Source organism: Spongorhabdus nitratireducens, assembly GCA_947387575.1.
In the GTDB taxonomy this organism is placed as follows: Bacteria; Pseudomonadota; Gammaproteobacteria; order Pseudomonadales; family Endozoicomonadaceae; genus CANDOC01.
This window is the reverse complement of sequence record CANDOC010000003.1, coordinates 173,015-288,357: the sequence shown is the minus strand read 5'-3', so window position 1 is coordinate 288,357 and position 115,343 is coordinate 173,015. Positions and strand designations below refer to the sequence as shown.

General features: G+C 47.7%; 97 protein-coding genes. 52 read left to right on the top strand and 45 right to left on the bottom strand.

From position 1 onward, the window contains the following. Positions 1-195: 195 nt before the first annotated feature. The 4 genes from hemB to ACYZZ0_RS07800 all read left to right on the top strand — a co-directional run bounded on the left by hemB (position 196) and on the right by ACYZZ0_RS07800 (position 5,148). The gene (hemB, locus tag ACYZZ0_RS07815) at positions 196-1,203 is read left to right on the top strand and encodes a porphobilinogen synthase (protein WP_461536043.1); all 1,008 of its coding nucleotides are present in this window, start codon (positions 196-198) and stop codon (positions 1,201-1,203) included. A gap of 89 nt (positions 1,204-1,292) precedes the next feature. Further along, complete coding sequence (ppk1, locus tag ACYZZ0_RS07810; RefSeq protein WP_461536042.1) at positions 1,293-3,443, top strand: polyphosphate kinase 1; 2,151 nt, start codon at positions 1,293-1,295, stop codon at positions 3,441-3,443. Positions 3,444-3,582: 139 nt separating this feature from the next. Continuing rightward, entirely contained in the window at positions 3,583-4,353 is a 771-nt protein-coding gene (locus tag ACYZZ0_RS07805) for an NRDE family protein (RefSeq protein ID WP_461536041.1), read from the top strand. Positions 4,354-4,386: 33 nt separating this feature from the next. After that, complete coding sequence (locus tag ACYZZ0_RS07800; RefSeq protein WP_461536040.1) at positions 4,387-5,148, top strand: hypothetical protein; 762 nt, start codon at positions 4,387-4,389, stop codon at positions 5,146-5,148. 22 nt (positions 5,149-5,170) lie between these two features. On the opposite strand, the gene ptsP is transcribed toward ACYZZ0_RS07800, so the two are convergent. Further along, positions 5,171-7,450, bottom strand: a complete 2,280-nt coding sequence (ptsP, locus tag ACYZZ0_RS07795; RefSeq protein ID WP_461536039.1) for a phosphoenolpyruvate--protein phosphotransferase — start codon at positions 7,448-7,450, stop codon at positions 5,171-5,173. A 255-nt stretch (positions 7,451-7,705) separates the two neighbouring features. Continuing rightward, positions 7,706-8,218, bottom strand: coding sequence for an RNA pyrophosphohydrolase (locus ACYZZ0_RS07790; protein WP_461536180.1), 513 nt, complete (start codon positions 8,216-8,218; stop codon positions 7,706-7,708). Positions 8,219-8,337: 119 nt separating this feature from the next. On the opposite strand from ACYZZ0_RS07790, the gene ACYZZ0_RS07785 reads away from it, so the two are divergent. Further along, positions 8,338-8,994 carry a histidinol-phosphatase gene (locus tag ACYZZ0_RS07785; protein ID WP_461536038.1) on the top strand — a complete coding sequence of 219 codons (657 nt, stop codon included), beginning with the start codon at positions 8,338-8,340 and terminating at the stop codon, positions 8,992-8,994. 68 nt (positions 8,995-9,062) lie between these two features. Here ACYZZ0_RS07785 and ACYZZ0_RS07780 read toward each other — a convergent pair whose 3' ends face one another. Beyond that, positions 9,063-10,256: a class I SAM-dependent rRNA methyltransferase gene (locus ACYZZ0_RS07780; RefSeq protein WP_461536037.1), complete on the bottom strand. Its 1,194-nt coding sequence runs from the start codon at positions 10,254-10,256 to the stop codon at positions 9,063-9,065. A gap of 158 nt (positions 10,257-10,414) precedes the next feature. Further along, positions 10,415-12,421: a DNA helicase Rep gene (rep, locus tag ACYZZ0_RS07775; RefSeq protein ID WP_461536036.1), complete on the bottom strand. Its 2,007-nt coding sequence runs from the start codon at positions 12,419-12,421 to the stop codon at positions 10,415-10,417. A 218-nt stretch (positions 12,422-12,639) separates the two neighbouring features. Here rep and ACYZZ0_RS07770 point away from each other — a divergent pair, with 218 nt between their 5' ends. After that, positions 12,640-15,486: a hypothetical protein gene (locus tag ACYZZ0_RS07770; RefSeq protein WP_461536035.1), complete on the top strand. Its 2,847-nt coding sequence runs from the start codon at positions 12,640-12,642 to the stop codon at positions 15,484-15,486. 24 nt (positions 15,487-15,510) lie between these two features. Here the strand turns inward: ACYZZ0_RS07770 and ACYZZ0_RS07765 are convergent, their stop codons facing one another. Together ACYZZ0_RS07765 and ACYZZ0_RS07760 are read right to left on the bottom strand one after the other, a co-directional pair. Then, on the bottom strand, positions 15,511-17,013 hold the full coding sequence (locus ACYZZ0_RS07765) for a YifB family Mg chelatase-like AAA ATPase (protein WP_461536034.1): 1,503 nt from the start codon (positions 17,011-17,013) through the stop codon (positions 15,511-15,513). A 75-nt stretch (positions 17,014-17,088) separates the two neighbouring features. After that, a complete protein-coding gene (locus tag ACYZZ0_RS07760) occupies positions 17,089-17,790 on the bottom strand; it encodes a hypothetical protein (RefSeq protein ID WP_461536033.1) in 702 nt (233 codons plus the stop codon). Between the two features lie 285 nt (positions 17,791-18,075). Here ACYZZ0_RS07760 and ACYZZ0_RS07755 point away from each other — a divergent pair, with 285 nt between their 5' ends. Continuing rightward, positions 18,076-19,542, top strand: a complete 1,467-nt coding sequence (locus ACYZZ0_RS07755) for a sensor histidine kinase (RefSeq protein WP_461536032.1) — start codon at positions 18,076-18,078, stop codon at positions 19,540-19,542. Between the two features lie 32 nt (positions 19,543-19,574). Here the strand turns inward: ACYZZ0_RS07755 and ACYZZ0_RS07750 are convergent, their stop codons facing one another. After that, positions 19,575-20,639, bottom strand: a complete 1,065-nt coding sequence (locus ACYZZ0_RS07750) for a LysR family transcriptional regulator (RefSeq protein WP_461536031.1) — start codon at positions 20,637-20,639, stop codon at positions 19,575-19,577. A 268-nt stretch (positions 20,640-20,907) separates the two neighbouring features. On the opposite strand from ACYZZ0_RS07750, the gene ACYZZ0_RS07745 reads away from it, so the two are divergent. Beyond that, positions 20,908-22,170, top strand: a complete 1,263-nt coding sequence (locus tag ACYZZ0_RS07745; protein WP_461536030.1) for an OprD family outer membrane porin — start codon at positions 20,908-20,910, stop codon at positions 22,168-22,170. Between the two features lie 156 nt (positions 22,171-22,326). Here the strand turns inward: ACYZZ0_RS07745 and ACYZZ0_RS07740 are convergent, their stop codons facing one another. Together ACYZZ0_RS07740 and ACYZZ0_RS07735 are read right to left on the bottom strand one after the other, a co-directional pair. Continuing rightward, the gene (locus ACYZZ0_RS07740) at positions 22,327-23,811 is read right to left on the bottom strand and encodes an OprD family outer membrane porin (protein WP_461536029.1); all 1,485 of its coding nucleotides are present in this window, start codon (positions 23,809-23,811) and stop codon (positions 22,327-22,329) included. Between the two features lie 205 nt (positions 23,812-24,016). Further along, entirely contained in the window at positions 24,017-24,343 is a 327-nt protein-coding gene (locus ACYZZ0_RS07735) for a hypothetical protein (protein WP_461536028.1), read from the bottom strand. Between the two features lie 629 nt (positions 24,344-24,972). Here ACYZZ0_RS07735 and ACYZZ0_RS07730 point away from each other — a divergent pair. Beyond that, complete coding sequence (locus ACYZZ0_RS07730; RefSeq protein ID WP_461536027.1) at positions 24,973-26,361, top strand: aminopeptidase; 1,389 nt, start codon at positions 24,973-24,975, stop codon at positions 26,359-26,361. 69 nt (positions 26,362-26,430) lie between these two features. Here the strand turns inward: ACYZZ0_RS07730 and ACYZZ0_RS07725 are convergent, their stop codons facing one another. Next, positions 26,431-26,709: an accessory factor UbiK family protein gene (locus ACYZZ0_RS07725; RefSeq protein WP_461536026.1), complete on the bottom strand. Its 279-nt coding sequence runs from the start codon at positions 26,707-26,709 to the stop codon at positions 26,431-26,433. A gap of 338 nt (positions 26,710-27,047) precedes the next feature. On the opposite strand from ACYZZ0_RS07725, the gene glnK reads away from it, so the two are divergent. From glnK to ACYZZ0_RS07700, 5 genes are all read left to right on the top strand, one after another. Then, positions 27,048-27,386 carry a P-II family nitrogen regulator gene (glnK, locus tag ACYZZ0_RS07720; RefSeq protein ID WP_461536025.1) on the top strand — a complete coding sequence of 113 codons (339 nt, stop codon included), beginning with the start codon at positions 27,048-27,050 and terminating at the stop codon, positions 27,384-27,386. 69 nt (positions 27,387-27,455) lie between these two features. Then, positions 27,456-28,703, top strand: a complete 1,248-nt coding sequence (locus tag ACYZZ0_RS07715; RefSeq protein WP_461536024.1) for an ammonium transporter — start codon at positions 27,456-27,458, stop codon at positions 28,701-28,703. Between the two features lie 182 nt (positions 28,704-28,885). Beyond that, a complete protein-coding gene (locus tag ACYZZ0_RS07710) occupies positions 28,886-29,515 on the top strand; it encodes a TnsA endonuclease N-terminal domain-containing protein (protein WP_461536023.1) in 630 nt (209 codons plus the stop codon). Continuing rightward, the gene (locus ACYZZ0_RS07705) at positions 29,512-31,500 is read left to right on the top strand and encodes a Mu transposase C-terminal domain-containing protein (RefSeq protein WP_461536022.1); all 1,989 of its coding nucleotides are present in this window, start codon (positions 29,512-29,514) and stop codon (positions 31,498-31,500) included. Before ACYZZ0_RS07710 ends, ACYZZ0_RS07705 begins: the two co-directional genes overlap by 4 nt. After that, positions 31,497-32,573, top strand: a complete 1,077-nt coding sequence (locus ACYZZ0_RS07700) for a TniB family NTP-binding protein (protein WP_461536021.1) — start codon at positions 31,497-31,499, stop codon at positions 32,571-32,573. Before ACYZZ0_RS07705 ends, ACYZZ0_RS07700 begins: the two co-directional genes overlap by 4 nt. Before the next feature lie 356 nt (positions 32,574-32,929). Here the strand turns inward: ACYZZ0_RS07700 and ACYZZ0_RS07695 are convergent, their stop codons facing one another. Further along, positions 32,930-36,754 (bottom strand): SIR2 family protein, encoded by a 3,825-nt coding sequence (locus ACYZZ0_RS07695; RefSeq protein WP_461536020.1) that lies wholly within the window; start codon positions 36,752-36,754, stop codon positions 32,930-32,932. Positions 36,755-36,903: 149 nt separating this feature from the next. On the opposite strand from ACYZZ0_RS07695, the gene ACYZZ0_RS07690 reads away from it, so the two are divergent. The 4 genes from ACYZZ0_RS07690 (at position 36,904) to ACYZZ0_RS07675 (ending at position 40,860) form a co-directional block, all read left to right on the top strand. Beyond that, a complete protein-coding gene (locus ACYZZ0_RS07690; RefSeq protein ID WP_461536019.1) occupies positions 36,904-37,122 on the top strand; it encodes an IS1-like element transposase in 219 nt (72 codons plus the stop codon). Positions 37,123-37,349: 227 nt separating this feature from the next. Continuing rightward, a complete protein-coding gene (locus ACYZZ0_RS07685) occupies positions 37,350-37,499 on the top strand; it encodes an IS1 family transposase (RefSeq protein WP_461536179.1) in 150 nt (49 codons plus the stop codon). Between the two features lie 356 nt (positions 37,500-37,855). After that, positions 37,856-39,400 (top strand): AAA family ATPase, encoded by a 1,545-nt coding sequence (locus tag ACYZZ0_RS07680; RefSeq protein WP_461536018.1) that lies wholly within the window; start codon positions 37,856-37,858, stop codon positions 39,398-39,400. Positions 39,401-39,408: 8 nt separating this feature from the next. After that, on the top strand, positions 39,409-40,860 hold the full coding sequence (locus tag ACYZZ0_RS07675) for a VWA domain-containing protein (protein WP_461536017.1): 1,452 nt from the start codon (positions 39,409-39,411) through the stop codon (positions 40,858-40,860). A 248-nt stretch (positions 40,861-41,108) separates the two neighbouring features. On the opposite strand, the gene ACYZZ0_RS07670 is transcribed toward ACYZZ0_RS07675, so the two are convergent. Beyond that, positions 41,109-41,366: a helix-turn-helix domain-containing protein gene (locus tag ACYZZ0_RS07670; RefSeq protein ID WP_461536016.1), complete on the bottom strand. Its 258-nt coding sequence runs from the start codon at positions 41,364-41,366 to the stop codon at positions 41,109-41,111. Between the two features lie 87 nt (positions 41,367-41,453). Here ACYZZ0_RS07670 and ACYZZ0_RS07665 point away from each other — a divergent pair, with 87 nt between their 5' ends. Genes ACYZZ0_RS07665 through cas6f form a run of 5 tightly spaced genes read left to right on the top strand, consistent with a single transcriptional unit; the run spans position 41,454 to position 46,669 of the window. Next, complete coding sequence (locus ACYZZ0_RS07665; protein ID WP_461536015.1) at positions 41,454-41,807, top strand: hypothetical protein; 354 nt, start codon at positions 41,454-41,456, stop codon at positions 41,805-41,807. Between the two features lie 9 nt (positions 41,808-41,816). Continuing rightward, entirely contained in the window at positions 41,817-43,052 is a 1,236-nt protein-coding gene (locus tag ACYZZ0_RS07660) for a TniQ family protein (protein WP_461536014.1), read from the top strand. A 2-nt stretch (positions 43,053-43,054) separates the two neighbouring features. Then, entirely contained in the window at positions 43,055-45,088 is a 2,034-nt protein-coding gene (locus ACYZZ0_RS07655) for a hypothetical protein (protein WP_461536013.1), read from the top strand. Then, positions 45,081-46,118, top strand: coding sequence for a type I-F CRISPR-associated protein Csy3 (gene csy3, locus ACYZZ0_RS07650; protein WP_461536012.1), 1,038 nt, complete (start codon positions 45,081-45,083; stop codon positions 46,116-46,118). The genes ACYZZ0_RS07655 and csy3 overlap by 8 nt, the downstream gene beginning before the upstream one ends. 2 nt (positions 46,119-46,120) lie before the next feature. Further along, positions 46,121-46,669, top strand: coding sequence for a type I-F CRISPR-associated endoribonuclease Cas6/Csy4 (gene cas6f / locus ACYZZ0_RS07645; protein WP_461536011.1), 549 nt, complete (start codon positions 46,121-46,123; stop codon positions 46,667-46,669). Positions 46,670-47,169: 500 nt separating this feature from the next. Here the strand turns inward: cas6f and ACYZZ0_RS07640 are convergent, their stop codons facing one another. Then, positions 47,170-47,397: a LysR family transcriptional regulator gene (locus tag ACYZZ0_RS07640; RefSeq protein ID WP_461536010.1), complete on the bottom strand. Its 228-nt coding sequence runs from the start codon at positions 47,395-47,397 to the stop codon at positions 47,170-47,172. Between the two features lie 114 nt (positions 47,398-47,511). On the opposite strand from ACYZZ0_RS07640, the gene ACYZZ0_RS07635 reads away from it, so the two are divergent. The 4 genes from ACYZZ0_RS07635 to ACYZZ0_RS07620 all read left to right on the top strand — a co-directional run bounded on the left by ACYZZ0_RS07635 (position 47,512) and on the right by ACYZZ0_RS07620 (position 51,007). Continuing rightward, a complete protein-coding gene (locus tag ACYZZ0_RS07635) occupies positions 47,512-48,519 on the top strand; it encodes an NADP-dependent oxidoreductase (protein WP_461536009.1) in 1,008 nt (335 codons plus the stop codon). Positions 48,520-48,610: 91 nt separating this feature from the next. Further along, entirely contained in the window at positions 48,611-49,288 is a 678-nt protein-coding gene (locus ACYZZ0_RS07630; protein ID WP_461536008.1) for a type 1 glutamine amidotransferase domain-containing protein, read from the top strand. A 10-nt stretch (positions 49,289-49,298) separates the two neighbouring features. Then, positions 49,299-49,904, top strand: coding sequence for a glutathione S-transferase family protein (locus ACYZZ0_RS07625; RefSeq protein ID WP_461536007.1), 606 nt, complete (start codon positions 49,299-49,301; stop codon positions 49,902-49,904). Between the two features lie 131 nt (positions 49,905-50,035). Then, positions 50,036-51,007 carry an SdiA-regulated domain-containing protein gene (locus ACYZZ0_RS07620; protein ID WP_461536006.1) on the top strand — a complete coding sequence of 324 codons (972 nt, stop codon included), beginning with the start codon at positions 50,036-50,038 and terminating at the stop codon, positions 51,005-51,007. 93 nt (positions 51,008-51,100) lie between these two features. Here the strand turns inward: ACYZZ0_RS07620 and ACYZZ0_RS07615 are convergent, their stop codons facing one another. Then, positions 51,101-51,577, bottom strand: a complete 477-nt coding sequence (locus ACYZZ0_RS07615; protein ID WP_461536005.1) for a Dps family protein — start codon at positions 51,575-51,577, stop codon at positions 51,101-51,103. A 256-nt stretch (positions 51,578-51,833) separates the two neighbouring features. Between ACYZZ0_RS07615 and ACYZZ0_RS07610 the strand changes: the two genes are divergently transcribed. From ACYZZ0_RS07610 to ACYZZ0_RS07600, 3 genes are all read left to right on the top strand, one after another. Continuing rightward, on the top strand, positions 51,834-52,514 hold the full coding sequence (locus ACYZZ0_RS07610; protein WP_461536004.1) for a response regulator transcription factor: 681 nt from the start codon (positions 51,834-51,836) through the stop codon (positions 52,512-52,514). Then, positions 52,498-53,733, top strand: coding sequence for a sensor histidine kinase (locus ACYZZ0_RS07605; protein WP_461536003.1), 1,236 nt, complete (start codon positions 52,498-52,500; stop codon positions 53,731-53,733). Before ACYZZ0_RS07610 ends, ACYZZ0_RS07605 begins: the two co-directional genes overlap by 17 nt. 115 nt (positions 53,734-53,848) lie before the next feature. Further along, a complete protein-coding gene (locus tag ACYZZ0_RS07600; RefSeq protein WP_461536002.1) occupies positions 53,849-54,439 on the top strand; it encodes a cytochrome b in 591 nt (196 codons plus the stop codon). 25 nt (positions 54,440-54,464) lie between these two features. Here ACYZZ0_RS07600 and ACYZZ0_RS07595 read toward each other — a convergent pair whose 3' ends face one another. Beyond that, the gene (locus tag ACYZZ0_RS07595) at positions 54,465-54,848 is read right to left on the bottom strand and encodes a SirB2 family protein (protein WP_461536001.1); all 384 of its coding nucleotides are present in this window, start codon (positions 54,846-54,848) and stop codon (positions 54,465-54,467) included. A gap of 121 nt (positions 54,849-54,969) precedes the next feature. Here ACYZZ0_RS07595 and norR (ACYZZ0_RS07590) point away from each other — a divergent pair, with 121 nt between their 5' ends. Next, on the top strand, positions 54,970-56,523 hold the full coding sequence (norR, locus tag ACYZZ0_RS07590) for a nitric oxide reductase transcriptional regulator NorR (RefSeq protein ID WP_461536000.1): 1,554 nt from the start codon (positions 54,970-54,972) through the stop codon (positions 56,521-56,523). A gap of 64 nt (positions 56,524-56,587) precedes the next feature. Here the strand turns inward: norR (ACYZZ0_RS07590) and ACYZZ0_RS07585 are convergent, their stop codons facing one another. Further along, the gene (locus ACYZZ0_RS07585) at positions 56,588-58,879 is read right to left on the bottom strand and encodes a nitric-oxide reductase large subunit (protein ID WP_461535999.1); all 2,292 of its coding nucleotides are present in this window, start codon (positions 58,877-58,879) and stop codon (positions 56,588-56,590) included. A 186-nt stretch (positions 58,880-59,065) separates the two neighbouring features. Then, the gene (hemN, locus tag ACYZZ0_RS07580; RefSeq protein WP_461535998.1) at positions 59,066-60,451 is read right to left on the bottom strand and encodes an oxygen-independent coproporphyrinogen III oxidase; all 1,386 of its coding nucleotides are present in this window, start codon (positions 60,449-60,451) and stop codon (positions 59,066-59,068) included. A gap of 236 nt (positions 60,452-60,687) precedes the next feature. On the opposite strand from hemN, the gene ACYZZ0_RS07575 reads away from it, so the two are divergent. Further along, positions 60,688-61,476 carry a hypothetical protein gene (locus ACYZZ0_RS07575; protein WP_461535997.1) on the top strand — a complete coding sequence of 263 codons (789 nt, stop codon included), beginning with the start codon at positions 60,688-60,690 and terminating at the stop codon, positions 61,474-61,476. Positions 61,477-61,536: 60 nt separating this feature from the next. Here ACYZZ0_RS07575 and ACYZZ0_RS07570 read toward each other — a convergent pair whose 3' ends face one another. Genes ACYZZ0_RS07570 through norV form a run of 4 tightly spaced genes read right to left on the bottom strand, consistent with a single transcriptional unit; the run spans position 61,537 to position 65,149 of the window. Beyond that, a complete protein-coding gene (locus ACYZZ0_RS07570) occupies positions 61,537-61,875 on the bottom strand; it encodes a DUF1971 domain-containing protein (protein WP_461535996.1) in 339 nt (112 codons plus the stop codon). 21 nt (positions 61,876-61,896) lie between these two features. Continuing rightward, positions 61,897-62,466: a class I SAM-dependent methyltransferase gene (locus ACYZZ0_RS07565; RefSeq protein WP_461535995.1), complete on the bottom strand. Its 570-nt coding sequence runs from the start codon at positions 62,464-62,466 to the stop codon at positions 61,897-61,899. A 20-nt stretch (positions 62,467-62,486) separates the two neighbouring features. Then, on the bottom strand, positions 62,487-63,632 hold the full coding sequence (gene norW / locus ACYZZ0_RS07560; RefSeq protein WP_461535994.1) for an NADH:flavorubredoxin reductase NorW: 1,146 nt from the start codon (positions 63,630-63,632) through the stop codon (positions 62,487-62,489). Continuing rightward, a complete protein-coding gene (gene norV / locus ACYZZ0_RS07555) occupies positions 63,629-65,149 on the bottom strand; it encodes an anaerobic nitric oxide reductase flavorubredoxin (protein ID WP_461535993.1) in 1,521 nt (506 codons plus the stop codon). The genes norW and norV overlap by 4 nt, the downstream gene beginning before the upstream one ends. A gap of 180 nt (positions 65,150-65,329) precedes the next feature. On the opposite strand from norV, the gene norR (ACYZZ0_RS07550) reads away from it, so the two are divergent. After that, on the top strand, positions 65,330-66,880 hold the full coding sequence (gene norR, locus ACYZZ0_RS07550) for a nitric oxide reductase transcriptional regulator NorR (RefSeq protein ID WP_461535992.1): 1,551 nt from the start codon (positions 65,330-65,332) through the stop codon (positions 66,878-66,880). 7 nt (positions 66,881-66,887) lie between these two features. On the opposite strand, the gene ACYZZ0_RS07545 is transcribed toward norR (ACYZZ0_RS07550), so the two are convergent. Together ACYZZ0_RS07545 and ACYZZ0_RS07540 are read right to left on the bottom strand one after the other, a co-directional pair. Beyond that, the gene (locus ACYZZ0_RS07545; protein WP_461535991.1) at positions 66,888-67,745 is read right to left on the bottom strand and encodes a hypothetical protein; all 858 of its coding nucleotides are present in this window, start codon (positions 67,743-67,745) and stop codon (positions 66,888-66,890) included. A 126-nt stretch (positions 67,746-67,871) separates the two neighbouring features. Next, entirely contained in the window at positions 67,872-68,093 is a 222-nt protein-coding gene (locus ACYZZ0_RS07540) for a DUF2835 family protein (RefSeq protein ID WP_461535990.1), read from the bottom strand. Positions 68,094-68,208: 115 nt separating this feature from the next. On the opposite strand from ACYZZ0_RS07540, the gene ACYZZ0_RS07535 reads away from it, so the two are divergent. After that, positions 68,209-68,730, top strand: a complete 522-nt coding sequence (locus ACYZZ0_RS07535; RefSeq protein ID WP_461535989.1) for an HAD family hydrolase — start codon at positions 68,209-68,211, stop codon at positions 68,728-68,730. Here the strand turns inward: ACYZZ0_RS07535 and citS are convergent. The 4 genes from citS to mutM form a co-directional block, all read right to left on the bottom strand. Further along, entirely contained in the window at positions 68,727-70,112 is a 1,386-nt protein-coding gene (gene citS, locus ACYZZ0_RS07530) for a citrate/sodium symporter CitS (protein ID WP_461535988.1), read from the bottom strand. The genes ACYZZ0_RS07535 and citS overlap by 4 nt on opposite strands. Positions 70,113-70,549: 437 nt before the next feature. Beyond that, positions 70,550-71,353 carry a bifunctional hydroxymethylpyrimidine kinase/phosphomethylpyrimidine kinase gene (gene thiD / locus ACYZZ0_RS07525; protein ID WP_461535987.1) on the bottom strand — a complete coding sequence of 268 codons (804 nt, stop codon included), beginning with the start codon at positions 71,351-71,353 and terminating at the stop codon, positions 70,550-70,552. A 155-nt stretch (positions 71,354-71,508) separates the two neighbouring features. Next, a complete protein-coding gene (locus ACYZZ0_RS07520) occupies positions 71,509-71,838 on the bottom strand; it encodes a hypothetical protein (protein ID WP_461535986.1) in 330 nt (109 codons plus the stop codon). 86 nt (positions 71,839-71,924) lie between these two features. Continuing rightward, positions 71,925-72,740 carry a bifunctional DNA-formamidopyrimidine glycosylase/DNA-(apurinic or apyrimidinic site) lyase gene (mutM, locus tag ACYZZ0_RS07515; RefSeq protein WP_461535985.1) on the bottom strand — a complete coding sequence of 272 codons (816 nt, stop codon included), beginning with the start codon at positions 72,738-72,740 and terminating at the stop codon, positions 71,925-71,927. Between the two features lie 194 nt (positions 72,741-72,934). Here mutM and ACYZZ0_RS07510 point away from each other — a divergent pair, with 194 nt between their 5' ends. Both ACYZZ0_RS07510 and ACYZZ0_RS07505 read left to right on the top strand, forming a co-directional pair. Continuing rightward, the gene (locus tag ACYZZ0_RS07510; protein WP_461535984.1) at positions 72,935-73,948 is read left to right on the top strand and encodes a tryptophan--tRNA ligase; all 1,014 of its coding nucleotides are present in this window, start codon (positions 72,935-72,937) and stop codon (positions 73,946-73,948) included. Positions 73,949-74,106: 158 nt separating this feature from the next. After that, positions 74,107-75,480, top strand: a complete 1,374-nt coding sequence (locus tag ACYZZ0_RS07505) for a glutamine synthetase family protein (protein WP_461535983.1) — start codon at positions 74,107-74,109, stop codon at positions 75,478-75,480. Here ACYZZ0_RS07505 and ACYZZ0_RS07500 read toward each other — a convergent pair. Beyond that, positions 75,477-76,331 (bottom strand): 6-pyruvoyl trahydropterin synthase family protein, encoded by an 855-nt coding sequence (locus tag ACYZZ0_RS07500; protein WP_461535982.1) that lies wholly within the window; start codon positions 76,329-76,331, stop codon positions 75,477-75,479. The two genes, ACYZZ0_RS07505 and ACYZZ0_RS07500, sit on opposite strands and share 4 nt — an antisense overlap. A 68-nt stretch (positions 76,332-76,399) precedes the next feature. Further along, positions 76,400-77,212, bottom strand: a complete 813-nt coding sequence (locus ACYZZ0_RS07495) for a DUF547 domain-containing protein (protein ID WP_461535981.1) — start codon at positions 77,210-77,212, stop codon at positions 76,400-76,402. 179 nt (positions 77,213-77,391) lie between these two features. Here ACYZZ0_RS07495 and bioA point away from each other — a divergent pair, with 179 nt between their 5' ends. Continuing rightward, positions 77,392-78,675 carry an adenosylmethionine--8-amino-7-oxononanoate transaminase gene (bioA, locus tag ACYZZ0_RS07490; RefSeq protein ID WP_461535980.1) on the top strand — a complete coding sequence of 428 codons (1,284 nt, stop codon included), beginning with the start codon at positions 77,392-77,394 and terminating at the stop codon, positions 78,673-78,675. A 1-nt stretch (position 78,676) separates the two neighbouring features. Here bioA and ACYZZ0_RS07485 read toward each other — a convergent pair whose 3' ends face one another. Beyond that, on the bottom strand, positions 78,677-79,906 hold the full coding sequence (locus ACYZZ0_RS07485) for a dicarboxylate/amino acid:cation symporter (RefSeq protein ID WP_461535979.1): 1,230 nt from the start codon (positions 79,904-79,906) through the stop codon (positions 78,677-78,679). A gap of 229 nt (positions 79,907-80,135) precedes the next feature. Between ACYZZ0_RS07485 and ACYZZ0_RS07480 the strand changes: the two genes are divergently transcribed. From ACYZZ0_RS07480 to ACYZZ0_RS07460, 5 genes are all read left to right on the top strand, one after another. Beyond that, positions 80,136-80,780 carry an MBL fold metallo-hydrolase gene (locus ACYZZ0_RS07480; protein ID WP_461535978.1) on the top strand — a complete coding sequence of 215 codons (645 nt, stop codon included), beginning with the start codon at positions 80,136-80,138 and terminating at the stop codon, positions 80,778-80,780. Between the two features lie 324 nt (positions 80,781-81,104). Next, positions 81,105-81,761, top strand: coding sequence for an OmpA family protein (locus tag ACYZZ0_RS07475; protein WP_461535977.1), 657 nt, complete (start codon positions 81,105-81,107; stop codon positions 81,759-81,761). 117 nt (positions 81,762-81,878) lie between these two features. Further along, a complete protein-coding gene (locus tag ACYZZ0_RS07470) occupies positions 81,879-82,934 on the top strand; it encodes a DUF1631 family protein (RefSeq protein ID WP_461535976.1) in 1,056 nt (351 codons plus the stop codon). A gap of 56 nt (positions 82,935-82,990) precedes the next feature. After that, a complete protein-coding gene (gene ampD / locus ACYZZ0_RS07465) occupies positions 82,991-83,533 on the top strand; it encodes a 1,6-anhydro-N-acetylmuramyl-L-alanine amidase AmpD (protein WP_461535975.1) in 543 nt (180 codons plus the stop codon). A gap of 87 nt (positions 83,534-83,620) precedes the next feature. After that, positions 83,621-83,953: an Hpt domain-containing protein gene (locus ACYZZ0_RS07460; protein ID WP_461535974.1), complete on the top strand. Its 333-nt coding sequence runs from the start codon at positions 83,621-83,623 to the stop codon at positions 83,951-83,953. Here the strand turns inward: ACYZZ0_RS07460 and ACYZZ0_RS07455 are convergent. Then, on the bottom strand, positions 83,940-84,620 hold the full coding sequence (locus tag ACYZZ0_RS07455) for a YciC family protein (RefSeq protein ID WP_461535973.1): 681 nt from the start codon (positions 84,618-84,620) through the stop codon (positions 83,940-83,942). The genes ACYZZ0_RS07460 and ACYZZ0_RS07455 overlap by 14 nt on opposite strands. A 239-nt stretch (positions 84,621-84,859) precedes the next feature. On the opposite strand from ACYZZ0_RS07455, the gene ACYZZ0_RS07450 reads away from it, so the two are divergent. Together ACYZZ0_RS07450 and ACYZZ0_RS07445 are read left to right on the top strand one after the other, a co-directional pair. Beyond that, entirely contained in the window at positions 84,860-85,423 is a 564-nt protein-coding gene (locus tag ACYZZ0_RS07450) for an RNA polymerase sigma factor (RefSeq protein ID WP_461535972.1), read from the top strand. Continuing rightward, positions 85,402-86,106 carry an anti-sigma factor gene (locus tag ACYZZ0_RS07445; protein ID WP_461535971.1) on the top strand — a complete coding sequence of 235 codons (705 nt, stop codon included), beginning with the start codon at positions 85,402-85,404 and terminating at the stop codon, positions 86,104-86,106. Before ACYZZ0_RS07450 ends, ACYZZ0_RS07445 begins: the two co-directional genes overlap by 22 nt. Positions 86,107-86,201: 95 nt before the next feature. Here ACYZZ0_RS07445 and amrA read toward each other — a convergent pair whose 3' ends face one another. Together amrA and amrB are read right to left on the bottom strand one after the other, a co-directional pair. Beyond that, positions 86,202-86,768, bottom strand: coding sequence for an AmmeMemoRadiSam system protein A (amrA, locus tag ACYZZ0_RS07440; protein ID WP_461535970.1), 567 nt, complete (start codon positions 86,766-86,768; stop codon positions 86,202-86,204). A gap of 73 nt (positions 86,769-86,841) precedes the next feature. Next, positions 86,842-87,621: an AmmeMemoRadiSam system protein B gene (amrB, locus tag ACYZZ0_RS07435; protein ID WP_461535969.1), complete on the bottom strand. Its 780-nt coding sequence runs from the start codon at positions 87,619-87,621 to the stop codon at positions 86,842-86,844. A gap of 79 nt (positions 87,622-87,700) precedes the next feature. Here amrB and amrS point away from each other — a divergent pair, with 79 nt between their 5' ends. Together amrS and ACYZZ0_RS07425 are read left to right on the top strand one after the other, a co-directional pair. Further along, entirely contained in the window at positions 87,701-88,816 is a 1,116-nt protein-coding gene (gene amrS, locus ACYZZ0_RS07430; protein WP_461535968.1) for an AmmeMemoRadiSam system radical SAM enzyme, read from the top strand. A 138-nt stretch (positions 88,817-88,954) separates the two neighbouring features. After that, entirely contained in the window at positions 88,955-90,289 is a 1,335-nt protein-coding gene (locus ACYZZ0_RS07425) for an autotransporter outer membrane beta-barrel domain-containing protein (RefSeq protein ID WP_461535967.1), read from the top strand. A 67-nt stretch (positions 90,290-90,356) separates the two neighbouring features. On the opposite strand, the gene ACYZZ0_RS07420 is transcribed toward ACYZZ0_RS07425, so the two are convergent. Then, positions 90,357-92,816, bottom strand: a complete 2,460-nt coding sequence (locus ACYZZ0_RS07420; protein ID WP_461535966.1) for a Lon protease family protein — start codon at positions 92,814-92,816, stop codon at positions 90,357-90,359. Between the two features lie 207 nt (positions 92,817-93,023). On the opposite strand from ACYZZ0_RS07420, the gene ACYZZ0_RS07415 reads away from it, so the two are divergent. The 5 genes from ACYZZ0_RS07415 to ACYZZ0_RS07395 all read left to right on the top strand — a co-directional run bounded on the left by ACYZZ0_RS07415 (position 93,024) and on the right by ACYZZ0_RS07395 (position 101,537). Beyond that, positions 93,024-96,029: a hypothetical protein gene (locus ACYZZ0_RS07415; RefSeq protein WP_461535965.1), complete on the top strand. Its 3,006-nt coding sequence runs from the start codon at positions 93,024-93,026 to the stop codon at positions 96,027-96,029. Between the two features lie 78 nt (positions 96,030-96,107). Further along, on the top strand, positions 96,108-97,535 hold the full coding sequence (locus ACYZZ0_RS07410; RefSeq protein ID WP_461535964.1) for a WH2 domain-containing protein: 1,428 nt from the start codon (positions 96,108-96,110) through the stop codon (positions 97,533-97,535). A gap of 263 nt (positions 97,536-97,798) precedes the next feature. After that, positions 97,799-98,740 (top strand): ABC transporter ATP-binding protein, encoded by a 942-nt coding sequence (locus tag ACYZZ0_RS07405; protein ID WP_461535963.1) that lies wholly within the window; start codon positions 97,799-97,801, stop codon positions 98,738-98,740. Next, complete coding sequence (locus ACYZZ0_RS07400) at positions 98,740-99,474, top strand: ABC transporter permease subunit (RefSeq protein WP_461535962.1); 735 nt, start codon at positions 98,740-98,742, stop codon at positions 99,472-99,474. Before ACYZZ0_RS07405 ends, ACYZZ0_RS07400 begins: the two co-directional genes overlap by 1 nt. A gap of 14 nt (positions 99,475-99,488) precedes the next feature. Next, positions 99,489-101,537 (top strand): GldG family protein, encoded by a 2,049-nt coding sequence (locus ACYZZ0_RS07395; protein ID WP_461535961.1) that lies wholly within the window; start codon positions 99,489-99,491, stop codon positions 101,535-101,537. A 53-nt stretch (positions 101,538-101,590) separates the two neighbouring features. Here ACYZZ0_RS07395 and ACYZZ0_RS07390 read toward each other — a convergent pair whose 3' ends face one another. Together ACYZZ0_RS07390 and ACYZZ0_RS07385 are read right to left on the bottom strand one after the other, a co-directional pair. After that, positions 101,591-103,015 carry a hypothetical protein gene (locus ACYZZ0_RS07390; RefSeq protein ID WP_461535960.1) on the bottom strand — a complete coding sequence of 475 codons (1,425 nt, stop codon included), beginning with the start codon at positions 103,013-103,015 and terminating at the stop codon, positions 101,591-101,593. 128 nt (positions 103,016-103,143) lie between these two features. Further along, entirely contained in the window at positions 103,144-104,340 is a 1,197-nt protein-coding gene (locus tag ACYZZ0_RS07385; protein ID WP_461535959.1) for an amino acid permease, read from the bottom strand. Positions 104,341-104,479: 139 nt separating this feature from the next. Between ACYZZ0_RS07385 and yvcK the strand changes: the two genes are divergently transcribed. After that, complete coding sequence (gene yvcK, locus ACYZZ0_RS07380; protein ID WP_461535958.1) at positions 104,480-105,400, top strand: uridine diphosphate-N-acetylglucosamine-binding protein YvcK; 921 nt, start codon at positions 104,480-104,482, stop codon at positions 105,398-105,400. Between the two features lie 18 nt (positions 105,401-105,418). On the opposite strand, the gene ACYZZ0_RS07375 is transcribed toward yvcK, so the two are convergent. The 9 genes from ACYZZ0_RS07375 to ACYZZ0_RS07335 form a co-directional block, all read right to left on the bottom strand. Then, a complete protein-coding gene (locus tag ACYZZ0_RS07375; protein ID WP_461535957.1) occupies positions 105,419-106,060 on the bottom strand; it encodes a sugar transferase in 642 nt (213 codons plus the stop codon). Positions 106,061-106,114: 54 nt separating this feature from the next. Next, positions 106,115-107,311 (bottom strand): glycosyltransferase family 2 protein, encoded by a 1,197-nt coding sequence (locus ACYZZ0_RS07370; protein ID WP_461535956.1) that lies wholly within the window; start codon positions 107,309-107,311, stop codon positions 106,115-106,117. After that, positions 107,311-108,423 carry a glycosyltransferase gene (locus ACYZZ0_RS07365; protein ID WP_461535955.1) on the bottom strand — a complete coding sequence of 371 codons (1,113 nt, stop codon included), beginning with the start codon at positions 108,421-108,423 and terminating at the stop codon, positions 107,311-107,313. Before ACYZZ0_RS07365 ends, ACYZZ0_RS07370 begins: the two co-directional genes overlap by 1 nt. Further along, entirely contained in the window at positions 108,423-109,919 is a 1,497-nt protein-coding gene (locus tag ACYZZ0_RS07360; RefSeq protein WP_461535954.1) for a GumC family protein, read from the bottom strand. Before ACYZZ0_RS07360 ends, ACYZZ0_RS07365 begins: the two co-directional genes overlap by 1 nt. After that, the gene (locus ACYZZ0_RS07355) at positions 109,912-110,379 is read right to left on the bottom strand and encodes a hypothetical protein (RefSeq protein ID WP_461535953.1); all 468 of its coding nucleotides are present in this window, start codon (positions 110,377-110,379) and stop codon (positions 109,912-109,914) included. The genes ACYZZ0_RS07360 and ACYZZ0_RS07355 overlap by 8 nt, the downstream gene beginning before the upstream one ends. A 128-nt stretch (positions 110,380-110,507) precedes the next feature. Further along, positions 110,508-111,653 (bottom strand): glycosyltransferase, encoded by a 1,146-nt coding sequence (locus ACYZZ0_RS07350; protein ID WP_461535952.1) that lies wholly within the window; start codon positions 111,651-111,653, stop codon positions 110,508-110,510. Next, positions 111,650-112,390 (bottom strand): acyltransferase, encoded by a 741-nt coding sequence (locus ACYZZ0_RS07345; protein WP_461535951.1) that lies wholly within the window; start codon positions 112,388-112,390, stop codon positions 111,650-111,652. The genes ACYZZ0_RS07350 and ACYZZ0_RS07345 overlap by 4 nt, the downstream gene beginning before the upstream one ends. Further along, on the bottom strand, positions 112,353-113,855 hold the full coding sequence (locus tag ACYZZ0_RS07340; protein WP_461535950.1) for an O-antigen ligase family protein: 1,503 nt from the start codon (positions 113,853-113,855) through the stop codon (positions 112,353-112,355). The genes ACYZZ0_RS07345 and ACYZZ0_RS07340 overlap by 38 nt, the downstream gene beginning before the upstream one ends. A gap of 14 nt (positions 113,856-113,869) precedes the next feature. After that, a complete protein-coding gene (locus ACYZZ0_RS07335; RefSeq protein ID WP_461535949.1) occupies positions 113,870-115,306 on the bottom strand; it encodes a lipopolysaccharide biosynthesis protein in 1,437 nt (478 codons plus the stop codon). Positions 115,307-115,343: the final 37 nt, after the last annotated feature.

Below are 115,343 nucleotides of genomic sequence, written 5' to 3'. Positions count from 1 at the left end.
CGTCATGTCCGTATAATATCGGTGCCAGAGTGATGGATGCAGCAACATTTTACGGTCTTTTGTTCAGTGTTGGCTGTTATACGCTACAGCGGTGGAAAAAGATTCACTCATTTTTTAAGTACTTGATTCTGAACTGCGTGTTCTTGAAGTGCTTATTTCTGAAGTAACTGTTCCTGAAGTAAAACGGAGTTCCTCATGAGCCTGCCTATACGCCCGTATCCTTCTGCCCGTCCCCGTCGTATGCGGGCTGATGATTTTACCCGGCGGCTGATGCGGGAGAACCGTCTGTCTGCGGATAATCTGATTTATCCGGTGTTTGTGCTTGAAGGCGAAGGACAGCGCGATTCCATTGATTCCATGCCGGGTATCGAGCGGCTCAGTATTGATGAGCTGGTGAAGGATGCTGCCGGCTGGGTTGAGCTGGGTATTCCGGCGATTGCACTGTTTCCTGTGGTTGGTGCAGAGAAAAAATCACTGCAGGCAGAAGAAGCCTTCAATCCGGATGGACTGGTTCAGCGTGCGGTCAGAGCACTGAAAAAGGATGTTCCCCAGCTGGGCGTTATTACCGATGTGGCTCTGGATCCATTTACCTCTCACGGTCAGGACGGTCTGATTGATGAAGAAGGCTATGTACTCAATGATGAAACCATTGAGGTGCTGGTCAAGCAGGCGGTATCTCACGCCGAAGCCGGTGCGGATATCGTCGCACCTTCTGATATGATGGATGGCCGGGTCGGCGCAATCCGCGAAGCACTGGAAGCTGGCTGTCATAAAAATGTAAGAATACTGTCATACTCTGCCAAATATGCTTCCAGCTTCTATGGTCCGTTCCGCGATGCGGTAGGTTCTTCCGGCAACTTCGGCAAGAGCAACAAGTTCAGTTATCAGATGGATCCGGCCAATACCGACGAGGCACTGCACGAGGTTGCAATGGACCTTGAGGAAGGGGCGGATATGGTCATGGTTAAACCCGGTATGCCCTATCTCGATATTGTGCGACGCATCAAGGATACCTTCAAAGCACCTACTTTTGTTTACCAAGTCAGTGGTGAATATGCCATGCATATGGCTGCTGCTGAAAAAGGCTGGCTGAATGAAGAAGCGGTTATGATGGAATCATTGCTGGCTTTCCGTCGTGCCGGTGCCGATGCGATTCTGACCTATTATGCGCCTAAAGCGGCACAAATCTTGAAGCAGCAATAAACGACATTAATCGTCACAAAAGCAATGATCCTTGCCTGAATCGCCGGGATCATTGCCAAAATAAACATTTTGCTTTTGCAGGTTCTGGCATGGAGACACAAGCCGAAGTCACTGTCACTGACAGCGGACTCGAAGAAGCTCAACAGGTTATTAAACCGCTGACCGATCTGGGCAATCCGGATTACTACATTAACCGTGAGCTCAGTCACCTGCAGTTTAATATTCGGGTACTGGAGCAGGCGCTCAATGAAGAGTATCCACTGCTTGAACGACTGCGTTTTCTGCTGATTTTTTCCAGCAATATGGATGAATTCTTTGAAATTCGTGTGGCAGGGTTGATGGAGCAGATTGAGTTCGGTCGTGAATACATCGATCTCGGTGGAATGAAACCGACCGACGTATTGAACGAAATCAGTCGGCTTACCCACGAGCAGGTGGAAAAACAGTACCAGATCCTTAACGAGCAGCTGCTGCCTGCACTGGCAAAAGAAAATATTCGTTTCCTGCGTCGTTCCCAGCTGGATGAACAGCAAATTGCCTGGGTTCACCACTTCTTCTATCAGCAGATTATGCCGATTGTGAGCCCGATTGGTCTCGATCCGGCTCACCCGTTCCCTCGCCTGGCCAACAAGAGCCTGAACTTTATTGTAGAGCTGGATGGCCAGGATGCTTTCGGTCGTGAAACCGGTATGGCGGTTATTCCTGCGCCGCGCTCATTGCCTCGTGTCGTAAAACTGCCGGATGAAGTCTGCAAGGGTGGTGATAACTACGTATTCCTGTCGTCTATTATTCACCAGCATGCAGAAGATCTTTTCCCGGGTATGAAGGTCAAGGGCTGTTATCAGTTCCGTATTACCCGGAACAGTGATCTCAGTCTTGAAGAAGAAGTGGATGATCTTGCATTGGCATTGAAAGGCGAGTTGCAGTCTCGCCGTTACGGTGAGGAAGTCCGGCTGGAAATTGTGGATAATTGCCCGAAGCCTCTGACAGATTTTCTGCTGAAAAAATTCGGACTATCTGAAAACGAGCTGTATTCAGTTAATGGTCCGGTTAACCTGACCCGAATGATGGATGTCTGCAATATGCCGGATCGGTCAGACCTGCAGCATCGTGCCTTTACTCCTGGTTTCCCGAAAGAGCTACTGACCAAACGTGGCAAGCTCAGTGATCATGTGCTGGAAGCGGTAAAGAAAAACGATATTCTGTTGATGCACCCGTTCCAGTCATTTACCCCGGTTGTGGATATGTTGCGTCAGGCCGCGAAAGATCCTGATGTACTGGCAATCAAGCAGACCCTGTACCGTACTGGCGCCCGCTCTGAAATTGTAAATGCGCTGGTGGAAGCGGCACGAAACGGCAAGGAAGTTATTGTTGTCGTGGAGATCCGGGCCCGGTTTGATGAAGAAGAAAACCTGATTCTGGCTCAGCGCCTACAGGAAGCTGGTGCTATTGTCGTTTATGGTGTGGTCAGCTTTAAAACCCATTCCAAGATGATGCTTATTGTTCGCCGTGAAGGTCGTAAGATTCAGCGTTATGCCCATCTGGGTACCGGTAACTATCACGCCGGCAATGCGCGTTTGTATACCGACTATAGCCTGCTGAGCTGTGATCGTGACCTGACCAATGACGTTCATAAACTGTTCCAGCAGTTGACTGGAATGGGCAAGGCGTTGCGCGTCAAAAAACTGTTCCATGCGCCGTTTACCCTGAAGAAAAAGCTGGTTGACCTGATTAATCATGAAATTGCCATGGCCAAAGAAGGCAAGCCGGCAAAGATTATTATCAAGTGCAACTCCCTCACCGAGCCGGTTGTAATCCGGGCGTTGTACAAGGCCTCTCAGGCGGGTGTTGAAGTGGATATGGTAGTTCGTGGTATCTGCTGTCTGCGGCCGGGCATTCCGGGGTTGTCAGAAAATATTCGGGTTCGCTCGGTTGTTGGACGTCTGCTGGAACATACCCGCGTGTTCTATTTCGAAAATGGCGGTGATTTCCGGGTATTTGGCTCCAGTGCTGACTGGATGGTGCGCAATCTGGATATGCGGATTGAAACCTGCTTCCCGATTGAAGATCCAAAGCTGGCCTTGCGGGTCAAGAAAGAACTGGAAGGTTATCTGAGAGACAATTGTCGCAGCTGGGAGCTGCTGCCGGATGGTAGCTATGAACGAATCAAGCCGCGTCGTGGCCAACGCCGTCATAATGCTCAGGACAGACTGCTGGAACAACTGGCGGCAAACTATTGACGCCTGCATTTTCTGAGTAGTTCAGGGCCGGATCATAAGTGATCCGGCTTTTTTTTAGGTAAAAACCATTTTTCTGAATCCATTTGTTTCATGTACCGTATTCCTAATCAATAGAAAAGATATATAAGGGAAACGTTGAATGTGCCTTATAGGTATTCGCTGGGAGCCGGATTCAGAAACGCCTTTTCTGATGGTTGCCAACCGTGATGAGTTTTATGCCCGCCCTACAGAGAAAGGGCACTTTTGGGACGACAATCAGGATGTCTTCGGGGGCAAGGATCTGCTAGCCGGTGGCAGCTGGCTGGGTGTTTCCAGAAAAGGACGGTTTGCAGCTGTTACCAATTACCGGGAAGTGCCACTCATTGCAGGCAAGCGATCTCGAGGAGAATTGGTCAGTAACTTTTTATGCGGCGATAGCGATGCCCGGGAGTACCTTGAAGCAATCAACCGGCATGCCGATGACTTTTCCGGGTTTAACCTGCTGCTGGCAGATCATACAGGGCTTTATTACTACTCAAACAGAGGCAAGCAAGGCATAACCCGGCTTCAGCCTGGTATGTATGTGTTAACCAATCATTTATTGGATACTCCATGGCCCAAGGCAAAAAAATTGAGGAAGAGTCTTGAGGCTTCAATCTGTCAGCCATTATCAGTTGGTGAGTGGGTGAAGGTTATGAATGATCCCCGCCAGGCTGATGATCAGGAACTGCCGTCTACTGGTGTGGGAGTTGAGAGGGAAAGGCTGCTGAGCTCCATTTTTATTACTTCTGATGACTATGGAACAAGGACGACAACAGTTATTGAACTGGATAAAGAAAATGAACTCAGCTGGTACGAAAGGCACTATATTCAGAATGAAATAACAACTAATGTTGAGACCCAGATACGGTTAAGCAATAACATGCTGTGAACCTGTTTTTGCCTGGGATGGAGCGGTTGTATCATGAATATGGTGCTGATTTTCACTCTTAACTCAATGATACATCCGGCTGTAGCCGGTAACGCTCCATCAGGTGCTCCAAAAGCCAACTTGTATGTAAAGCAAATATCCGGCCGAAGGATGGGGGCTGCCGCTGCGTCGCGTAATGTAGCTCAGGAGGTATATCTCCTTCACTCTCCCGAAATGTCTAAATTGCTGCATATTCTTGCAGAGAAAAAGGTGCTGAGCTCGACACTCGGAACGGGAGTGAACCTTGTCATTATCACAGATAAGCCGACTGCGACGATTGAGGATACTATCCGGCCCTTTCTGAGTGGTTACTTTTTGCAGCTCGTTGATCCTGATCAGATGGGACGCGGAAGCTATATAGACGACCTCTCTTATATCAAACAGCGAACACACCTGTTTAATTATCACCAAGGATCAAAACTCAGCAATATTCCAAAAGCCTTCGCTCAGGACTATGAGTTTAATGAGCTCCCACAGTCTGTATATGTTTCCAGACCTTTTGGCATTGAAGGGGAGGATCGTTTTTTTGAAGATACTATAGAGCCATGGTCTGTGGTTGATGGTGGGCTGTTTTCAGCGAATCAGACCCGCGTTGTTCCAGGGCCTGGTCAGGTTTATTACTTTGATAAAAGTGCTGAACAGTGCGAGCTTGCAGATCTTCAGGGGTTCTGTGGTGTGTGTACAACTGATGGGGGAAAGCTGGAAGCAATGATGAAGCTGATTCGGTTCAAGTTGGAGCTGGATGACTTCTCCTGACTCTGGACGTCAGCAGAAATTTTTACTTCCCTTCCAGCTGTTTACTGCGACTGCTCATTATTTGACCCAGGCCCGCTTTCTTCAGGCCCAGCTCCACCGTACTGTGAATAACCCAAGCATTATCCATCTTCATTACATCTTCAAGAATTTCTTTGGCTCTATCCAGCGTAATGTTTCTGAGCGCCCACTTTACTCGCAGAAGGTTGGTGGCATTCATGGAGAGCACATCGAAGCCCATTGCCATTAACAGAATTGCGGCAGCCGGATCACCGGCCATTTCACCACAGATTCCAACCGGTTTGCCCTCGGCATGACCCGCTTGAACAACCTGTTGTAGTGCTGTTAATACTGCCGGGTGGAACTGATGGTAGAGATCAGCCACTCTGGGATTATTGCGGTCTACCGCCAGAAGATATTGGGTCAGGTCATTACTGCCAATGGATAGAAAATCAACCAACTTGGCCAGTTCACGTGCCTGATAAACCGCAGCCGGTACTTCGATCATTACTCCAACAGGTGGCAAGGTAACCTGAAGCCCTTCGGCCAGTACCTCATAGTGAGCCCGGTGTATCAGGTGCAGGGCATCTTCAACTTCAGATGGGCTGGTAATCAGTGGCAGCATGATACGCAGGTTATCGAGACCGGCACTGGCTTTCAGCATTGCTCGAACCTGTACCAAAAATATTTCCGGGTGATCCAGGGTTACCCGAATACCACGCCACCCCAGAAACGGATTCTCTTCCCGAATCGGGAAATACGACAATGATTTGTCGCCGCCGATATCCAGTGTTCGCATCGTGACCGGACGTGGTGCGAACGCTTCCAGCTGCTGGCGATAGATCTGTTGTTGCTCTGCTTCACTGGGAAAGCATTCGCGGATCATAAAGGGGACTTCTGTACGGTACAGGCCCACACCTTCAGCACCACGATCCAGTGAACGTACAGTATCGGTCATCAGCCCGGTATTAACCCAGAGCGGTAGACGATAGTTGTCCGGTGTAATGCAGGGTTCGTCACGAAGTGCTTCCAGTCCAACTTTGAACTGCTTCTCTTCCTCAACAACTTCCCGGTAATTGTTCAGAAGTTCGGGAGGAGCCGAGGTATAAACCAGTCCCAGGTTACCGTCGACAATCACTTCCCGTCCGCCAATATGGGTATAGGGAAGCTCCATCGCACCCATAACCGTTGGAATCCCCATAGCCCGGGCAAGAATGGCAACGTGAGAGTTACTGGAACCGTTGACGGAAACCAGGCCCGCCAGCTGTTCCTGTGGAACCTGCCCCAGCATGGTGGCACTCAGTTCCTCACTGACCAGAATGGTATTCGGTGGATACTCTATTTTGGGAGGATCTTTCTGTAGCAGGCTGGCGAGAATTCTCCGCCCGAGATCCTTGATATCCATGGCCCGTTCACGCAGATACGGGTCATCCATCATTTCAAACTGGGCCACATGCTCGGAGATAACTTGACGCAGTGCGCCCTGAACCCAATGCCCCTGTTTTATTCGGTCCCGAATTTCCTTACCCAGCGCGTCGTCATCCAGCATCCGCAGATAAGCATCAAACAGGGCTTTCTCTTCCGGCCGGATGCGGTCATCCAGTTTGGCTGCAGTTTCTTTCAGTTCGACCCGAACCGCATCCAGCGCCAGATCAAACAGCTCCAGTTCTACCTTGATATCCTGGGCCTGACGATCCTGAATCGCATCCAGTTCGGCACAGGGAATAAAGGGGACAGCTTGACCAATAGCCACACCGGGCGCACCGGCAACGCCATTGAATCGAGCAGCCTGTGGATGTTCGTCTGCAGATTTCTTTAATGCGCCTGTGGCTTCAGCATGAGCAATCAGACCTGCCAGTTGTGCCGTCAGGGTAACAAGGAACGCTTCTTCATGTTCATCAAAGCGGCGAATATCCTCGCCCTGAACAACCACAACACCGAGTAGTCGTCGGTGGTGAATGATGGGGACACCAAGGAAGGCGTGAAAGGACTCTTCACCGGTTTCCTTGATATAGCTGAACTTGGGATGGGTGGCAGCATCATGCAGGTTAATAGGCTCTTCCCGCAGACCGACCTGACCGATCAGGCCTTCCGAGCGGCCGAGCGTGACCTTACCTTCAGCCGCCTTGTTCAAACCCTCGGTTGCCATCAGGGTGTAGCGGCTGGTTTCCTTGTCGTAGAGGTAGACCGAGCAAACGGCTGTCTGCATCGCTTCTTTGACACGACGCACAATAATATCCAGAGCGACCGGTAAGTCCCGTGCCGCGCTCACTTCCTGGACGATTGCGCGCAGAATATTCAGCATAAACGTGTCAGTCTGACAAAATGGTTTACCTGGGGGCGGTTATGAAAGAGTAAACATCGACCCCGGCTAATTGTAGTTTCTTTGTTTATATCAGTTTCAGCAACATACAGCATTCACTACCTGCGGCAGGATGTAAAGGTATCACCGCAGATTTCATGCTGTTTTTCTTTGGTTACAGGCATCTTTTGAGAGTGTGGAGACCCGGTCAGTAAACCGGGTTTTGTCAGGGCAGAGTCAAAATGACAGGCTTTGAAGCTAACTGGCGTAGCTGGTATTTGAAGGGTTTAAAGCCGTTGCAGGGTTTAACCGTGGCGCCAGTTCTTTCAGTGCCCGGCGATAGACATCACGTTTGAAAGGAACAACCTGTCCCAGCGGAAACCAGTAACTGACCCAGCGCCAGCCATCAAATTCAGGGCTGGATGAATGGTCAACGCTGATGCGCTCGTCTTCACTAGTGAGTCGCAGCAGAAACCATTTCTGTTTCTGGCCGACGCAAACCGGTGACTGGTTACGCCTGATAAGCCGCCGGGGTAACCGGTAGCGAAGCCAGCCACGGGTACAGGAGAGGATCGTGACATCCTCCGGCTCAAGCCCTATCTCTTCATGGAGCTCACGGTACATTGCCTCTTCCGGTGTTTCTCCATCGTTGATGCCCCCCTGGGGAAACTGCCATGAGTCCTGTCCGATCCGGCGAGCCCATAACACCTGCCCCTGATCATTGGTCAAAATAATACCGACATTAGGTCTGAATCCATCTGCATCAATCACACGTGCAGCCACTCTAAAAATTTGTCATTAGAGGGGATTGTTCCATAAACGGAGGCATTCTCAAACATCCATCGTGTAGAATGGTTCTTAACGAATAACAACAGTGATCCGGAGAAGTCATGGCACTGGCAATCTTTGATCTGGACAATACCCTGATCGCGGGCGACAGCGATTACCTCTGGGGTAAATTTCTGACTGAACATGAACTGGTCGATGTGCAGGCCTATCGTGAAGGCAATGAAAAGTTCTATGGTCAGTATGAACGCGGAGCATTGGACATTGATGCATACCTGCAGTTTTGTCTGGCTCCGCTGGCGGCGAATGATATGGAGACTCTTGCCGGCTGGCACCAGTCATTTATGGCAGAAAAAATCCGCCCGATCATGCTGGAGAAAGCCAAAGCGTTGATAGCTCACCATCAACAAAAAGGTGATACCTTGCTGGTCATTACTGCTACCAATGGTTTTATCACCGGGCCGATTGTAGCTGAGTTTGGCATCGACCATATGCTGGCCATTGATGCGGAGATCAAAGACGGGCGTTATACCGGTCAATATGTTGGTGTTCCCACATATCAGCAAGGCAAAGTGACCCGGCTTGACCAGTGGTTGCAACAAAACCCTCAACATGACCTGACAGACAGCTACTTCTACAGTGACTCACACAATGATGTGCCGCTGCTCGAAAAGGTGACTTATCCGATTGTTGTAGATCCGGATCAGAAGCTTGAAGCGATTGCGCAGGATCGGGGCTGGGAAATTATCAGTCTGCGTTAATGGTGAATATACATACAAAAAGGCCGTGATATTTCACGGCCTTTTTTATGTGATTGTCAGGGTCGTTGTTACTGCATATAAACCCGGGCAAACAGCGATTTGATATATTCAGTTTCCGGAATAGCCGGATGGATCGGATGGTCAGCACCCTGATGAGTTTGTTCAAACACCTGCAGATTACGATCCAGGTGACGGCTGCCGGCACGCAGCAGGTCAACCAGTCGGTCACGCTGCAGATGCATAGAGCAGGAGGCTGATACCAGTAAGCCTTCACGACCCAGCAGGCGCATTGCCAGCTCATTAATCCGGCGATAAGCCTGTTCGCCCTTGGCGATATCCTTTTTACGTTTGATAAAAGCAGGCGGATCAACCACAACTACATCAAACTGTTCACCGGCATCACGCAGTTGGCGCAGACCTTCAAAGGCATCGCCTTCCATGGTCTGGAAGTTATCACGTACACCGTTCAGTTCAGCACTCTGTTCTGCCAGATCCAGCGCCTGACCGGAACTGTCGAGACAGATGACCTCACTGGCACCCGCGGCAGCAGCCTGAACACCCCAGCCACCGATATAGCTGAATACATCCAGTACACGCTTGTCTTTGGAGTAATGCTGCAGACGCTGGCGACCCGGGCGGTGATCATAGAACCAGCCGGTTTTCTGGCCAGTATGCAGCGGAGCCAGGAACTTGACGCCGTTCTCTTCCAGTTCAACAACTTCCGGTACATCGCCATAGGCAACTTCAACATACTCAGGCAGGCTTTCCAGCTGACGCATATTGCCATCGTTGCGCAGCAGCACACCGATAGGTTTCAGAACCTTGACCAGTGCTGCAACGATTTCATCTTTCAGTGCTTCCATACCGGCGGTTGCAATCTGCACCACCAGATAGTCACCAAAACGGTCAACTACCAGTCCTGGCAACAGGTCACTGTCACCAAATACCAGTCGGTAAAAAGGCTTGTCAAAGCACTGCTGGCGCAAGCCCAAAGCAATCTTGATGCGGTGAACCAGCAATGAAACATCCAGCGGTTTGCGGATATCACGGCTGATCAGGCGACCACAGATCAAGGTCTGTGGGTTGATGCTGGCAATACCCAGTGCCTTACCGGTGTTGTTTTCGATAACGGCCTGATCACCCGGCTGAAGTGCAGTCAGCGGAGTTACCTTGTTATCGATTTCGTTGCTGTAAATCCAGATATGGCCGGCCTTGAGGCGGCGGTCTGCATTTTTGTTCAGACGCAGTACAGGCAGTGACATGGGTAAAACCCTGTGTAAAAAATGAAAGGCGGGGGATTATAAGGAGTCCGGGTAAACAGGGCGACTTTTTCTTCAAGGCCTTCTTCAAAGCGTTCTTCAAAGCGGCCTTCTGCAAAGCCGCCCTGTGATATTTGCTATGGCACTCGATTAAAAAATAATCAATTCAACTGATTGCGCAACATAGCCAAAGCATCCCGTCCACGTGCAACCTGCTGTTCCCTGGATACGGGTTCGCCCATACCTTCAAGTACCAGGTCTTCCTGAGGCAGCTCATCAATAAACCGGCTGGGCTGAGTGTCCTGCATTTCACCATATTGTTTACGCTGACCTGCCAGGGTCATAACCAGAGATTTGCGAGCCCGGGTAATTCCCACATACGTCAGTCGACGCTCTTCTTCGATATTGTCTTCTTCAATGCTGGTGCGGTGAGGTAACAGTTCCTCTTCCATTCCCACCATAAAGACATGCGGATACTCCAGACCTTTCGATGCATGCAGTGTCAGCAACTGCACCCGGTCGGCATCATCTTCTTCGGCCTGACGATCCAGCATATCGCGCAGTACCAGACGACTGATGGCATCTTCAATCGTATCGTCTTCATCACCACGCTGCAGCGTCTGTTCCAGTGACTCAACCAGCAGCCAGATATTGGCCATGCGCTTCTCTGCTGCAGCGGCAGATGAAACGGTCTGATACAACCAGGCTTCATAACCGCTGTCGTCAATCATCTCTTTAACGGCAGCGATGGGATCTTCGGTCTGACAGAGGCGAGTGACATTTTCAATCCAGCTGGTGAAGCGACGCAGTTTTTCAATATGTCGTTCTCCCAACCATTGTTCCAGCCCCAACTCGCCACAAGCCTGAAACAGACTGATATGACGCTCGTTGGCATAACCACCCAGCTTCTCCAAAGTAGCAGGGCCGATTTCCCGCTTGGGAGTATTTACGATACGCAGGAACGCATTGTCATCATCAGGATTCACCAGCAGCTTCAGGTAAGCCATCATATCTTTCACTTCGGCGCGGGAGAAGAACGAGGTACCGCCAGTAATATGATAGGGAATCTGGAACTGTTGCAGCTTCACTTCCAGCAACCGTGACTGGTGGTTGCCGCGATAGAGAATGGCATAGTCCTTGTAGTGAGTATCGTGCTTCAAACGATGAGTCATGATTTCGGTTGCAACCCGGTCACACTCTGCATCTTCATTTCTGCAACGGATAACCCGGATCTCATCGCCCATGCCGAGCTCACTCCAGAGCTTTTTCTCAAACACGTGAGGGTTATTGGCAATCAGAGTATTGGCAGCTTTCAGAATCCGGCTGGTGGATCGGTAATTTTGCTCCAGCTTGATGACTCTCAGACCCGGGAAGTCTTCTTTCAACATGGCCAGGTTTTCCGGGCGGGCACCACGCCAGGCATAAATTGATTGGTCGTCGTCGCCTACAACAGTCAGCTTGCCGGAATCACCAACCAGCATTTTTACCAGCAGGTACTGACTGGCATTGGTGTCCTGATATTCGTCGACCAGCATATAACGAATCTTCTGGCGCCATTTTTTCAGCACTTCCGGGTACTGCTGGAATAGAAGTGCTGGTATCAGGATCAAATCATCAAAATCGACCGCGTTGTAAGCTTTCAGAATCCGGTTGTAATGAATATATACCCGGGCTGCCAGTACCTCGGTATCCTGTCTGGCTTGCTGCAGCGCCTGCTCCGGTGTAACCAGGTCGTTTTTCCAGTTGGAAATAATATGCTGGACGGTATCAACGGTATCGTCATCCTCTCCCAGCTCCTTGCTCATCAGTTCGCCAATCAGCGTGGCGGCATCCTGCTGATCAAAGATGGAAAAGCCCGGCTTGAAGCCCAGTATCTTGTGCTCCCTGCGGATAATGTTCAGCCCAAGGTTGTGAAAGGTAGAGACAGTCAGTCCGTGTGAAGCCTTGCCCTTTATCAGCTTGCCGACACGTTCCTTCATCTCCCGCGCGGCTTTGTTGGTAAAGGTCACAGCAACAATATTGCGGGCACTGATACCACAGGTCTCTACCAGATAAGCAATTTTCTGGGTGATTACACTGGTTTTACCACTGCCTGCACCGGCGAGAACCAGCAGAGGAGTATCAATATATTTTACGGCCTGAGCCTGACGGTCATTGAGTCGGGTCACTGTTTTGACAAATGCCTTGAGTGAAATGTCATGATTTTATCATGCTGCAAGGCAGTATGGTGTGCCGACCTTGAGTAAAAAAATAAACATAGTGTTCTTTTCTCATGATCAGGGATTTGAATATAAATTTATTTTACATGAATTATTTACAGTAATGACTAGACTGTGAATACTTAATAATTAATCAAAGATATTTATGCCAAAGCAAGAGGTACATTATGAATTCCTCGAGGTATAGGCTTAAAAATTCTCTGACTTTATTGTTTCTTATTTGTATTTTATGGTCTTTAGAAGTCAGTTCGAAATCAGGGTTCTCATTTTTATCTGAGTCATTAGATAAGCAGGAAAAGGTTTTGCTGTTATGCGGAGGGGTAACCTCAAAAGAGCCAAGACTGAAACAAGGCAAAAAGAAGAAAAAAACTGTAGATAATTTCACTGAGGAGCCGGTTTCTGTAGATCCGAGTCTTGGATATTCAGGTGAGGCTATCGCGTCCTGGTCTTTATCTCAAAAAGAATTGACGTATCTGGATCTGGTTTTGCTTTCAACACGGAGCCCGTCATTGAAGGCTCTTATACCGCGGTTATACAGCAGTTACAGCGCAGTACTTGGAGAATATATTTCCAGTGGAGCAGGCCAGTACTGGCGGAAATATAATTACCCCCAGCTTCTTGAAGAGCAAAGGTTACTTTTGTTGCTTGAACTCATGCGGCAAAAATATTTGGAGCAAAAATGCACCGACAAGATGACCTGGGGAGAAATGCTATCTTTTTTTGATAGTCTTGAAGAAGGTGGTTGTAAGTTGATAGCCAATATCTCCAGTTTAATGTCTGAACTGAGAGGTATTCATGACAACTGGCAGCAAATCGGATTACGCCTGTCTGGTAAAGATGACTTTCTTTTAAACGCTAGTGATCTGCAGTTATTGAAGGCAGAAAAAGAATTTCTTCCCTTTTGCCGACATATATCTTTGGTGGTTGGTGGTAATTATGGTGCATGCAATTATCTGCATCAGACTGGTCAGAATGAATGGGTTGAACTTCTCGATTGTTGGTCAGGCAGACAGTTTGGTAAAAAAGCAATTCCCTGTACCTATAATTATCTTCTCATGGCAGTTGAGTGTGTTGCTCCATCCAAAAAAACATACATTATTGAGCGGCTGAACAGTGTTCAAGAAGAACGTACTCTTTATTTTAATAAGAAAATATCATTGCAAGAGTTTAACGTACTTCGAGAAATAAACGATGGTTTAGGTCAGGATCGAAGTATATTAACGGATTATGAAATTGTAATAGTCGTTGTACACTGCCCTGATCTCCTGGATTGTACGGTTAATTTTGGCAGAGCCTTACTGGGTTCTTTAGACGCCGAAGCATCTTTCCAGGCAGTAGAAACAGATTCACACCCGTTTGATCATCTTCTTGTATTGCTTCAGGGAAGGCAGTGGAATGAAGTAGGTACTGCCTTTTTGCGTCTAAAAATGCCAATAGATGATTTTATTAGGGCATGGGTATTTAAAAATGAATGTGAAAATGTCCAGCATAGTTTGTACGAACGAATGTTACGTCCGAGTGACCCCATATCCCAAGTGCATATGGAGCGTTTAAGACAAACCATGTCAGGTGCCCATGCCAGACTGGAATACTTGTTTGCATACAAGTTACTGGGCTGTGAAGAAGCAAGATTGATGCACCGGATGAAAAACGGGTGCTCAATAGACAATGTGTTCAATACCTTGAGGGAAAAACATCATCCTACATGGGGAACAATGTTTTACTCTTGTCTTCAGTTTAGTGAAGATATAGCTGCACAGTTGGTTTATGTTGAAAATAGCTGTAATCAGAGTTTTGACCCTCAGAATAAATCACACTCTCAGTCTCACTCTTCATCTTCTCCTCATATGTCTGCAGATTCTCGACCTTTTATGCATACTGCCGGGCCTGACTATCCCCCACCGTATTCTGACGAAGACTCGAAGAGATCAGGGCAATTCACAGGTGGTACCAGAGCGGGAGAATTGGTGCATTATCCTGGCGGGACTCCCCAGAAACTTGAAACAGTTACAGGTGCATATCCAGGCCAGAACCAGCCCACGACAAGCCATTACGTAGTCGGCTATTCTGTTGACAATACTCCGGTACAGCGTTCTGTGACTACAAGTTGTTTACAATCTGTAGAGCCCGGCTCTTCTATTATGAAGGTGCCACCCGTTCTTCACCCTGTACCACCTCCGCCTGCTGTTATAACCGAGAGACTGCAGGTTAATGACCGTGTTCCTGGGATTATTCCTGAGCCTGCCGGGTCTGGTATTGCTCAAGCAAGTATTTCTAACCAGCCAACGGCTCCGGTGACAGAGGCTGAGCAGTTGCAGGTTGATAGCTATGTACCTCCTCAACCGGCGTACCATTCGATGTCAATGTCCTTAATGAGTGCAGCACTGCCACACGATGGTGCCAGGCCTTATGGATTACATCATCCAGAGCAACATCGTGTAAGGGAGGCTGGAAGGGTATTGAAACCGGTTCAGGTTCAAGAAGAAAGTTATCAATATGACTCTGTTCTTGCTGCACTTCAGGGAGGCCTTGATTTAATTAAAAGCAATGCAGTAATAACAGGTCAGGCATTTAAAAAATGGGGTGAATGTAACCCCGATGCAGCAGGCTGTTTGGCTGTGACACTCATTAGTCATATTCGACTAAATGCGGCAAAAGGTTATATTGTTTTTGAAGTTGGATCCGGAGCAGACGGAGTATCAGCGCTAATTTCTGTCAGGGCTTTAGGGCTGGCGTCAAAGGATGAAATAGATAAAGTTAAAGTCATTCCATCAGCTAAAGATCGTGTAGATGAAGTTTGCAATCTTATGGAAGCACGCACCAAGCTACAACAACTAGCGATGTTTGTCTCAATGCGGGGCAAAACACTTAATACTATGGTCTTTAATATAGAAGAGGCTAGCTCAGCAAATGAGGTGGCTGCTTTAGAATTAATTAAAGCGATAGATGGAACCTATGCTAAAAAGAGAAGTGACTCCTCGTCATTTGCCAGCGTATTCAAGGTTCTTCTTTAATTGAGAGACTCTCAAAGGAGGGCTTTAAGTAAGTCTGTATCCCAGAGCTTCTGCGAGATGTTGACGTTGTATTTTGTCAGTACCCTCCAGGTCAGCAATAGTGCGTGCTACTCTCAAGATTCGGTGACAGGCTCTGGCTGAAAGGCCAAGCCTGTCCATTGCCTGATTTAATAAGTCTCTTTCCGGTTTTTCAAGTAAGCAATGCTGTTCAAGCATTTTTCCTCTCAGCTGCTGATTACAGTAATTCTGACGTTTTAGTTGCCGGGATCGCGCTGTAATCACTCGCTGTCTGATTGTTTCAGAGTTTTCGGGCTGTTTGTCAGGAATATCGCCTGGTAACGGCAGTGACTCCGGGCGTGGGACATCAATTTGTAAATCAAATCGATCCAGTAAAGGACCGGACAGTTTGCGTTTATAGCGTGAAACCTGATCGGGAGAACACTGGCATGTACGCTGTTTATCACCCGCATAGCCACAGGGGCAGGGGTTCATCGCTGCAATCAATTGAAATCGTGCAGGATAAGTTATCTGTTGTCGGGCGCGAGAAATTGTAATGCGACCTGATTCAATGGGCTCCCGTAACACCTCTAAAACTTTACGGTCGTATTCCGGCAGCTCGTCCATGAACAGCACACCGTGATGGGCAAGTGAAATCTCACCGGGCAATGGATGACTGCCACCTCCAACCAGTGCTGGTGCCGATGCAGTATGGTGTGGAGCCCTGAAAGGGCGCTGCTTCCATTCGGGAGCTGCATTGTGAGTGCTGACAGAATAGATTGCAGTCACTTCAAGCGCTTCATTGCTTTCAAGTGCGGGCAAGATGCCGGGCAGGCGTGAAGCCAGCATGGTCTTGCCGGTTCCCGGCGGGCCACTTAACAGCAGGTTGTGACTGCCTGCGGCTGCTATTTCCAGAGCTCTTCGGGCTCGCTGTTGGCCATGAACATCCATCATGTCAGCAAAGCATGATGATGTTTGACGGGATGAAATCGAGTCAGAGCTGGCAGGGATTACGGGCTTCTCTCCGGACAGGTGTCCGCAAATGTTTAACAGGTGTTCAGCAGGTAGTACGGTACTTTGCTCTGCAACAGCAGCCTCAGCCTGATTGGTTTTCGGAAGTAGTAGCTGTCTTCCGGCTTTGCCACAACAGATTGCTGCAGGCAGTGCTCCTCGAACGGAGCGAAGCATGCCGGTCAGAGCAAGTTCTCCAATCAGTTCATATTGGGCAATCCCAGAGCATTCCAGCTGGCCACTGGCTAGCAACAGACTGATGGCAATAGGCAAATCAAACCGCCCGCCTTCCTTGGGTAGATCTGCCGGGGCCAGGTTTACGGTGATTCGACGAGCAGGAAACTCAAATCCGGCATTGAGCAGGGCGCTGCGAACTCTGTCCCGACTCTCTCGCACAGCGGTTTCAGCCAGTCCCACAATATTGAAAGCTGGCAAACCATTGGAAATATGAGTTTCGACCGTTACCAGAGGGGCTTCGATACCACATTGGGCCCGGCTGAAAACAGTGGCCAGCATCATGGGTTACATCCTGTCGGGGTGTTTTTATTTATAGAAACAATAAAAAGTAGCAGTAAATGACTGTAAAGAAGGGCGTCAGGCCTGTTGCTGTTGGGCGGTATCGTCAGCCCAGTCCCGAAGATGACGTGCAGCAGCCTGATAGCCGGCCTCACTGCTGGTCAGTGACATCATCAGATTGCTGTGATTGAAAGCAAAATCGAGGCAGATATTACGCCATGAAGTAGCGCCTGCGGATGTTGGCTGCAGCGTGGAAACGGCCGGATACATGGTAAAGCGCCCGAGGATAAAGTGCCGGCGTCTGAAATAGTCAGTTTCATTGGTCACTGAAAGAGCGGTGTACATGGCGCAGGGAATGGCTTCGTAGGGTGATTGATCCGGTGGTATCGAGGCTGTCAGAAGGGTAAATGCGATAATAAAGCAGGGTGGGGGGATTTCGAAATTGGAATAGCCTCCGATGGCGCGTTCTACATCACGAAGATAATCGCTGATAAGGAAGTCATGATCAGGATCCAGCCGGTAGTAATTTACTATCGCTTTGCCAAATCTCAGGCTGCGAATATTCTGGTGTGCCTGCGCGATCGCTGACTGGGGAAAGGCTGGCAAACCATTCGGGCCTGTCTGTGTTCGGGTTGCCTCAAAGGGACGGCTCAGGGGCGAGGGCAAGGGAGGAATTTCAGCAGCTGCTACTTCCTGTTCCAGATCTTCATAGTCCCTGCGCCGCCGCAGGCCGAAACAACAGCCACAGCATCGAATCAGACTGGCAAAGCTGAAAGGCATATCACACCTGCTATCAAGGGTACCGGCTTGACGTTGAAGCAGAACATGGCTGAAGGAGGTAAACCCGGCCAAGTCAGTATAGATTCACTTTCGGTAAATAATTGACACCTTGATGGTTTCAGACCGGCTGATGTCAATGCTGAAGGAAAGACGGCCGATAAGGACTCTGTAGTCTCATATTTTTTGGGCGGGCATCTTTCAGTGACAGTAAAGAAACAGGAAACAGCCGGATCATCTGCAACCAGGGCTCCTTTTATACGCTGCCGCCTTTGCTGGCTGGTAACAATGGCTGTGTTTGCCGGAATTATGGTGATTGAAGCCATAATTCTGGTGCCTTCCTATTACCGGTTCGAGACAACCTGGCTGCAAACGCTGGAGCAGAAAGCGCTGACGGGCTATCACAGCATGAAGCAGTCTGCGGAAGCTGGTGAGGTTTTGGGTCAGGAGCAACTACAGAATCTGATTGAGACTGATGCCGGAATCGTTGCCATCGCCCGCTATCGTTCAGGGAGTGCTGAGTTCACTCTGGGCGAATCAGAAGACTATTGGCCTGAACACTGGCCTACAAGAGCAGGATCCAAACTGTTAAGCCGGGAGCGCTACCAGACATTCTGGGAAGAAGAGGGCGACAAACTGGCCGTTGTGCTTGATAGCTCTGAGCTACAGCCGGAACTGAATGCCTACGTAATGCGTATTTTAGGACTGGTCATTATCATTGCCGGCTTCGTTACGCTGGTTACCAGTCTGTCGCTTCGCTATCTGGTTTTCGGCCCCATTCTGTTGCTTCGTTCAAAGCTGGAAGCTGAAAGCCAGGATCCGCTTAACCCCAGACGCTATATCATCGACAAGATACCGAACCATGAGCTGGGCGATATCATCACTCGTTTCAACCAACTGCAGGGCATACTGCACGACAATATTGTCAAAATAGAGCAACAGCGCGAAAGACTGGAGCAGGCCAACCGCCAGCTGCGAATAGAAAACTGCGAACGCACTGCGGCAATGTATGAAGCAGAGCGGGCTAACCGGCTTAAAAGTGAATTCCTCCATAATATGTCGCATGAACTGCGTACCCCCATGCACGCTATTCTCAGCTTCTCTGAACTGGGTGGTATGGAGACTGATGATGGTGAAAGGGAATCACTAAAAGAATATTTCACTCTGATTAATACCAGTGGGCAACAGCTGCTGGGGCTGCTGAATGACCTGCTTGACCTGTCAAAACTTGAGGCAGGAAAGGTGGATTATCAAATGGCAGAGGAAAACCCGGTGCAGCTGGTGAAAGATGTTATGCACCAGCTCAGTCCGCTACTCACTGAAAAACAACAGAAGCTGGATATTCTCAATGATCAGTCTGTGCCGATGATCAGCTGCGACAAAGTGAGAATACGTCAGGTGCTAACCAACCTGATGGGAAATGCGATTAAATTCTCTCCGGACGGATCAACGATTGCCGTCGAGCTGGAATGTGAAAAGCAGGGCTCAGAGGAGGGTATTACCCTGAAGCTTAAAGATCAGGGTGTTGGCATTCCCGAAGATGAGCTGGAAGCTATTTTCGACAAGTTTACCCAAAGCAGCAAGAATGCCAGCGGCAGTGGTGGTACCGGACTTGGATTAGCGATCAGTCGTGAAATCATCAATGATCATGGCGGATCTGTCCATGCAACCAACCGCCGCAGCGGTGGTGCCTGCTTCAGAATCTGGTTACCTCTGAAGCAAGACGAAAGCTACCGGAGTAAAGTACTCGACTGATAGATGTATGGAAACTGTCAGCTATCAGAGATTTAACCCGCCATTGAAGCACCAGTACAACCACCTTCCTGTTTGCTGTGAATGGGCTGCACTGTATTGCATTCGTTAGGTGTTATTGCGCCACCACTGTGTGCGAGTACATTGTAACGATCTTCCAGTATCTGGTTAGTGCACTGAAAAATCATATCCCGCAGCCAGCGATGAGCCCGATTCGCGTTCCAGTATTCCGGCCAGACGATACGATGTTCGACTTCCGGTGGATTGTCAGGAATTTGTCGCACAACCAAACGGTCATCCAGCATACTTTTCAAGGGAGTGCAGAAGGTCAGATAATCACTACCAGCAAGAATACTGCGTGTGGCACCAAAGCTTGGGCTTGAAAGTTTGGGTTCAATACTATGCCGGGCATAAAAGTCCTGAACCTGGGGGGCCATGGAACAACCGGATGTCTGCACCAGATGAGGATACTGGCGCAAGTCTTCCATAGTCAGCGCACGGTTTGCCAGAGGGTGATCGGCACTCATCAGACAGGCGAGACGGTAGCGTACAAATTCCTGACTGCGCAGCCCGGCTGGCGGCATGCCTGAATAACCAACAGCCAGATCAATCTCACCGTTATGCAGCTTTTCCAGCGTATGTTCGTCCAGTAGCTCAAGTTCGAAAGTGAAGTTGGGTGCCAGCGTCCTCAGCTCACATAATGCCTGCGGCAAAATTTCCTGTACCGTGACATACCCCCCGGCGATGCGGAAATGACGTGAAGTCGTTGAGGGATCAAAGGTGGAGTTTTCAAATATTGTTGCAGCTTCAACTACCAGACGGTTAATACTGGGATGAATAGCCTGTGCCAGCTCGGAGAGGGTGGTGGTGTTTCCTGCCCTGATCAGCAGTGGATCACACAGGTTCTCACGCAGGGAAGCAAGGTTGCGGCTCATGGTGGGCTGAGTCACACACAATTGCCGGGCAGCCTCAGTCACACTGCGAGTGTCCAGTAATGCCTTGAGACTGGGAAGCAGATTCAGGTTCAACCGGCTCAGGCTGATGTTTTCATCTATCGGTGAAACCTGTGCAGAGTAAGGGTTTCTGATGCCTGTTTTCATGAATAACTCGTATCTGGGGCCGCTTTTTTCGCTATAAAGGCAAAAGTTCCATCCGGCAGTATCAAAAAAATCTATGCGCACATTCTAATCTTCGATGCAAGGACGGCAGTATCCGTATTGATATCAGAATTTTGCATGTGGGTATGCTGGTATTCGATATGACCCAAGTGAAGGTAAATAGATAATCGGAAACAACGGTATGGCGGGTGCAAAGAAATTGTCATGCCGACTTTACAAATATGCACGCACACACACTTGGAGTCTTTCAATGAAAAAGCTGGTATTAGCTGCTGCTATCGCAGCTGCCGCAGCGACCTCTGCGCAGGCTAGTGAGCTCATTAATTTCGAGCCGTCCCTGGATCTGACCTACAGAAATTACTACTGGAAGCAGAAGGACAACGCAAGCAACCCTAAATACTATCGTGATGAATGGGTTCAGGCGCTGATCGCAGATTTTGATTCCGGCTATTTCCTGAATGACATGGTGGGTTTTGAACTGACTGCAGGTGCAACTCACACCTTTAATGCAGAAAAGAACTCTTCAATCTCCAACGTTGCCAAAGGTTCTGACGGCAAGGCCAACGATATTGCTGGTTTTCAGCAAGCATTCGTAAAAGCCAAGTACAACCTTGGCGAAGTAGCGCTGAAAGGTTCCTACGGTGTTAAAAAGCGTGGCTACGAGCTGTACGGTAACTCCGGCTCTCGTATCCTGGCTGGTAGCTCCAACGGTCTGGACCTGTCTGCTGAATGGCAGGATCTGAAGGTTTACGCTTCCCGCATCACTGGTGCCAGCGACCGTAACCAGTCCGCTCTGAGCCGTGACCTGTATGTCAACGACGGTAAAGACAAGCTGGACAACGTTACCCTGTACGGTGTGAACTACAGCATCGCCGGTATTGACCTGACTGCCGAGCGTCTGGTGTCCAAGGACTACCTGAAGAAGACCTTCCTGAAAGCAGCTCACAGCTTTGAGCTGGCTGAAGGCATGACTCTGGATACCGATATCCGTTACGGTCACGCTACTGACGATGGCAAGCTGTACAGCAACCAGGACTACAAGTCCAGCTACTTCAATGCCAACGCCAAGATCAACTACATGAATGCCTACCTGGGCTTCGGTTTCAACAAAGTTAAAGATGGCGACTGGGATGACAACGTAGGTGACAAGGGTAACGCTGGTTCCTACAACACTACCCTGTCTCAGTGGTACGACTACGACAAGGAAGGTGAAAAGGCCTGGATTGTTGAAGCCGGTTACAACTTTGCTGATCTGGGCATGCCGGGTCTGAGCTGGGACGTTTACTACGCTCAAGGTAAAGATGCCAAGAACTACAAGAGCGACTTCAAGCGTCAGGAAACCTTCAGTTTCGTTACCTACAAGTTTGACGGTAAGCTGAAAGGCCTGAAGGTTAAGTGGCTGCACGTTCAGGCGAATGCAAACGGTACCAAGATTGGTGAAACCAATAACAGCATGAAGAACCGTGACCGTTCTAACCGTTTCTACATCGAGTACACCAAGTCCATCTTCTAAGGATGGCATGACACTGGTAACGGTTGTTTAAGAGGGAGGTATTGAGCCACCTCCCGCTGCGGAGCAACCTTGCCAAATTGACATAAGTGTCAAAAAAAACCGGACAGGATTTTCTGTCCGGTTTTTTAATGCGTGGGTTAAACAGGAATTCCAGTATCAAAAAACTTTCAGCCGGTAGTCCAGATATATCCGGTGTTCATTTTTTCCGTTACTGAAGTCACCGCCGAGTCCGGTATTATCAGCGTTAGCCTGTCGTCCGCTGGGGCGGTACATGCCATACCGGAAGCGAAAGGAAAGTCCTGCCAGCATCTCACTCTGGAATTTATAAGTGAGATCCAGGTCGGTTTCGTTTTCTTTCAGCTTTTCGCTGTGTTTGCCATCTTTGAAATTATCACCGCGGGTATGGTAGAACTCGACAGATAGTCCGGGTATCAGCTTGTTAAAGTTGTATCCTGCACCCATGACCCAGGCTTTCTCATTATCGTAGAAGAAGTCGCCAATCAGCATGGATGTTGGTATATCAAAGCCGCCGTGGGTGTTCATACCAAAATCATAATAATACGTTCCCAGACGTTTATTGCCGGTGCTGTCTTTATAAGATGCTGTGGTTGTGGTGTAGCCAACCATCAACATCAAATCTCCGATGTCTGCGGCGATGTTGAAATGTTTGATATCTGCACTTTTGTTAAAGGCGGGGTCACCCCAGACGGAGCCAATCCAGAGTTTTCCGTTTTCTTTTTCCTTGTAATATTTGCCGTTGAGCGTCAGGTCAATTTCCGGAGTAACAGTAAACTTGTAACTGGCATCAAGGTTATAGGTGTCAAGAAAGTCCTTGGCATGGCTATCCCGGTATTTCAGGGAGAGCCCCATGATTTCATAGCCAAGTTCAGCACCCCAGACAGAATCAATGGTTTCAGCATCGTGCTTGTCGAATGTACCATTTTTACTGAAACCCAGATTGGTGCCCTCTTTGGACCCTTTTTTCTTGAATGATTTCAATTTTTCAAAATTGGACGAATTACGTAGCGAGATCTGATCAACCCAGGCCAGACCATAACTGAACCCCTCATAGCTACCCTTGATATCGACACCACGCCATGAGGAAGGGATAGCTCGAGAGCCTGAGCCTGCAATCAATCCGGTATAGATGCGTTCCCGGCCACCTTTAAACATCAGTAAAGGCTTGTTTTTATCCTCTGACGGAATCCTGGCTTTGACATAGGCCTGAGCCAGTTTGCTGAAACCTGTCCTGTGACCACTTTCTGTTTCAATCAGCAAGTCTCTGGTTTTCTTATGGGGTGAATGAAGATCTCCGACGGTGAATACCGATGCGTCAAAACCAAAAGTATCTGCAAGCCAACCCGACTGGAAATTAATCTGGACACCCAGGGCATCAGCTCCCTCTTTCGGTTTTTTGGTTTTTGGCGCGTTGGGTGACTTCAGATATTTTTTGTTGGAGCGTTCAAATTCAACCAGCCTTATACGCGCATCCAGATCATGAGCATCTGCAAAAGCGGCCATTTGTTCTTCAAAAAAATCATCGCCAGGGCGGGAGTCGTCTGCAATACCGGTCAGGGACGCAGACTGGGCAGGAAGCGTAATACATGCCAGACCCGGCAAAATCAGGGAGCGGAGATTCATAATATGAGATCTTCAAATCAGGCAGAATGACGGACTAAGGATAGGAAAGAATTCAGGTTGTATCAGGCGTTCTGGGTTTTTAACCTGCGCCAGAAGATTGTTTGACGTTGGTATCCTGTTTTATTCAGGGATATATGCAAAAAATAAAAAAGGCTGCCATTGGCAGCCTTAATCTGGTTTTAAACTTTTATCAGCATATTTATTCTTACTTTTCATGTCCCGGGCGCAGCACGACCCGTTCAATATCGCTGCCACTGTCGGTCACGGCCGTTACAGTAACACCGACAATGCCCTGCACTGAATTGAAGTGGGCCAGACCATTGGCGTCTGTTGTCATTTCTTTCATGAACATGCCCCCGTTGGATGAAACTGTTACCCGTGCACCGGCAACCGGCATGCCGTCCTGATAGACCCGGGCATTAACATCAGAGAATGCAGAGGTGTCCACATAAAGCGTGGGTGAGCCAGCCTGAGCTGATAGTGAGGCCGCTGACAATAGGGCTACAGCAAAGAGCTTCTTGAGAGTGATCACGACTTTTTCTCCTTTTTATTGCCTTGCAAGAAACGGATATCACCGGGCAGGTGAGCATTTCTTATTCCCTGGCAGTTTTAAATGAAAGTTGCTGGTAAAGACGACGATGCAGCCGTTTAACAACTTTCCCATACGGGCTATGGCCCGGTTATGGTCCTTTTACAATCGCTTTGTATTTCAGGCATTTTGTTTGTTGTATGAACGTTGTCAGCCTGTTGCCTGGCGATTGAATGATTTATTAAGGAAAAACTTTGTGAATTTAATTTAATAGTTATTGTTTCTGTTTTTTATTCTACAGCAGGTATTTCGTTTGTATACAGAACAAATCATTTGTTGGATACGTTTCTAATTAGATTGTGTAGTGGTAATTACTGTTTTTGCATGTATAAGTAGTAAATTAATTGATGCCTAGTTCTTAAAATAATTGCCTTGAATCAATAACCCGTTGTTAATGCAGTAATATCCTCTTTTTAATCTGATTGACCAGAATTCTGAATCAAGACCTGTTCTGAAGCGGCATAAGTATCCAGATAGTCTTTTGCCGCGTGTTGTAAAAATGCAAGTGATCAAAGTCTGCTGTTACTGTTTAAAAACAGATAGTGGCTCGCTTTGCTCCGGGAAATTTTCAAATGCTGTACAAACAGGAAAGCGGCTGGAAACAGCTGAAGAGTGAAGAACGCCAGCAAATTATTGATTTCTGTGAACCTTACAAAGCGTTCCTGAATGAAGCCAAAACCGAGCGCGAGTTTGTTATTGCTTCCCAGAAGCAGGCAGAAAAGCGCGGCTTTGTTGATGCCATGTCCAAAGATGAGCTGAAGCCGGGCGACAAGGTTTTCTTCAACTTGCGTGACAAGAACCTGGTGTTGGCGGTTATTGGCAGCAAGGATCTGGCTGAAGGTGCCAACTTTGTTGTTTCCCACGTTGACTCCCCGCGTCTCGACCTTAAGCAGAAGCCGCTTTACGAAGACTCAGAATTCGCCCTGTTCAAGACTCACTATTACGGTGGTGTGAAAAAGTATCAGTGGGCCTCCCGCCCGCTGGCGCTGCACGGCGTTGTAATGCTGAAGAGTGGCGTCAAGGTCAACATCACTATCGGTGAAGATGAAAACGATCCGGTCTTCGTTATTCCTGACCTGCTGCCTCACCTGGATGCCAAGGTGCAGCGTGAGCGCAAAGCCAGTGAAGTCCTGAAAGGCAGTGAAATGCATGTACTGGTGGGTTCTATTCCATGCGAAATCACTGACGAAGATATCAAGGATTCCGTCAAGTACAACGCGTTGCAGAAGCTGAACGAAAAGTACGATATGACCGAAGAGGACTTTATCTCTGCGGAATTCGAACTGGTTCCGGCTGCCAAGGCTCGTGATATCGGCTTCGACCGTGGCCTGATTGGTGCCTACGGCCATGATGACCGTATCTGCGCATGGACCTCTGTTCAGTCCATTCTGGATATGGATCACACTCCGGAGCACACTGCAATCTGCTTCCTGGTTGACAAGGAAGAGATCGGTTCCACCGGTTCCACCGGTCTGCAGTCTCGCTATATTGAGCACTTTATGCAGGAACTGGCTTCCCGTATTCCGTCCAGCAAGAATGACTTCCATGCAGTACGTCGCTGCTTCTGGAACTCCAAGGCACTGTCTTCTGATGTGAATGCCGGTGTGAACCCGCTGTTCAAGCAGGTACACGACTCCCAGAATGCATCAAAGCTGGGCTATGGCCTTGTTCTGACCAAATATACCGGTGCCCGTGGCAAGGCTGGCAGCAGTGATGCTGATGCAGAATTTGTGAGCGAACTGCGTACCCTGTTCGACAAGCACGATGTGAAATGGCAGACCGGTATGCTGGGTGAAGTTGATGAAGGTGGCGGCGGTACTGTTGCCATGTTCCTGGCGCACTACGGCATCCGTACTATTGATGCGGGTGCTGCACTGTTGTCCATGCACTCACCCATGGAAATTGCTTCCAAGTTTGACGTGCATGAGATCTATCGTGCTTATAAGGCGTTTTACGCCTGAAGCAGCTGATTTGTTGAGTTAGCCGATAGAAGAAAGCCGCCTGATCATTCACAGGCGGCTTTTTTTATGTCATTTCTCTTCAGTGGACTCGGTCGGAGTTTTTTCCAGTTTTTGTTCCAACCGTGTAACTGTTTCTTCCAGTTGTTCCATCCGTTCACGGGTGCGGCGCAGTACGGCTACTTGAGCATCAAACTCTTCGCGGTTTACCAGTTCCAGCTTTCCAAGAGTCGATTGCAGCAGGGCGCGAAAGTTATGTTCGAATTCCTTGTGTAGCTGACTCTTTTCCCCGCTTAACAGTCGGGTTGCATTGGTTGTCAGCTGTTCGATGAAAGCGGCTTTGTTGATCATGATGATCCTGCTTGTGTTGGTTGCTGGCGATTATAGCCCGATGGCTCCAGTCCTTGGCTAGATTTCTTTCGCACTGTTTTGGTGCGATGTCGTTTAAGGTGGTGTATCCGTGGTGCGGGGTACTACCTTTTAAATCTGTGAAACGTCTGCGCTGAGACTACTTTTAATTCCCATGTTTTTGAAATATAAGGTTTTTCCTGTTCTGGCACAGTAAGTGAATAGAACAGGATAAAGCGCACAAGCAAGTATTCTGACTGGTGCTTTCAATGCAGAGTCAGGCTGCCTTTCAGTGCATAAACTTGCAGGGCAAGTTCGATTATGACGACAGGAGAACATTCATGAAGTTAGTGTCTGCCATTATCAAGCCGTTCAAGCTGGATGACGTGCGGGAAGCGCTTTCTGACATCGGGGTACAGGGTATCACTGTCACTGAGGTTAAGGGATTTGGTCGTCAGAAAGGTCATACCGAGTTATATCGTGGTGCCGAATACGTGGTGGACTTTCTGCCCAAGGTGAAGATTGAAGTCGCCATTCCTTCTGACCTGCTGGATCAGGTTATTGACTGCATCAGCAGTGCCGCCAACACCGGCAAGATCGGTGATGGCAAAATTTTTGTCACCAGCCTGGAGCAGGTGATTCGAATCCGTACCGGCGAGACCGGTGCCGAGGCCCTCTGATTAGCGGGCAGCACTCATTGAACAGAACCCGTTAATAACAATTCCAACCTGAAGTGGGGACTGAATAAAGTGGAAAGCGTAACGCAACTCTCGTACGCACTGGATACCTTTTACTTCCTGATGTCCGGTGCACTGGTAATGTGGATGGCAGCTGGCTTTGCCATGCTGGAAGCCGGTCTGGTCCGGTCCAAGAATACAGTGGAAATTCTGACCAAGAATATCGCCCTGTTTGCCGTGGCCTGTACCATGTACCTGCTCTGTGGCTACGCCATCATGTATCCCGGTGCAAATGAAGGCGGAATACTGCCTGTACTGGGAACATTGATAGGCACTGAAAATACCGTTGAAAGCGTTGTTGCGGGTGGTGATGATGCACCGTACTACTCCATGCGTTCAGATTTCTTCTTCCAGGTTGTGTTCGTAGCGACCGCCATGTCGATTGTTTCCGGCGCGGTGGCGGAACGAATGAAACTCTGGGCCTTCCTGGTCTTTGCTGTCTTTATGGCCGGCTTTATCTATCCGGTTCAGGGCTTCTGGAAATGGGGCGGTGGTTTCCTTGATGCTGCAGGGTTCCAGGACTTTGCCGGTTCAGGTGTTGTTCACCTTGCAGGTGCGGCTGCGGCTCTGGCGGGTGTTCTGCTGCTGGGTGCCCGCAAAGGTAAATATGGCAAGAACGGTGAGGTGAATGCGATTCCCGGTGCCAACCTGCCTCTGGCGACACTGGGTACCTTTATCCTGTGGCTCGGCTGGTTTGGTTTTAACGGTGGCTCACAGTTACAGATTTCCAGTGTTGAAAATGCCAATGCCGTTGCCCAGATCTTTACCAACACCAATGCCGGTGCTGCAGGCGGCGTTATTGCAGCGCTGATTGTTGCACGACTGCTGTTTGGCAAAGCCGATCTCACCATGGCGCTGAACGGTGCTCTTGCCGGACTGGTAGCGATCACTGCTGAGCCACTGACACCTTCTGCACTAACTGCAACTCTGATTGGTGCAGTGGGTGGTTCCATTGTCGTATTTGCAATTCTGGGCCTGGACAAGCTGAGAATTGATGACCCGGTAGGTGCCATTTCGGTACACGGTATTGTCGGAATCTGGGGTTTGCTGGCAGTACCTCTGACCAACAGTGAAGCGAATCCGAGTTCACAGCTGCTGGGTATCATTACGATTTTTGGCTGGGTATTCGTAGCAAGCCTGATTGTCTGGAGCGGTATCAAGGCGATTATGGGGTTGCGGATTTCTCAGGAAGAAGAGTACGAAGGAGCGGACAGGACAGAGTGTGGCATGGAAGCCTACCCTGAGTTTACGACTAAGTAACGTTTTCGGTGCGACTCTATATCAGCAGCCACCTGATACTTTGTCGTTTGAAGCATAAAGTGAAAATTTGAATCATATGCTGATAATAATTGAAGCATAAACTGAAAATAGAAAAGAACCATAACTTGATATTACACGACTCTGATCTAATCTCTTAAACAGGTTGATCGGAGTCGTGTTTTATGAGGCGTAAAATCACAAAATCCGCAACGAAGCGTATCTATGGCTTCCATAGCATCAAGTCAGATAACTACTTCAGAGTAGAGTCAGGAAACGAATTCGGAGCATGCTACCATCTCGAATTTCGAGACTCTATCATATCTTTTGAAGCCCAGCCTCAGGGTTATAATTATATAGAATTTCGAAGAAATGGATTCTATACATCCGATTTCGATCTGGAACATCATGACACCGGAAAAGAGCTTCTCGAGATAAAATCTGATGAAGAGTCAGAAAGTCAAGTATTTAAAGAGGTATTTAAGTGTCAAAAAGAAGGAGCTGTTGCTCAAGGGTTAAGTCTTGCCCTGATGACCGAGTCAGAAATCAAAAAAGAACCATTACTCAGAAACCTCAAACTGCTGTACAAGTACAGAACAGAGGGTCCGTTAACCATCAAGCATTTTAAAATTCTCGATTGTATAGAAAACGTTGTAGAAATCTCTATCGAAAGTCTATGCGCCTATCTCTGCTTAGAAAAGAAAGAGGGATACCCGTTAATTTATGACCTTGTCGCCCGAGGAGAATTGAAACCTGTTCAGGGACTCGCTATGCATGCTCTGAGTAGTCAGTCTGTTTTGAGAAAACGACTATGAGTAGGCTGGTTGAAGGAACAAAAATTCGACTGGAATCACTAGATGGCAGTAAACATGAGTATGTGATTGCGTCAAAAAATGCAGGTAGCTTTCATTTACATAGTCTGCTTGTTGAGGACAGGGTTATACAGCTTACTCAGGATGAGCTTCAGGTAGCCTTGAGGAAAGGAAGGCTAGAATTCATTAGTTCATCAGGGGATGAGGAACAAAAGCTGGCTCAAGATTTGATGATGTTCCCTGAAGAATCCAGAGACGAGGCTTTAAGGCGTTATAAATACATAACGGGCCTTATAGACCGAGGGGTTGAGTATTGGTCTCCGCAGTACATCGAAGATCTTGTACCGGTGATTGCTAAAGAGATTGATGACCGTAAGCCTCCAAGCTGGATAACAATTTGCAGATGGCACAAGAAATACGTTCAGGCTGGTTTTTCCATTCGCGGGCTTTATTCAGAAACTTTTAAAAAAGGTAACAGAAAAAGCCGTTTGAAAGCAGAAGTTGAAGAGTGTGTCCGAAAGGCTCTCGAGTACTATCAAAGTGAATTGAGGCCAACTAAAAAAGATGCTTATGACCGCCTGGAAGAGTACATATTGGAAGCCAATACTCTTCGACATGTTGACGACAAGCTAACTGTTCCAAGCTATAGAGGTTTTCTTAACAGGGTTGCAAAATTAACTCCATATGAAAAGGCGGCAAGTCGCCACGGTAAGCGTAAAGCAGGTATCGAGTACGATGAAGTAGGTTCTGGTGTAAAAACTGAGCGGGTCATGGAACGTGTAGCAGTGGATCACACCAGACTTGATTTATTCGTGATCGATAAAGAAACTTCTATACCCTTGGGGCGTCCATGGCTCACGCTAGCAGTTGATGAATACTCAAGATCTATCGTAGGTGCATACATCTCATTTCGAGATCCTGACTTTATTGTTCTCATCAAACTGATAAGAAATATTCTTGAAGAAAAAACCTATATTAAGGAAAAGTATCCATTCATTGAAAATGATTGGGCTTGTTATGGCTGTCCGGAGCTATTCGTTTTCGATAACGGTAAAGAGTTTTGGTGCAAGGATTTAGAGATTGTTTTAGCAGAACTGAATATTCAATATGCGTTTAACCCTGTACAACACCCTTGGCTAAAAGGAAAAATTGAACGAAAGTTTGGAACCATAAACACAGAACTACTCTCCCAGTTACAGGGTAAGACATTCTCTTCAATAGCAACACGAGAAGATTATGATCCCAAGAAAAACGCTGTCATCAAGTTTGATGCCTTTGTTGAGATATTTTACAAATGGCTGATTGATGAATACCAGGTATCACCTACGACACAGGAAGAAATCATCCCTGACCTATATTGGTTGAAGTCTGTCGAAGATTACCCTCCCAAAATGATTGAACCTGACCGTCTTAATATTATTCTCGGGCGTACAGAAGAGAGCAAGCTGAGAAAAGGAGGCATTTATTATAAAAAGCTCAGATATGAATCTGAAGACCTAGCCCGCTACAGGTCAAAGGTTGGAAGTAAAATCACTAGGTATAAGGTTGATCCAGACAATCTTGGTTTTATTTATGTTTTTAACGAGCTTGATCGAGAGTACATAAAGGTTCTTGCTGTTGATCAGGATTACGCATCAGGCCTCCGAGAGAATCAGCATGACGTGCATATTCGATACGCAAAAGAAGTTATCGGTAAAGACTACAAGCATGAGGATGTAGTCAGGGCAAGGCTAGAGATCCAGAGAAGAATTCAGGAAGAGATCGATTCCTGGGTTGAAACGCCCAACAAAACTGCCATCAGTGCCAGTTCGGCAGCTGCAAAATATTGTGACCTTGGTCAGGATGCGAACTCAAGTTTATCTGAAGGCCTTCCAGCTCCAAAACCCCGACAAAATGTAAAAGAACAGCCAGAATCCACAGTTACGGTCGAAGATTTTGATGATGACCAAGAGCTTGATACATCTGGCTGGCAGAGTAATATGCCATGAATGAGCTCTATGATCGGTATGACAACATAACGGCTGAACAAGATAAAAAGATTCTGCAAGTAAGAAATTGCTATATCAGCTCTCCGAACCTGGATCGTATTTTGGCCGATATTCACCGATGCCGTAGAATGTCGCAAAGAGGTGGATACCCAGAATGTATGCTGGTACTTGGCGAACCTGGTGCAGGAAAGACAACATTAAAGAATGAGTATTTAAGACGAAATCCCCCAAGAGAAGAGCAAGAAAGGTCTGTCATCAGTGTTTTCTCAGGTGATTTCCCGGATAGAACAGTGCCAAAGCAGGCCGCAATCTGCTTTTTAGAAGACCTAGGTCATGAACTTTCATCTAAAGGGCTTTCTGCACCACAGTTGACAAAAATTCTGGCCAACCTGATGAAGCAATGTGCTGTTGAAATCAGTCTACTGGATGAATTTCAGCATCTGATTGAAACAAAGTCATTTACTGTTCTTGAAGATGCTGCAAAGTGGCTGAAAATTTTAATCAATATATCAGGTCTCCCCGTTGCTCTTTTTGGTATGTCATACAGTAAGATTATTCTTGATTGTGATGATGCCCTTGCGGGACGGTTTATGATTCAAAGAAAAATTGAGCCATTCCGGATTATTGTTGATGAACATCGGAAAGACTTCAGAACCTTTTTGAAGGTATTTAACGACAGTTTGCCATTTTCCAAAAAGCCTGGGCTTCATGAGCTAGAGTATTACCCAAGGCTCTTTGCTTTCTCTAAAGGCAATATGAGAAGGCTGAGAGTTCTCATAAATTATGCCGCTGAAGAAGCCATTCTGAATAACGATGATGAACTGAATATGGAACATTTTATAGCTGGCTATCGCTATTATATGGACCACGTTACAAGAAAAGATCAGATTGACGCAGATGAAAAGCTAGAGATACAACCAAACCCGTTTGATGTTGGCATTAATGAGCTGGAATTCAAGCAGATGCAATCTGCGTCTTGCTGGAAAATGGATGCAGGTAAGGGAGAGTCTCGCATCATTCCTGCAAAATATACCCGGTTAATCCCTCTTCGATCACTACTTAAACGTAGATGATTTTACAGCAATTTCTTAGGGGGCAAAAAAAGCAAAAATGAGTTGAATCTGAAATGAACTTTGTGAATCTGACAACTCTTTTGGTTGTTGGGTTCATTAATCTAAATCAAGTCAGAGGTGGAGTTGGTTTTAATTAAATATAATATGTTTTTAATTTCAGGGAAAAACCTCACGCATTTTTGGGCGAGGTTTTTTATCGGTAACTGTCAGGTCGGGTCTGAACTTCTACAATTCATGTGAACCGTATTGTCCGCTGCTTGAGGCGTGAACAGGGTTCATACCCCACTCCTCAGAGTGGGGTAATTTATAGTAAGTAATATTTCAATTTTGTGCATCGATAAAATCAACACCTACTCTCATGCTGCGGCCTCAATCTCCCGCAGCCGCTGAAAACGCTGATCAGATATAATAGATTTATCCACTTCTCCAAGAGAGTTGAGTATTTTCCTCAGTGGATACGGTACTATCTCTAGCTGATCCGGGATTATCAGATCAAGAAGATCAAGTGTTTCTCTAGGAAATCTTTTAGTTAGCGAGGCAGAGTCTTCTTTGTCGCGCTCAAAATTATATAGGCTTAAATGCTCCTCAGCGATGGGCCTGAGAAATGAACGCACTGCATCAAGTACGACAGGGAAATCCTCATTTGCATCATCGAGAATATCGACCCAGGCCTTTGATGTTTGCTCTGTCTGGAGCTTTTGCTCAACCGGCCAGGCCTTTTCAATAAATGGGACGACCATAGTTTTCCAGCCATTCTGATTGTGCTGTCCCACTTTCCCCAAAAAGTAAATTGCCTGTAAGCGCTGTTCTTGAGTTATTCGTCGCAAGCAATCACGAGCGACAGAAAAGCTAAGGGATGATTCATCTTTTTGAGCAAAGAGCACTGCTTGTATCACCCAATGGCTATATTTATTTTCTCTACCCCATATCCATGTATGCAAAACAGTGGGTAGCGAAAGGAAATCTTTTTTAATTTGAGAAAAGAAAGCTGTAGTACCACTCCATTTATTATAAAAAAGACCGTTCCATGCAGGCTCACAAAAGGGATTGTTCGATTTAAACCAAGGTAAAATACTAAGTGTTACCCACTCCGGATCTAAGCTGTATAGCAGTGGTGCTTCTGCACTAACAAGACAAACAACATGATCACGCCCCTCGCCTTGTGCCATCAATAGATTATCTACCCGGGATGTGAACTCTTCGGGTAAGCCACACCCAGCTTTCGATTCCTTATTACGAAGAACCGCAATTAACCCCTCCGTAGCACGGCCAAGTGGCCCGTTGATGGCGTATTCTAGGGTGCGCCGGGAAGGGGGAGTAATCTGGCCGCGAATGCTCACTTTTCCTATACCGCTTTTAGTTGCTTCTGGATCGCAAGACAGTAGTTTTGCAATCAGGCTATCAAAAATGCTATAGGCAAAATCTTTGGCTTTCTGGGCTAAAGGAGGAAATTTATCTCGTAGCCAGTGGCTGATCTCCCAGCGTGCTTCAAAGACAGTTTCTGAAGGAAGCTGGCCTAACCTCTGATAAAATGCCATGGTTGCAATTTCTGAAGCTGAAATGGGCCAGTGAGAGATAAGGGCGCTCCAAAATCTTACAGGATACTGCCCTTTTTGAGCTTCTAAACTGAGCGCAGCTAATGCCTTTACAGGTTTCGATTTCACAAGCCCTATGAAGGGGGCATATTCGATAAAATCTCTGGGAGGGCTATCAGTATACTCTTGAGCAACAGAAATTACTCTGTGAAGAGGTACCTTTGCCAATACAGTTGGGTCTTCGTCTTTCTTAACCCAGTCAGCCATGGGCACGTTGACACTGACAAGTTCGTCAACCCAGTTATCTGTCCATTCTTCAAGGCCTTCAATTAATCTCAACCACTGGTTTTTGAAGTGATCAGAGATGTCACAATCCATCTTAACCAACCACCCGAAATACATGGCTGCCCGAGTATTCTTATGCTTTTGATACTGTGAATCTTGATCTTCGCCTTCGTAGGGGGGGCGACCCTCCAGAATCCGGCTGGCAATCGCTGCTTTTTGATCATCTGGAAAATCAGTCCATCTGTCTTTCAACAGGAACATCAGCTCTCTAATATTTTCAGAATTCCAAAACTGCTCGCCACTTAAAAGTGATAGGTATGTTGCTACTTGGGTTCCTGAGAACAACTGTTTTTTATTCCAAGCATACAATCGGAGTTTGTCGAAAATAAAATGCTCTGGGCTAGGCCAGGTACAAATGTAAGCACTTAGCAGTTGTGGCTCGATATCTGCCATCCGGTTAAAAAGAGTTAAGAAGAATGATAAGAACTTGTCATGATCATCAGCAAGATCATCATTTATATCCCTTTCAGGATAAAATGTTGCAGTTGAAAATATGTATCTCTCGGTATGCTTCAACTGGTCGGCTGCCAGGATTAGGTTTTGCTGGAAAGCAGAAAATACTTGAGCAAGAGCACTGTCAGGCACATCAGGCAAGCGATCATCTAAGTGGGGAAATTCCACATCAATAGTCGCAACATCACGCCATGAGATGTCAGTCCATTCGCCTTTTGGTGGGAGAGCTTTTGAAAGGCCAAAAGGAATCTCAACTTTAAAATAAGATCTGGAAGCAGATTCCAAAGACCGAATTACACAACTATTCCAGCCTCTTTTTTTTATATTCTGACGAACTCTGTACCATTCAAAGTTATGAGGGTCACGTTCATTTTCCAAGTCTTCCAGCAGTATTATCCAAAGCTTTCTGGCTTCCGGGGAAAGGTCCTCTGTATCGTAGACTGCTCTTTTTAGGCTTTCCAGTAGCGCTGGATGAAGGCGTGGTTGGTGGATGACCCACCACGCCAGTGCCGGTCTGCAGATTTGTTGGTATAACCATCGAGATAAATGGAATAATCGTGATGTCAGCGGAGGGTGTTGATAATTAAAACTCAGTGCCAGTCGTTGGTATTTCTCCTGAATATCATCACCTTCATGCCAAGAAATTAAATCTCGAGCTTTAGCAAACTTCAGCTTTACATCTTCTCTTACGGGGTCATCATCGATACCAAACGCTTCAATTGGATCGAACGTCTTTGATTCATCAGCATAAAGGCTAAAACTTTTTGAAGGTTCAGCTAGACGTCTATTTCTATCAAATACAAAAAGCCAGTCAATTGGTAAAGGAGGGTTAGAATCAGCAAACTCTTTTGCACCAAGAGCAGACTGCACTAAGTGAGTAACCATTCCCCTTTGGTGAGGAGTCAGCTCCTGTGGCTTCTGCTTTGCGAGGCTAACGAGAGAATGGCGCCAGGCTGCAGGATTTTCAGCCCTAACAGCCCATGCATCAAGAGTATCCCATAGCGCTTTGTGATCTTGGCTTGTTGGATAAGCTATGGAAGTTACACCACGATCTTTCCATTTTGACTCGATCTCTTGAGAGATACCCATATCAAAAGCATACAGGCGTTTCTGGCTATTATCATGGCTACCATTTAACCCTTGCAGAAGATATTTTACCGGTGGATCTTCAGCCTGATATCCCAACAACACGACAGTATATGATTTAAGCAATTGCTGAATGAATGCCGTTGCCCATCCCTCTGCCAAGTATGCCCTCCCAAAATCTGCGCTGCCCAGAACATAGTCATGGGTTTTCTCATTTGGCTCAGAAAGCCTGCCATGAAGATAGGTAACACCAGAAACAGCGACACCATGGCGTAAATCCGGGAAGGTAGGTGGTGTATATATGCATTGAATATTCTCACCCAAAGCTTGTTCAAAGAGGTGGTCAAAATTGGTGGTAACTATTTGGGGAATACCATCTTGGTTGGCCGAAAGTCGGCCAATCACCTGGTGTTTATCAGACTTGAGATTGGGTTTACCATTGACGGTCAAGCATTTGGCCACCAGACTGCCCACAAGGTCACGTCCATAAACTTGCTGGAGTGCATTAAAAATCTGATCCAGTGGCGTGCGTGCCGACACCGGGATATTTAGACCTGCACCTCTCCAAGGAGCAAACATTCTTGTAATTTCGGAACTTTGGTCGGGAGATAGGTGATCAATCACATATTCTGTTAACCGTTGGAAGCTTGGCAGCCCTGATGGAATAGACACCCCGGCACCACACAAAAATACAACTTGTCCAGCATCACGTTCAGACAGGAGTTCGTCAGGGATTATTGGCCCACCAGAAACAAACCTCATATGCTGTGACTCCTTGTACATTAAGCAAGCGGCGATGATATATACAGCTTGAGGTAGGGTATCATGCTTGGATTGTTATCTCTCAAAGGCAGTGGCTAATAAAAATTAGGGGATTTTGCATAAAGAAAACTGGTATCGCCTCATATGCGTTGAACTCGAATCGATTAGCAGCATTTTTATGCGATCATAGTGTATTTCGGTTTAATAGCTGTAAAAAGAGCTTTCAAGAAGAATTCGTCTACGACGATAACCAGCCTGAAGTTCAGGATCGGATCGTAGATATGGCTATGAATGGATCCGGCATTCGTGATAGCAGCAGAGTGCTGGTGATCAGCCAGGATACCGCCTTTGTCAGCCTAGATGGGTAGTGGAGTTATGTTGGCAACAAGTGCAAGATCAGTTAGCACTGGCTGTTCTATGCTTAGGGGCTCAGTTCAAGCGAGTTATAGCTCATGCTTTTGGCAAAAAAGTATCATCAACTTTGTGCAAACTGTTGAATATACTCAAACTGTATAGCTTCAGTTATTTTTGTACTGATGAGAGGGAAGCCTTATAACCTCAATTTACTTAAAGGAATTCATATTGCGAGTAAAAGCTGAATAAGGGAATATATAGAAACAATCTGATACTGCGAACCTCGTTGAAGAGGATTACACAAAGAATAATTTGCTTCTCGACATCAGCTGAATTGCATGACAAAGTCATCGGCGGACTTGTCTCAAAAAATCAGTATCAACGTGTGTGAGGCATCAGCCAGCATGTGTATAGAGTCTACTCCAAGTTGCCTTCACCAGTTTATGCGTCAGTACATTAAGCTGGGTTATTTGGTACAGCCAATTTAAGGTGCTGCACTAAAATTAGTGACACTGTTGAAAAATTCCAATGCAGAAATATTGTTTGAGGAAAATTTATCGGAAAACCTATACGACAGTGTTTTGTTGTTGTATTTTGCTGTGTAGTTGAGGGACTGAATGAAAATAAAGCCTTACGATCACAGAAACACAAGAAAAAAACTGACAGTCAAGAATAAATAACGAGAATCTAACTGCCGGTATAGAAGCTTCAAAGCAGCCGGGTAGAAAGTCATAATTTGGATAAGTAATGAAGTTAAAACAAAAAATTGAAAAGTTAGTCAATCATCTGACGGATGGTTTGCACGAGCGTGAGGAGATTGTTTCTGTGGCGCTATTGGCGGCACTTGCTGGTCAGAATACATTCCTCTATGGTCCGCCGGGAACAGCAAAAAGCCTGATTTCACGGCGTATCGCCTGTGCCTTTACAGAACCGAAATACTTTGAATACCTTATGAATCGGTTCAGCACCCCAGAAGAAGTTTTCGGGCCTGTTTCAATCAAGGCTTTAAAAGAAGACCAGTACATCCGGAAAACCAACGGGTACTTGCCTACAGCTAACTTTGCGTTTTTGGATGAGATCTGGAAGTCCAGCCCGGCAGTGTTAAACACTCTGCTGACGTTGATCAACGAGCGTCTTTTCCGTAATGGTGAGGATGTAGATAAGGCACCTCTGAAGGCCCTGATTGCGGCATCAAATGAAACCCCGGCAGAGGGTCAGGGGCTTGAAGCTCTCTATGATCGTTTCATCATTCGCATGATGGTACCTCCAATGCAAAGCCGAGAGAAGTTTGAAGCCTTGCTGCAGAGCAAGCCTGTACTTGCAGATATTACAATTCCTGAAGCGATAAAGTTCACAAGTGAGGATTGGGCTGATCACCTGCAAAATATTGAGGAAGTATCCCTATCTCAGGAAAGTCTGACCATCATATCGCTTATTCGTATTGCCCTTGCTGAAAAAAGTGAAGAGCTGGATGTTTATGTGTCTGACCGACGCTGGCAAAAAGCTGCATTGCTAATGAAAGCATCAGCGATGTTCTGCGGTCGTAGGGTAACCAATCACTCTGATGCTTTATTGCTTCGTCACTGCTTATGGACGTCAGAAGAGAATCGTCAAGCTGTTATCCGTATCGTCGAAAATGCGGTAAGAGAGTGTGGAATAGACCCATTATTAGATTTGTCAAAATTTGATGTAGAAAAAGAGCGTTTAGAAAAAGAGATTGAAGAAGAACTCTATCATACAGATGATGTATATAAAACTATTACTCTGGGTGATGGGCAAGAGTATTTCGAAGTTAATGCTGAATATAAACCGTACCGGAAGAGTACAAAAACCGTTACTTTTTATATCAAGAAGGCTCTTCATAAAAAAGATGGGGTATTTTCACCTGTTGATGAACGAGGTCAGGAAATTGGCTGGGTAAGGTGTGATTTTGATAAGCAAGGATCGTGCTCAATAGAAACTCAAGAAGACCATAATCCTGAGGAAATAAATTATTGGAATGAGTCAGAACCATTTAAGCCAGAGATTTTATTTACTAAGGGTTCAAAGAAAAATAAGGTCAATAAAAGGCTGATATCATCATTGAAAGAAGATGCTATAGCCCTTGAGAAAGGCATATCAGAATCACTGAATTTAGTTAAGGATAAACAAATAACGTACGAGGAAGAATTAAAGACACCCTTTGTTCCATATAATGTGATGAGCATCTCTATAGAAGGGGTAAATAACCAGATTAATGACCTTAATCTAAGGCTCTTTGATTGTGAGCGTTTGATTGCCCTATGTAAGTGAGATCTGATGTGAATAACCACTTGTCTGTTTTGCAAGATGATCTCAAAGAAGAGTATTCGAAAACTCTGAGAGATTATCCAATACTCGAAGATAACGTACTCTCTCAGCTGAACGGTTGGGAGAGTGATCTGCTATCAATTCTTTCATCAGATTTTCCATTTCTTGAGAATGAAGAGCTCTGCAAGAAAGCAGAATATAGCTTAGCTTCAGATGATACTAGTATAGAAAGCATTGAAGGTGATCTTGAGCACTTTGATGGTTTTCTTTGTTCTGCAAAACTGCCAAGAGATAGAGTGTTCTGGGATGAAAAAATATTAGATCTTCAACTACGACAGGGGCACTGCTATGGAGAATTTCGGCAACTTCTGCAAAGGGAATGGCGTAAGCAACTTAGCAAAAAAAGAGCTGAATGGGAGATTGAAACAGCTAGTCAGTTTAGGAGAAGGTACTTAGAGCAACTCAAAGACTGGCTGGAAAAACTTAGTGATATATTGAAGTATATTGAGTCACTCGGATTGGAGCCTGGTTTCTTTCTGGATTTTTCCAAAGGAAGCATATCGTTATCAGATATAGACCAGCTAAAAAGGTGGGCTGATTATCTCTCTACAGACCAGGGCGTAAAAAACTTGTGCGAGCTTTTGGGAAAGATGAGACTCATGAGTCTCTCTGAGAAACTTGAAGCTGCTAAAACTGTGGTCTCTATTCCAAGCACCTTCCCTGATATAAACTCAAAAGAGGAAATAACAGGCATAAAACTCGGTAAAGAAATAGAGCATGCTTTACCTTCAGAGCTGGCCCTTCTTTCAGATCCTGAGACAGCAATTTTATTCGACCTGAAGTATGTAGAGTCACGTCTAATGTGTTTCGACTTGGAAGGAGTTCAAAGGGGGAGTACAGAGACTGAAATTGAGGAAATGAAGCCTGTCACAGAGAAAGAAAAAATGGGGCCTATAGTTATTTGTGTTGATACTAGTGGCTCTATGCACGGCTCCCCTGAAACTATAGCTAAGGCAGTAACACTCTATCTGGCGACAACCGCAAAAGAGCAGGAGAGGGATTGTTATCTCATTAACTTTTCAACAGGCATAGAAACACTGGATTTATCTGGTGGCTACAGCTTAGGTACATTGATCTCATTCCTCCAGAAATCGTTTTATGGTGGAACTGATGTAGCTCCAGCAATCCGGCACGGTTTATCTGTCATGCAGGGCGAAGCATATAAGAATGCAGATATGTTAATCATCTCTGATTTCGTTATGGGGTCTTTGCCTACTGATATGCTGAAATCAATTGAGCTACAAAGAGAAAGAGGGAATCGTTTTTATTCTCTATGTATTGGTGATGAGTTCATGTCTAATAGGCTGAAAAGTCATTTTGACCGTGAATGGATTTATGATCCATATAGCTCAAGTATTCGGGAATTAATTAAAATTCAGAATGATTTATTAGAATATGAGTAATAAGAAGTTCAGAAGCACTGATATGGTGTATTTTTTGGTGGTACACAAGAGTGATTATGAAAACTTGGTGCTTACCTAATAAAGCTGACTAAAAAGCCCCGAATATCTTGAGTTGGAAGTCCGGAGCTTTATGGTAATTTCTTTACTTTTTCTCGTATCACGAGATCGCGGTAATCAATTGGATTAGATGTGGAGGTATATGACAGGTTTCGTATGATTTGGGCGGATGGTGTCAGTCAATATAGTAACTACCATTCCCAGTCAAAAAAATCCCTGAGCTTTATACCCAAAGCCTTGGCCAGTTTTTCCATGCTGGCCAAGGTGATGTTCTTCTCCCCACGTTCAATGTCACCAATGTAGGTACGATTTAACCCCGCTCTGTGGGCCAACTCTTCCTGAGTTAAGCACTGCTCCTGCCTGATTTCTCGTAAACGGTTTCCAAACTCTTTCTGTACTGTAGCCAAAGCCAGCATCCTTCCTGTGAACAGAAAAATACTGATTTCCATCACGCTATCTCTACCACCGTCTATAATTGGAGTTTTGTAAGTTGTTGGGCTAAGTCCGTAGCTATGCCTCGGCAGGAGTTGCTGTAAATGACCAGAAAAAGCACCACTCGAGAATTTCGTGAACGTGCAGTGTCCATGGTGATGGCGGGAAAAAGCACGGAGGAGGTAGCGGAGGAACTTCTGGTTGAGCATCATAAAGTCCGCCGATGGTTTACCTCTGCTACCAAAGCAACGGTTACATCTTCGGCAGGTTTATCTGGTAGTTCTCAAACTAGAAAACAGCAGAGCTCACCTCGGAGGAAAAAATGTGCAGTTCAGAAAGATTTCGATAAAGAGCGACTACTACAAGAAAACAGGTATCTGAAGGAACTTGTACATCTCAGTTCGTTGTGGATCTCTGTCTATGCCGAAATGCAGACGGAATATCAACCGGGCCAGTAGCTCCTGAGTATGTTGCTGCGTCCAGACCCTTTGCCTGCTGAATCTCTGGAAAGTTACTTCATCCGGTTGGCTGATTTATATGGGTACACCCCAAAGCAGCTTATTGAACGATTTCATATCATTCTTGATGAAGTAGATCAGAAATTATCTGGAGCGCTGCCCGGTAATTTATGGCAGCTCAATGTCTGTCATGCCAGAGTTTCATCTTCTCTCCGGGTTGAGTGCCTTGAACTTTTGGCAGAAAAAATGTGCAAGGGACGCTTGCCAGTTTTGGAGCTGGCCGTTTTCAGATCAAAAACAAGATATGCATCTCAACACCATTCGCTGTATTGGCAAGGTCTGGACATTCCTCGTTCCTTCGTTCGTAAGGGCAGCATTCCTGTTTGCCCAAAATGCTTTGAAGAACACGAGAAACCTTATGTACCTTTTTACTGGCATCTGCATCTTGTAAGAGCCTGTCATAAACACAAATGCATGCTTGTTGAGCAATGCCCGGATTGCTTGCAGGAGCTCAATTACATGCGCACGGGCAATCTAAAGGGCTGTTCATGTGGAAAGGTATATGAAACTATGCCTTCAAAAGAGGCTCCTGAGTTTCTCTGGCAGCTTGCTGATAAGGTTCAGGAAGAAAAAACTGATCATGCTCATTCCGGCAATCTCCTCTTCAATCTTGATGACATTCATCAGCTCTTTGGAGCTATTCTGTGGTTCTACTCTTATGCCGCAGAGCGTGGAAACCAGAGAAGTATTTCTGATGACACCTTGCCTGACTGTATAGCCTTTTTTGATCAGTGGCCTCAAAGCCTTAACGCGCTGCTGAAGGAAAAAATTGAAACAGCCATTATGCTTTCGGATCGTCGTTTTTCAGAAACACCATTCAATTCAATCTTTGGTCGCATCCTGATAGTAAGCCGGTGTTTGCCAAACAAAGATTTCAACTCAAACCCAATACTCAAAGCTATTTTTGCCTATCTGGACGCGTGTATGCACTCTGAGAGCGAATTGTCAGAAATTGGCTACAGTCTGCTGAATGGATATGAAGCCGCCGCTTTACTCGATACCTATGATGAACAAGTAGCAAGGCTGCTGGATGAAGGAATACTGCCTGCAGCCAAAAGAATTAAAAACACTGCTGTATTTGATCCAAAGCGTCCGCTTTTTCCATTGAAAACTACTTTTAACGTCTGGTTAATGCGGTTCCAGTCACGGCTTTCTAATCGTCATATTTACCTGCCAAGGTGGTAGCCATGATCGTGTTGGATGAACTGATAAAGGAGACTGAAAGTAAAAAACTGGATGATACCTTGAAAAAGGCGTTCTCTGCTCTTGCTGATCCTGTCGTGATTGACAAGCGAGAACGTGAAACACTGCTTTTTCTGGTCAATCGGACGATCAGGGGCAATAAGAAGTTTTTTGATAAGTCCTCTTTGGGGTTACTCAAAGATGAGTCTTGGCGAAATGACCTCCTGAAGGTTACCCAGTGGATACACACTCATAACTTGAAATATCCCTACAGCAAAGCTGACGGGTGCATTTTCTACTATGAACAACCCTTGCGACTCAGGAAAACCAAAATTCTTGGCTATGCCAAAGACGCAAAGCAAATTAATAAATGTCAGTTTCTGATAACAGAGTTTTTCTGGAGAGGAAGTGTGACCAGCCTGGCTGAACAGTTTGCCTTTTATTATGAGGATGACTACAGCCTTGTGGATCAGCTATTAGAATTAGGCTTACCAGAGGGCTGTATTCCTGTATTTCAGAAAAGGTGTTCAGAAGCACTAAAAGTCAGGTTGCCTGATTCTGTTCATCAACACTGTAAGCAGGTGCGCTTTTTAGTGGAGGATGGCCAACCTATTGCTGTAACTCCCGTTGTTAGCACAGGAACACAACAGCTTATTCATAAGTTGACTAAAGAGCCTGAGATTTATGGGGCAACTGTTTTTCATAATCGACCCTCTGCGTTAGGATCATTTGTAAGTGCATGCGCTGGAAGAGTTCGGTGTTTGAATTATCCACCTAGGCTTGGGAATCAGGATCGATCAACAGATGACCTAATCAGACAATGGCGCTATAGACACCATTTACTCAATGAATCAGCATTGTTCAACAAGCAGGCAATCAACCTTCTTTTTGACATACTCAGAGAAAATAAATGCTTCTCAACCTATCAGGCATTAAAAAAGAGAAGAGAGGAAAGAAAGCGTTGCTTGCAGAAGCTTTTTAGGGAGCTTTTTGCTGATATTTTACTGCTTAGATCTAGATCGCTATCTCAATATCCAAAGCTATCGAGAGAAATCCATGGGAGCATTGAAAAAGGTGTGATCACTGGAGATTTTGATCATGAACAAGTATCCAGCCACTTCACTCGGCAGATTCACGAGCTTCTAGAAAGAAGCAACTTCAGTCAGGATTTAGCTTATCAACCAGTCTTGCTGAAAGCTATTACTAACGGTATTAGATCATTTTTCAGTGGGAAAAATACCGGCAAACCAACGGAAAACTATATCTATATACATTTTGAGCGATTGCTTGCGTATGGTGCCAATTGCCAAGCATCTCCTTATTTGATTGGTCTTCCCAGCCTGACTGCTTTTGCAGGCCTTGTTGATGCATTTTTATTGAAACTAGGGGTAATAGAACAAAAAGCGTTTGCTATAGTGCTTCGCCGCTTTGCCCGAAGGTTAGGGCATCCGCTAGCAAAACAAACCAGTAAAAATCAAATCGTAAGGAATGACACGGTCATCGATAGCCAACACTGCGATATTGAGTTCGACTTGGTTGTCCGGCTGGATAAGAGGAGCGAAAATTTCGATTGTAGTATTCGCAACTTATACAGATGTATCCCCAGGCGATTTGCAGGCGGTGTATTGTCATATCCCATCCTGGGAACTTATCAGAAATTATTGTTGTTTCGGCGCTGTAATGTATACCGGAGTAGTGAAGAATTTTTTAATGGATTACGTCTGCTTCCAAGCTTTACAAGGTTTATCGGAGGTGTCGGTTCGGGCCTAAGAAATCAGAATCTTAATGACTTGCATGATATTTTAAAAAAATTATCAGTGCTCCCAGTAAACAGTGGGTTTAGATTTCTCGGAGGCTTATGTCACCGAGAAGGCGCAATTGCAGATCTTCATGCTTATGGTGAGCACATACATTGTCTTGTTGAATTAAATACACCTGCATCTGTACTCACTTTTTCTGAAATCAGAAAACAAATTTTTTGGAATATACATATATCAGAGTTTGCAATAGAGATTTGCTCAGGTGTCAGCCATGATTGAACTATGTAAGCAGTTATCTCAAATTCGGTCGTTTTTTTTTAGCCCTGCCTTTTTTTATTGGACTCATAAGAATACAAAAGAAGAGATCCCACTAGAGTGCTGCACCAGAACGACTCTCGGGCTCAGAGATGGTTATTCCAAAGCATATAAAAAAAATGGTGAAATAAAAAATGATTTATCATGTTTGGAACTCTCTTACGGAAACCCACAAACAATTGATGAGTGCTTTTTACCTCCAGAAGCCGAGCATGTGATTGTTAGGTTTTCACTTCAGGTATGTGCTTACACTCAAGAGTTTCATTCATGCAGTAACCCTGATGTACGCAGGGTTCTTCAGGAGTTTGCTGCTACTTGCAAAAGCATTGGTGTCTACAACGAGCTTGCTAGGCGATATTTGCTCAATATTTTCATGGGACGTTGGCTCTGGATGAATCAGAGGACAAAAAGCACAGAAGTCAGCTTAACGAACCAAGATGATGACTGTATATATTCAGTTGCTGATGTTCAAAGAAGGCGCTGGACTGGTGATATGTCTGGCTTCGAGGAGCAGTACCAAAAATTGATTGACAGGCTCGCCCTTGCACTAACAGAAGAGCAGCACTATTGGGATATTGTGGTTGAAGCCAAGCTGAAATTTCGTCCAATGGCAGAAATATTTCCCAGCCAGACTTTTACGTCTCACTCTGAAAAAGAGAGAAGCCGTATCTATGCCAAATACTGTCTTGGGGAAGTAGAGCAACTCATATTTACCTCTCATAAAATTGGTGCCGCAGTTCATGCTATTGATAACTGGCGAGATGGTGCAGATGACTGGCTTCGCGTTTCAGCATTCGGCTCTGATCGAAATAATGCAACAGCACATCGTCATCCAAGCACGGGATACGATGTTTATTCAATAATGAGTCAAGCTGATGAGCTGACAGAGTTAATCAACAGCGGCAAAAAGATTGATACAGATATCATGAACAAGATTCATTACCTTGCTGCCATGCTTGTTTGTGGTGGTATGCGTCAAGTAGGTGAGGAATAACCATGCGTCACGCTTTTGTGGTTCAATTTTCAGACTCGTCGTCAGACTTTTTTTTGCTTGCAGCCAGATGCCATCAGGCACTGCATAGTTTTCTGTGCCGTCATAACTTACGAAATATAGGAGTGGCTTACCCACATTGGAGTGAAAGCACGGTTGGTGATCAGATAGCGTTTGTTTGTCGCAATAAACCAGTATTGCAGAAGCTTTCAAAACACCCACTTTTTTCTTCAATGAAGCAAGTAAAGAAATTCGACTGGAGCGATGTTATTACTATTCAGGAGGGAGGTTCTGAAGTCCAGTACTGTAGAACTCAGAAACCAGATAAATACAATCAAGCCGGATTGGTAAGGGATGCTCGAAGAAGAGAAAAGCGGGGAATACAACCAAGAAAATATAACCCTGAAGCGCTGGTGTTTGAGCACTACCACTCAATTAAAAAACGAGAAGGTTGTTTACACATACAGCGAAAGCTGGTTCAGAGAGTCTCTCATGGGGCATTTAGTAGTTATGGACTGTCTGGTGAAACGAACCCTGGAACTGTGCCAATGTGATGATTACGATTTCTGTGTCTATTACCCTGTTTTGAAAGAGGAGGATAGATTTTAGTTATGTCAACCTATTTGAAAATTGCTGAAAAATAGGTGTTTTGAATAAATCTAATCTAAGCTGTTGATGCTGAATGACATTTTAGGAATGCACTTTCAGTGCTCTGCCGGATAGGCAGTTGATTAGGATGCAAAAACAACTTTAATCCAGCCTTCATCGTGCTCTGCCGGATAGGCAGTTGAGTAAGAATGAGGTATGGAAGCATACCCTGAATTGAGGTTTTCTGCCGGAAGGGCAGTTTGAAATCGGGGCCATAGATAGGCTCCGTGTCGTTACTACCAATGTATTAATTGGCTTTTCCGACATTCGGAAACTTAGCAGTTATAGATTTTCATTATATTCTTCAATGAAACTCAGTAATTTTCATATATTGCGTCATAAACCTGTTTTCACCTTTTTCAGCATGTTTTATATATCTTGCTAGGCATGGGTTGCCATTTACACCTTATGGGTCACCCGACACTTCTGCGCGAGGTGTCGGCGCCAGACCTTTCGGGGTTCGGGTAAACAGCGGGTCATTAAACAACTGACGCAATCGTGCCAGATTGCGGCTGATAGCAGGCTGGGTCAGATTCAGGCGCCCGGCTGCTCGGGTGACATTGCGCTCTTCCAAAAGCACATGAAGTACCGGAAGGAGGTTGAGGTCGGCGGCCGACAGGTTTTTGATACTCATCGATATGACTGCTGTTTATATTGATGATAATTCCAATGCATTGGAGGCATGATTGCAACGCATATAAAGTCTGTGTGTCGCTTATTTGGAATACGCCTTCGAAAGGTCACCAACATGTATATTGAAAACAGTCGCAAGATCCATCTCGCCCGTCGCCCAGAGGGCATGCCTGTCGCTGAAGACTTCGAAATTGTGACCGAGTCAGTTGCCGAGCTGAAAGACGGTGAAGTACTGGTTAAAAACCTGTGGATGTCTGTTGATCCATACATGCGTGGCCGAATGATTGACCGTGCCAGTTATATTGAACCTTTCAAAGTTGGTTCAGTACTGGAAGGCGGAGCCATCGGAGAAATTGTTGAATCACGTAACCCTGCTTTTCCGGAAGGTGCAAAAGTTTCCAGCATGAACGGCTGGCGGGAGTACTTTATTGCTGACGGACAGGGCTTGCAGCTGCTGCCAGAAACCGGAGCGCCAGTGCAGTCATTTCTGGGTGTGCTGGGCATGCCGGGCATGACGGCTTACACCGGCCTGTTAAAAATCGGTGAGCTGAAAGAAGGTGACAATGTCTTTGTGTCTGCCGCTTCCGGTGCGGTGGGTGCTATTGTTTGCCAGATTGCCAAACTCAAAGGTTGTTATGTTGCTGGCAGCGTCGGTTCTGATGAGAAGGCGGAATATCTGAAATCTCTGGGTGTAGATGCGGTTGTAAACTACAAAACCTCAACTGACCTGCAGGCTGATATTGCCAAAGCCTGCCCGAAAGGTGTCGATGTTTATTTTGAAAATGTTGGCGGTGCTCACCTGGAAGCGGTTCTGAACCAGATGAATGAGTATGGTCGTATTGCCGTATGTGGAATGATTGATCAATACAATGCAACGGCTCCTGTACCTGGCCCTGCCAATTTGTCTCTGCTAATTATCAAAAAACTGAAAATGCAGGGCTTTATTGTTTTCGATCACTGGGATGGATATCCGGCTTTTGTTCAGCAAATGGGTGAGTGGTTGCAGCAGGGCAAGATCAACGCACGTGAAACTGTGTATGAAGGTATTGCCAGTGCACCGGATGCATTTATGGGCCTGTTTACCGGAAAGAATACCGGGAAAATGCTGGTGAAGCTTGGCTGAACAGAAGACCCTGTCTTAAACCTCTTGTGAGTGAACTGCTGCCGATGATGTGTGTGCCGTCTGCAGCAGTTCACTCAAAGGTAATCCCCATATGAATATTTTATTTGTACTGACTTCTCACGACCAGTTGGGTATTACCGGTGAAAAAACCGGATTCTGGATTGAAGAGTTTGCAGCACCTTATTACACCTTTGCAGATGCCGGAGTACAGGTAACGCTGGCATCTCCTGCGGGTGGTCATCCGCCTGTCGACCCGAAAAGTGCATTGCCTGACTTCCAGACAGATGCCACTCGCCGGTTTGATCAGGATAAAGAGCTTAAAAGCAAACTGGAAAACACCGTGCAACTGTCGGATGTCAGGGCTGACGATTTTGATGCTGTTTTCTATCCGGGAGGACATGGTCCTTTATGGGATCTCACAGCTAATGATGAGTCTATCGCTTTGATCGAACAGTTCACCGTACAGAACAAACCGGTGTCTGCAGTTTGCCATGCTCCGGCGGTTTTGCTGAATGCAAAAAATGCTCAGGGTGAACCTTTAGTAAAAGATAAAATCGTAACCGGTTTCACCAACACCGAGGAGGCTGCCGTTGCGCTGACGGATATTGTGCCCTTTCTGCTTGAAGATGAGCTTAAAAACAAAGGGGGAAAGTATCGTCATGGTGATGACTGGCATCCATATTGTGTCCAGGATGGTTTGTTGGTTACGGGTCAGAACCCTGCATCGTCTGAAGCAGTCGCTCAGGCTGTACTCAATCTTCTGAAGTAAGGCGAAACTTATGATTAAAGTTCATCACCTGAAGCAATCCCGCTCAACCCGGGTTATCTGGCTGCTGGAAGAGCTGGGACTGGATTACGAACTGGTTACCTACGATCGTGATCCGCAAACCAATCTGGCTCCTGCAGTGTTGCGTGAAATCCATCCGTTGGGAAAGGCGCCAATTGTTGAAGATGACGGTCGTATTCTGGTTGAATCTGCCGCTATTCTGGAATGCCTGCTCGATAAGTATGCACCGGATAAATTGCGCCCTGCACGTGACTCTGTGGATTACCCAGCCTATCAGCAGTGGCTGCATTTTGCTGAGGGTTCAGCAATGCTGCCGGTATTGTTGAATCTTTTCTTGAACGGGCTCGATATTGGTGAAGCTCCGGTTGTCGGGTACGCCAGAAAAGAAGCCATGCTGGACTTTGCTTACATCGAGAGTGTGCTCACACAATCAGATTTTTTTGTGGGTGATACCTTTACTGCTGCGGATATTATGATGGCTTCTGTTCTGATGTTTGCGATGAAACAGAACATGCTGACTGAATATCCGGCTACACAGGCCTACCTTGGGAAAATCATGCAGAGAAAAGCATTTCAGAAAGCGGCATCTTTTGAGTAAATCTGAAAAGGCTGTCAGAAATATGACGGCCGTCTCTGTCTGGTATCTCTCATTCACATTTACGTCACACTGAAGATCTCATAATACAGTCAAGTTAACTCATAAATTGTCGGTTCAGCATGAGATTAAAATTGAGGTCTTCCCCTTTTGCTTATTCTGGCAAGTGGTTCCTGTTCTCGTTGGTTGGCGCATGTCTGGTTGCCGTCCTGCACTTTTCTGATAGCGATGACGCGCTGATGCGCTTCTGGCTGGATACCATAACCCCTTCCAGTGAGAAGCAGGCAGCAGTCTGGCTCAATGATTATGAAGTGGATATTGATGCTCAGGTCGTTGAAGGTATCGATGACAACCTGTCAGGACTAACCTGGAACAGTGAAACAAGTACGTTGTTTGCAGTTACCAATGGTCCGAATAGTGTTCTGGAATTAACCCCTGATGGCAAATTGTTGCGTACCGTTGCTCTGGAAGGCTTTGAGGACGTTGAAGCGATTGCCTGGATTGAAGGTCATCGTTTTCTGGTGACGGATGAGCGTATTCAGAGCGTCATTCAGATTGAGATACCGCCACAGGCTAGCAGTATTTCCTACGATCAGTTTCCGCAGGTGCAGGTTGCGACCTCTGCCAGTGGGAATAAAGGCTTTGAAGGTATTGCCTGGAATCCTGCCAGTCAGAAAGTCTGGGTTGCCAAAGAGCGGGATCCCATGGCGCTGTACCAGATAACCGGTTTTGGGTCGCAGGGCTTGGGCAAGAAAATTCAGATTGCTGCTGATATGGATTTGTTGGAGCAAGTCACCCGAGACAAGAATGACTTGTCGGGCCTGCACTATGATCAGCGAACCGGGAACCTTCTCGTATTAAGTGACCAGTCCCGTGTACTGGCAGAAGTCGATGAAAATGGAGATGAAGTCAGCTCCATGGATCTGGGAAGGTTATTTGCAGTCTCCAGTCACTTGCCTCAGCCCGAAGGTGTAACGCTGGATGATCAGGGAAACTTGTATATTGTCAGCGAACCGAACCTGTTATATCGATTCAGGAAACCAACCAGGGACATGTTGGCGAGCACTTCCCGATTGCCGTCATTATTGGCAGCAATCAGTCAATGACCTTTCTTGTGCAAGGTATGCGTCCTGTAGAAGTGATGTCTCTTCTATCTGATAAAAAGCCCGGCATGGAGCCGGGCTTTAAATTGGAAGAGCTTACAGTGTGCTGCGCAGCATCCAGGCTGTTTTTTCATGAATTGCCATACGATCGGAAATGAGCGAAGCACTGGATTCATCATCAGCAGACTGGGCTATTTTCAGGACATTACGACAGGTGACAACAACCTGTTCATGAGCCCGAGTGAGAATTTTCACCATATCAGTGGCTTCCGGTACACCCTCCACTTCTTTAACCGAGCTCAATTCAGCAAATGCTTTATAGGTTCCGGGAGCAATGCACCCAAGAGTACGGATACGTTCGGCGATTTCATCAACAGCCGTAGCCAGTTCGGTATAGTGCTCTTCAAACATAAGATGCAGCTCCCGGAACTGGGGGCCGGTAACATTCCAGTGAAAGTTGTGTGTCTGCAGGTAGAGGGTATAACTGTCTGCTAACAGATGACTCAAACCCTGAGCAATGTCGTTACGGTTGCTGTCGGAGATACCAATATTGATTGGGGTAGACTGATTCATGGTGTTTCTCGCTTTGTCCGCTGAAGCCTGTGCCTTGTTAGAGCTAAATATACGATGTGGTTTTTTATTTGTATAAGTAATTGGTTTTATTTTGGTGATAGCTTTTAGCTATCGCTTGGGTATGCCTTAACCCATGCTATTCGCCTGATTTAACATTCAGTTCACATTCCTGCATGTATTGTTCGTTTGTGCCATCAATAGCGGTATTCAGGCTGCTACCTCTAGCCGCTGAATACCGGATTAACCGAGGCTGTTTATGAGTACCCAGATACTTCTGGTAGAAGACAATGCAGAGCTGGCAGGGTCTTTGGCTGACTTCCTGTCAGAAGTCGGCTTTGAAGTAGACTTTGCTTTTAATGGTCAGAGTGGACTGGAGCTGCTCAAACAAAACCGGTACGACGTCGTTGTTATGGATGTCATGATGCCGGTTAAAGACGGCCTTACGGCCTGTGCTGAACTGAGAGATCAATTATTTGACCAAACCCCCGTACTGTTTCTAACAGCGAGAAACACCCTTGAAGACAAACTGAAGGGTTTCAGTGCTGGAGGAGATGACTATCTGGTCAAGCCCTTTGCGCCGGAAGAACTGGCTTGCAGGCTGAATGCCCTGCTTAAGAGGGTAAATCCGGAACCTGCAGGGCAGCAGAAAATCGGTGAGCTGGTTATTGATCATCAGGCGCTGGAGGTTTATCGAAAGGGCGTCAAGATTGAGCTGCATGATGTCCAGTTCCGCCTGCTTACGTTACTTGCCCGCAGCGCGCCGCATCCTGTTTCACGCTCTGTACTGGAAGACAGTCTCTGGCCGGATGGCCTGCCGGACAGCGACCCGCTGCGGACACATATCTATCGCCTCAGGCTTCAGTTGGATAAACCGTTTGATAGTCCACTGATTAAAACAGTACACGGTAAGGGGTATAAGCTTGTTATTCCCGATTAAGTCCATTTTTGGCCGGATCTTTCTGACCCTGATTCCGTTTATGCTGTTGATCTCGGTGCTCTATACATGGCTGGTTTCAACCGCTTTCTATATGTCCGAAGATTATGTCCTGCAGGACTATCTCCAGATTGAGTACCAGAGCTTTCTGAAAGATGTAGAGAAAAATGGTGATCAGGCAAGGCTGCCGTCAAACAGTTATCTGGCTTCCTATTGGCAGGATGACCCGAAGTTGCCGAAGGTTTATCGCAGGTATTCACCCGGCAAATACGAAGTCATTTTTGATGAGTCAGATCAGAACTTTCAGCTACTGGTGGCAGAGGTGCCGGAGCAGCATAAAGCGATCTATTTAATTCTTGATGAGCAAAGAATGAGTACTCTCAGCCGCTACGAGAGCTTACTGGACTCAGTACTCTATGCTGTTGCCGGTCTGGTTATGATTGCCAGCGCTGTTATCGCGGTTGTTATTGCCCGTTTGCTGGCAAAGCCTATTACTGATCTTGCTGAAGATGTTGCTGCAGACTGGAAGCCTGACAAGGTATTCAGTGGTGTTAATCGTGCAGATGAAATAGGCACTCTGAGCAGGGTATTTACCCGAATGGTTAAGGAACTTCAAAGTTTGATCGACAAGGAAAAGTCGTTCAGCCGGCATGCAAGCCATGAGATCAGAACGCCTCTGGCTATTATCAGAAACTCTCTTTCAGTTTTGATGCTGCCTGCCTGCAGTGAAGAAAAACGACAGAGAAATCTCAAACGAATCAAGAATGCCTGCGAAAGCGCAGAGAAGACGCTGGATGTATTTTTGTCTCTGGGGCAGAAACAGCCGGTACTGCAAAAGCAGGAATGTGATCTGGAGTTTGTTGTCGCCAGCACTCTGGATAATTACAAGACCATGCTTGATTCAGGTTGTATCGAGGTCAGTGTTCAGTGTTCGGAAGGTTCGATTGTAAATGCTCCGACTTCATTGCTGGAAGCCGTCGTTAATAACCTGATCCGGAATGCGCTCAGCTATGGAGAGGGTTACCTTGCTATTACCCTGAGCAGCAATGAAGCCCGGTTTAGAAACAAGGTCAGTCACTCTCCGAATACCGATAGTCGCTATGGTTATGGCCTGGAAATTGTTCGCCGAATCAGTGAGTCCCTTGATTGGGAGTTCAATACAACGGTTCAGCAGAATGAATTTATAGCCAGTCTGAAATTCAAAACAACGGAAACAACGTAGTTTTCAGCTTCTGTATCCAAATGCTGTTTTTCGATTAATCGTGACAACTCATCATGGCAGCGAAGGCCAGACACAAGTTATCCGAATGCTAACTATCTTTTATTAGGAAAAATATATGACTACAACTGAGGCGTTTTCTGAAAAGTACCCTTTTATGATCCGGATTTTGCATTGGTGCATGGCAGCCGGCTTTCTCCTGATGTGGTTATCAGGCTATGTGATGACCAAGAGTTCGATTGTTGGTGAGGATACTCCACTTGAAGATATCTTGTTTGGTCTTCATATCAGCGCAGGCGTGACCCTGTTATTTTTGCTGATCGTCAGGGTCATTATACGTTTATCGTCAGAAATACCCGTTCTACCCAGCTGGATGCCGAAATGGGAAAAGGTTGGCTCTCATGCCGGGCACTTTGCTCTGTATCTCCTTCCTCTGGCCGTTATTGCTATTGGCTGGGCCGGCGGGAATTGGGGTGGTCATGATATTCATTGGTTTGGTATTACCATGCCCAAACTTTTTCCAACCATGAATATTTTGTGGGGTATTAACCTTGATGAATTTGCTGAAGAAACCCATGAACTGCTGGCCTGGTCGATGCTCTTTGTGACAGCTGTTCATATTGCTGCCGTTGCCAAACATCGCTGGCTGGATAAGCATGATGTTATGCATCGTATGAATTTTGCGAGAAATGGTGCTCGACAGAAGTAAACCCCAATTTAAAATCATGGCTGTCTCAAGCCAGCCATGACCAGGGGCTATGGTATATCGCGGCGCCAACAATATAGGCCGCTATTCCAAGAGATAAAACACCGGCCAGGAATTTCTGCTTGAATGTTTTTCCCCCTTTTATGGCCATATACCCCAGCAATATATAGAGAATCAGGGCCACAACCTTGGCAGTGAGCCAGCTGTGTACAAAGGGATACTGGTGCAGAATGACACATAGCCAGACAGCACAGCCAAGCAGCAGGGTATCAATCAGGTGAGGCAAGGTCCGAAAGAAAGGGTGCTTTAGCCACGGGTCTTTGAACAAGGCGACCAGCCAGCGAATGGCAAAGAGGGTGATGCTGGTTGCAGCAAAAGCAATGTGCAGTTGTTTGATTGTTAAATACAGCAAGTGTTCTTCTCCTCTCTGTTTCCACGCTTGTCAGCCCGGTTACTCTCGTTCAGACTCGAACCCGTCTGGCCAGAACTCATTTGAGGCCATCCATCAGTAAGTACCTTGTTAATGCAGCCTGATGAAACGTCAACAGCCACTAGCCTCTGTGCTGGAAGATCTTTCCGGCAATATTGACTCCACTACCCGCTATCAGCGGTTACTGGACTATCTGTTTACTCTGTTTCCCTGTGATGCCGCTGCGCTGATGCAGTTGCAGCAGGAGTATCTGGTGCCTGTGGCAGTGCAGGGACTCCATCATGAAACCCTCGGGCGGCATTTCCACCTTTCACAGCATCCCCGCCTTGAGCAAATTCTTCACAGTCATGAGCCTGTTCAGTTTCCGGCAGACTCCAGCTTGCCTGATCCGTTTGATGGCCTGATCATCGGCCTGTCAGAAGACCTGCATGTCCATGACTGTGTAGGCGCATCTATTCATGTTGACGGCCAGATCTGGGGCGTTCTCTCGCTGGATGCCCTTGAACCCGGCAGCTTCCAGAAGATGACCACCGAAGATTTCCGTGCCGCTGTCGCCATTACCCGGGCTACGGTACGGGTTGCATCACTGATTAACCAGCTTGAACAGAATGTTATTCTGGAACGTCAGCGAGCCAGCCAGTTAGAAAACTCTAAATATAAGCCCATGATTGGCAGAAGTCCGGCCATGTTACATCTTCAGAATGAACTGATGAGAGTTGCTGACTCTGATCTTACGGTTCTGGTGCTGGGTGAAACCGGTGTTGGCAAGGAGCTGGTGGCCAGCGAAATTCATCGCCGATCGACCCGCAGGGAGCAACCCATGGTGGAAGTTAACTGCGCAGCACTGCCGGAGCAAATGGCCGAGAGTGAATTGTTCGGGCACACCAGAGGCTCCTTTACCGGTGCCATCAGTGAGCGCAAGGGAAAGTTCCAGCTGGCTGACAAGGGCACATTGTTCCTTGATGAAGTCGGGGAATTGCCCCTGCAGCTTCAGGCTAAACTCCTGCGGGTGTTGCAGAGTGGTGAAATCCAGCGCCCCGGCAGTGATCGTCAAATAAAAGTCGATGTAAGAGTTATTGCTGCGACCAACCGCGATCTGGCAGATGAAGTGCGTGCCGGCAGATTTCGCGCAGATCTTTATCATCGTCTGAGTGTTTACCCGCTGGTGGTTCCTCCCCTGCGAGAGCGAGGTCATGATATTCAGCTGCTCTGTGGTCATTTTCTGGAAATATGCCGCAGCCGGTTCGGGCTGAGAGGCGTGCGCTTGTCTCCCGAGGTTGAGTCTGTGCTGGCCCGACATACCTGGCCGGGTAATGTCAGAGAGCTGGAGCACACCATACACCGGGCAATTATTCGTGCAAGAGATCAAAACTGTCAGGATATTCTCACACTGGAACCCGTCCATCTCGATATTGATTCGCTTCCGACAGGTCTGGAAAACGGTGATCAAGGTGCTTACAGCTTGTCGCCAGAGCTTCCGAAAAACTCCGAAACCTTGTCTCTAAAGCAGGCGACAGATGAATTCCAGCGCAAGTTTATTCTGGATGCTGTCCATCAGGCGAGGGGACGCTGGTCTCATGCTGCCAAAGCCCTGAATATGCATACCAGTAATCTTTATCGTTTGGCCCGACGACTGGCTATTGATACTGATGGATAAAAAAGTGCTCCCCGAAGGGAGCAGCTTTTCATCAGTTTATCTGGATATCAGATTTGCAGTGAAATTACCTTGTTGCTGTTGTGCCTGATTCCTGCTGGATGCTGGAGGGAGTACTGTCTTTGCGTACAACAGCAGCCTTGAACATAAAGACAGCCAGTAGCAGGCCACCAATACCAAACAGAATATCCCCGGGCACACGCCACCACACCAGCTGCTCAATCAATGGCGAATGCAGGAATTCCGGAGAGCGGGCATACCAGAAACTGTCACTGTAACTGGCGATGGCTTGCAGTACGCCCACCGGCAGTAGAGACATAAAGGCCATTGCCGCGAGTCCAATATTCAGTGACCAGAAGCACCATTTCATAATCCGGTTGTCCCACACCTTGCCTTGACTCATACCACTCAGGCAGAACAGCATCAGACCGATACCCAACATGCCATAAACCCCGAAGAAAGCGGTGTGACCGTGCAGCGGCGTAGTATTCAGACCCTGAACATAGTAGAGGGAAATCGGCGGATTAATCAGGAATCCAAACACGCCGGCACCGACCAGGTTCCAGAAGGCTGTTGCGGTAAAGCACATAATCACCCAGTGATATTTGCTGACCCAGGGAGCCGCTTTACGCATACGCCAGTTTTCCCAGGCCTCAAACCCGATCAGCGACAGTGGCACAATCTCAAGAGCACTGAAGCTTGCGCCCCATGCCAGAATCGAGGTGGGTGCGCCGGTGAAATACAGGTGATGCAGAGTACCCAGAATACCACCGGTCAGGAATACGACAGTTGCAAACAGCACGGCGCTGGAAGCCGACTTGGCTCGAATCAGACCAAGGCGCACAAACATCAGGGCAATAACCGAAGTCGCAAAGACTTCAAAGAAACCTTCTACCCAGAGATGTACTACCCACCAACGCCAGTATTCAGCAATTGCCAGATGGGTTTTCTGCCCCATCATAAGACCGCTGCCGTAGAACAGGGCGATTGCGATGGCAGACATAACCAGAATGGAAATAATCTGAATATCGTCGGCTTTTTTGCCCAGCAGAGGTAACAGTGCTCGGGCGACCAAACCCAGCCAGACAAACAGGCCTACCAGCAGGAAGATCTGCCAAAAACGCCCAAGGTCAACGTATTCATAACCCTGATGACCGAACCAGAAGTTGGTGTTCAGATCCAGTACCTGCTGTACTCCCAGCCACTCGCCGATCATGGAGCCGAGCACAATAACCAGCAGGCAGACATAGAGGAAGTTTACACCGAAGCGCTGGAATCTGGGTTCATGACCTGATAACAGAGGTCCGATATACAGGCCGGTTCCCAACCAGGCTGTAGCAATCCAGAATACAGCCAGCTGGGTATGCCAGGTTCGGGTTAAGGAGTAGGGGAGCCAGTCACTCAGAGGGAAACCATAAAAAGCCTGACCTTCAACAGCATAGTGTGCTGTTATGCCACCCAGAATAATCTGCAGGCCGAACAGAGCCGCCACAGTCCAGAAGTACTTTTTGGTAGCCTTCATGGAAGGGGTGGGTTCCTTACCCGCCAGAGGGTCGGCTTTGGGAACCACCGGCAGTTCATGTTCGTCCACTGTTCTGGCGTGGTGCCAGCCCAGTACACCGATACAAAAGATCAGGAATATCACACTGAACATACTCCAGCCCAGAATCTCCGAGGCCGGCTTGTTGCCAATCAATGGTTCGTGAGGCCAATTGTTGGTGTAGGTGATATCGTCGCCCGGACGGTTGGTCTCTGTCGACCAGCTGGTCCAGAACAGGAATGCACTCAGCAGTTTTCGATGTTCAGCTGTAGCGATAGTGCCTTCCTTCATGGCGTAGTCTTCACGCACTGGCTGGAAAGCAGGATCATCACCAAATACCTTGTCGTAGTAGCTTATCAGCCACTGCACGGCTTCGACCCGATCCTGAGACAGCGTCAGGGTGTCGGTCAGCGGGTCATAGGTGTTGGTGCGAATAACCGGTAACAGTCGTGCTTTTAATGCAGCCTGTTGCTCATTGTTCAGCTGGTTAAAGTCTTTGGAAAAATCACGCTCGGCATAGGTATCCAGAAGAAACAGTGCTTCCCGGTGAACCCAGTCAGCGTTCCAGTCCGGTGCGACCAGGCTACCATGGCCCCAAATGGAGCCCACTTCATGACCACCCATTGAGCGCCATACCTGCTGGCCTGTCTCAATATCATCACGGGTAAACAGAACCTCACCCGATTCGCTGACTACCTTTGCAGGAATCGGTGGTGCTTCCCGGTAAATTTCACCGCCCAACCAGAGCAGTATCCCGAACGAAACAACGAACACGGCGGCCAGAGCCTGCCAGGTTCGTTTATCAGTGGATGGTTTCATTTTTCCCCCTGTGTTTACAGCTGGCTATCTTGATAAATGGAAATATCTAAGAGCTATAAAACAAAAGGCGTGCCATTCTTTAATATATTGATATTAAACGAAAAAATATTTTTTGAGTTATTTTGATTCAGTAGTTTAGAGTTATAAAAACTCCATTTGAGTCAAAAATACTCTGTCTTTGAGAGATTAAATGACCCGTGAGAAGAGTTGATCAGTAATATAACGGGGGCGATAGAGATCAAAGACCATGGCGATATTTCTTAATAACAGACGGCCAAAGGGCAGAACAGTGATTGACTGATCCCCGACCTGAACCAGAGCATCTTCTTCCATGGGCTTTAACAGTCGCAGTTCTTCAGCAAAGTAGTGGGTAAACTCGATACCAAACATCTGGTCAAGCCTGGGAAAGTCAACGATGCCTTCACACATAATGTGTTGAATAACTTCCCGGCGCAGCTTGTCATCCGGTGTCAGTTGGTAGCCCTGCATAATGGCAAGTTTGTTGTCGTCTATAGCCTGAAAATAGGCTTTTTCATAGCGTTGGTTCTGGCTGTAGCAGTTGTCGGTTTTGCCGATGGACGTCATGCCCATACCGACCATATCGGTATCAGCGTGAGTGGAGTATCCCTGGAAATTGCGCTGTAACGTTCCCTGCTCCATGGCTTTGACCAGTTCATCTTCCGGCAGGGCGAAATGATCCATGCCGATAAAGACATAGCCGGCTTCCTGTAAGCGGTTGATGGTGAGCTCAAGTAAAGCCAGTTTGGTAACGGGGCTGGGAAGGTCTTTTTGCTTGATCAGCTTCTGCGCTTTTATCCTGTGTGGAAGGTGGGCATAGTTGTATATCGCCAGCCTTTCAGGGCGCATACTGATAACAACATCCAGAGTATGGCTGAAACTGTCCAGGGTCTGATGAGGCAGGCCGTAGATAATATCCATGTTGATTGACTGATAGCCGGCGCTTCGGGCAGTTTCTACAACTTCCATATTTTGTTCCAAAGACTGTTTACGGTTTACAGCCTCCTGAACTTTTTCATCAAGGTCTTGCACCCCAAAGCTGATTCGGTTAAACCCGAACTCCCTCAGCATGGGGATGGTTTCCGGACGTACTGCGCGGGGGTCCACCTCAATCGAGAACTCCCTCTTATCAACAGGGGCCAGATTAAAGTGTTGCCCGGTCACCTGCAGCAACTGATAAAGCTGCTCATCACTGATAAATGTTGGGGTGCCACCGCCGAAATGCAGCTGATTAACCTGACGACTGGCGCTGATCAATTCAGCCTGCAGAGCTATCTCTTTGTGCAACCGCTCCAGATAGGGAATAGACCGCGCTTTGGTATGGGTAATAATTTTGTTGCAAGCACAAAAGAAGCAGAGTGAGCTGCAGAAAGGTATATGAAAATAGAGAGAGAGTGGTTTACTACTCTGATTGCTGGCTTCTATTTCCTGCCGGTAATCCGCCTCGGTAAATTGCGGGCTGAACTGTATGGCTGTTGGATATGACGTATAACGGGGACCGGCAATATCATACTTCTTCAGCATTTCAGTATCGCACTGAATAACGGAATACATGGCAAGTGGCTCAAGGGAATGACCTGTCTAGTATTGTGCCTTGGGTACCTAGCCGCCAGAATTTATTATCATTTACAGAGCGTATATTGCAGCATAAAGCAGCGACTATAAAAGATAATTGGTGCTCTCGCTAAATCAAACTCCAAGTTTGGTGTTTCGGTAATCACTGAGGAAAATCCGGATAAGCCTATCTACTCTGCAAGCGATTATTATAAACAGACAGGATTAGACAAATCGTGGTAGATCGCCTGTTTTCAGCTGGATATACAGTCTTCAAGAATATGATGTTTAAGGCAGTAAAGATGGTTTGCCCATTAATCATATTGCTTGCCTCACTAAAAGCGCACTCTATCTATATTTCATTTTTGGATGAGAATGGTATCCAGCAAAATTATTCAATACAGTATGATGAGAAAAATAATAGAATTTACTTTTATCCAGCGAATGCAAAAAGCAAAATGTTCTGGGAGCGGGTATCAGGCGAGTATCTTCCGGGTATAGGTACGGTGATGGACTTCTGGATGATGTTAAATAACTTCACAAAAGGAAAGGAAGTCCCACAGTCTTTAGCGCTATTCAGCTGTTTTCTTTTTGAAAATGTTCCGGTAGCTCTTGAGAATAGTTCAAGTGTTTTTGATGATGGAGTGCTCAAGAGAACAATGAGTTTTTATGCACGAAAAACAGGGAAAAGGTGGGTTGTTTCTGTTTTTCTTTTGAATAATGAAGCCGGATCTATAAATAGCTGCTCATCCTTACCTTATTGCATTAAAAAGGTTGAAGTTTTTCATAATCATCAATCAATGTACTGTATTTCTGGTGACCCTTTTAGTAGAAGTCGATATAAACGAAAAGCGTCTGGAACAAATACTACCCCTCGAAAACGAATGTCTATCATGGAACCTTTGAATAAATCAGATAAGAGAAGAAAAGTATGTGATCATCCATTAGCACAAACTGCCAGGATGAAATCTATAAATCCTTTCAGTGTTTCACCACTAGCGATTTCAAGCATGAAAAAAAAGTAAGATTTTTCTAAAAAAAACAGGGTAATAAAAATTACCCTGTCAATTTAAAGGTTGAAAATGTTAGCTTTTAGTATGAAACATCGGTTGGTCTTTTTTATCTTGCAATGACCAGAAATTGATATTGAACTGGGCATCATCACTTATTTCAATCCGGTGCCAGTATTGTGGCGGGCTGGTGGCAAACTGACCGGCGTTAATCACGACTTTTACTTCCGGCTCTGTGGCTTCGCTGTCTGCAAAACCATAATACGTGACAGTGCCTTCCATCACACAAAGTTGTCCAAAAACACCTTCTGCAGTGTTGTGGTGTGAAAGCAGTGCTGCCGGTACATTTTCTTTGGTGAAAAAAGGTGTAGAGCGCTGAATAGTCCAGTCAGCAGGAATACGTTGATGACTCATGATATAAACCTCTTCTCTGAATCAGGCAGCCAGTGCCTTGCGAAATTTCATAATGTAGTGATCAGGGCAGCTTTCCAGATCCAGTGACTGAATATGGAAGCCGGCAGCCCGCACTTCATCCATAACCTGTTGTGGTGTAACTCTGGCACCGGCGCTACGAAGATCAACAAAAACAACTTCAGTTGTATGACTTATCTGGTGACGCAGGTTTGCCAGAAAAACCTGGCGTTGTTCGATAAAGCGATAAGTATTGGCTACAAACACAATATCCAGTTGTTGCGGCAGGCAGGGGTCAGTCTGTTGGCTCTGCCGGAACTTGATATTAGAGTGACCTTCACGGGCAAAACGCTGCGCCATAAAACTGACCATGTTGGGTTCTGCATCAATTGCAAAAACGGTACCTTCAGGTGCCTGCTTGGCAAACAGGCGACTGAAGTAACCCGTGCCTGCCCCCACATCGGCAATTCGGGAGTTAGCCTTTAAACTCATATCCTTCAGGATATAAGAGGTGTTCTGCCACTCTTCCCGGTGAGGTGCATCAAATATTCCTGTCAGTCTTTCCGGCTCGGCGAAGCTGATACGATTTTGCATTGTTTTGCCCTCTGCGCTTGTTAAATCAGTGCCGGAAGCTGGCGAAGCAATGGGAATGCTTTGGGCATCATGGATTCTGTTGCCACGAAACCCATAAGCTGGTCGTTGTCATCAAAGGCCTGAGCCAGCATGCCTTCAGCCGTTGCATCGACCTTCCAGGTCGCCTTGGAGTGACTGGTATTACCTCCAAACTGAATAGGTAACAGTGGGGTTTTCAGTTTTATCATCATAGCTGGCAGAGCGAGTTTGGCACTTTCACCCGCAAGTGTTTTAGCCAGGGTATTGGTACTGTGAATAATGGCCTGTAAGAATGGCATCACACGACCATCGATTTCTGCACAGTCACCCAGTGCATAAATATCTGAATGCGATGTCTGCATCTGCTGATTAACGACAATGCCACGGTTTACCTGTAAACCTGCGCTTCGAGCCAGCTGAGTATTGGGCACGATACCTGCGGCACAGATAACGGCATCAACGGAGTGCTGATTGTTGTTACTGAGCTTGACGTCAAAACCAGAATCTTTCGCGTTAACTTCAGTGACTTCAGCTCCCAGCTCAAACTGAACATTTTGAGTGATCATACTGCCCAGCAAGCGACTGGAGATAAATTCAGGCAATAGTCCGGGCAAAATACTCTCTTCCCTGTTGGCCAGAATCACTTTGCGTCCGGTTGATGCCAGATCCATGGCGATCTCTGTACCGATCATACCGGCACCAATCACGAGTACAGAACGGGCATTCGCCAGTTGCTCTTGTCCCTGCTGGTATTCCTCGAGGCTGTTAAGTGTAATCAGCTGATCTTTGGCATTACCCTGCATGGGCGGAATGAAAGTTTTAGCACCGGTCGCCAGAACCAGTTTCTGATAATCAATCCGCTCGCCATTGGCTATCAGGTAGTTACCGTTCGGGTTGATTTCTTCAACCCGGGTGTGGGGCATCAACCTGACATCAAGTTCAGCTGACAGTTGAGCGCCGGATGCCTTGATCAAATCAGTGGCCTGTTGCTTTCGGGTAAAAACATGGCTGAGATCCGGCTTGTTATAGTCATCCCCGCTGGTTGCAGTAATCACTGTGATTGGAGCAGCAGATTGCTGACGACGCAGGGTGCGAACCAGCTGCCAGGCAGCAAAGCCGCTGCCCACAATTACGATTGGCTGGCTCATGCTGCAGACTCCTTCGCCACTGGCTGGAATACATCCTTGCCCAGACTGCATTCAGGACAGAGGAAGTAATCCGGAACGTCATCCCAGGTAGTTCCCGGCTCTACAGCCTGATTCGGCTCACCCTGCTGGGGATCATAAATCCACTGACACACGGTGCAGACCATGCATTGCATGGCATCGGCACTCGCTCCAGTATTGGCACTACTGGAAGCTTCCGCTTTAGGTGCAGGAACTGGCGCACAAGTTTGTTCAGAGCTGGCAGCCTTGTCGCAGCATGGCTTTTTATCAATGATTGGACGCACAACTTCCTGTGACAGGTCACGCAGAGCCCACTGACGAGCAACCTTACGGCCATGTGCACGACATTCTGCCAGTGCTTTACCATCAGGCTTCCATTTGGATTTCAGGCCCTCGGTGGTTTCAAAGCCGGCATCTGTCAGACGGGCGTGAATACGATCTACTGCACCGCCATTCCAGCCAAAGCTGCCAAAAGCACCGGCCTTTTTATTTCTGAAACGCAATCCGGTGATTTCTTCCAGCATACCGGCAATCTTCGGCATCATGACGTTATTCATGGTGGAAGAACCCACCAGAACAGCTTTGGAGCGGAAGACGTTGGCCAGAATCTCGTTCTTGTCGTGGCGGGAGACATTAAAGACTTTTACCGCGACCTTGCTGTCGACTTCATTAATACCTTGCGCAATGGCATCGGCCATCATGCGGGTATTGTTGGACATGGAGTCATAGAAAATAGTGATGCGGTCTTCCTGGTAGTCACCCGCCCATTCCAGATATTTCTCAATAATCTGTACCGGGTTTTCTCGCCACACAATACCGTGAGATGTAGCAATCATATCTACCGGCAGGTTGAAGCTCAGTACTTCTTTGATCTTGGCGGTTACCAGACTACTGAACGGTGTCAGAATGTTGGAGTAATAGCGCAGGCACTGTTCCATCAGTTCATTCTGATCCACTTCATCATTAAACAGTCGTTCGTCGCAGTAGTGCTGGCCAAAAGCGTCGTTACTGAACAGTACAGCGTCACCGGTCAGATAGGTCATCATGCTGTCAGGCCAGTGCAGCATCGGGGCTTCAACAAACACCAGTTGTTTGCCGTTACCGATATCCAGTGAATCACCGGTTTTGATGGTTCTGAAGTTCCATTCCGGGTGGTGATGATGACCAACAATCGAGTCGATGGCATTCTCGGTGCAGTAGATCGGAGTGCCCGGAATCTTTGCCATCAGGGCAGCAAGCGCTCCGGAGTGATCTTCCTCGGCATGATTAACGACGATGTAGTCGATTTTATGCAGGTCGATTTCCTGCTCCAGATTTTGGATAAACTCATGGCTGAACTTGCTGTCCACAGTATCGATGAGGACAGTCTTTTCTTCACGGATCAGGTAACTGTTGTAGCTGGTGCCTTTGGTGGTTTTGTACTCGGTACCGTGAAAGTCACGGATTTCCCAGTCACGCTGTCCAACCCAGTGAATGTTGTTTTTGATATGAATAGCCATTGTGATGTCTCCAGAAGACAAAATTAAAAAATCTGTCTTCTATAGAGCATTCAATGTGCCAACTTTTATCCTATTGATTTTATTGAATATTTTTTATGTTTGTGTCATTTTGACATGCTGTTGATTGGTGTCTTAATGACATTGATTGTTTTTTTGACAATTATTTGTGATTGCTGATTTATGTTGCACAGTTCTATATCGCTCACCAGTCTGGCACTGGATTTAACTACGGGTATTTCCAGTCAGGATCGCTTTGAGCGACTGCTTGCGACTGTACGTCAGTTGTTTAATTCAGAAGCATCCGCACTGTTACTTTTTCAGGAACAGAAGTTTGTACCGCTGGCGATTGATGGTTTGGCGCCGGATGTTCTTGGTCGGCACTTTGTTATAGACGAACATCCACGTCTCGAGGTGATTGCCCGGGCAGGGGATGTCGTACGTTTTCCTGCTGATAGCGATTTGCCTGATCCGTATGACGGACTGATTCCGTCACATACCGGTGAGCTGGAGGTGCATGCCTGTATCGGTCTTCCTTTAACGGTCAGTGATCGTTTAATCGGAGCGCTGACGATAGATGGCTTCAGTCCGACCCAGTTCGATGGGTTTACCAATGACGAATTGAGAACTGTAAGTGCATTGGCTGCAGCATCACTGAACAATGCCTTGCTGATGGACAAGCTTGAGCAACAGGCCGTGCAGACATCCAGTAGCACGCCTATCAAAACATCCGGTGTGAACCGGGTAGAGATGATCGGGCAGTCTCCGGCTATGCAATCTCTGAAAAAGGAGATTGGCATTGTCGCTGATACAGAGCTGACAACACTGATTCTCGGAGAAACAGGAACCGGTAAAGAACTTGTGGCGGCGGCGATACATGCCGCTTCTCCCCGTGCAGACTTTCCTATGGTTTATCTCAACTGTGCTGCCCTGCCGGAATCTGTGGCAGAGAGTGAGTTATTTGGTCATGTAAAAGGTGCCTTTACCGGTGCAATAAGCAATCGTAAGGGAAAGTTTGAACTGGCTGACCAGGGCACATTATTTCTGGATGAGGTGGGTGAGTTATCGTTACCTCTTCAATCCAAACTGCTGAGAGTTCTGCAGTATGGTGATTTGCAGCGTGTGGGTGATGATCGCAGTTTAAAAGTGAATACGCGGATTATTGCTGCAACGAATAGAGACCTGAAGCAGGAAGTAATGGAGGAGCGTTTTCGGGCAGACCTTTATCATCGCCTGAGTGTCTTCCCTGTGGCAGTGCCACCGTTGCGGGAACGCGGCAATGATATTTTACAGTTGGCCGGTTTTTTTATTGAAAAATGCCGTGGGCAGATGGGAATACAGAACCTGAGGTTGAGTGATGAATGCCATGAAATCCTGATGGCGTATCACTGGCCGGGCAATGTGCGTGAACTGGAACACTGTATTCACCGGGCTGCAATTCTTGCACGCTCTGAAGCGGAAGATCAGTTTGTGTTGATTCTGCCACGGCACTTTTCGAGCCTTGAGCGGGGGGCTAGAGATGGCAACAACTCAGTCAAAGAATTGCCTGTTTCCAGTTTTACCTCGTCAGTGGATTCAAGCCTTAGTTTGCGTGAAGCTACGGATTTGTTTCAGCGGCAGATGATTGAGAAAACGGTTGATGCTTGTAATGGACGCTGGGCCGAAGCTGCCAGACAGTTATCTGTTGATGCGGGGAATCTACATCGTCTGGCTAAGCGATTAGGTATGAAATAGACGATAATTATTTTGACTTTCGGTGAATGGTTAAGGCATGAATTGATTCTTTGTGCAGCTCAATATAGTTAATCTTTTTTTCAGAGTCACAGTCAACACCTTGAATCATCATTACTCTAATAGTGTACCGAGTAGTAGCTTGTCGATAACCAACTGAATAACCCTCAGGCTGTTTCTCTGACAAGGTTAATTCCAAACATGTGCCTCCGTGGCTACGTTGTATTCTATCGATTTTGCATATAGCGGTACCACTCTTATGGGGGCATCCAAAATTAAGAAATATTGGAGATTTGAAATCCAGACCTTCGTATTGCTGTAGGTCGATACATGACTGGCTATTATTTACCAAGCTAATAATTGACCATAAATCAAAGAGTTTAGTTCTTTCCTGAGTCTGGGTGCGAGCGATCCCATTCTGACTGGAATAGTAGTAGATATCTGAATCATCACTGTAATCTGTTGAGTGCTTTTGGATATTGATTGCATCCATATGTTGCGACCATGTGTAATGAATACTTGATGAAAGAAGTGGGCGTAGTGCAGGAGATCGTTTGTCATAAACTGCGCAATATGTAATATGAGGGAGAGGAAGTTTGGTTTCGAGATAGTCAACTATTCCGGGAAAAAAGTCTTGAATATGATCTTTGGGAAATGGTTTCGTTATAAGTTTAGGAGTGAATTTAACGACGACTGTCTCTGCAGATAATTTGATGTATAGTTCGCCAACTGTTTGCCCTCTAGTCGCTCCATGTGATGTTGGAAAAGAAACCTCCATGATCATTCTGGCATGGGATAGAGGCGAGAGAAAAATTAAATAGGTTGTGATACAAGTAAAAACAAGCCTGACTGTTTTTTCTAGACTCATTGTAATTCTTTGAAAATTATTTGAGGAGGCAGTATAGCTTGTTTTTTATGGTTAGAGCTCTCAGGTGTTACTAAACTATTTTTTCATTATTAATGAAAAATATTTTAATTTCTTTAGAAAGAGAGATCAGGATAACCTTCTCAGTTGTTGTAACTTACCGTCATTTCCATAACTGATTTCAAACGTGCCATAAATACCCGAGCGAGTTACATGCTCCAGAAGGATCTCGAAAGGCAGACTCATACTCATCCCATCCTGAGTATGTACGCGTACACTTTTCTTCTGCCCTTTGTAATACATCAGTACCTGGTCAGAGTTCAGGTTGACTGAGAAAATGGCTTTGTTCATCGTTCTTCCCTGATTTTCTATTCTTTGCCACAACCTTTATAACATATTGCTATATATCTTTAGGCTAAATGCTAACATGCCTATCTATAAATAATAGCAACAAGATGGTGCCGCTATGTCTTTCGGTGGAACAGTGCCTTCAAGTTTGAAGTACAGGGGAATCCTGTTTGACTGGGGCAACACCCTGATGGTCGACAAGCCTGAATATGCGGGGCCAATGAAAGACTGGCCTGAAGTTGAAGTAGTGGCAGGCGCTCTCGAAACATTGCAACAACTATCCGGTATTACTCGTTGCTATCTGGCGACCAATGCCAGGGATTCCTCCAGTCAGGATATCTGGCATGCCCTGCAAAGAGTGGGGCTTGATCGTTATCTGGAGGGTGTTTTCTGTTATCAGTCCCTCGGCTACAGCAAGCCGGACCGGAGATTTTTTGAAGCTATTGGCAAGCAGCTGGAGTGTCCTTTATCTGAGTTGCTGATGGTTGGGGATGACTATCACAATGATGTTCAGGGAGCTGTGAAGTCTGGACTGGATGCAGTCTGGCTCAGGCAAGAAGAGGTATCCATACCTTCAGATCCTGAGTGTAAAGCCATTCTGCATCTTGATGAGCTGGTATCCCTTATCAGCAGAACCTAGCCCTGCATGCCAAACACAATGCTGGCAATAACCAGAATAATTCCGCCCCCCATACGAGATGAAATCTGGGCATAGCAAAGAAGGCTCATACGATTCGATGCTGCCAGTACCTCCAGATCACCTGTTCCACCGCGGTTTGCCATACAGAGTCCCGCGGTGATGGCACTGTCAATGGGATAGAAACCAAACAGTTTTCCACCGAGAGCTGCACCGAGAATAGCGCCCACAACAATCAGGGTGGCAATGGCAATATTGGTCAGGGACAGTGCCGCAATGATTTCTCCCAGATCGGTATAGGCTACGCCAACACCGACCATCAGCAGCCAGACAATATGCACGCTGAAGAAATCTGCAACCCGACGTGAACCTTCTTTCAATTCGGCCGGAACAAATCCTGTGGCATTAACCACTGCAATCAACAACACCATATAGGCATAGGGGTGGATTTTTACATCGCCCCAGCCTGGGAAAATCACTTTGGCAAAGATAATGGCAAGCACGTAAAAGGTAACCGCCAGAGCCAGCCCGGCTACGAGGTCCCGGGTTGTCAGTTTGCGTCGTGGTGGCTCATCTTCCAGTACTTCGAGCGCACCCCGTTGTACCAGCTGCCCTTCACCGGTCAGTGATGGATAGTGCTTACCCAGCCGGTCCAGCAGGGAAGCAGAGAGTATGGCGATAATATTGGCGATGGTCAGAATGGATATCGCGACTGAGTAGAACTGCTCCCTCGGATAGCCGGTGGTGGCTTCATAAATTTCTGCCATGGGAATAGCTCCTGCGCCATTGCCTCCACCCATGATGGGAAGTACATACAGGGAAATGATTTCTTTGGAGTCAATCCCAAATATCCAGCCTGCCAGAACGCCCAACGCCATGGCTCCGGCTACGGAGGCCAGAATTGCTGGGATATAACCAATCAGAGAACGTAATAGCAGCCGTCGGTTAATGGGCAGGATACTGCCGGTAATCAGCACGGCGATAAACAGATCCAGAAACTTATAGTCCTGCATCATGGCTTCAATAACAGCAGAGTCCCGGTTCGACAGAACCCCTGCATAAACCAGCCAGGCCGTTCCCAGGAAAATCAGCACCGGTGCCCCGCCGATATAGCGATTCCAGAAAGGCAGCCGCTTGCCTATCTCCCCGAAAACACCGCCAATCACAAACATGATGGCCAATGCCCCGATCAGGTTTTTGGGCAGCAGGTCAAAGGTATGGGCCAGCGCAATAGTAATAAAAGCCAGCAGAAAGACCGGGGCTGGCATGCCGTAGAGCTCAAACTGAAGCACTTTCTGCCAAAGCCCGGCTGGAGGCATGATCGGGTCATCCACTGTATCAGAGCCCAGAGTACCTTCCGGTTGGGCATCAGAGGGGATCGTCATACATCAGTATCCCTGTATCGATTGTTATATTCAGAACAGGTTGGCGGACATAGGGAGTGTTCTCAATTAAACATATGACCAGTTCATCACGCAGGCTCTCAGGTAAGGCGAGCGGCGCAGGGCATGGTGGTTCCATGTTCAAGCCGTTCAACGCGGCATGAGAGCCTGCGTGATGAACCCGAAGGGCCGCACATGGTTGACGCCATGCCGCGTTGCTCACTGTTTATGTGGAATCACCACACCGCACAGTTCGCGCCTAACCTGGCGTCAACCATGTGCGGCTGGTCAAATGTTTAATTGAGAACGCTCCCTAGAGATATGTCTGCGTTAACAGAGGCGTTTGTTAAATATCTGAAGCAGTATAGACGTTCTAAAACGGTTGTTTTGAGAACAGGGGCGAAAGGTGCTGCCAGCAACATGCTGGCAGCAAACAGAAATTATGAATGCCAGTAATTGTGGAAATGATGAACCGGGCCATGACCCTTGCCGATATTCTGCTGATCTGCCGCTGCAATAGCATTGGAGATGTAATCCTTGGCAGCAAACACAGCATCTTTCATATCGAAACCGCGAGCCAGCAGGGCTGCTGTTGCAGCTGACAGCGTACAACCCGTTCCATGAGTATTGCGGGTTTCTACCCGGGGAGCGGTCAGCCAGTGCAGTTCTTTGCCATCATGTAGCAGATCGACACTCTCGCCTTCCTGCAAGTGACCGCCTTTCAACAGAACAGCCTGGGAGCCCAGTGCCATCAAGGGCTCAATCATCGCTTCCATCTGTGCTGTAGTCGTAGCAACCTCGGTATCCAGCAGCACGGCGGCTTCCGGCAGGTTCGGGGTAATCAGGGCTGCCTTGGGAATCAGGTCAGATTTCAGGCTGTCGACAGCATCTTTCTGTAATAAAAGGTCACCACTGGTCGCAACCATGACCGGATCGAGGACAAGCCTGGATACCTGATATTTTTCAATGGCTTCAGCGACGGTCTGGATAACCTCTCGCCGACTCAGCATACCAACTTTAACGGCCTGAACTGCCAGGTCGGAGAATACAGACTCCAGTTGCAGGGCAATAAAAGCGGGGTCAACATCGAAGATGCCCTGAACACCTTGAGTATTCTGGGCTGTCAGGGCTGTAATAACGGAGCAGCCGTATGCCTGAAGTGCGGAAAAAGCCTTGAGGTCAGCCTGGATACCGGCACCGCCACCACTGTCGGAACCAGCAATAGTAAGAGCAATTGGAGTCATGTTTACTGAGTCTGCTTGAGTAAGGAAAAGCCATCAGGCCTTCCTGAAAATGAGTGCTGAAAGAGTTTATGGGGGGGAAAGCACAGTTGCAATGGTATGGGGCAGGTCAGAGAAGCAGGTCATCAGGCTACATTACCTGCTTCTCCAGAGGTGCGTTAACGACTACAGCCAAGGCAACGCTGAAAGGTGGCTCGAGCTGGAGACTTGACCAGTGTTTCTGCTGCTTCGTTCATGTTGCCACCGGCAGCGGAGAAGGGAGAACTCACAACAAATACCACACCACCAAGAATGGTTGTGGCCAGAAGCAGGGGCCGTGCAATCAGCAAATCCCCTGTCATGGCAAGGAAGTTGGGATCTTCCATTGATGACTGGTTATTGTTGCGCTGCTTCAGATCTTCCAGATCAGATGCAGCTGCAAACTGGGCACTCATCAGTGTAACCAGCATGGCAGCAATAAGTGTGAATGACTGGAGAAGGCGGCGCATATTGGGAATTCCTCTTTCCTTGAGATAAATGGCTCCTTCCTTTGATGATAGCCCAGAGATTTTTCATGCAACGCACCCGCACTTATTCAGCGCTGGCAGGATTTGCAGAAAACTGTGGTGCGTTGCCCAAGTTTGATTTCAGTCAGCGGCTTTTCACATTTGGGGCAGGGTTCGCCACCATGACCGTAAACAGTCAGCTCAATCTGGAAGTAGCCCGGCTTCCCGTCTCCTCCGACAAAGTCCTTCAATGTGGTGCCACCCTTTTCGATAGCATTGGCCAGCACGATTTTGATGCAGTCGGCCAGCCGGGCATAACGCCGGGCAGATATCTTACCAGCGGGCCGGTCGGGCCGGATGCCAGCCATAAACAGGGCTTCGTTGGCGTAAATATTACCGACACCGACAACAACCTGATTATCCATAATCAATAATTTGACGGCCCGGCTTTTACCTTTGGCGCACTGGGTCAGGCGATCACCATTGAATTCATCTGACAAAGGCTCCGGCCCCAGGTGCTCCAGCAATGAATGTTGCCCGCAGGGCTCATCTGTCCAGACAGCAGCACCAAAGCGGCGTGGGTCATGCAGTCTCAGCGTTGTACCATCGCTGCATACCAGATCCAGATGATCATGTTTTCCGGGCTTATCTCCGTTTTGAACAACCCGTAGTGAACCTGACATTCCTAAATGAAGAATCAGTGTGCCTTCAGGCGTTTCCAGCATCAGATATTTGGCTCGCCGGCTGATGTTCGTTATTGGCTGATCCTGAAGAAGTTGTGGCAGGTCTTCCCGTATCGGCCAGCGCAGCCGGTGATTCCGAATCACTACGTTGCTGATGGTTTTGCCTTCAATGTGGGGAGATATGCCCCGGCGGGTTGTTTCGACTTCTGGTAGCTCAGGCATGGGCGTCTTGCTGTTCTGTATTGCTGTCTGGTGGTCATTTTATGTTGCTGACCTTAGCAGAAACCGGATGTTTGCCAATACTGTCAGGTTAAAGTGAATCCGCGAGGACTGTTCCCCCTGAAGCCGGTTCTCTATAATGCGCCGATCAAGGTTCCCGGTTAAATCGGGACCATAACTCCTGTGAACAGATTTTTATGAGCAGAATCAGAACGCTGACCGGTATCAAGCCGTCCGGTACACCGCACCTGGGCAACTACGTGGGCGCTATTCGCCCGGCGATTGCAGACAGCCAGCGTGAAGGTGTCGACTCCTTTTTCTTTCTGGCTGACTATCACGCGATTATCAGCACCCGTGATCCGGAGCGGGTACACCGTTCCACGCTGGAGATCGCTGCAAGCTGGCTGGCTCTGGGACTGGATACTGACAAGGTCACCTTCTACCGTCAGTCTGATGTACCTGAAATCACCGAACTGTGCTGGATTCTGAACTGCATGACCGCTAAGGGTCTGATGAACCGTGCTCACGCATACAAAGCGGCAGTGCAGGAAAATGAAGAGTCCGGTGCCAAGGATCCGGACAAGGGCGTAACCATGGGTCTGTTCAGCTATCCGGTGCTGATGGCTGCGGATATTCTGATGTTCAACGCCAACAAGGTACCGGTAGGCAAGGATCAGGTTCAGCATATCGAAATGGCGCGTGATATTGCCGGCCGTATGAACCATCACTACGGTAATCTGTTCACCCTGCCGGAAGCGGTTGTGGGTGAAACTACTGCTGTTCTGAATGGTCTGGATGGTCGCAAGATGAGCAAGAGCTATGACAATGTCATTCCGCTGTTTGCGCCGGAGAAAAAGCTGCGCAAGTTCATCATGAAGATCAAGACCAACAGTCTGGAGCCGGGCGAGCCGAAAGATCCCGAAACCTGTACTCTGTTCCAGATTTTCTCTGCCTTCGCTACCCCGGAAGAAGTGGAAGCCAAGCGTCGCCAGTATGAAGAAGGTGCCGGTTGGGGGCATCTGAAGCAGGAGCTGTTCGAATACCTGAATGCGCACCTGGCTGAGCCACGTGCCCGTTATGACGAGCTGATTGCCAACCCTGCGTTTATCGAAGAAGAACTGCTGAAAGGTGCCGAGCGTGCCCGCGCAGAAGCTTCTGACCTACTGGCTAAAATTCGTCATGCTGTGGGCCTGCGCCCGTTGAGTGCCTGACCTTTTAGTCGCGCTTAATCCGGAACGGCGATGCATATTCTATTTGCATCGCCGTTTTTTATTTTTTCCTGTCGGCTTTTTCTTGTCACTAAAGCTGTATTTCTCAGATCGCTTGTCTATATACCCTGTACCTGAATAACAAGAGTAAGGGGAGCAGGATGATCAATCCGCGCGATGTCCGGACATTAAACGACGCACGGCAGATCATTAACGAGCGTGGTCTCACTCATATAAAAGTTGGAATTTCTGACAGTGATGGCCTGTTGCTTGGTAAATATATGCGGCGGGAGAAATTTCTTGCCTCTCTGGAAAAAGGGTTCTCCTTTTGTAATGTGATTCTGGGCTGGGATGTAAAGGATCAGCTCTATGACAATGCCCGCTTTACCGGCTGGCATACTGGTTACCCTGATGCGTTAGTGCGCATTCTCCCCCACACCTGCCGGGAATTACCTCTGGAAGAAAACGGGCTGTTTTTTCTTTGCGAGTTTGAGGGCAAAGCAGAATCAATCTGTTCCAGAGCCATGCTGAGACGCATGATTGATAAAGCCCGAAGCATGAGATTTGAGCCGTCTGCTGCATTTGAGTATGAATTTTTCCTGTTCAGGGAAACGCCCCAATCAGTCAGGGAAAAAGGCTTTCGGAATCTGGAGCCGTTTACACCCGATAACTGTGGTTATTCCGTTCTGCGTAACTCGGTGCATGCCGATTTGTACCATCAAATTTTATCGCTGGCAGAGGAGATGGATTTTCCAATCGAAAGCATCCATACCGAAACCGGTCCGGGCGTTATTGAAGCTGCCATAGCGGTAGACAAGGCTGAAGCCGTTGCTGATAAAGCGGTGCTGTTCAAAACCTTTATCAAGGTACTGGCCCAACATAATGAGCTGATGGCCACGTTTATGGCGCGTTGGTCAAATGATCAACCCGGACAAAGTGGTCATATTCATGTATCGCTGACATCAGTGAAATCGGGCGAATCGGTATTCCATGATGCTGCACAGCCGTATGGAATGAGCGAAATTCAGCGCCATTTTGTTGGTGGACTGCAACAGCTGATGCCTGAGTTCACCGCCATGCTGGCACCGACTGTAAACAGTTATAGCCGTTTGGTGCCGGGCTTCTGGGCACCGACTCATGCAACCTGGGGTATCGAGAACAGAACCTGTGCCTTGCGGGTTATTCCTGGCAGTGCGTCATCACAGCGAGTTGAGTATCGGCTTGGGTCTGCAGATGCATCGCCTTATCTGGCGCTTGCTGCTGTATTGGCCTCAGGACTCTATGGAATCGAAAAGGGTATTGAGCCGGTTGAGCAAGTGCGGGGCAATGCTTATGAACAGCAATACTCTGATGAGTTTGCTTTGCCTCAAACCCTGTTTGCTTCAGCACAGCGACTGAAGCAATCTTCAGTCGCACGTCGCAGTTTTGGAGATGCTTTTGTGGAGCATTTTGCTGCCAGCCGGGAATGGGAGGAACGGGAATTCAGAAAGCACATCACCGACTGGGAGCTGGAGCGTTACTTTGAGATTATCTAGTCGATAACCGCAATAGCGCCTTTCTGGAAGCCTTCAAATGCCCGCACTTTGATGGCTTTGCCCGGGTGACTCTGGCTGATCTGCTCTGCAATGTAGTGGGCGATCAACTCAACAGTGGAATCGGTTTCCATAATGCAGCAGCGGTCAGCATTCAGGGTCAGTTCAAATGCACCCTGCTGAGAGGTGTAACCACTGCGGTGGTAGCTGACATTACCTTCGGTAAAGGTTTCGAGCAGGTCTTCCCGGGTAATCAGGTAAATATCGTGCCAGCGTTTTGCCCATTCGGCTTCGGTAGTTGCATTGCGCTGGCCGTCGATTTCAATCTGAATGGCAGAGCGGTGGCCGTGAGCAATGCGCTGGCAGTCGCCGGCATGCTTTTTCAGGCCATGACTGTAGTGGTAGAAAGCACCTTCAATATTTTCCGGATATAACTTCAAAACGACCTGAGCCACATTGTCAGGCAGTACGTCAATAACAATCTTTTCCAGTACCGGCTTCAGATTTTCTGTTGTGATCTCGGTAACATCAACCGGCAGAATCGCCTGTTCGGGAGCCTTACAGGTAATCAGGCCATCATTTTCGGTTTCCAGCTTTACGATCAACTGAGTGTCTGACTTTTCCAGAGCAACGGAAGGATGGGCGGTTGGTACCAGCAACCGATGATCGGCACAGAGATCAATAACTCGCTTGATTTCTTTTTTGACGTGGCCAAAGTCAAATACCATTCCCTGTTCATCCAGCTCGCCATAGAGCTCAACATCGACCAGCCAACTCTCGCCCACGAGGCCACGACGGGGGCAGAGGTAAGAGAAATCAACGGTGGTCAGTGCATCGACAAAAAGGGCGCTCATGGTATCGGTCGGTTTGATTTGCAAAAGGGGGGCGTAGTCTACCCGAACATGAGCCGGATTATCAGCTTTTACCGTGTATTGATAATCCAGCTATAGGGAATATAGTGCAGTTTAAGCTGGCGCTCCTCCATTCTCTGCTGGAGGGAGGCAGCTGCAGAGGTGTCTTCCATATAGCGGGCAATAAAGTTGACGATATCCGCTGCCGAACCAAAATCCCGCTGATACCATTTGAAGATCATTGGCAGATAGAGCTCACTGCCGTCATCACTGATTTTTACATCATTTTTAATCATATTGCGGCAGGCGTTATCGAGCTGCTGATCAACATAGTCACTGCTGAAGACCGAAAACATCGGAGATGACTGACAAGGTGTGTAGAGTGCGGCATGGATGCGCGGGTCACCGTGTTCAAACAGTAATGGAAAAACCTTGTGGGATTTTGAAAAGGGTTTTCTTAGAGCCCGGTACTTGGGGCTGTTGCCCCGCAAAATACCATGCTCGATATGATCCAGTGACCAGGGATGGTTACCAATCTGGTAGCAGGTCTGGGAGTAGAACAGCTTGTGCTCTTGCAGCTCTTCCTGCAGGTCATGACTAATAACCGCATTGATTGCCAGTCCGTTGTAAAGGTTCAGCCAGAAGGCTTTGCGTTCATTGTTATCTTCAAGTAATTCCGGCTCAAAGGCTGTCAGTGCCCGGGTCAAATTGCGGTAGTCATGAAAATGTGAAGAACGGGCATAGGCATCATAGGCAAACAGGCGGTTTGCTGTGTCATAAAAATGCTCCCGGGCATTGTCCAGCAGACGACTGAGTTCGCTTGTCAGGCTGCGGTCTTCCAGACTGGCTTCGGTGCCAAATCCTCTGTTAAGAATAACGATCATTCAGGAGTCCTGATGCGGTTTCGCTGTAGATATCTTGTAACGGGATATTGCAGCCTGAGTGATATTCAATATGCTGTATCGCAGTGCATAACCAGTAAGAGTTGGACACTCGTACCTTTCTGCTTATCGGCAGATGCTACGAGTTGTTCAGGCTTAATAACCTACAAGGCGCAATGCGAATGAATTCGATGATTACCCGGGAAGATATGGCGTTTGATGCCGACCACATCTGGCATCCCTATACGTCAACCGTTCATCGCTATGAAATGTATCCGGTGGTATCTGCCGAAGGTGTGAGAATCAAACTGGCAGACGGGCGGGAACTGATTGATGGTATGTCTTCCTGGTGGTGTCAGATTCATGGTTATCAACATCCGGAAATGAATGCAGCGCTGCATCAGCAGGTCGACACGATGTCCCATGTGATGTTCGGAGGCCTGACCCATAAACCGGCGATTGATCTGGCGCGCAAGCTGGTGGATATGACACCGGAAGGGCTGGAAACGGTTTTCTTTGCCGATTCAGGGTCGGTCTCTGTGGAAGTTGCCATAAAAATGGCAGTGCAATACCAGCTGGCCAAAGGCTGTGAAGGCAAACGCAAAATCCTGACGGTCAACGGTGGTTATTATGGCGATACCACTGGGGCTATGGCGCTGTGCGACCCGGTCACCGGAATGCATCACTATTTTACTGGCCTGTTACCCCAACACTTTTTTGTCAGCCGCCCGTCCTGTCGTTATGGTGACGAGTGGAATGAATCCTGTATGGAAGAGCTGGAGCAACACTTTGAACGCCATCATGAAGACTTGGCCGCCGTGATTATCGAGCCGGTTGTTCAGGGAGCGGGTGGCATGTACTTCTACCACCCGGAGTATGTACGTCGTACCTATGAGTTGTGTCAGCATTATGGCGTTCTGCTGATTTGTGACGAGATTGCGACCGGCTTTGGCCGCACCGGTACTTTGTTTGCTTCTGAAATGGCCGGTATCACACCGGATATTATGTGTGTGGGTAAGGCCTTGACCGGTGGCTATATGACCATGGCGGCAACTATCTGTACCGGAAAGGTCAGCCAGACTATTTCAGAAAAAGGGCCCATGATGCATGGTCCGACATTTATGGCCAACCCGCTGGCGTGTGCGGCTGGTAATGCCAGTTTGAGTATTCTGCAGCGGGGAGAATGGAAGCAGCAGGTTGCCGATATTGAAAAAGGCCTGCAGTCCGGTCTGGCGCCTTGTGCTGACCTTCAGAATGTCGCTGAAGTTCGAGTTATCGGGGGAATCGGTGTTGTTGAACTGAAACAGCCGGTTGATATGAAACGGGTTCAGCCCCTGTTTGTTGAAGAGGGCATCTGGGTGCGACCGTTTGGCAAGCTGGTATATATTATGCCGCCTTACGTGATTTCCCCGGAAGATCTGGCGACACTCTGTGCCGCCATGTGCCGGGTTGTAAGCCGGATCTGATTTAAACTTCCTTTGCACTCAGCTGTTCACAGGCTGAGTGCTCTTTATCGACAACTGCCGTGACGCAAGCGTCAGACCAGACATTGATGGCACTCTCCAGCATATCGATCAGCGAATAGAACGGCAGGATCATTCCCAGCAAATAAAGCGGAACATCCATAGTGGCCAGCATGGCGCTGGACAGCATGTAACACCCCATCGGAACGCCGGCATTACCAATGGCTGCAATCGTTGCAATCAGCACCCAGATCATCAGTTCAACCGGGCTGTAGCTGATGCCGTTGCTCATGGAGACAAATAACACTGTCGTTATGATAAATGCAGCACAGGCATTCATATTGATGGTGATACATAAAGGCAGGCTGAAGCGACTGACGGTTGTACTCACCCCAAGATTCTTCTCTGCACAATTAACAGCTGTTGGCAAAGCTGCGCTGGATGATTTGGAAAAGAATGCAATAGCCAGTGCCGGCCACATGCCTTTCAGAGTGCGACTCACGGGAATACCTTTGAGCCGCAGCAATACTGGCAACACAATACCGGCCTGAATCAAGTTGGCCAGAACAACACAGAGCAGATACAGCATCAGGCCACTGACACTCAGTGATGAATTCAGCTCGGTAAAGAAACTGACAACAAATGCCCAGACGGCAAGAGGGATCAGTGTCAGCAACATCCGGGTCATAGCCATCACGGCATCCAGCAGGCTTTTAAACAACTGGTGCAGGGTGGTTCTGTTTTCTTCGGCCAGCGTCAGGGTGGCAAAACTGAGGAACAGGGCAATAAACAGAACCCCAATAACATTGTGTTTCAGAAAGGGCTCAATAAAGTTGGTAGGAATAACGGTATGCAAATAGGCCAGATAACCTGGCCCTGAACCGGTTGTCGGGCTGGCCGTTTCAGCAGGCACCAGAGTGGTCGACGCAGGATCAAAAATCATCAATAGCGCCAGAGCTGTTGAAGCCGCAATAATTGTTGTCAGCAGGGTATAGCGCAACACTCGACTGCCTAATGAACGTACGGTTTGCAAGCTGCTCATTCCTGTCAGCGTCGCCGTCAGGGACAGGAAAATGATGGGCATGCTGACCAGTTGCAGCAGGCGTACAAAAGTGTCGGCAATAGCGGCTGCGATCCCGTTTACCCAGCTACAGTCTGCCCAACCGCATAAGACACCCAGCACAATGGCAGCCAGCAGCATATAAGGTGAAGACCAGAATCGCAGAAATGTCATGGCTCTTTTTCTCCCTCGGGTTTACAGCAGAAGTCCCTTTATCAAGCTAGACCTAGTTTCTGACCGGATAAAATCACTTTAATTCATTTCGTTATCAGGAATAGTTTGAAGGGCTAGCCTTTTTAGTCAGATTTCCGACAATGGCCTGAAGCCCGGCTCCCCGTTATGATCTACTCCTTTTATCTAAGATCATGAACAGGCTCTAAAAGCTGTAAGCAGGAGTGAGTAGATGCAGGCTGAAGCAGTGTTTTTTCGGGAAACCTTTCCGGTCGGTCCGATCCAGTGTAACTGCACCATCATTGGTGACCGTATCAGGGGTGAAGCGATTATTGTGGATCCGGGCGGTGATCCGGAAATTATTCTGCAGAAGCTGGCTGCATCAGGCCTGAAGCTGACTCGAATTATTCATACCCATGCTCACCTGGACCATTTTCTGGCCAGTGGTGAAATCAAGAAGAAAACCGGGGCGCCCATCTACTTGCATAAAGAAGACAAGTTCCTGTGGGACAATCTGGAGCTGCAATGCCGTATGTTTGGTGTACCTTATGTGCCGCAGCCGGACCCGGATCACTGGTTGCATGATGATGAGGATTTGAGCTGTTGTGGGGGTATGGCAATGCATACGCCGGGCCATACGCCGGGTTCCATGTGTTTCTACTTCGAGCCACACAAGCTGCTGCTGGCTGGAGATACTCTTTTCAGACGCTCTATCGGCCGGACCGATCTGTGGGGTGGAGACTTCAAGACCATTGAAACCTCAATCAAGGAAAGGCTTTATACGCTGGATGAAGAAGTTCAGGTCGTCACAGGTCACGGGCCAGATACTACTATTGGCGAAGAAGTTCGTGAAAACAGCATTGTCAGGCTGGGTTAACTAGGGAGCGTTCTCAATCAGACATATGACCAGTTCATCACGCAAGCTCTCAGGCAAGGCGAACGGTGAAGGGCATGGTGGTTTCATGTTCGAGCCGTTCAACGCGGCATGAGAGCTTGCGTGATGAACCCGAAGGGCCGCTCATGGTTTACGCCAGAACCGCGTTGCTCACTGTTTATGTGGAATCACCACACCGCACAGTTCGCGCCTTGCCTGACGTAAACCATGAGCGGCTGGTCATATGACTGATTGAGAACGCTCCCTAATAGCGAATTGCTGCCAGCCTGGCTGATTGTACTTTCCCCATGCTGGATACCTGATGCTATGAAGTTCAGATCCAAAACAGTGGTGCTGCTGACCGCAGCCGTGCTGACAGGTTGTCAGACAACCAATCCCTATACCGGAGAACAGGAAACCGGGAAGTCGGTTAAATATGGAGCAGCCGGTGCCGTTGGTGGAGCCATTATCGGTGCTCTGGCTGATGGCAAGGAAGGCGCCTGGAAAGGAGCTCTTCTGGGCGGTGCTGCCGGTGCAGGGTATGGCTACTATGTTGACAAGCAAGAGGCTGTATTGCGGCAGGAACTGCAGGGCACCGGCGTGCAGGTGGCGCGCTATGGTGATGAGCTGAAGCTGATTATGCCGGCAGATATTACCTTCATGCTGGGCTCTGCTGCGATTGAAGCTCGCTTTTATCCTGTACTTAACTCTGTCGGGAAGGTGCTGAAGGAGTTTGATGACAATCTGGTGCGGGTTGTTGGTTACAGTGATCGCTATGGTGGTACACCCCAGCGCAATCTGGAACTGTCTCAACAGCGGGCCCAGAGTGTTGCCCGCTACCTTCACAGCCAGGGCGTATCTTCCACACGTATCACTGCTTTCGGGCAGGGCGCAAGTAACCCTATTGTGCCCGATAACGGCAGCAAGCCATTACCGGCGAATCGCCGGGTAGAAGTGGATTTGCTGCCGCCTCCCCAGCGTTAGAAAACTCTCCCAATACATTGTCATGTCCTTATTCGGAAATGGAAGGACGGTGTAAGAAAGCCAGCACTATAATTATTTACAGCTTTTCTTACACCCGTTTAAAACAATGTGATGTGAATGGATTCACCTTCGGATAACCCCCAAACTTGCAATAACCTGCCTGATAGCTTTTCTTCTCAGTCACTTGATGGAGATGCTGCCAAACTACCTTTGGTTGAGCAGGTTCAATTCACCGTCAATAAGTTTCTGGAACATCACCTGAATGAGATGTTCGATTCGCTGGATGATATTCTGTTTTCGATGTCTGAACATGCGGAAACACGCAAGGATCAGCGAACGTTTTTTGACAGCTTCAGATATCTGAGAACACAGCGCAGGGATTTTATCCGTCATTATCAGGACTGGCTGACACGCTCTGAAAGTGAGGCTGATGTTCATAACTGGCTGCATTCAGACAAGGCTGACGGCCTGGCTCACAGGGGCGTTATCAGTCAGCTGGAAAATACCGGAGCGGATGAAGCGTTGGCAATGGAAGTGTCACTGCGCCGGTTTAGCCTTCGTTATCGAGATCAGCTGAGCTGTTTGGCTCGTCGCCTGTATCAAACATCTGACCTGTCAGATGCTTCCAGAATCCAGAAACTACTGATGGCAGATAACTGGTGTCAGTCTTTTGTGCACGCCATGCAGCCACTCAAGCTGGATTCCCGTATACGCCTGATGATGTGGAAACACTTTGAGTTTGATCTACTGAACCGGCTCGATGGGTTGTACAACACTTTAGACAGACTGTTTTCTGAAGTATTGAAGAATAAGGTCGAAGAAATTGTGCTGGAGTCATCATCTGATGGTCAAAAGCCAGCAGAGTCAAAGCCTTCCATCAAGAATGAACCTGTCTGTAACCTGAGCAAAGAGCTGAAACTGATAAGAAAACTAAAGCCGGGACAGCAGGTGGAGTTTATAGGGGAAAAGGGCGCTATTCTGACTGCAAAACTGACAGTCAAAGATAAAACCACCGGGCGCTATATTTTTGAAAACTGTAAAGGCATGAAGCTGATGGAGAAAACAGCTGATGACCTTGCTCGTGAAATTTATAATGGTACTTTAAGAGTATTGAGAAAAGGCTTGTTGGCAAAACTGGGTTTTCGCTTTGCAGCAGGCAAGTTAAAAAAATAGTGCCCTCTAAATCTGAAATAGTACCTTTTAAATAGTACCTTCAAAAAAGTATCGGAATGAGTGACTGGACAATTCAAAATGGTGTCCTGCAACAGGCTGAATATATCCATAGCCCCAATGCAGATGTTCGCCCGGATCCCAATGATATTTCACTCCTTGTGATACATAATATCAGTCTGCCCCCGGGGCAGTTTGGCGGTGGCCATGTTCAGTCACTTTTTACCAATACGCTGAACCCCGAACTTCATCCCTTCTTCAGGGAAATTTATACCTTACAGGTTTCATCTCATTTGCTGATCGAACGTTCAGGCAAAGTCATTCAGTTTGTGCCTTTCCATCAGCGAGCCTGGCATGCAGGAAAGTCTGCCTATAAAGGGCGGGAACGTTGTAATGACTTTGCGATTGGTATTGAAATGGAAAGTACCGATGATAGCGGCTGCACAGCTGAACAGTATCGGGTGTTAAAGGGCATCGTCCAGTTACTTGTTGAGCATTATCCCTTGCTTCAACCTGACGCCCTTGTCGGACACAGCGATATTGCACCGGGCCGAAAGACTGACCCTGGAGCAGGTTTTGACTGGGGACAGTTGCAGGTATGAGCGCTGTTGATCTTAAACAACCGGCCGACAATATCATCAGGTAGAAGCAGACAATTACACAGAGCAAAGTATCAGCGAGGAGCGTTGATGAACGGAGAAAACCGTGGCATACGGTTTGATTCAACCATGCTGGAAGCGATCGTGGGTGATGATCAGGAGATGCGTCGTGATCTGATCCAGCAGTTTCTGGAAACAACTCGCAGTGATATTGAGAAAGTCTCTGAAGTAATTGATCAGCAGGACTGGCATGGTGCATCCAGACTGGGACACCGCATCAAGGGTGCGGCCCGGATTGTGGGCGCTGAACTGCTGGCGTCCTGGGCAGAAGATCTGGAAAGACAACCCCCGCCACTTCAGCTTGTTTTCCAGGCATTAAATCAGGAGTTCCTGCTACTGGAGCAGGAACTCAGGAAGGGCTGAGAGGGTGTCGCTGAGTCTGTGAATACAGGCGATAAACAACAATTGCCAGTAATGCTGCCGGTATCGCCACTATTGCTTTCTTGGCAATGATAAAAGGTGCCGGATCCAGCCATTGCTTCAGAAACTGATCACTTAATCCATCCAGCAGCATCACACTGGCAACCATAATCGCAAATGCCGGTGCTATTTTTTCTGCCTTGCCTTTGGTCTGTTTAAAACTGGCTCTCATGGCATCCACGGGTTGCTGATTTTCCAGCAGTACATGGAGTTCGGAGAAGAGCAGCTTATACATCAGAAACAAACCCGGAAGAATATAGAGTGCCAGTCCGGCGACAATCAGCATGCCGCCCAGCAAGAATGTAGCAAGTAAACGAGGGTAGTAAGGTAGTGACTGGCTCAGGGCAAGGGTCAGTGCTGCCGGTTGGCCCTGATTAACCTGATGGATAAAAGTCAGTGCGATTCCCGCAGCCAGCGGTTCAATCGCAAAGGAAACCATTCCCTGTGCCATAGCCCGTGTAGTGTCTGAAGTGCTGCCGTCTACCAGCATCAGATAGAACCATTCTTCACTCAGGCCTGAAAGAAAAAATACACCCCATACTGGCAGACCAAAACTACGAAAGAAACAAAGGGCCTCTCTGAGAGGCTTGAACATTTTATTGTGATTCATCGTGTTCCTCTCTTCCCTGATTTCAGTGTAACTTGAAAATGCAAACGCATGTCAACAGAACGGACAGGTTGTTTTGTTTGTTGCATTCCGTAAAGATTTTTTGCATACCAATTATTGGGGATTTCCACGGCCTTCAGGCCTGTTACAATCGGCAGGCGATCTGGATGAGAGTACGGGCATAATGTCTTCAAAATATGACAGGCCTGATACTGCCTTATAGCCTACCTGACACCGGAAAGATGTCTTCAGAAGCAGAAAACACAAGAGTCGTACACCACTTGACGGGTTGTGCGCAGGGGAATCATCGTGACCTGGAGCAGTTATATCGGCTGACCTCACCGAAACTGTTTGGGCTTTTGCTACGTATGTTAAAGAGTCAGGCGATTGCAGAAGACTGCCTGCAGCAGGTCTATATCAAAATATGGAACCATGCTGGCAGTTTTGATCCTCGCAAGGCCCGGGCCATGACATGGTTGTCCACCATTGCCCGTAACCAGGCACTGGATCAGCTGCGTAAACAGCAGCGGGAAGCACTGGAGCCTGACGACAGTGCGCTGGATACGATCAGTGATGATACGCCCGGCCATGATGACGAACTGGTACGCCAGCAACATGAAAAGCAGGTTCACCAGTGTGTAGGTGATTTGCCGGATAATTACCGGCAGTGCATCAAACTGGCTTATTTTGACGGCCTGACTCATGCGCTGCTGGCGGAAAAACTGCAGGTTCCGCTGGGTACGGTGAAGACCTGGGTGAGGAGGGGCTTGATGAGGTTAAAGACATGTATGACAAAATCGATCTGACTCAGGCCGAGATACGCGATCAGGCCGCGGCAGAATATGTTCTGGGAACACTGGACGGGGACGACAAACTGGCATTTGAAGCACTGCTCAGTGTCAGCCATGACGCCCAGGCGCTGGTGGAAGAGTGGCGTGAACGCCTCAGTGTACTGCAGATGGAAGTTGCCGATGTTGTGCCGCCGCGCAGGGTCTGGGCCGGCATAAAAAAGCAGACAAAGAGCAGTAGCGGTTTCTTTGAAAGCCTGATGTTCTGGCGAGGTCTTGCAGTCAGTATGGTCTTTGTGATGGCCATGGGGCTGGTTATGACGCTGGGTCGAAACGAAACAGAAAACATGGACTATGTCTATGTCGCCCAGAATCAGGCCGCTAACCCGGGCTGGATTGTTAATGCTTCCATGGATTCGGGCAAGGTCTTTATGAAAGCCGTACAGCCGGATGAGCTGCCTGAAGGCAAGGTTTGTGAACTCTGGTTGATGGTCAAGGACGGTGAGCCGGTATCACTCGGTATTCTGCCAAAATACGGTACCAAGGAGTTCGTTCTGTCTGCAAGCATGATGAAGCACTTTGCTGCCACTCCGTTGGTCATCACACTGGAAGATCCGTCAGGTGCTCCGGATGGCTGGAATATGGGACCTGTTGTAGAGAAAGGTGGCTGGACACCGGTATCCAACAGACGGGTTTTCTAAACCTTTCAAGATAAAGCGCTTCTTATCCGGGTCGCGATATTACAAGGACGGCAGTAATCGTTAGATTGCTGCCGTTTTTTGTGGTCATTCAATCATTATTCGCTGAATTTGAAACAGTGATAGCGATAACAGCGAATATCCTCGGGCCAGAGGTTATCAGGCATGCCGGCTTTTCTTTTTAGATGAAGCAGAAAATCCTTTGGATTGGGTAACTGCTCCCAGACCTGAGGTAGAAAGGTGGCCCGGTAGTGTCCGCTTTCAATCAGAAGGCCATCCTGTTCCGGCTTCAGCTCAGCCAGCAAAGCATTTTCTGAATCAACGTCGATCGGTATCAAAGAAGAAAGAACAGAGATCTCGATATCCAGTGAAGGCAGCTCTTTCGCGGAAACAGGGTTAAAGCGGGGATCATTAAAAGCACTGGAAAAAGCATTGGCTGTAATATCGTCAATCAAGGTTCGTCTGGGCTCCAGTGAGCCAATACAACCTCTCAACTGGCCATCCTTGTGAAGTGTGACAAAGCAGCAGCCGGGCTCCTGTAATGCTGCAGGGAAACTATCGGCATCGATATCCGGATGGGTGCCGTGAGTGCATCCATGATCGATAATACTGCGAGCAAGGCTCAGCAGTTGATGTTGCAATTCCGGATCAGGATGAGTGTCCATAGAAGCTCCCTGTTGTTTGACGCTAATGTCAGTGTCTCAGCCTGATGGTGGGTAACCAATAGCTATAGACAGGCTACTGCACCGCAAAAGCACCATAGCCGACAACCCGTTGTTTATCTCCTGCCGTATCACCGGAATTTCGAATATCCAGCGTAATGACCTCCATTCCCCTGCGTTGGGCTACTGATAGCAAACCATTCAAAGGGTAGGCACCACAGGCCTGACCGCCCGTTAAATTGGTATGTAACTGCTCAATAGCACGGCGGGTGACATTATCCCGGCTGCAGGCTTCTTCATAGTTGTGATAGTGACTCAGGTCGGTGCTGATAACGATCAGGGTTTCGTCATTGCCCCAGAGAAAGTCCAGCACTTCGGCAACAGCCAGAGGTGGTGCTGAACCCACTACCAGGGGGATCAATTTGAATTCGGGCAGGCAGCTTTGCAAAAAGGGACACTGTACTTCCAGCGAGTGTTCGTGCTCGTGAGCCGCATCAAGAGGCTGTACCTGACTGAATCGCAGTAACTCGGACATAATCTCGGTATCCAGATTAACTGGACCCAGGGGCGTCATAAATATCTGGGATTCCGGGAGAGCCAGTCCTTCAAAAGGAATATGATGGGTTGGTCCGAGCAGCACAACACGTTTGATCTGATCGGCAACTGGCGCAAGCAGGGCATAGGCACTGGCTGCGATAGGACCGGAATAAATATAACCGGCATGAGGAACCACAATGGCCTTGGGAGAAAGATCCCGTCCCGCAGCTTCATCCAGAAAGCCGGATACCATACCTCTCAGCGTGGCTTCTCCGGCAGGATAAAAGGTTCCGGCTACCGCCGGGGGTCGGGTGTTCATAGGCAGAGGTTCCCTTGGTATCAGAGGGTAACTCCTATAATTATAGTTAGTCCTGTACCGTGCAAGGGAGATGGTCACAATGCAACTGTTATTATTTTCTCCATCTTCTCCTCCTCCTCCTGCTGCTTATCCCACGGAATACTGGCATTTACTGGATGATGGCCGTATTCAATGTGACTTATGCCCAAGAGCCTGCAAGCTACGTGAAGGTCAGCAGGGATTATGTTTTGTCAGAGCCAGACAAAATGACGCTATTGTTTTGACCAGTTATGGACGCTCCAGCGGATTCTGTGTTGATCCGATTGAAAAGAAACCCTTGAATCATTTTCTGCCGGGAACTCCAGTGCTTTCCTTTGGTACTGCGGGCTGCAATCTCGCATGTAAATTTTGCCAGAACTGGGATATGAGCAAATCACGGGAGATGGATACGCTAGCTGATCAGGCCATGCCTGATCAGCTAGCTCTGGCAGCGAAAAAACTGGGCTGCCGCAGTTTGGCTTTTACCTACAACGATCCGATTATTTTCATGGAATATGCTCTGGATGTTGCTGATGCTGCGCATGAGTTGGATGTGAAGGCTGTTGCTGTCAGTGCCGGGTATATGTGTGAAAAACCCCGTGAACAGTTTTTTTCCAAAATGGATGCAGCCAATATTGATTTGAAAGCATTCACAGAACGTTTCTATAAAAAAATCTGCGGTGGATCTCTGGGGAATGTGCTGGAAACCCTGGTTTATCTGAAGCATGAAACCTCAGTCTGGTTTGAAATCACCAACTTACTCATTCCCGGGGAAAATGATTCAGATAATGAACTTCATGCAATGACTGAATGGATTGTTGATAATCTGGGACCAGATGTACCTGTCCACTTTACGGCCTTTCATCCTGACTGGAAAATGCGTGATATTGCCCGAACACCTGCAGCTACTTTGACCCGAGCAAGAAATATTGCTTTGGCTAATGGTATTCACTACGCCTATACCGGCAATGTGCATGACAGTCAGGGTGGTACAACATGGTGCTCATCCTGTGGAGAACTGTTAATTGAAAGAGACTGGTATGAACTGGGTATTTGGGGGCTCAATGAACAGGGTTGTTGTTCAAAGTGTGGAACTCACTTGCCTGGCGTGATTGAAAAACTGCCGGGCGATTGGGGTGCACGACGAATGCCCGTCAGAATTAATGCAGGAAATTGATTCTTTTATACACAACGTCTTACCCATATCTGCACGGAGCCACTCTATCGTCTACCTTTGCTAAAGGGTTAGGTATACAGCATAGTGAGGCGTAGTGTGAGCTGGGATTTAAACAATAAAGCAGTTTTTTTTATACTGGTGTTGCTGAGCCTATTTTCAGCAGTGATTGCTAAAACCTCTGTAGCGGGAGAAGTCATTATCCCGATACCCAACACTGCACCGGTACCTGATCCAGCTCATATCAAAGTCGATCCATCCCAAGTTTATAATGTTAATGGTCAACTGTTTGTCAGAGCAACCCAGGTTCCCAGCTGGTTGACAACAGTAACACTGCCCGGTGGTGTTAATGCCATTCCTTTACCTCTGCCTCTGGTTCCAGGGGCATCTGTATCAGTCGCGCAGCCACCAAACTCGACGGTTATTGCCAGCCGACTTACGATCATGGCGACGCTGCATAGTTTTGCAAATCTTACACGCCAGCTTCGTCAGGCTTCGGCAGCTTCCCGCCAGCATGATCAGCAGCTGGAAGCCCTGATGAAAAAGCGCAATGTCCGTCCTGAAGACCTGCCTGATGGTGCGCGTCCGATGCTGGATGAAGAGGATGCTGATTCTAATCGTTTCGTGAGGCTCGGCGATCAGGTCATTGAGATGGGGCCATGGCATACCTTTTTTAATGGCTATGGCATTTCAGCTAAAGAAGACGACGAAAAAAGTTTGCCTGGTTATGACCTGGGTGGTTTTGGTGTAGATCTGGGTATCTACAATAGCCTTAATGAGTCCTGGGCGCTGGGTGTCATGATTGGAGGGCAGAAGCAGGATGCCGATCTGCACCACCATAAGGGGCATGTTGAAGTTGATACTTTGAGAGTTGGCCCCTTTGCTTCATGGAAAAGTGGCTCTATACACGCAGATATGGCTGTTACCTATGCCCATAATGATGTCAGTGCCAAACAGAATTATAGTTATGCGATTGGTAAAGCCAGCTATGACTATCAGGAAGTAAACCTTTATGTGGGAACCGGATACGACATCAGTCTGGATGAATATACATCGGGATTAATGATGACGCCGGAGGCCAGTTTCTTGTATGTCTTTTCCGACTATGACAAGTTTAACGAAAAAACATCGTCGTCAACTTTGAATGTAAGGAATCGTCAGGTTTCACCTGAAAGTCGTGGAGACTGGTCAAGCCGATTGGGTGTATCCATGAACTATAACGGTCTTCAGTTTGAATGGCCGACAGAAGTTTTTATTGGGGCTGGCTGGCAACATAATCATTTTGATGATCAGAAAATCAAGTGCGATAACGGCGGAGTACTCAAAGATCATTATGATGAAAATGAAGCTTACTACCGGCTTGGGATAAACAGTATGCTGAACAACTGTCTGAGCCTGGAAGTGGGGTACCAAGGTACACATGGCAGTAATATGACCAGTCATACATTTAATGCCGGTCTAAATTATCGCTTCTGAAATCAAGAAAGAGTTCTGGCTGGAGCAGTATGTCCGCTCCAGCCAGAGAGGTTGCAATGCAAAGGGGTTAATCGCTGCTGTCTTTTGCCATTTCGGCTATTTCACGTAGCCTGTCGACAACCTTTCGGTTCAGAGTTCCTTCTGCATACTCTCCTTTTTCATCAGGCTCTCCCGGCTCCTGTCCGGTCAAAAGTTCCAGAGCCTGTTCAACGTGCTCGACGGCATAGATGTTGAACTTCTTTTTACGACAGCTATCAATAACTTTCTGACTTAGCATCAGGTTATTTACGTTTGATGCGGGAATAATGACACCCTGCTTGCCGGTAAGCCCCCGTGCCTCACAGACCGCAAAGAAGCCCTCGATCTTTTCATTCACACCACCAATGGCTTGAACTTCACCGTGCTGGTTCATTGAACCGGTAACGGCAAAACCCTGTCTTATTGGCGTGTTGGTTAAAGCAGATATCAGGCAGCTCAGTTCGGCAACCGAGGCGCTGTCACCATCGATATAACCGTATGACTGCTCCATTGCCAGGCTGGCTGAAATTGCCAGCGGGAAGCGCTGGGCATAGGTGCTGCCGAGGAAGCCGGACATGATCATCACCCCTTTGGAGTGAATCGCTTGTCCGAGGGATGATTCTCGCTCGATATCAACAATACCCTGACTGCCAGGATGAACTGCAGCAGTGATACGGGCCGGAGAACCAAAACAGGTGTCGCCGATACTCAGAACGGTTAGTCCATTGATCTTGCCGATAGCTTCGCCATCCGTATCGATCAGAACCGTACCCTCCAGGATATCCTCCAGAATATGCCGACTGACACGACTGGTTCGTTCAGCTTTAGCCTCAAGAGCCTGGTCAATATGGCCTTCTTCAATTCTTTTCCCGTCAATGGTGCGACGAATGTAGTCAGACTCTGACAGTAGATCGAACAGGTCACCAATATGAGCTGAAAGATGTTTCTGGTTTTCTGCTTTACGAGAGCTTTGTTCAACCATTCTTGCAACAGCCCCTGCTGTCAGCGGTGGATAACCCTCATCTTCAGCACGGCATTTCAACAGGCGGGCAAATGCCTGCACATTGTCTGGTGTGCGGGGAATATGGCCTTCAAAATCAACCAGTACCCGGAACATCTCGTGGAAATCAGGGTCCAGTTGTTGCAGTACGTAATAGATATCACGGGAGCCAACCAGAATAATTTTGACATCCAGTGGAATATTTTCTGGCGTCAAGGTTGTTGTATTAAGCAATCCCATCTCGGAATAGGGTGATTCTATTTTCAGCTCTTTCTCTTTCAGTGCCCGTTTCAATGCCTCCCAGACAAAAGGCTCTTCCAGTAGCTTTGACGCCTCTATAACCAGATAGCCACCATTGGCTTTGTGCAGTGAGCCGGCACAGATTTGTCGATAATTGGTTATCAGGGCACCCATTTCGCTGGCGTACTCAATACGACCAAACAGATTTTTATAGTTGGGGTGAGATTCAAAAACGACCGGCACAGCACCTTTTTCTTCATGTGCCACAACTGAATTTGGCAGATACTGATCAACCAAAAGCTGGCGCTTGCTGGCATCTTCCCGAGGGTCGACAGTGCGATCATCTGTAAGGTGCTCAATAACAACTCGGTGCAAATGTTGTTTAACTTCTTTCAGATAATTACCGACGTCTTTCTGGGCCTTGTATTTGCGACGTAACGGTTTGAGGAGGGGCTCAATAGCCTGATCAATCGTTTCCTGATTCAGCTTGCGCAGAGCGTCATTGGATTCACGCTTCCATTGAGGCATTTCAACCAGAGAACTGTTCAGCAGTGTTTCCAGCTCGGTTATATCCTGGTTAAATTTTTCCCGCTTTTTGTCCGGTAGCCGGGCAAATTCGGTTTCCTCCATGGCCTTTCCTTTCGCCATGGGGGTAAAACTGAGTGAGCCTGCTTCTCTGAACAGGGCGATATCACGTTTGACTGCTTCCTGCTCGACGGTATCAATAGCTTGATCGTAGCGCTTGTTAAAGTCTCGCTCGATCATGCTTTTTTTCTGTTGATAGGTCGGGCTTTCAAAGGTTGTCGGGAAAGATGCCAGAATACTGTCCAGCAATTCATTAATATCGGATATCAGTTTGGTGCAGCCCCCGGCTGGCAGAGCTAATACTTTGGGCTCGCGGGGGTTATCGAAGTTATTAACATAGGCATAATCCGGTGGTGTAGGCATTTTCTTTGCCTCGCCCTCCAGATAATGCCGGACATAAGACATGCGCCCGGTGCCGGATTCACCCATCACATAGATGTTGTAACCACTGCGCTGCATAGCGACACCGAACTGCAGTGCTGTGGTGGCCCGCTTTTGCCCCAGAATGCCGGTGTGGGGCTTAAGGCTGGCTGTGGTTCGGAACCCCAGAGTATTACGGGGCTGGCGAGCAGAAAGCCGGTTAACCGGTAACTTACATTTTTGGCTGACTTTTACCATTAACTTCTTCACAGTACCGTTTTCTATGACCTTACCGTGAATACTGCAGGAAATCGACAGCAACAAGGAAACTGTATTGCTTTAAGACAAGAGAAGCCTGAAATTTCGTGGAAAAAGATATAAGAGGATCTTTTAAAACAATATGAAATTAAAATCTATTTCATTAAAGCTTTTTAATTAATAGGAGGAAATAATACCGCCAATAAAGTAATTAACTCGTGTTATCATTAATTCTATAGTGATTGAATTAATGTCAACAGCACGGATGCTGTAATGAAACTGTCCAATATTTTCAGCAGAACTAAAACTCAGGAGCCCAGTCATTGGGCTTCAGATGCTACTCGTTCCGGAAAAAAAGTTGGAAAGAAAGGAAGTTCCAAAGTTTCCGTGCTCGATAGTTTAAAAAAATTTCTTTTACCAAACAAAACTGGAAAATCTCGTTCTGGTCGTGCAATAAAGTCTCGAACCCCAAAACGTTTGCAAAACCCTCAGTCGTACTTAGGCCAGAAGACATCGAAAAAACCAGTTACTTCTGATACTTCCCGGCCTCCTTCTTTGGAACAATCACTACAACAATCCAGTAGTGATTACTCTCTAGGCTCAAGATCCAATTCGATTTCTTCTAGTACCTTTCTGACTACTCCAACTGATAGCCAGTCAAGTGTGACGTCTGGGGCCAGACCCGATGTACCTGAAGCACCTCCACCACCACCGCTGCCCAAGTCCTCAAACAATCAGAATCAGACTTATACGGATAGTCAAAAAGATCAACAGTCTTCTCAGCACAGTCAGCTTGATATATCCGACTTGGATTGGATGGGGGTTTCTAATACACATGAAATGGAGGGAAGCTCTTCATTTGGCTTTGAACCCAATGGTAAACGTAAAGAAGGTCTTGACCGTCCTTCTCTGTCACCACGTGATTCAGTCGTAAGTGGTGAGGTAGAGAACTCTTCACATACGACGTCTCCCAGTACAGATGCCCCGGTAGTACCAACTCTGATAGCCACAGGGTTTCAGCCTGGGGTTCTAAAGCCTGAGGCCAAGATAGTTCAAACCTCAACATCTACAGATTCTGTGCCGGAACCTAAAACTGTTTCAACGCCTGAAACCACTGAGGTTCGGCCGGATAGTGTGACACCTGAGGTTAAACCAGTTAAAAGATCAGTATCTCTTCCTGAGCCTCAGGTAAACAAAAAAACGGTTAGATCGAATTCTGAACCTGTCTCAAAACAGCGCAGGCAAGCCCCCGTGGCACCGCCTGTTGCGACCAATCGTAATCCCGGCAAGATTGCTTCCAAAAGAACTTCAGATGCAGAAGTTCAACGACTGACAGATACCCGTCGTGCAGGAAGTACAGAAGAACTCGCAGAAGCTTTTGCTTTCAAGCAAGTCAGAACTTTACTCGAAAGTACTACTAAAGAGTTTTCCAATAAAATCCGAGACGCTAAGGTAAGCCTGTTCCCGAATTTGCTGAAGGCTGCAGAAGCTGAAGTCAAGTCACTTGAAGAAGGAAGTAATGAAAGGTTTGAAGCACTTTTCGGGTTTTCAAAAGATAGTCCTGAGTGGAAGACTGCCAGACCTAAATTCCGGGTGCAATTGCAAACCAAAGCGTTCAATGAAGTATTCAGGCAAACCAGTTATGCCACTTTTAAAGTGCAACTTGATAGTGGGCTTAAAGAAACACCCTCTGATTATGTTGAGCATTTTGATGATTATCGAGCCTACCTTAATCAGAAAGGTTTCACCCCTGATTTGCTAGATGTTCCCAAGGAAATGACTCCGCAGGAAGAGATGATTGAAGAGCTGGAATCCAGGCAAAGAAGTAATACATTGAAGCTGCGTAAACCTCCCTCGAAGAAGCCAACGACAGAAGCAGTATCTAATTCTCCCGGGAAAAGAGCTTCAGGTAATAAGCCTCCACTGGCACCAAAACCCAAGCGTCTGCCACCGCAAAACGGAAGTAATCTTTCTGGTAAAGTACCTGGAAAGTCATCTGAGCCTGTTATTAGCAAAGACCAAAAAGTTAAGGGTTCAGTGGAAGGAATACCTGATGCTAGCAAACAGCAAGTATCAGTGTCGGCAAAGACAGATACAGTTAATAGTGTGAGTCAGTCGTCTCAGGAAACTGTAAATAACAAGATTCCAGCGCCACCACCTCCCCCTCCTGTACCACCTTCAACACCACAGGAAGGCGTAGTTGGGGAAGCTGTAGATCCTGTTCTCCTGAAATCTAAGTTATTGCAATCTATCAGAAACGGAAAAACTTTGAGACCTGTCTCAAATAATAATGAACCTGTTCCTGAAAGACCAAGTACACCTTCAGGTATGGGGGGACTTAATGGTGCCATCAAGTTTACCGGGGAAGTAGATGAAGACAATTCCAGCTGGGAAGACCCGGATGCATTTTCAGAGCAAAGTACAGATGTAGAAAAAACGACTACTACTGGTCAGCAGTCTGTTTCTACTACACCTGAGCCGAATGAAACAGTAACATCGAATACAGTATCTGCTCCTGAACCGCCACCACCACCTCCACCACCACCTGTTCCGCCACCACCTCCGGTATCTTCACCGAGTCCCGCTCAGGCTTCCGTGAAGAGTACTGAGCCATCACCAACTGATGTCGATAAAAACCAAAAGTCGAATGTACTGAAAGAGCTGCTTGAAAAAACCAAAGGGAATCCCTTTAAAAACCATATCGAAATTAATGATGGACCTAAAAAGCCTGAATATGATTCTGATATTCAGCAAATACTAAAAAGACGTATCGCTATTGAAGATGACGATGAGCGTGAGGAAGAAGTAGACGATACTGATTGGGATGAACCAGTCAAGCCAGTAAATACAAGTCAGGTATCATCTCCGGATAACATTGTCCCGGAACCATTGAGTGAAAATACAACGTCCAAGGCGTTGGATGCCGTTGTTGAAACAGACAGTATCGATAGCCCTGAGCCGACTTATGCTGAAACACCACAAACTGCAGAGCAGGTGATTCAGAAATATATAGGCGGGGGATACAAATCAGAAGGAAGTGATGATCAAGTCGATCTGGCGAAGATCATACCTGATATTCAACGAGTATCAGCTCTACCCGGGCAAATTAATGAGATTTTGGAGTTTGTTCAGGAGCTCAAGGGCAGCGATCCTTCTGAGGCTGAGCTGAAGCAAATAGGAATGATGGAAAACTTGCTGCAGGGCTTGAGCTCTGGTCCGGGTAATATACTGGATGACCCTTATAGACCTACCATTGATGTTCGAAATGGTGGGGATTAAGCAGCTACAGCAGAATTCAGGGATTTGAATGAGGATGGATAGATGCCATTAAAACCGGGAGACAGCAGCAGGTCGAGTGTGCTGTTAGATACATCCAGTCCTGCAATCGGTAACGGCCAGAATCCAACAAAACTGGATGAAACAGCGGAATGGGAAACCCGCTCTGTTTCGGTCGAGAATCACAATGGCAAGACCAGTTTTCCTGAACCTGGACCGCATCAAACCAAGCCCAAGAAAAAAAGCCTTTGGGAAAGAACGATTGGCAGGTTCTTAAACTGGATCAAGAGCCACTTCAAAAAGGATAAACAGCCGGCAACTCAGCAACAGGATTATCAACCGGTTTTCTCCCAGCCTTCTTCTCGACCATCAAGTGTGGGGAGTCTTGATGACTTGTCTGTGCCCAGGACTGTAAAATCGGAAGCTGTACCTCAGCCAGTGACTCAAGATCAACCCTATGAACCGGTTCGGCCCGATAGCCTTGTTAATGACAAGTCTTCAGAGCCGGTAATAGATGAATCAAGTACACTTGTAAGTGATGTTTTTGAGCCTCCCTCGCGTCATTCAAGCATGAGTCTGGATCCGGAAAAAATGATGGCAGGCTTGGGTGACATTTCTGAATCAACCCTTAAATCTCCTGATACAGATATAAATCGTCCGGATATAATTATTGAATCAACTCCAGAACCTGAAGAGGCTACTTCTGTTGTCAATCAGGAGGTAACGGTACCTGCCTCTGTTTCAGTAGATAAGAATGCTGTTGATATCCAGCCATCATCGTCACCATCACTTGCACCACCACCACCACCACCACCACCACCACCGCCTCCACCACCACCGCCTCCACCACCACCTCCACCACCACCTCCTCCTGAAGGAGGCTTTACTCAGTGGGAGAGAACCCGGGAGCCGATATCAGACCCTGAAACTCCTGTGAAATCTGTAGAGACAGAACCACTCAAGAAAAAGCAGATTGTGCCGGATGGCTTTCAGAAGAATCAGAATCTGCTTGCTGATATTCGACAGGGAAAAAAGCTGAGAAAAACAACACCAGACGAGAAACCTCCGGAAGCAGTGAAGCTGACTGGTATGGAGGGGGCACTAGCCAGAGTTATCTCTACACCTGAACCCAAGAACAACACGGAAGAAGAGAGCCCGGAAGTAAAGGCTCAAAGAGAGCTTGAAGACGCGGAATGGGATGCTGTTAGGCAGGAAGATATTGATAAGCTTGCAGAAAGACTGAGAAAAGAGGGAAATATTCCCGGTCGTCCTGTTTATCCTCCAGCATCATCTACTGGATCCTCCAAAGGTAAGTCATCTACTGAATCTTCTGTAAGCGGTGAAACCTCGACCACAAGTCTTGATGACGGAAGTTCTATCAGCCGGGGAATGGTGGTAGAGAAAGATTCTGATCTCGCCAGGGCTTTGGGTCGAAGACAGCAACAGCTCTCTGTTGACGATGAAGATGAGGATGGAGATTTAGAGGACGACGATCCCGATAACTGGTGATTTTAGAATCAGTTAGTTAGATGTTTTACTCTTCAAAAGCTCCCTTTCAGGGGGCTTTTTTATTTGGAAACTTTTTTTCTTTTTTTCAGTCAACAACCTATTGATATATTTTTTACAAAGTAAAAAAATAGTTGTTATCTAGATTGATCATTCTTTTTTAAATTAATCTGGTTATTGTGACATTGTATTTATCTGAATGATTGTGCAATTACCAGCATTATGGACTATCAAGAATAGGCAAGAATGAACAGGGTAAGTCTTCCATGATAAAAATTGATAACCTGAAAAAATCATTTGGTTATTTTCTTGCGGTTGATGGTATTACCTTTAATGTTGGTGCTGGTGAGGTTCTGGGCTTTCTGGGACCCAACGGTGCGGGTAAATCAACCACAATGAAAATGATCAGTGGGTTTATAAAACCCACATCCGGTGCTATTACGATATGCGGACATGATGTTCTGAAAAATCCGGTAGCAGCCAAGGAATTAATTGGCTATTTACCTGAAGGAGCACCGGCTTACGCAGATATGACGCCACTCCAGTATCTGCGTTTTATTGCGGAGATTCGTGGGTTTAAGGGTGCTGAACAGCAGCAACGGATTGATGCGGTTATTGAGCAACTCGAACTGCAATCTGTAATTCACCGACCTATTGATAACCTTTCCAAAGGTTTCAAACGCCGCGTTGGTATAGCCCAGGCTATTCTGCATGACCCTCAGGTTTTGATTCTTGATGAGCCGACAGACGGGCTTGACCCCAACCAGAAACATCAGGTGCGGGAGCTGATTCGCAGCCTGTCCCGGGACAAGATCGTCATTATCTCAACGCATATTCTGGAAGAAGTTACCGCTGTTTGTACCCGGGCGATCATTATTGCTGGTGGACGGGTTCTGGCTGATGCCACGCCATCGGAGCTGGAAGCCCGCTCCAGATATCATGGGGCTGTCACCCTGCAACTTCATGACACTCCGGAGCTGGAAAAGCAGCTGGCGGCCATTACCGGAGTAGCTTCGGTTGAAGTGAGCCGGGATAACAGCAGTCGCTATACCCTGTTACCTGAGGCTGGAACCGATATTTTCAATGCGGTCAGCGATACCGTGCATCAGCATGGCTGGCAGGTTGATGAGCTGTTCGTGGAAAGAGGGCACCTGGACGATGTGTTCCGCAGCCTGACTAACCAACACAATATGGCGGAGGTGGCCTGATGCAAAAGGCGGGGATTATTTTCAAGCGTGAGCTGGGTGGCTACTTTGCCACACCGCTGGCTTACGTTTTTATTGTGATCTTTCTGATGCTGACAGCTGTCTTTACATTCTACCTGGGTGGATTCTACGAGCGTCGTCAGGCTGATCTGATGCCGTTCTTTCAGTTCCACCCCTGGCTTTATCTGTTCCTGATCCCGGCCATCAGTATGAGACTGTGGGCTGAGGAGCGTAAGTCGGGCACTTTGGAACTGCTGCTGACACTGCCGGTAAGCCTGAAAGATGCTGTTATCGGCAAGTTTATGGCAGCTTGGGTTTTTGCCGGTATTGCCTTGCTGCTGACTTTCCCGATCTGGCTGACGGTGAATTACCTGGGTGATCCGGATAACGGCGTCATTCTGGCCGGTTATCTGGGTAGCTGGTTGATGGCCGGTACCTTTCTGGCTATCGGTTCCTGTATGTCAGCGGCGACCAGTAATCAGGTGATTGCCTTTATTTTCACTGTGGTGGTTTGCTTCCTGTTTGTTGTGGCCGGTTTCCCCTTGGTGCTTGATGCCTTCAGGGACTGGGCACCACTGGGACTGCTGGATGCTGTAGCCGGATTGAGCTTTCTGGCTCACTTTGAATCCATCAGCAAGGGGGTTCTGGATCTGCGTGATGTGATGTATTTCATCATTATGATCGCAGCCTGGCTGCTGGCCACAGCGGTTGTCATTGATATGAAGAAAGCAGACTAATAAGGAGCCAGCCAGTGAATAAACTGTTTTCCAGAGCGGGGCTGCTTGTGCTGGCTCTGCTGGTCGTACTGATTACGGCACTGACAAATTACTTTTTCAAAGGTGCCCGGCTTGATCTGACTGAAGATCATGTTTACACCTTGTCAGAAGGTACCCATAACCTGCTGAAAGGACTGCCGGGACCGGTCACGTTAAAGCTGTTCTACTCTGATAAGCAGACAGCAAACATGCCCCAGTTCCGCAATTACTCAAATCGGGTTCAGGAGCTGCTGCAAGAGTATGTACAGGCTTCTTCAGGCAAACTGACCCTTGAAACCATTGACCCGGAACCCTTTTCCGAAGATGAAGACAAGGCGAGCGAATATGGCCTACAGGCTGTACCGTTAAGCCAGGGCGGCGGCAATGAAATTTACTTTGGTCTGGTGATTGTCAGTGATGACAATCCGGACAAGCGAGAAGTCATCAGCTTTCTGCATCCGGACAAGGAACGCTTTCTTGAATATGACCTGAGCAAGCTGGTATTTGCTGTCAGTCAGAAAGAAAAGCCAAAAGTTGGCCTTGTAGCAGGCCTGCAGGTTAATGGCGGCTTCGACATGATGTCCCGCCAGCAATCCGGCCCCTGGATTTCAGTATCCCAGATGGAGCAGCTGTACGATGTGCAACAGCTGGGGACTGACTTTGAGGATATTGATGATGACATCAAGCTCCTATTGCTGATCTTCCCACAGAAGCTTACAGGCAAGGCTCGTTATGCCATTGACCAGTACGTGATGCGTGGTGGTCATGTCCTGGTATTTGCTGACCCCTTTGCTGAGCAAGCAGGCCAGGGTGGTGGCTTTATGATGGGAATGGGAGGGGGAGACAAGTTTGCCTCTCTACCCGACCTATTCAAGGCATGGGGTATCGAAATGGATACCACCAAGGTTGTGGGTGACGCCAAGCATGCATTGATGGTCAGCTCACGCAGTGGCCGCCCGGTTCGGCACTTGGGGCTTCTGGGCTATGGTGTAGATAATATGGCAACGGATGATGTCATTATGGCCGGCCTGGATAATCTGAACTTTGGTTCTGCAGGGCATATTACTGCTATTGAGGGTGCTACAACCACACTGCAGCCCCTTGTAACCTCCAGTGATCAGTCAATGCTGATTGATGCCAGCAAGTTCACTTTCCTCTCTGATCCCAAGGCATTGTTTGAGGGCTTCAAACCATCCGGAGAGAAGTATGTTCTGGCTGCCAGAATTACCGGCCCGGTGAAAACAGCTTATCCGGATGGTGTGCCTCCGGAAGATGAAAAGCCGGAAGCTGCGCCGGGTGAAGAGGATGACGAAGATCTCGATATGATGGACGAAGATGAAGACGAGATCGTTGATACCGAAGAGGAAGAAGAGGAGGAGGAATCAACCTCTGCCGGTGATGCTGCGAGTAATGATGACAGTACAGATGATGAAGCGGCATCAGAAGATAAAGAGCCTGCCAAACCCAAACGTCCACATGTAACTGAATCACAGCAGCCTGCCAATATTATTGTGGTGGCTGATACTGATGTGCTGACAGACCGTCTGTGGGTTCAGGTCAATAGCTTCTTTGGACAGCAGATCGTGACTCCTTTTGCCAATAACGGCGATATGCTGGTCAACATGGTCGATAACTTGCTGGGTAATGCCGATCTGATCAGTATTCGCAGCCGGGGCAAATTCTCCCGCCCGTTTACCAAAGTAAATGAGCTGGAGCAGCAGGCTGAAGCACGTTTCAGGGAAAAGGCCGATTCATTGAATGACCGCCTTAAGGAAACCGAGAGCAAGCTGCGCGAACTGCAAGCCAAGAAGGAAGGTGAAGAAAAACTGGTGTTAAGCCCCGAGCAGGAGCAGGCAGTGGAGCAGTTCCAGCAGGAGAAGCTGAAGATTCGCAAGGAATTGAGGGAGGTTCAGCATCAATTGGGTAAGAATATTGAGCAGCTTGGGACAGCCTTGAAATTGATTAATATTTTAGCTATTCCGTTGCTGCTGACAGTACTTGTACTATTTGTGAGACAGAGACGAAGGAAGCGAGTAACGTTATAACAAGGTTAGCTTTCAGTATGCTTATGGCTCAGGCCATAAGCATACTGAAACATCTAAACTTCAGATTCTTCAATTCCCTTCTTGCGCATGTATTCAGCACGGGCTTCTTCATTAGCAAATCGAGCAATGCATTCACGAGTTTTTTGTGAGCAAACAGCAGTTAGTTCGTCAATTTCAGATTTCAGCTTTTCCTGCAGCTGTCTGATTTGAATGCTTCTTTCTTCTGATGACAGAGTCTCATCCGCTTGTAATTTGGCAACCGCTTTTCTTGTTCTTGGTTCTCTTTCAGTTTCGGCACTGGCTCTAAGGCTGCCTACAGCACGTTTCATTTCTTTTTCATCAATATAAGAGTCGAGGAATTTCTCCGTATCATCAGTAGAGTTTACTCTGCTGTGAGAACCGCCTCGATCAACCAAGTCCGGACGTGCTTTGTGAATTTGTCTGATATAAACCCGCATTTCAGCTTCCAGACGTCTGGTTACCCTGTCATTTATTTCTTCAACCAGCCTGTCATATTCTTCATTTGTTTGGGCAAAGTCATGCTTCCAGCTTTCATCATATGTACGGTTTTTATAAGCACCAAATACGTTCTGCATAAACTCTGACTGGTTATCGATGTTTGCTTTCACTGCCTGAGATGCGAGCTCAGCCATGCTGCATTGTGCCAGTCCTACACCAATGTATACAGTCGCTCTGTTTGGCTCTCCTGAAGGGATTCCTCCCATATGTTTTTTAACAAGCTGGCTGGTGTGTACATTTATGAAGCATTCACTTAATGTATCTTTGAGTTGGCTAGCCAAACCTGGATTGCGAGTTCTGACAACGTGCTCCATATGAGCCAGGGCTGGAGGGTGCTTGATTGATTTAAGGCATGCCTTAACTGCTCTGGGCTCACCTCTATCAATAGCTTTCATTAATCTTTTAGATCTTCTCTGGCTAGTTCCCAATACCAATGAAAGCTGTTTACGTTCAAATCTGTCATGTAGCTTGGCAAAAGCTTCAGGGCTGTTTTCCCGTACATGTTTTTTTAATGACTTAAGTTCATCGAGGGAGTCGCACCGATTAATTTCAAATCCAATAAGTGGCCTTTTACCCATTTTAAGAGTCCATGGAATACTGCCACCATGATAAAAGCTTATAGGCTTAACGGGATCAGAGTCTTCAGTAATATCAGTACTATGGAACTGTGTTGAGGATGATGAGGTAATACTGGGAGTTACACTATTCTGTCTTGGAGTTGCCTTCTCTGAAAGTCGGGGCTCTGGATCGACAACTTTAACTTCTGTAGAGGTTTTATGGCTGCTCTGAGAAGTCGTACCTGCTGTGGAATCAGTCAACCCTTCAGTTGATGATGTTGAATCAACAGAGCTGATACTCCAACGACCTGACTGCGTGGATTTTGGTGGTTCATCGGGTAAGGGTGAATAGGAAGAGCCCGCCAAGTCCACAGGACCGTTACCATCAATTCCACTAGACATATCACTTAACATCCATGTTCAATGATTTGAAACCCAAAATCAGACTGCAAAAGATGCAGTTTCGTAATTAAATTATAGCGGTAGAGTTCCCTGTCCTATCTATATGGATTGAAATAAAAATTATTTTTTTATTTCAATTGAAGAATTATCACGAGTAGCCCGTATATTAAAGTTGATGTTGTCAGGAGCATACCTCCTGGGAATGAGAAATCAGATACCTTGTTGATCTTAATCTTTATTGCCATAGCTACAGGTAAAATGATGGCAAGTGTGGCTAAAGCCGCTGCAGCATAGCCCAGAGCATATAGAAAACCATCAGGATAGTAATTTGCAAACAACAATGGTGGGACGAAGGTTAAGGACGCAGCTAGCAATCTATTGCTCCAGCGATAGGGCAAGCTGCTTCTGATGTAATCAAAGAGCCCCAGTGCTACACCAAAGAACGATGTCAAAAGTGCACATCCGGCAAAAAACTCGAGGCAGGTAACCAGTATAAAGTGAGATGCGCTGTTTGCTTTTAGTGCGGTGACCAAGGCACCGACATCACCTCCACTATTGGCAATTGATGACAGTGTCTTATCGGGCAAAATTCCCAGAGTAATGCCAAGCCAGCCTAAATAAACTAACAGGGGAATCATGCTGCCGAGTAGTAGTACTCGGGTAAGCGTCTTCTTTTGAGGTCCAAGGTAAAGAATGACACTGGGCACACTGCCATGAAACCCAAAGGAGGTGAACAGCACAGGTAATACGGCCAGAGCTGCAACTTGAGGTATGGGCAGACTTATCAGTCTGGGCAACTCTACCGAGGGCATCAGGGCATACAATACAATGCACAGGGAGATCATCATCAGGCTGAAGATAATGCGGTTACTGTAGTCAACCAGTCGTGTACTCCAGTAGACCAGAACCCCACCAGACAAGGCAAAACTGAGGCTGTAAGTCGGTGCAGGTAGCCCTTCTGCCGTCTCGACAATTTTAGGTATATTGGTCTGCAGCAATGACGCTCCGCCGGTGATATAGGCTGCCAGCAAGGCATAAAACAGTACCAGAGGAGAGACTGTCGCCAGCAGCCGTCCGGTTCGTCCGAGGGTTAGCGAAGCCATCGTGTACAGACTGGCGCCGGGGGCAACTTTCAGATTAACATGCAGAGTTAACAGGGCTGCATGGAAGGACACGGCCCAGGTCACAAGCATGAGCAGGCAGAGGGTTGGAAACCCGATACCCGCAGCTGTTGCAGGCAAAGCCAGCATTCCGCCACCAATTGCCGTACCGGCCAGAATCAGGCTTGCTCCCAGAGGGCTGTTCTTCTCCTGTTCTGCTTTCATCTGGACAGCATCCGTGTAACCCTCTGAATGTCAGTAATGGCGCTGTTGTCAGTATAGAGGTTATGTCCCGGGGACAGTTGCCGTTACAGAGATTAGGCCGTAAAACCCCTATTTGAGTGATTCAGGATCCGACTTCAGCATGATTGATACAGTCAAGGCGCTTTATCAGTGCCGTCAGGTGGTTGCTATAGGTGGTGGCCACGGGCTTGGGCGGGTAATGGCAAGTCTTGGTTTTCTGGGAGAAAAACTGGCAGGAATTGTTGCTACTACGGATGATGGCGGCTCGACAGGTAGGCTGCGTCAGGCCAGTGGCTGTATTGCCTGGGGTGACCTGCGCAACTGTTTGAACCAGCTTTGTGCTGACAGTCCTAATCTGGCCAGGATTCTGTTCGAATACCGCTTCAAGGAAAGCGGGGAGTTAACGGGACATAATCTTGGAAATTTGATTTTGCTGGGGATGGATCAGATGTGTGTCCGGCCTCTGGATGCGGTCAATCTGATTAGGCAAATGCTCCAGGTCAAGGCACATCTTATCCCCATGTCAGAAGAACCTGCCAGCCTGGGTGCGGAGTTTGAGGGACAGTGCATTATTGGTGAAACCACAATTGATGGTTTGGATAAAATGCCCAGTCGTCTGTTCGTTATGCCGGAAGTGCAAGCGCCAGAAGAAGCGATTCAGGCAATTAGAGATGCTGATCTTATTATTCTTGGTCCGGGCAGCTTTATGACCAGTGTGATGCCCGCATTGTTGCTTCCAAATGTGGCGAATGAATTGAAGGCAAGCAAGGCTTTGAAAGTATTTATTGCCAACGTGCGCCCGGAAAATACCCCGGTTGGTAGAATTGGAACAGCAGGCAAACTGCAGTGGCTGGAGCAGCAAACCGGCATCAAGCCCGATGTTCTGCTTTGGCCAAACGAGCGTGGAGAAAAGCCTGATCTGGATATCAATGTGACTGGGCTTGATCTGGAAGATGTGTTTCAGAAAGGGGTGCATAGCCGCGAGGGCTTGCGGCATGCACTGGATGACCTGATGTTTGAATATCTGGGTATTGGCAATTAAAAAGGAGTGGCCTGACGTTTACTGGCCACGTCCTGTTACCATTACAAGAACAGTCTTGATCATGATCCAGAGATCCATCTTGAGCCATTCCCAAGGATTACTCAGAGCCAGCGCATAGGCGTGGTCATAGCCCACCTTGCGGCGTACATCCTCAATGGTCTCATCATATCCCAGGTAAACCTGAGCCAGTCCGGTTACGCCGGGTACCACGTCATAGGTACGTTCGGTGTAGAACGGAATATTGTTTTCCAGCTTATTGCAGATGCCGGGACGCTCAGGTCGAGGACCAACAACCGACATTTCACCAACCAGCACATTCCACAGCTGAGGTAATTCGTCCAGGCGGGTTTTTCTCAGGAAATTGCCAATGCGGGTAATGCGGGGATCGTTTTTCTGGGCCCATACTGGTCCGGATTTCTTTTCAGCATCGGCTCTCATGGTCCGGAATTTGACCATCATAAACAGGCTGATGTAGTTCTCGCGCTGATAACCAATCCGTAACTGCTTGAAAAATACCGGTCCAGGACTGTCCAGCTTGATCACCAGTGCAATCAGTGGAAAAAGGGGGAGTGTTAACACCAGCCCTATCATGGCAATAGTGATATCGAGTATTCGCTTGCCCACCTGAGTGAGGGGGTGTACATAAGTCAGGTCATTCATATCGAGTCATCCTTTACTCTTACTGCTCTGAATTCCTTATCTGAACCTTGTGGATCAATTTGTTTGTTCTGTTACCCGCTTCCAGGGACCTTTATGTTGTCCCATCAGATAACTCACGGTACCTGCCGCCATTGCCATATGGCCTGACAGGATATAAGTCCCGATCTTTACCAGCTTTAATTCTGGTACTGAACCCTTTGCCATAAAGTATAGTGCTGTAATCCAGGCCAGCAGCTGGGGGATAACCAATATCCATAGCCAGCTGTATTCTCTGGTCAGCAAGGCAGGGCAGGCCAGCACCAGCAAAAAGCAGGCTGGCATCCAGGTGCGGATGAACTTGCCCGAGAAAAAGTTTACGGCGGTCAGTCCAAGCCGCGGGTGTAGAAGACCTCGGTAGCGAATTGCTTGTTGCAGGTTGCCAGCAGCAATTCTGACTCTGCGTTTGAAGTCAGCATTATCTGAGGCCTGTTCCAGCTCTATAGCGACCATGCGAGGATCGTAAAGGCAGCGGTAGCCTTTCAGCACGATATTCATTGGAATGGCAAAGTCATCATTAATCGTATCTTCAGGTACTGATTGATAAAGGTTTCGGCGAAAAGCATAAAAAGCACCGTGAACGCCCAATGTACTGCCAGTCACACTTTCCTGTGTTTTGATACGAGTCTGATAGTCCCAGTAAGCATTCTCCCCGGGGCTTAGGGAGTCCAGGAAACAGTACCGGCCGGTGACGACGCCGATTTCATCATGACTCAGACAGCCGGCAGCAATCAGCAGACTGTCATGGGAAAGCAGTGCAGATGTGTCTGACAGGGCAATGATATCGCTGTCATTTTTGCTGATTGTCTGGTGCAGTCGAATCAACTTGCCGCGGTTTTTGCTGTAATCATGAATCTCGTACTTCAGGTGTTTGCACTCGGTTTCCTTAAACGCGCTGGTGGCCTGTTCTACCGTATCGTCGGTACAACCATCACACACGAGAACAACCTTGAAGCGGCTTGGCGGGTAATCAAGGCAGGCCAGATTACGAATTTTGTCCTTGATGCAATCGGATTCATTATGAGCCGGAATAATCAGGGAAATACTGGGCAGAAGAGGGTCCAGCGCAGACTCTTTGTACTGGCGTCTGAAATAGGCATAAGGCTCCTGCGTTTTGCCTTTAGCCATCCACTTCAACAGCAGTGGGTAACCTGCATGGTGATAAATAATCAGGAACGAAGCCAGTACCAGCAGGCTCCACAAGAATACTTCCATTACTCCAGAAACTCCCTGTAGAGCGCTTCATACTGCTGAATCATATGCGTCAGATTGGCATATTTCAGTACAAAGTCGCGGGTATTGATATTTGGGTTGTTACGGGCATGAGCCAGCTGTGCCGACAGTGCCTGCTGCAATGCCTGAATATCTCCGGCAGGTACCAATGCTCCGGCACCTGGTGCCAGTGTTTCGCTACAGCCACCTACATCGGGCAATACAACCGGAGTATTACAGGCCTGAGACTCAAGAGGAGATAAAGGCATACCTTCCATTTTTGAGGACAGGCAGAACAGATCAATGGCCTGATGGAAGAGCGGCATATTTTCAACCAGGCCAAGAAAATGAACCCGGTCACTGATCTCCAGTTTTTCAGCCTGCGCTTTCAAATCTGATTCCAGCGGCCCGACGCCGGCCAGTGCCAGATGAGTTTCTCCCTTGATACCGGCGAATGCATCCAGTAACAGGTTGTGTCCTTTTACTTCTGTCAGGCGTGCAGCGCAGCCTATCAGCGGCACTTCATCAGGCAGTCCCAGCGCCTGACGGGAAGCGTGAGCATCTCCGGGCTGGAAACGGTCGGTATCAATCCCGTTTGGAATCACTCGGGGTTTGGCGTAGGGAATATGACGCAATACGCTGTCAGCAACCAACTGGGCATCAGCCACAACAGCAGGTTGCAGCCATCGGAAGCAATGGGAAACCAGTTTACGGCGCTTGGGGTCATCCAGATGCCAGGCATCATGTTCAGTATGGATATGAACCAGACTTCCGGTGCGAGCAGCCATGCCGCCATATAACAGGGGCCCCACATGGTGGGTATGAATGGTGTTAACCCCTTCAGCTTTTAACAGCTGACGCAGCTTGAGTACCAGCGAGGGTCGTAATCCTGACTTTTTCCCAAGAAAAAATATCTTGCCCGGAACCTGCTTCAGTCGTGGCCAGCTCTGATACATCTCATCAGCGGACCCTTCGAGACTGACAATGATCACATTATCCGGGTTGCTGGCACGGCTTTGTAAGTCCAGTGCCATGGTTTCAATACCACCGGGGGAAAGGTGCTGTACAATCTGGGCTACAACGGGTTCCCTGTTGTCTGATACATCCTTATTCATCAGGAAGGTGCCTCCAGAAAGATTTCCTGCTGCATGTCATAAATAATGGGGTTGGCGTTATTAATTACCGGAATCCGTGTCAGCACCGGAACTCCTGCCAGATTTTCAATGGTTTCACACAGTCTCAGGCTGGTATCCGAAAGTTCCAGAATGGCTGACATACCTGTTCCCAGACCCAGTCCGGCAAAGAACCCGGCGAGAATGAATATGGCCGTGGGAATACTGGTTGGATTGGTCGGGGTAAAGGGCGGGTCAATAATTTTAACCCGATCGGATTCTTCATAGCGTCCCAGCGCACCGGTAACCCGGGCACGCTCGTAACGTTCCAGAAAATCGTTGTAGAGCATTTGCTTGATCTTGTGATCACGCATCAATTCGGCTTGTGTTCGCTCGATTTCAGCGAATGATTCGATTTTCTGACCCAGTTCATTTTCCTGGCTGATCAGACTGGCCACTTCATTTTCCAGCTGGGTAACCTTGGCATTGGCTTCCTGTACGGCCTGTAACTGGGAGGCCAGAATGGTGGTCTGACTTCCACCTTCAATGGTCTGGACACTGGGAGCTGTGGAAGCCAGTTGCCACAGGCGCTTGATATCTTCGGAGGTCATATCCTGGCTTTCGGAAATCAGGCGGGTTCGCTCATTTTCAAGACGACCCAGTTCACGCAGCGCTGCCTGCACCTTACTGTGCTGGTCGGTATAGCGTGATCTCAAAACACTCAGATTGGCGCGAATTGAAACAATCCGTTCTTCCAGCTTGCCAATAATCGGGTTGGTTTGAGCCAGGTTTTCATTGAATTCATCCAGCGCTGCCCGGGCTCCCGACAGCTCTGTCTGTTTTTCGGCCAGTTGTTCACGCATGGCGGCCAGCCGGTTTACGTTGGCAAGGTGAAGCTGCGGCAGCTCCATTGCGTATTGGGACTTATAATCAGCCAGCTTTTGTTCCGCTTGCTGCAGCTCGACTCGCTGGGACTCCAGCTGGGTTTTAAGGAAGGCTTCTGATGTCCTTAAAGAAGATTTTTGTGGAGCAAGGGCAATTTCAAGAAAATGACGTGTGGCGGTTTCAAGTATCTGGGCAATATCTTTCTGATTCTCAGAGCGGTAATAAATCTTGATAAGCTCACCACCGAAAACAATCGATAGTGACCGGCTAATACGAGAAATCTCCTTGTCTGCTTCAATCCGGCTGGTTTCTGCGGTGATATAGCCAAGCTCGGTAGCTACCGCAGAAAGCACATTGCGGCTCTTCAGGAGAATCTTCAGGCCGGCCTGACGGTCTTCAAGATTGGTTGGTACCTGAAGATCTTCCAGTAACGGATTAAGCTGGGCGTTGTCCTGAAGCAAAATGGTGGTGTGGGCTTCATAGAACTTAGGCGCAAAAAAACTACCCAGCAGGCCTACAAAAGGCAGTACAACCATGGGAATACAGATCAAATAACGCCTGCGCCAGGCAATATTCAGCAGACGGAACAGATTGCGGAGAACGTCATTAGACATCACTGCCCTCCACTAATTTGATCGTTGCTGTGTTCTGTTCCTGCTCCGGCTGATAGCGATAGATAATCTGGTACCCTTCCTGATCCAGCTCCTGTCCCAGCTGGCGAATACGCTTCCAGGCGATGAGAGTGGCACTGAATCCGGTGTCGCTGGAGTCCGGACCGGCTGAGATCAATAGCTTGAGTCCGTTCTCGGCTGGCAGGGTAGCGAGCCAGGTCTGAACGATAAGACGCTGATGGCGGGTCAGCTCAGTGGTACCCGGGGTGAAATTCAATGCCAGTCGGGAAGGTTTTTCGGAAGCATCCGGATTACCGGAAGAACGCAGCAGGCGCAGTTGCTCGGCAATGTCGGCATTAATATCTGAACGGGATGATTGGGTGGAGCACCCGGCAATCAGCAATAGGGAAAGTGCAGCGATAACTGCTTTGAAGAGCCCGTGTTTGCCAACAATCCCTGTCATGACCGCGATCCGTAATTCATGGAAACGCTGTACAGCGGCTTACCTGCTTGTACTAGCTACTCAGAGAGATACAACACAAGCCCTGGCGGACAAAATTCCTCTGTAACATTCAGTGTAGACAAGTCTGCTCAGGTCTGGGGATGTTCAATGGCGGAAAGCCAGCCGTTTAGCTGAGCAGCCCGTGCCTGCCAGCTTTCATGAATAACCTGCTGCTGGCGATCCTGGCATTTATCAGCGGTTTCCAGAGCCCGGCGAAGGGTGTGGGCGAAAGGCTCCCGGGGGTTACGCAGGGTGAGGTGCTCCTCGTAAGCTTCCACTGCAGGGAAACGGGTTGTGGCAACAGGTGTGCCGCTGGCCATATATTCCCTGAGTTTCAATGGGTTACATGCCTTGATCTGCTCATTCAGAATGAAAGGCAGCATGGCGACATCCCAGTGCTGTACATAAGCTGCCAGCTCGTGATGAGGCTTGGCTCCCAGCAAGGTGATGTTGGGGATTGACTGTAACGTACTGATATCTGTACTGATATCTCCAATCAGAACAAACTGCCAGGATGGCAGGGCGGTGGCGGCTTGAGCCAGCAGCTCTTGGTCCAGCCACTCGGAAATGCTGCCATAGAAACCGGCAATATGTTCTGCCTCAGGTAAGTCATGGGGACGCTCATGTGGCGTTGAAAACAGTTCAAAATCAACACCATGAGGCAAAACCTGAGTCTTGTGCGCCGGGAACTTGCCTGCCAGCTGTTCACTGGCAACAACAATCAGATCGACCTTCTCGGCCAGTTCGGCCTCCATTCCGGCAATGGTTTTATGGTCAACACCCGCCAAAGCGCTGAAGTCATCTCCGCAATAATAGACACTGCCGCACTCATTGAGGGTGCCAACCACATCGACAGCGCTGGGCAGTGAAGTCCAGAGAATAGGTCTGACAATGTTTCGGGCTTCCAATACTGGCGTAATTGTACGATTCAGCAGGGAGCTGTTAATTTCCCGAATCAGCGTGCTTTGATAGAAAGGAATAACCCGCGGGTTAATAATGATCGGCTCGGCATGACGATCGGTAATGATTTCTTTACTCTCATCACCCTGGGGCTTCAGCATTTCCATGCCTTTATTCAAAACCCGGTTGAGGTCATGCAGTGACAGGCGAGGGCTACGCAGACCAATTGAATTTACCCATACCACCTGACGCTGGTTCATCATGCAGCGAATCAGATGCTGGGTGCTGCTTGGGTGTCCTCCCCAGTCTTCACCAAAGACAACCAGATCACTCATGATTCACTCCTGTGGGTAGCATTATTATCCGGGTGGGAGGGCAGCTTTTTTATGACTTTGGCTGGAATGCCCCCGGCAAGCACATGAGGCGGGAGATCTTTGGTAACGACACTGTTGGTAGCCACAATAGTACCTTCTCCAATCGTGACGTTACCCATAACGGTGACACCGGCAGCCAGCCAGGCATTATTGCCGATAATGATGTCGCCTACCTGATCATCCGTATCCGGCAGGCCTTGGGCGCGAGCTTCATGATCAACCGGGTGCCCGGGATATCCGACGATTCTGACTTTGACTGCCAGTCTGACGTTGTCGCCAATCTCTACCCGGTTACCGACAAAAATCTCGTTCTGCCAGCTGATACCCACATTGTTACCGATGACTAATTCAGGTTTTGTCTTGTTACTACCACGCCCGCTGATGGTTGAATGACCGGATACCCGGCAGTTATCACCCATCGTTATTTTCAGGGGCCCAAGCAACAAAGGCATGCCGCTATAGAGATTTAAGTTCCCGGGATTATTGGTAAGCCGGGTTTTGAATATCGGTGTCCAATATAAAATGCGTCCCAGGTTGGAAATAAATTCCGTAATAAAACGGTGAAGATGATAAAGCAGCCCGTGAACAGGTCGAATGACCGGGAACTGTGGATTGGTAATTGTTTTAATCAGTTTAAAAATAAGACGGGCAAAAGGTGAATTACCGGCCTTCAGCCATTGTTTGAATTTTTGCAGCATATGCGGTTCCGTTCCGCGCAGAATCATCCTTATTTCTATTCACTATAGCAGGCGCTTGATTCTTGATTTCACTCAATCGTTTTTCTTCTTTTCTCAGATCAATGTAATTGGCGATTGCGATGCTGATTGAAACGATAATATAAACCGGCCATAAGAAACCCTGACTCAAAAAGGTGCCGGAAACACAGAAGCCGATCAATCCGGCCATTGTGCCTACCGCTATCGCCCGAACATGTGGATCAGCATCAGGACCCTCCTGTTCGTTATCGAGCCAGGTAAGCGATCGGTAAATGGAGCGGAAGGTTTGAATAATCAGGTTGATAAACAGGAATAGACCGACGAAGCCGGCTTCTGCCAATACCTGAAACCAGGTACTGTGTGTAACGTGAGCTTGCCCCTCAGCACGGCTATGAGTGGCGTAATCCCAGTAATTATCGAGGAACAGGGAAAGCCCGACACCGGTCATGGGGTTTCTGACGCCCATATTAAAAGCCGCTTCCCAGGCATGAATACGACCCATGGCAGATTCATCGATACCATCTTCTGCGGCACCACCTGACTTTCGGTCATTGATGCCGGCTGCAAACACCAGAATCATCAGGCAGAAACTGCCAAGGCTGATTAATACCAGTTTTGACTTGATTACCCGCAGACCGAAAATACCCAGCACAGCGAGTGTCGCCAACAGACCACCACGACTCTGGGTGGCGATGATGGCCGAGACGAAAGTAAAAAAGGCAATAATACCCAGCAATGTTTTAAATTTGCCGGTGTCTTTAGTCACGATAAAAGCAATGGCATAACTCATCGGGAAACTGAGAACCAGAGAAAGGTCATTGGGGTCACCCAGACTGGTACCAGGAATAGTTACCCGGGTTTCCTCTACCAGACCAATACCGTTTGCCTTGTTAAACAGTGTTACGCCTGCCACCGCAAGCCCGGCAACCAGCAGGGAGAAGTGAGCCAGTTTGAAGTGCCAGCGCTGGGTCATCAGCCAGGAAATGGCGATAACCATGATGCCGATTTTCATATAAACCGATGTAAAACTGCCAAAAGCTGATGGCGGGAAGGAGGCAAATACAATACCGATAACGACCCAGCCGAAAAACAAAGCAAAAGATCGGTGCTCAGGCCGCCAGTAAGGTTTCACTTTCCTTGTCAGGATAATGTGCCAGAACAGTACAAAATAGGATCCCAGAGCTGTCAGTAAAGGGATTTTGATGGGGTCCAGCTGCGGAAAGACTTCATGCAATCGGAAAAAGGAAAACATGATAAATATCAGACAAACCACAAACGGCAGCTTTAGTAGATAAAATAATCCGATAGGCAGAATGGCAGGGCCGATAATCGCAAGGGGATGAGGAAATACAGCTGTAGCCGCACTGATAAGAAGACACCAGATGGTAACCGTATACACATGGTATTTAGGTTCCAGTGCTTGCTGGGCCAGCTCAAGCAGTTTCATTTCACTGCTTCCTGCTAGCGCCGAACATATTGCAGCATGACCATAATGCGGCGTGGAAACAGCATCAGACTCAATAATCCAAAGGCCACAACCCCAATGGCTATCAAGGCTGGCAGTATCAACCACTCATAAGGCATGAGAGGTGCCAGCTCAATACGACTGTACTCAACAGCAGCCAGCATGCCGGAAGCTGCCAAGAAAGAGGGAAGTACTGCTTTCAGGTAGTCGAGAAAATGAACCTTGAGGGCAGGTAGTACCTGCTGCAGATGAAAGATGAAGCTAATCACCGTAATAACCAGCCAGGCCTGACAGGCACCTGCAACACCGCCGACATTGATGCCGTAGATAATGACCGGCAGCATAACCAGTGATTGCAGCAGAATACGAGTGTTGCGACCCGGCTGCCCCATTCCGGTAATTGCTGTCGCCTGAATTTCTGAAAGCATTCGCAACGGGCTGGAAAAACACAAGACCTGAAACGGTACGATAGCAACCAGCCACTTTTCAGACAGGGTCAGATTAATCAGCTCGGGGGCTACGGCACTCATACCGAAATACATTGGGAAAAGAATAAAGGCCGCCAGCTCTGTTGATTTGATGAGGTATTTTCCTGCTTGCTCCGGCTCGTTCTGCAGCTTGGCAAAGGAAGAAAGACCAAGATGGTTCAGCAGTTCACCGATTTTGTCACTGGGCAGATTGGCCAGATTTCGGGCAACAGAGAATACCCCCAGCTCCACCTTGGTCATCAGGTAACCAATTGAAATATTGGGGAAAACATTCCAGCCATAACGCAGTACATCATTCAGGGTAGCGGTGCCGCCAAAGCCTGCCATTTTTGAAAACCCGTCAAAATTAAGGGCGGGTTTTACCCAGCAGGGCTGGAGTCTGATAAAGCCAATGGTCGAAACGGTTTTCATAAACAGGTGACCAAGAATCAAAGCCCAGACACCCATACCCAGTGCGGCCAGTACCAGAGTGAAAATACTGCTGGATAGTACGGTATAAAACTGAACCTTCTCCCGCTCCCTGAACAGCATTTTGCGACTTGCCATGGCATAAGGCAGCGTATGGAAAATCAGAATCAGGTGCTGGCAGGCCACAGCCTGCACTAACAGTGTGACCCGGGGCTCATCAAAAAACTCGGCTATCAGGGGAGCACTCAGGAAAAACAGCAGGAATAAGGCCAGGCAGGATAAGAGGTTGATTGTGAAAGCCTGACGCAATAACTGCTTGTTGAGTTGCTCAGCCTGAATCACTGCCTTGGCAATGCCGAAATCCCCCATCAGGGCAAAGACCCCGATAAAAGCCATGGCCATAGCCATCAATCCATAGTCGTCAGGAGTAAGCAGACGGATAAGAATCAGTGTGTTGACCCAGGTGAAAATCTGGGCAGCAAGGCGGAGCATGGCGCCCCATTTCAATCCCTGAATAACGGTATTCGACAGGCTCATCCTGAGTGTCACTCTGTGCCGTATGAATTATGTGTCT

What these genes read in the sequence shown, in the direction of transcription:
- ACYZZ0_RS07615 (WP_461536005.1), bottom strand. Translation starts at nt 51,577, where the DNA reads ATGAATCAGTCTACCCCAATCAATATTGGTATCTCCGACAGCAACCGT.
- ppk1 (WP_461536042.1), top strand. Translation starts at nt 1,293, where the DNA reads ATGGAGACACAAGCCGAAGTCACTGTCACTGACAGCGGACTCGAAGAA.
- ACYZZ0_RS07680 (WP_461536018.1), top strand. Translation starts at nt 37,856, where the DNA reads ATGAAGTTAAAACAAAAAATTGAAAAGTTAGTCAATCATCTGACGGAT.
- amrA (WP_461535970.1), bottom strand. Translation starts at nt 86,768, where the DNA reads ATGGACACTCATCCTGATCCGGAATTGCAACATCAACTGCTGAGCCTT.
- csy3 (WP_461536012.1), top strand. Translation starts at nt 45,081, where the DNA reads ATGATTGAACTATGTAAGCAGTTATCTCAAATTCGGTCGTTTTTTTTT.
- ACYZZ0_RS07400 (WP_461535962.1), top strand. Translation starts at nt 98,740, where the DNA reads ATGCAAAAGGCGGGGATTATTTTCAAGCGTGAGCTGGGTGGCTACTTT.
- ACYZZ0_RS07475 (WP_461535977.1), top strand. Translation starts at nt 81,105, where the DNA reads ATGAAGTTCAGATCCAAAACAGTGGTGCTGCTGACCGCAGCCGTGCTG.
- ACYZZ0_RS07510 (WP_461535984.1), top strand. Translation starts at nt 72,935, where the DNA reads ATGAGCAGAATCAGAACGCTGACCGGTATCAAGCCGTCCGGTACACCG.
- ACYZZ0_RS07625 (WP_461536007.1), top strand. Translation starts at nt 49,299, where the DNA reads ATGATTAAAGTTCATCACCTGAAGCAATCCCGCTCAACCCGGGTTATC.
- ACYZZ0_RS07365 (WP_461535955.1), bottom strand. Translation starts at nt 108,423, where the DNA reads ATGAATAAGGATGTATCAGACAACAGGGAACCCGTTGTAGCCCAGATT.
- ACYZZ0_RS07635 (WP_461536009.1), top strand. Translation starts at nt 47,512, where the DNA reads ATGTATATTGAAAACAGTCGCAAGATCCATCTCGCCCGTCGCCCAGAG.
- ACYZZ0_RS07805 (WP_461536041.1), top strand. Translation starts at nt 3,583, where the DNA reads ATGTGCCTTATAGGTATTCGCTGGGAGCCGGATTCAGAAACGCCTTTT.
- ACYZZ0_RS07785 (WP_461536038.1), top strand. Translation starts at nt 8,338, where the DNA reads ATGGCACTGGCAATCTTTGATCTGGACAATACCCTGATCGCGGGCGAC.
- ACYZZ0_RS07695 (WP_461536020.1), bottom strand. Translation starts at nt 36,754, where the DNA reads ATGAGGTTTGTTTCTGGTGGGCCAATAATCCCTGACGAACTCCTGTCT.
- ACYZZ0_RS07770 (WP_461536035.1), top strand. Translation starts at nt 12,640, where the DNA reads ATGAATTCCTCGAGGTATAGGCTTAAAAATTCTCTGACTTTATTGTTT.
- yvcK (WP_461535958.1), top strand. Translation starts at nt 104,480, where the DNA reads ATGATTGATACAGTCAAGGCGCTTTATCAGTGCCGTCAGGTGGTTGCT.
- ACYZZ0_RS07660 (WP_461536014.1), top strand. Translation starts at nt 41,817, where the DNA reads ATGTTGCTGCGTCCAGACCCTTTGCCTGCTGAATCTCTGGAAAGTTAC.
- ACYZZ0_RS07665 (WP_461536015.1), top strand. Translation starts at nt 41,454, where the DNA reads ATGACCAGAAAAAGCACCACTCGAGAATTTCGTGAACGTGCAGTGTCC.
- ACYZZ0_RS07780 (WP_461536037.1), bottom strand. Translation starts at nt 10,256, where the DNA reads ATGTCACTGCCTGTACTGCGTCTGAACAAAAATGCAGACCGCCGCCTC.
- ACYZZ0_RS07405 (WP_461535963.1), top strand. Translation starts at nt 97,799, where the DNA reads ATGATAAAAATTGATAACCTGAAAAAATCATTTGGTTATTTTCTTGCG.
- ACYZZ0_RS07470 (WP_461535976.1), top strand. Translation starts at nt 81,879, where the DNA reads ATGGATTCACCTTCGGATAACCCCCAAACTTGCAATAACCTGCCTGAT.
- ACYZZ0_RS07495 (WP_461535981.1), bottom strand. Translation starts at nt 77,212, where the DNA reads ATGATCGTTATTCTTAACAGAGGATTTGGCACCGAAGCCAGTCTGGAA.
- ACYZZ0_RS07585 (WP_461535999.1), bottom strand. Translation starts at nt 58,879, where the DNA reads ATGAAACCATCCACTGATAAACGAACCTGGCAGGCTCTGGCCGCCGTG.
- ACYZZ0_RS07335 (WP_461535949.1), bottom strand. Translation starts at nt 115,306, where the DNA reads ATGAGCCTGTCGAATACCGTTATTCAGGGATTGAAATGGGGCGCCATG.
- ACYZZ0_RS07755 (WP_461536032.1), top strand. Translation starts at nt 18,076, where the DNA reads ATGGCTGTGTTTGCCGGAATTATGGTGATTGAAGCCATAATTCTGGTG.
- ACYZZ0_RS07345 (WP_461535951.1), bottom strand. Translation starts at nt 112,390, where the DNA reads ATGCTGCAAAAATTCAAACAATGGCTGAAGGCCGGTAATTCACCTTTT.
- ACYZZ0_RS07745 (WP_461536030.1), top strand. Translation starts at nt 20,908, where the DNA reads ATGAAAAAGCTGGTATTAGCTGCTGCTATCGCAGCTGCCGCAGCGACC.
- ACYZZ0_RS07600 (WP_461536002.1), top strand. Translation starts at nt 53,849, where the DNA reads ATGACTACAACTGAGGCGTTTTCTGAAAAGTACCCTTTTATGATCCGG.
- amrS (WP_461535968.1), top strand. Translation starts at nt 87,701, where the DNA reads ATGCAACTGTTATTATTTTCTCCATCTTCTCCTCCTCCTCCTGCTGCT.
- ACYZZ0_RS07640 (WP_461536010.1), bottom strand. Translation starts at nt 47,397, where the DNA reads ATGAGTATCAAAAACCTGTCGGCCGCCGACCTCAACCTCCTTCCGGTA.
- ACYZZ0_RS07750 (WP_461536031.1), bottom strand. Translation starts at nt 20,639, where the DNA reads ATGAAAACAGGCATCAGAAACCCTTACTCTGCACAGGTTTCACCGATA.
- ACYZZ0_RS07385 (WP_461535959.1), bottom strand. Translation starts at nt 104,340, where the DNA reads ATGAAAGCAGAACAGGAGAAGAACAGCCCTCTGGGAGCAAGCCTGATT.
- ACYZZ0_RS07570 (WP_461535996.1), bottom strand. Translation starts at nt 61,875, where the DNA reads ATGAGTCATCAACGTATTCCTGCTGACTGGACTATTCAGCGCTCTACA.
- ACYZZ0_RS07485 (WP_461535979.1), bottom strand. Translation starts at nt 79,906, where the DNA reads ATGACATTTCTGCGATTCTGGTCTTCACCTTATATGCTGCTGGCTGCC.
- ACYZZ0_RS07455 (WP_461535973.1), bottom strand. Translation starts at nt 84,620, where the DNA reads ATGAATCACAATAAAATGTTCAAGCCTCTCAGAGAGGCCCTTTGTTTC.
- ACYZZ0_RS07355 (WP_461535953.1), bottom strand. Translation starts at nt 110,379, where the DNA reads ATGACAGGGATTGTTGGCAAACACGGGCTCTTCAAAGCAGTTATCGCT.
- ACYZZ0_RS07670 (WP_461536016.1), bottom strand. Translation starts at nt 41,366, where the DNA reads ATGGAAATCAGTATTTTTCTGTTCACAGGAAGGATGCTGGCTTTGGCT.
- ACYZZ0_RS07460 (WP_461535974.1), top strand. Translation starts at nt 83,621, where the DNA reads ATGAACGGAGAAAACCGTGGCATACGGTTTGATTCAACCATGCTGGAA.
- cas6f (WP_461536011.1), top strand. Translation starts at nt 46,121, where the DNA reads ATGCGTCACGCTTTTGTGGTTCAATTTTCAGACTCGTCGTCAGACTTT.
- ampD (WP_461535975.1), top strand. Translation starts at nt 82,991, where the DNA reads ATGAGTGACTGGACAATTCAAAATGGTGTCCTGCAACAGGCTGAATAT.
- glnK (WP_461536025.1), top strand. Translation starts at nt 27,048, where the DNA reads ATGAAGTTAGTGTCTGCCATTATCAAGCCGTTCAAGCTGGATGACGTG.
- hemB (WP_461536043.1), top strand. Translation starts at nt 196, where the DNA reads ATGAGCCTGCCTATACGCCCGTATCCTTCTGCCCGTCCCCGTCGTATG.
- bioA (WP_461535980.1), top strand. Translation starts at nt 77,392, where the DNA reads ATGAATTCGATGATTACCCGGGAAGATATGGCGTTTGATGCCGACCAC.
- mutM (WP_461535985.1), bottom strand. Translation starts at nt 72,740, where the DNA reads ATGCCTGAGCTACCAGAAGTCGAAACAACCCGCCGGGGCATATCTCCC.
- norR (WP_461536000.1), top strand. Translation starts at nt 54,970, where the DNA reads ATGAAACGTCAACAGCCACTAGCCTCTGTGCTGGAAGATCTTTCCGGC.
- ptsP (WP_461536039.1), bottom strand. Translation starts at nt 7,450, where the DNA reads ATGCTGAATATTCTGCGCGCAATCGTCCAGGAAGTGAGCGCGGCACGG.
- ACYZZ0_RS07730 (WP_461536027.1), top strand. Translation starts at nt 24,973, where the DNA reads ATGCTGTACAAACAGGAAAGCGGCTGGAAACAGCTGAAGAGTGAAGAA.
- ACYZZ0_RS07500 (WP_461535982.1), bottom strand. Translation starts at nt 76,331, where the DNA reads ATGAGCGCCCTTTTTGTCGATGCACTGACCACCGTTGATTTCTCTTAC.
- ACYZZ0_RS07360 (WP_461535954.1), bottom strand. Translation starts at nt 109,919, where the DNA reads ATGTCTAATGACGTTCTCCGCAATCTGTTCCGTCTGCTGAATATTGCC.
- ACYZZ0_RS07630 (WP_461536008.1), top strand. Translation starts at nt 48,611, where the DNA reads ATGAATATTTTATTTGTACTGACTTCTCACGACCAGTTGGGTATTACC.
- ACYZZ0_RS07545 (WP_461535991.1), bottom strand. Translation starts at nt 67,745, where the DNA reads ATGAGTCTAGAAAAAACAGTCAGGCTTGTTTTTACTTGTATCACAACC.
- ACYZZ0_RS07705 (WP_461536022.1), top strand. Translation starts at nt 29,512, where the DNA reads ATGAGTAGGCTGGTTGAAGGAACAAAAATTCGACTGGAATCACTAGAT.
- ACYZZ0_RS07725 (WP_461536026.1), bottom strand. Translation starts at nt 26,709, where the DNA reads ATGATCAACAAAGCCGCTTTCATCGAACAGCTGACAACCAATGCAACC.
- norR (WP_461535992.1), top strand. Translation starts at nt 65,330, where the DNA reads ATGTTGCACAGTTCTATATCGCTCACCAGTCTGGCACTGGATTTAACT.
- amrB (WP_461535969.1), bottom strand. Translation starts at nt 87,621, where the DNA reads ATGAACACCCGACCCCCGGCGGTAGCCGGAACCTTTTATCCTGCCGGA.
- hemN (WP_461535998.1), bottom strand. Translation starts at nt 60,451, where the DNA reads ATGTATTCCGTTATTCAGTGCGATACTGAAATGCTGAAGAAGTATGAT.
- ACYZZ0_RS07505 (WP_461535983.1), top strand. Translation starts at nt 74,107, where the DNA reads ATGATCAATCCGCGCGATGTCCGGACATTAAACGACGCACGGCAGATC.
- ACYZZ0_RS07800 (WP_461536040.1), top strand. Translation starts at nt 4,387, where the DNA reads ATGAATATGGTGCTGATTTTCACTCTTAACTCAATGATACATCCGGCT.
- ACYZZ0_RS07340 (WP_461535950.1), bottom strand. Translation starts at nt 113,855, where the DNA reads ATGAAACTGCTTGAGCTGGCCCAGCAAGCACTGGAACCTAAATACCAT.
- ACYZZ0_RS07445 (WP_461535971.1), top strand. Translation starts at nt 85,402, where the DNA reads ATGTATGACAAAATCGATCTGACTCAGGCCGAGATACGCGATCAGGCC.
- ACYZZ0_RS07740 (WP_461536029.1), bottom strand. Translation starts at nt 23,811, where the DNA reads ATGAATCTCCGCTCCCTGATTTTGCCGGGTCTGGCATGTATTACGCTT.
- ACYZZ0_RS07700 (WP_461536021.1), top strand. Translation starts at nt 31,497, where the DNA reads ATGAATGAGCTCTATGATCGGTATGACAACATAACGGCTGAACAAGAT.
- ACYZZ0_RS07710 (WP_461536023.1), top strand. Translation starts at nt 28,886, where the DNA reads ATGAGGCGTAAAATCACAAAATCCGCAACGAAGCGTATCTATGGCTTC.
- ACYZZ0_RS07760 (WP_461536033.1), bottom strand. Translation starts at nt 17,790, where the DNA reads ATGCCTTTCAGCTTTGCCAGTCTGATTCGATGCTGTGGCTGTTGTTTC.
- ACYZZ0_RS07415 (WP_461535965.1), top strand. Translation starts at nt 93,024, where the DNA reads ATGAAACTGTCCAATATTTTCAGCAGAACTAAAACTCAGGAGCCCAGT.
- ACYZZ0_RS07375 (WP_461535957.1), bottom strand. Translation starts at nt 106,060, where the DNA reads ATGAATGACCTGACTTATGTACACCCCCTCACTCAGGTGGGCAAGCGA.
- ACYZZ0_RS07535 (WP_461535989.1), top strand. Translation starts at nt 68,209, where the DNA reads ATGTCTTTCGGTGGAACAGTGCCTTCAAGTTTGAAGTACAGGGGAATC.
- ACYZZ0_RS07540 (WP_461535990.1), bottom strand. Translation starts at nt 68,093, where the DNA reads ATGAACAAAGCCATTTTCTCAGTCAACCTGAACTCTGACCAGGTACTG.
- ACYZZ0_RS07350 (WP_461535952.1), bottom strand. Translation starts at nt 111,653, where the DNA reads ATGAGTGATCTGGTTGTCTTTGGTGAAGACTGGGGAGGACACCCAAGC.
- ACYZZ0_RS07370 (WP_461535956.1), bottom strand. Translation starts at nt 107,311, where the DNA reads ATGGAAGTATTCTTGTGGAGCCTGCTGGTACTGGCTTCGTTCCTGATT.
- norV (WP_461535993.1), bottom strand. Translation starts at nt 65,149, where the DNA reads ATGGCTATTCATATCAAAAACAACATTCACTGGGTTGGACAGCGTGAC.
- ACYZZ0_RS07520 (WP_461535986.1), bottom strand. Translation starts at nt 71,838, where the DNA reads ATGCGCCGCCTTCTCCAGTCATTCACACTTATTGCTGCCATGCTGGTT.
- ACYZZ0_RS07565 (WP_461535995.1), bottom strand. Translation starts at nt 62,466, where the DNA reads ATGCAAAATCGTATCAGCTTCGCCGAGCCGGAAAGACTGACAGGAATA.
- ACYZZ0_RS07610 (WP_461536004.1), top strand. Translation starts at nt 51,834, where the DNA reads ATGAGTACCCAGATACTTCTGGTAGAAGACAATGCAGAGCTGGCAGGG.
- norW (WP_461535994.1), bottom strand. Translation starts at nt 63,632, where the DNA reads ATGAGCCAGCCAATCGTAATTGTGGGCAGCGGCTTTGCTGCCTGGCAG.
- citS (WP_461535988.1), bottom strand. Translation starts at nt 70,112, where the DNA reads ATGACGATCCCCTCTGATGCCCAACCGGAAGGTACTCTGGGCTCTGAT.
- ACYZZ0_RS07765 (WP_461536034.1), bottom strand. Translation starts at nt 17,013, where the DNA reads ATGATGCTGGCCACTGTTTTCAGCCGGGCCCAATGTGGTATCGAAGCC.
- thiD (WP_461535987.1), bottom strand. Translation starts at nt 71,353, where the DNA reads ATGACTCCAATTGCTCTTACTATTGCTGGTTCCGACAGTGGTGGCGGT.
- ACYZZ0_RS07480 (WP_461535978.1), top strand. Translation starts at nt 80,136, where the DNA reads ATGCAGGCTGAAGCAGTGTTTTTTCGGGAAACCTTTCCGGTCGGTCCG.
- ACYZZ0_RS07390 (WP_461535960.1), bottom strand. Translation starts at nt 103,015, where the DNA reads ATGTCTAGTGGAATTGATGGTAACGGTCCTGTGGACTTGGCGGGCTCT.
- ACYZZ0_RS07655 (WP_461536013.1), top strand. Translation starts at nt 43,055, where the DNA reads ATGATCGTGTTGGATGAACTGATAAAGGAGACTGAAAGTAAAAAACTG.
- ACYZZ0_RS07450 (WP_461535972.1), top strand. Translation starts at nt 84,860, where the DNA reads ATGTCTTCAGAAGCAGAAAACACAAGAGTCGTACACCACTTGACGGGT.